This is a genomic window from Halomonas sp. CSM-2 (genome assembly GCF_002119345.1).
GTDB classification, from domain to species: Bacteria; Pseudomonadota; Gammaproteobacteria; order Pseudomonadales; family Halomonadaceae; genus Vreelandella; species Vreelandella janggokensis.
On record NZ_NBYR01000010.1, the window covers coordinates 55,654 to 170,167 of the forward strand.

General features: G+C 57.3%; 112 protein-coding genes, 3 tRNA genes and 1 pseudogene (2 of these 116 running past the window's edge). 60 read left to right on the forward strand and 56 right to left on the reverse strand.

Annotated features, from left to right (window positions below; translation table 11 throughout):
• From B7L15_RS10185 to B7L15_RS10210, 6 genes are all read left to right on the forward strand, one after another.
• A protein-coding gene (locus B7L15_RS10185) for a TRAP transporter substrate-binding protein (protein WP_085918872.1) crosses the window boundary here: on the forward strand, positions 1-262 show its 3' portion. 812 nt of this gene lie to the left of the window's left edge; 262 of the gene's 1,074 nt are visible here — the last part of the coding sequence; its start codon lies off the left edge, out of view; the stop codon is at positions 260-262.
• Positions 263-335: 73 nt separating this feature from the next.
• Positions 336-929, forward strand: a complete 594-nt coding sequence (locus B7L15_RS10190; protein ID WP_085918873.1) for a TRAP transporter small permease — start codon at positions 336-338, stop codon at positions 927-929.
• A gap of 3 nt (positions 930-932) precedes the next feature.
• Positions 933-2,213, forward strand: a complete 1,281-nt coding sequence (locus tag B7L15_RS10195; RefSeq protein WP_085918874.1) for a TRAP transporter large permease — start codon at positions 933-935, stop codon at positions 2,211-2,213.
• Positions 2,214-2,225: 12 nt separating this feature from the next.
• Positions 2,226-2,753 (forward strand): gluconokinase, encoded by a 528-nt coding sequence (locus tag B7L15_RS10200; RefSeq protein WP_085918875.1) that lies wholly within the window; start codon positions 2,226-2,228, stop codon positions 2,751-2,753.
• Between the two features lie 71 nt (positions 2,754-2,824).
• Positions 2,825-3,820, forward strand: coding sequence for a gluconate operon transcriptional repressor GntR (gntR, locus tag B7L15_RS10205; RefSeq protein ID WP_085918876.1), 996 nt, complete (start codon positions 2,825-2,827; stop codon positions 3,818-3,820).
• Between the two features lie 66 nt (positions 3,821-3,886).
• The gene (locus B7L15_RS10210) at positions 3,887-4,735 is read left to right on the forward strand and encodes an MOSC domain-containing protein (protein ID WP_085918877.1); all 849 of its coding nucleotides are present in this window, start codon (positions 3,887-3,889) and stop codon (positions 4,733-4,735) included.
• Here the strand turns inward: B7L15_RS10210 and B7L15_RS10215 are convergent.
• On the reverse strand, positions 4,689-5,594 hold the full coding sequence (locus tag B7L15_RS10215; RefSeq protein ID WP_085918978.1) for a DMT family transporter: 906 nt from the start codon (positions 5,592-5,594) through the stop codon (positions 4,689-4,691). The two genes, B7L15_RS10210 and B7L15_RS10215, sit on opposite strands and share 47 nt — an antisense overlap.
• A 172-nt stretch (positions 5,595-5,766) precedes the next feature.
• Here B7L15_RS10215 and B7L15_RS10220 point away from each other — a divergent pair, with 172 nt between their 5' ends.
• Positions 5,767-6,189 carry an OsmC family protein gene (locus B7L15_RS10220; RefSeq protein WP_085918878.1) on the forward strand — a complete coding sequence of 141 codons (423 nt, stop codon included), beginning with the start codon at positions 5,767-5,769 and terminating at the stop codon, positions 6,187-6,189.
• Positions 6,190-6,303: 114 nt separating this feature from the next.
• Here the strand turns inward: B7L15_RS10220 and B7L15_RS10225 are convergent, their stop codons facing one another.
• Both B7L15_RS10225 and B7L15_RS10230 read right to left on the reverse strand, forming a co-directional pair.
• The gene (locus B7L15_RS10225; protein WP_233337244.1) at positions 6,304-6,960 is read right to left on the reverse strand and encodes a 2OG-Fe(II) oxygenase; all 657 of its coding nucleotides are present in this window, start codon (positions 6,958-6,960) and stop codon (positions 6,304-6,306) included.
• 8 nt (positions 6,961-6,968) lie between these two features.
• A complete protein-coding gene (locus B7L15_RS10230; RefSeq protein WP_085918880.1) occupies positions 6,969-7,619 on the reverse strand; it encodes a CoA pyrophosphatase in 651 nt (216 codons plus the stop codon).
• Positions 7,620-7,671: 52 nt separating this feature from the next.
• Between B7L15_RS10230 and B7L15_RS10235 the strand changes: the two genes are divergently transcribed.
• On the forward strand, positions 7,672-8,229 hold the full coding sequence (locus tag B7L15_RS10235) for an NUDIX hydrolase (protein ID WP_085918881.1): 558 nt from the start codon (positions 7,672-7,674) through the stop codon (positions 8,227-8,229).
• Positions 8,230-8,235: 6 nt separating this feature from the next.
• Here B7L15_RS10235 and B7L15_RS10240 read toward each other — a convergent pair whose 3' ends face one another.
• Positions 8,236-8,547, reverse strand: coding sequence for an NGG1p interacting factor NIF3 (locus B7L15_RS10240; protein ID WP_085918882.1), 312 nt, complete (start codon positions 8,545-8,547; stop codon positions 8,236-8,238).
• 128 nt (positions 8,548-8,675) lie between these two features.
• On the opposite strand from B7L15_RS10240, the gene B7L15_RS10245 reads away from it, so the two are divergent.
• From B7L15_RS10245 to B7L15_RS10300, 12 genes are all read left to right on the forward strand, one after another.
• Entirely contained in the window at positions 8,676-9,641 is a 966-nt protein-coding gene (locus B7L15_RS10245; protein ID WP_085918883.1) for a sugar-binding transcriptional regulator, read from the forward strand.
• Between the two features lie 182 nt (positions 9,642-9,823).
• Positions 9,824-11,143, forward strand: coding sequence for an ABC transporter substrate-binding protein (locus tag B7L15_RS10250; RefSeq protein ID WP_085918884.1), 1,320 nt, complete (start codon positions 9,824-9,826; stop codon positions 11,141-11,143).
• Positions 11,144-11,207: 64 nt separating this feature from the next.
• Positions 11,208-12,098, forward strand: coding sequence for a carbohydrate ABC transporter permease (locus tag B7L15_RS10255; RefSeq protein ID WP_085918885.1), 891 nt, complete (start codon positions 11,208-11,210; stop codon positions 12,096-12,098).
• A gap of 30 nt (positions 12,099-12,128) precedes the next feature.
• Entirely contained in the window at positions 12,129-12,956 is an 828-nt protein-coding gene (locus B7L15_RS10260) for a carbohydrate ABC transporter permease (protein ID WP_085918886.1), read from the forward strand.
• 12 nt (positions 12,957-12,968) lie between these two features.
• Positions 12,969-14,126: an ABC transporter ATP-binding protein gene (locus B7L15_RS10265; protein ID WP_085918887.1), complete on the forward strand. Its 1,158-nt coding sequence runs from the start codon at positions 12,969-12,971 to the stop codon at positions 14,124-14,126.
• On the forward strand, positions 14,123-14,821 hold the full coding sequence (locus B7L15_RS10270) for an HAD family hydrolase (protein WP_085918888.1): 699 nt from the start codon (positions 14,123-14,125) through the stop codon (positions 14,819-14,821). Before B7L15_RS10265 ends, B7L15_RS10270 begins: the two co-directional genes overlap by 4 nt.
• The gene (locus tag B7L15_RS10275) at positions 14,805-15,590 is read left to right on the forward strand and encodes an L-iditol 2-dehydrogenase (RefSeq protein ID WP_085918889.1); all 786 of its coding nucleotides are present in this window, start codon (positions 14,805-14,807) and stop codon (positions 15,588-15,590) included. The genes B7L15_RS10270 and B7L15_RS10275 overlap by 17 nt, the downstream gene beginning before the upstream one ends.
• A gap of 6 nt (positions 15,591-15,596) precedes the next feature.
• Complete coding sequence (locus B7L15_RS10280) at positions 15,597-16,217, forward strand: nucleoside/nucleotide kinase family protein (protein ID WP_085918890.1); 621 nt, start codon at positions 15,597-15,599, stop codon at positions 16,215-16,217.
• 35 nt (positions 16,218-16,252) lie between these two features.
• Positions 16,253-17,740, forward strand: a complete 1,488-nt coding sequence (locus tag B7L15_RS10285) for a mannitol dehydrogenase family protein (RefSeq protein ID WP_085918891.1) — start codon at positions 16,253-16,255, stop codon at positions 17,738-17,740.
• Positions 17,740-19,248 (forward strand): xylulokinase, encoded by a 1,509-nt coding sequence (gene xylB / locus B7L15_RS10290; protein ID WP_085918892.1) that lies wholly within the window; start codon positions 17,740-17,742, stop codon positions 19,246-19,248. Before B7L15_RS10285 ends, xylB begins: the two co-directional genes overlap by 1 nt.
• Before the next feature lie 12 nt (positions 19,249-19,260).
• Positions 19,261-20,214 (forward strand): transaldolase, encoded by a 954-nt coding sequence (tal, locus tag B7L15_RS10295; RefSeq protein ID WP_085918893.1) that lies wholly within the window; start codon positions 19,261-19,263, stop codon positions 20,212-20,214.
• A 68-nt stretch (positions 20,215-20,282) separates the two neighbouring features.
• Positions 20,283-21,122 (forward strand): fructosamine kinase family protein, encoded by an 840-nt coding sequence (locus tag B7L15_RS10300; protein ID WP_085918894.1) that lies wholly within the window; start codon positions 20,283-20,285, stop codon positions 21,120-21,122.
• Positions 21,123-21,125: 3 nt separating this feature from the next.
• On the opposite strand, the gene cynS is transcribed toward B7L15_RS10300, so the two are convergent.
• Both cynS and B7L15_RS10310 read right to left on the reverse strand, forming a co-directional pair.
• Positions 21,126-21,566, reverse strand: a complete 441-nt coding sequence (gene cynS, locus B7L15_RS10305) for a cyanase (RefSeq protein ID WP_085918895.1) — start codon at positions 21,564-21,566, stop codon at positions 21,126-21,128.
• A gap of 72 nt (positions 21,567-21,638) precedes the next feature.
• A complete protein-coding gene (locus tag B7L15_RS10310) occupies positions 21,639-22,451 on the reverse strand; it encodes a formate/nitrite transporter family protein (RefSeq protein ID WP_085918896.1) in 813 nt (270 codons plus the stop codon).
• Between the two features lie 609 nt (positions 22,452-23,060).
• Between B7L15_RS10310 and B7L15_RS10315 the strand changes: the two genes are divergently transcribed.
• Positions 23,061-23,825: a MipA/OmpV family protein gene (locus B7L15_RS10315; protein ID WP_085918897.1), complete on the forward strand. Its 765-nt coding sequence runs from the start codon at positions 23,061-23,063 to the stop codon at positions 23,823-23,825.
• On the opposite strand, the gene B7L15_RS10320 is transcribed toward B7L15_RS10315, so the two are convergent.
• Positions 23,822-24,502 (reverse strand): alpha/beta fold hydrolase, encoded by a 681-nt coding sequence (locus B7L15_RS10320; protein ID WP_085918898.1) that lies wholly within the window; start codon positions 24,500-24,502, stop codon positions 23,822-23,824. The two genes, B7L15_RS10315 and B7L15_RS10320, sit on opposite strands and share 4 nt — an antisense overlap.
• A 101-nt stretch (positions 24,503-24,603) precedes the next feature.
• Here B7L15_RS10320 and B7L15_RS10325 point away from each other — a divergent pair, with 101 nt between their 5' ends.
• The 3 genes from B7L15_RS10325 (at position 24,604) to B7L15_RS10335 (ending at position 26,669) form a co-directional block, all read left to right on the forward strand.
• On the forward strand, positions 24,604-25,566 hold the full coding sequence (locus B7L15_RS10325) for an IS1595 family transposase (protein ID WP_139839344.1): 963 nt from the start codon (positions 24,604-24,606) through the stop codon (positions 25,564-25,566).
• A gap of 170 nt (positions 25,567-25,736) precedes the next feature.
• On the forward strand, positions 25,737-26,030 hold the full coding sequence (locus tag B7L15_RS10330; RefSeq protein WP_085918900.1) for a LexA family protein: 294 nt from the start codon (positions 25,737-25,739) through the stop codon (positions 26,028-26,030).
• Positions 26,031-26,045: 15 nt separating this feature from the next.
• Positions 26,046-26,669: an IMPACT family protein gene (locus B7L15_RS10335; RefSeq protein ID WP_085918901.1), complete on the forward strand. Its 624-nt coding sequence runs from the start codon at positions 26,046-26,048 to the stop codon at positions 26,667-26,669.
• Positions 26,670-26,728: 59 nt separating this feature from the next.
• On the opposite strand, the gene B7L15_RS10340 is transcribed toward B7L15_RS10335, so the two are convergent.
• The 3 genes from B7L15_RS10340 to B7L15_RS10350 all read right to left on the reverse strand — a co-directional run bounded on the left by B7L15_RS10340 (position 26,729) and on the right by B7L15_RS10350 (position 30,221).
• Positions 26,729-28,048: a sodium ion-translocating decarboxylase subunit beta gene (locus B7L15_RS10340; protein ID WP_085918902.1), complete on the reverse strand. Its 1,320-nt coding sequence runs from the start codon at positions 28,046-28,048 to the stop codon at positions 26,729-26,731.
• Positions 28,049-28,057: 9 nt separating this feature from the next.
• Positions 28,058-29,872: a sodium-extruding oxaloacetate decarboxylase subunit alpha gene (gene oadA, locus B7L15_RS10345; RefSeq protein WP_085918903.1), complete on the reverse strand. Its 1,815-nt coding sequence runs from the start codon at positions 29,870-29,872 to the stop codon at positions 28,058-28,060.
• 91 nt (positions 29,873-29,963) lie between these two features.
• Entirely contained in the window at positions 29,964-30,221 is a 258-nt protein-coding gene (locus tag B7L15_RS10350; RefSeq protein WP_085918904.1) for an OadG family protein, read from the reverse strand.
• Positions 30,222-30,393: 172 nt separating this feature from the next.
• On the opposite strand from B7L15_RS10350, the gene B7L15_RS10355 reads away from it, so the two are divergent.
• The gene (locus B7L15_RS10355) at positions 30,394-31,344 is read left to right on the forward strand and encodes a tRNA dihydrouridine synthase (RefSeq protein ID WP_085918979.1); all 951 of its coding nucleotides are present in this window, start codon (positions 30,394-30,396) and stop codon (positions 31,342-31,344) included.
• A gap of 115 nt (positions 31,345-31,459) precedes the next feature.
• Here the strand turns inward: B7L15_RS10355 and B7L15_RS10360 are convergent.
• From B7L15_RS10360 to B7L15_RS10400, 9 genes are all read right to left on the reverse strand, one after another.
• A tRNA-Arg gene (locus B7L15_RS10360) sits at positions 31,460-31,536 on the reverse strand.
• A 50-nt stretch (positions 31,537-31,586) separates the two neighbouring features.
• Positions 31,587-31,663: transfer RNA gene (locus tag B7L15_RS10365), tRNA-Arg, on the reverse strand.
• 17 nt (positions 31,664-31,680) lie between these two features.
• Positions 31,681-31,773, reverse strand: a tRNA-Ser gene (locus B7L15_RS10370).
• Positions 31,774-31,894: 121 nt separating this feature from the next.
• On the reverse strand, positions 31,895-32,083 hold the full coding sequence (gene csrA / locus B7L15_RS10375) for a carbon storage regulator CsrA (RefSeq protein ID WP_066321318.1): 189 nt from the start codon (positions 32,081-32,083) through the stop codon (positions 31,895-31,897).
• A gap of 192 nt (positions 32,084-32,275) precedes the next feature.
• On the reverse strand, positions 32,276-33,526 hold the full coding sequence (locus B7L15_RS10380; RefSeq protein ID WP_085918905.1) for an aspartate kinase: 1,251 nt from the start codon (positions 33,524-33,526) through the stop codon (positions 32,276-32,278).
• A 73-nt stretch (positions 33,527-33,599) separates the two neighbouring features.
• Positions 33,600-36,209 (reverse strand): alanine--tRNA ligase, encoded by a 2,610-nt coding sequence (gene alaS, locus B7L15_RS10385; RefSeq protein ID WP_085918906.1) that lies wholly within the window; start codon positions 36,207-36,209, stop codon positions 33,600-33,602.
• Positions 36,210-36,366: 157 nt separating this feature from the next.
• A complete protein-coding gene (locus B7L15_RS10390) occupies positions 36,367-36,828 on the reverse strand; it encodes a regulatory protein RecX (protein WP_085918907.1) in 462 nt (153 codons plus the stop codon).
• A 15-nt stretch (positions 36,829-36,843) separates the two neighbouring features.
• Positions 36,844-37,911, reverse strand: coding sequence for a recombinase RecA (gene recA, locus B7L15_RS10395; protein ID WP_066321310.1), 1,068 nt, complete (start codon positions 37,909-37,911; stop codon positions 36,844-36,846).
• A gap of 90 nt (positions 37,912-38,001) precedes the next feature.
• A complete protein-coding gene (locus B7L15_RS10400) occupies positions 38,002-38,535 on the reverse strand; it encodes a CinA family protein (RefSeq protein ID WP_085918908.1) in 534 nt (177 codons plus the stop codon).
• A 110-nt stretch (positions 38,536-38,645) separates the two neighbouring features.
• Here B7L15_RS10400 and mutS point away from each other — a divergent pair, with 110 nt between their 5' ends.
• Together mutS and fdxA are read left to right on the forward strand one after the other, a co-directional pair.
• Entirely contained in the window at positions 38,646-41,216 is a 2,571-nt protein-coding gene (gene mutS, locus B7L15_RS10405) for a DNA mismatch repair protein MutS (protein ID WP_085918909.1), read from the forward strand.
• Positions 41,217-41,375: 159 nt separating this feature from the next.
• Entirely contained in the window at positions 41,376-41,699 is a 324-nt protein-coding gene (fdxA, locus tag B7L15_RS10410) for a ferredoxin FdxA (protein ID WP_066321307.1), read from the forward strand.
• Between the two features lie 486 nt (positions 41,700-42,185).
• Here fdxA and eno read toward each other — a convergent pair whose 3' ends face one another.
• The 4 genes from eno to B7L15_RS10430 form a co-directional block, all read right to left on the reverse strand.
• The gene (eno, locus tag B7L15_RS10415; RefSeq protein WP_085918910.1) at positions 42,186-43,475 is read right to left on the reverse strand and encodes a phosphopyruvate hydratase; all 1,290 of its coding nucleotides are present in this window, start codon (positions 43,473-43,475) and stop codon (positions 42,186-42,188) included.
• 59 nt (positions 43,476-43,534) lie between these two features.
• The gene (gene kdsA / locus B7L15_RS10420; protein ID WP_085918911.1) at positions 43,535-44,398 is read right to left on the reverse strand and encodes a 3-deoxy-8-phosphooctulonate synthase; all 864 of its coding nucleotides are present in this window, start codon (positions 44,396-44,398) and stop codon (positions 43,535-43,537) included.
• 11 nt (positions 44,399-44,409) lie between these two features.
• Complete coding sequence (locus tag B7L15_RS10425; RefSeq protein WP_085918912.1) at positions 44,410-46,065, reverse strand: CTP synthase; 1,656 nt, start codon at positions 46,063-46,065, stop codon at positions 44,410-44,412.
• A gap of 228 nt (positions 46,066-46,293) precedes the next feature.
• The gene (locus B7L15_RS10430) at positions 46,294-47,271 is read right to left on the reverse strand and encodes an IS110 family transposase (RefSeq protein ID WP_085918913.1); all 978 of its coding nucleotides are present in this window, start codon (positions 47,269-47,271) and stop codon (positions 46,294-46,296) included.
• 326 nt (positions 47,272-47,597) lie between these two features.
• Here B7L15_RS10430 and B7L15_RS19825 point away from each other — a divergent pair, with 326 nt between their 5' ends.
• Positions 47,598-47,783 (forward strand): addiction module antidote protein, encoded by a 186-nt coding sequence (locus B7L15_RS19825; protein WP_254902919.1) that lies wholly within the window; start codon positions 47,598-47,600, stop codon positions 47,781-47,783.
• A gap of 311 nt (positions 47,784-48,094) precedes the next feature.
• Here the strand turns inward: B7L15_RS19825 and B7L15_RS10440 are convergent, their stop codons facing one another.
• The 7 genes from B7L15_RS10440 to B7L15_RS10470 form a co-directional block, all read right to left on the reverse strand.
• A complete protein-coding gene (locus tag B7L15_RS10440; RefSeq protein ID WP_085918914.1) occupies positions 48,095-49,324 on the reverse strand; it encodes a type II toxin-antitoxin system HipA family toxin in 1,230 nt (409 codons plus the stop codon).
• Positions 49,317-49,901, reverse strand: coding sequence for a helix-turn-helix domain-containing protein (locus tag B7L15_RS10445; protein ID WP_085918915.1), 585 nt, complete (start codon positions 49,899-49,901; stop codon positions 49,317-49,319). The genes B7L15_RS10440 and B7L15_RS10445 overlap by 8 nt, the downstream gene beginning before the upstream one ends.
• A gap of 514 nt (positions 49,902-50,415) precedes the next feature.
• Positions 50,416-51,642 (reverse strand): metal-dependent hydrolase family protein, encoded by a 1,227-nt coding sequence (locus B7L15_RS10450; RefSeq protein ID WP_085918916.1) that lies wholly within the window; start codon positions 51,640-51,642, stop codon positions 50,416-50,418.
• A gap of 26 nt (positions 51,643-51,668) precedes the next feature.
• Entirely contained in the window at positions 51,669-52,976 is a 1,308-nt protein-coding gene (locus B7L15_RS10455; protein ID WP_085918917.1) for a TRAP transporter large permease, read from the reverse strand.
• Positions 52,977-52,986: 10 nt separating this feature from the next.
• Positions 52,987-53,487: a TRAP transporter small permease gene (locus B7L15_RS10460; protein WP_085918918.1), complete on the reverse strand. Its 501-nt coding sequence runs from the start codon at positions 53,485-53,487 to the stop codon at positions 52,987-52,989.
• The gene (locus tag B7L15_RS10465) at positions 53,484-54,113 is read right to left on the reverse strand and encodes a TetR/AcrR family transcriptional regulator (RefSeq protein WP_085918919.1); all 630 of its coding nucleotides are present in this window, start codon (positions 54,111-54,113) and stop codon (positions 53,484-53,486) included. Before B7L15_RS10465 ends, B7L15_RS10460 begins: the two co-directional genes overlap by 4 nt.
• A 61-nt stretch (positions 54,114-54,174) precedes the next feature.
• Positions 54,175-55,311: a C4-dicarboxylate TRAP transporter substrate-binding protein gene (locus B7L15_RS10470; RefSeq protein ID WP_066315961.1), complete on the reverse strand. Its 1,137-nt coding sequence runs from the start codon at positions 55,309-55,311 to the stop codon at positions 54,175-54,177.
• Positions 55,312-55,483: 172 nt separating this feature from the next.
• On the opposite strand from B7L15_RS10470, the gene B7L15_RS10475 reads away from it, so the two are divergent.
• From B7L15_RS10475 to tal (B7L15_RS10515), 9 genes are all read left to right on the forward strand, one after another.
• Complete coding sequence (locus B7L15_RS10475; RefSeq protein ID WP_085918920.1) at positions 55,484-56,206, forward strand: AzlC family ABC transporter permease; 723 nt, start codon at positions 55,484-55,486, stop codon at positions 56,204-56,206.
• Complete coding sequence (locus B7L15_RS10480) at positions 56,203-56,514, forward strand: AzlD family protein (RefSeq protein ID WP_085918921.1); 312 nt, start codon at positions 56,203-56,205, stop codon at positions 56,512-56,514. Before B7L15_RS10475 ends, B7L15_RS10480 begins: the two co-directional genes overlap by 4 nt.
• Before the next feature lie 213 nt (positions 56,515-56,727).
• The gene (locus B7L15_RS10485; RefSeq protein ID WP_085918922.1) at positions 56,728-57,456 is read left to right on the forward strand and encodes an SDR family oxidoreductase; all 729 of its coding nucleotides are present in this window, start codon (positions 56,728-56,730) and stop codon (positions 57,454-57,456) included.
• A gap of 177 nt (positions 57,457-57,633) precedes the next feature.
• Positions 57,634-58,572 (forward strand): ABC transporter substrate-binding protein, encoded by a 939-nt coding sequence (locus B7L15_RS10490; RefSeq protein WP_085918923.1) that lies wholly within the window; start codon positions 57,634-57,636, stop codon positions 58,570-58,572.
• 61 nt (positions 58,573-58,633) lie between these two features.
• Positions 58,634-60,136: a sugar ABC transporter ATP-binding protein gene (locus B7L15_RS10495; protein ID WP_085918924.1), complete on the forward strand. Its 1,503-nt coding sequence runs from the start codon at positions 58,634-58,636 to the stop codon at positions 60,134-60,136.
• Positions 60,133-61,113 carry an ABC transporter permease gene (locus B7L15_RS10500; RefSeq protein ID WP_085918925.1) on the forward strand — a complete coding sequence of 327 codons (981 nt, stop codon included), beginning with the start codon at positions 60,133-60,135 and terminating at the stop codon, positions 61,111-61,113. The genes B7L15_RS10495 and B7L15_RS10500 overlap by 4 nt, the downstream gene beginning before the upstream one ends.
• A 55-nt stretch (positions 61,114-61,168) precedes the next feature.
• Positions 61,169-62,710 carry an FGGY-family carbohydrate kinase gene (locus B7L15_RS10505; RefSeq protein WP_085918926.1) on the forward strand — a complete coding sequence of 514 codons (1,542 nt, stop codon included), beginning with the start codon at positions 61,169-61,171 and terminating at the stop codon, positions 62,708-62,710.
• A 9-nt stretch (positions 62,711-62,719) separates the two neighbouring features.
• Positions 62,720-63,451, forward strand: a complete 732-nt coding sequence (locus B7L15_RS10510; protein ID WP_085918980.1) for an SDR family oxidoreductase — start codon at positions 62,720-62,722, stop codon at positions 63,449-63,451.
• 17 nt (positions 63,452-63,468) lie between these two features.
• Complete coding sequence (gene tal, locus B7L15_RS10515; protein WP_085918927.1) at positions 63,469-64,422, forward strand: transaldolase; 954 nt, start codon at positions 63,469-63,471, stop codon at positions 64,420-64,422.
• Between the two features lie 19 nt (positions 64,423-64,441).
• Here tal (B7L15_RS10515) and B7L15_RS10520 read toward each other — a convergent pair whose 3' ends face one another.
• From B7L15_RS10520 to B7L15_RS19350, 9 genes and pseudogenes are all read right to left on the reverse strand, one after another.
• Positions 64,442-65,440: a LacI family DNA-binding transcriptional regulator gene (locus tag B7L15_RS10520; RefSeq protein WP_085918928.1), complete on the reverse strand. Its 999-nt coding sequence runs from the start codon at positions 65,438-65,440 to the stop codon at positions 64,442-64,444.
• A gap of 109 nt (positions 65,441-65,549) precedes the next feature.
• Positions 65,550-66,734, reverse strand: a complete 1,185-nt coding sequence (locus tag B7L15_RS10525) for a hypothetical protein (RefSeq protein ID WP_085918929.1) — start codon at positions 66,732-66,734, stop codon at positions 65,550-65,552.
• Between the two features lie 90 nt (positions 66,735-66,824).
• Positions 66,825-67,730, reverse strand: a complete 906-nt coding sequence (locus tag B7L15_RS10530) for a glycosyltransferase family 8 protein (protein ID WP_085918930.1) — start codon at positions 67,728-67,730, stop codon at positions 66,825-66,827.
• Entirely contained in the window at positions 67,727-69,043 is a 1,317-nt protein-coding gene (locus tag B7L15_RS10535; protein WP_085918931.1) for an O-antigen ligase family protein, read from the reverse strand. Before B7L15_RS10535 ends, B7L15_RS10530 begins: the two co-directional genes overlap by 4 nt.
• Before the next feature lie 327 nt (positions 69,044-69,370).
• Positions 69,371-71,332, reverse strand: a complete 1,962-nt coding sequence (locus B7L15_RS10540) for an acyltransferase family protein (protein ID WP_085918932.1) — start codon at positions 71,330-71,332, stop codon at positions 69,371-69,373.
• Positions 71,333-71,512: 180 nt separating this feature from the next.
• Positions 71,513-72,514, reverse strand: a pseudogene (locus B7L15_RS10545) (IS3 family transposase); the annotation flags it as partial.
• A gap of 150 nt (positions 72,515-72,664) precedes the next feature.
• Positions 72,665-73,435: a formyltransferase family protein gene (locus B7L15_RS10550; protein WP_085918933.1), complete on the reverse strand. Its 771-nt coding sequence runs from the start codon at positions 73,433-73,435 to the stop codon at positions 72,665-72,667.
• Positions 73,432-74,385 (reverse strand): polysaccharide deacetylase family protein, encoded by a 954-nt coding sequence (locus tag B7L15_RS10555; RefSeq protein ID WP_085918934.1) that lies wholly within the window; start codon positions 74,383-74,385, stop codon positions 73,432-73,434. The genes B7L15_RS10550 and B7L15_RS10555 overlap by 4 nt, the downstream gene beginning before the upstream one ends.
• Positions 74,315-75,415 (reverse strand): hypothetical protein, encoded by a 1,101-nt coding sequence (locus tag B7L15_RS19350; RefSeq protein WP_139839366.1) that lies wholly within the window; start codon positions 75,413-75,415, stop codon positions 74,315-74,317. The genes B7L15_RS10555 and B7L15_RS19350 overlap by 71 nt, the downstream gene beginning before the upstream one ends.
• Positions 75,416-75,427: 12 nt before the next feature.
• Here B7L15_RS19350 and B7L15_RS10560 point away from each other — a divergent pair, with 12 nt between their 5' ends.
• Positions 75,428-76,789 (forward strand): IS1380 family transposase, encoded by a 1,362-nt coding sequence (locus tag B7L15_RS10560; RefSeq protein WP_085918935.1) that lies wholly within the window; start codon positions 75,428-75,430, stop codon positions 76,787-76,789.
• Between the two features lie 348 nt (positions 76,790-77,137).
• Positions 77,138-79,831: a bifunctional diguanylate cyclase/phosphodiesterase gene (locus B7L15_RS10565; RefSeq protein WP_085918936.1), complete on the forward strand. Its 2,694-nt coding sequence runs from the start codon at positions 77,138-77,140 to the stop codon at positions 79,829-79,831.
• On the opposite strand, the gene B7L15_RS10570 is transcribed toward B7L15_RS10565, so the two are convergent.
• Genes B7L15_RS10570 through B7L15_RS10590 form a run of 5 tightly spaced genes read right to left on the reverse strand, consistent with a single transcriptional unit; the run spans position 79,820 to position 84,552 of the window.
• A complete protein-coding gene (locus tag B7L15_RS10570) occupies positions 79,820-80,845 on the reverse strand; it encodes a CobW family GTP-binding protein (RefSeq protein WP_085918937.1) in 1,026 nt (341 codons plus the stop codon). The genes B7L15_RS10565 and B7L15_RS10570 overlap by 12 nt on opposite strands.
• Entirely contained in the window at positions 80,845-81,837 is a 993-nt protein-coding gene (gene moaA / locus B7L15_RS10575) for a GTP 3',8-cyclase MoaA (RefSeq protein WP_085918938.1), read from the reverse strand. Before moaA ends, B7L15_RS10570 begins: the two co-directional genes overlap by 1 nt.
• Positions 81,834-83,081, reverse strand: a complete 1,248-nt coding sequence (gene moeA, locus B7L15_RS10580; RefSeq protein WP_085918939.1) for a molybdopterin molybdotransferase MoeA — start codon at positions 83,079-83,081, stop codon at positions 81,834-81,836. The genes moaA and moeA overlap by 4 nt, the downstream gene beginning before the upstream one ends.
• Positions 83,078-83,695 (reverse strand): molybdenum cofactor guanylyltransferase MobA, encoded by a 618-nt coding sequence (gene mobA, locus B7L15_RS10585; protein ID WP_085918940.1) that lies wholly within the window; start codon positions 83,693-83,695, stop codon positions 83,078-83,080. The genes moeA and mobA overlap by 4 nt, the downstream gene beginning before the upstream one ends.
• Positions 83,692-84,552, reverse strand: a complete 861-nt coding sequence (locus tag B7L15_RS10590; RefSeq protein WP_085918941.1) for a formate dehydrogenase accessory sulfurtransferase FdhD — start codon at positions 84,550-84,552, stop codon at positions 83,692-83,694. The genes mobA and B7L15_RS10590 overlap by 4 nt, the downstream gene beginning before the upstream one ends.
• A 109-nt stretch (positions 84,553-84,661) precedes the next feature.
• Here B7L15_RS10590 and B7L15_RS10595 point away from each other — a divergent pair, with 109 nt between their 5' ends.
• From B7L15_RS10595 to B7L15_RS10645, 11 genes are all read left to right on the forward strand, one after another.
• Entirely contained in the window at positions 84,662-85,102 is a 441-nt protein-coding gene (locus tag B7L15_RS10595; RefSeq protein WP_085918942.1) for a DUF3305 domain-containing protein, read from the forward strand.
• A complete protein-coding gene (locus tag B7L15_RS10600; RefSeq protein WP_085918943.1) occupies positions 85,099-85,719 on the forward strand; it encodes a DUF3306 domain-containing protein in 621 nt (206 codons plus the stop codon). Before B7L15_RS10595 ends, B7L15_RS10600 begins: the two co-directional genes overlap by 4 nt.
• A 250-nt stretch (positions 85,720-85,969) precedes the next feature.
• The gene (locus B7L15_RS10605) at positions 85,970-87,724 is read left to right on the forward strand and encodes a 4Fe-4S binding protein (RefSeq protein ID WP_085918944.1); all 1,755 of its coding nucleotides are present in this window, start codon (positions 85,970-85,972) and stop codon (positions 87,722-87,724) included.
• 3 nt (positions 87,725-87,727) lie between these two features.
• Positions 87,728-88,342 (forward strand): TorD/DmsD family molecular chaperone, encoded by a 615-nt coding sequence (locus B7L15_RS10610; protein WP_085918945.1) that lies wholly within the window; start codon positions 87,728-87,730, stop codon positions 88,340-88,342.
• A 98-nt stretch (positions 88,343-88,440) separates the two neighbouring features.
• Complete coding sequence (locus B7L15_RS10615; RefSeq protein WP_085918946.1) at positions 88,441-88,641, forward strand: twin-arginine translocation signal domain-containing protein; 201 nt, start codon at positions 88,441-88,443, stop codon at positions 88,639-88,641.
• 24 nt (positions 88,642-88,665) lie between these two features.
• Positions 88,666-91,521 (forward strand): formate dehydrogenase subunit alpha, encoded by a 2,856-nt coding sequence (locus tag B7L15_RS10620; protein ID WP_085918947.1) that lies wholly within the window; start codon positions 88,666-88,668, stop codon positions 91,519-91,521.
• Between the two features lie 65 nt (positions 91,522-91,586).
• Positions 91,587-92,201 carry a formate dehydrogenase FDH3 subunit beta gene (gene fdh3B / locus B7L15_RS10625; protein ID WP_085918948.1) on the forward strand — a complete coding sequence of 205 codons (615 nt, stop codon included), beginning with the start codon at positions 91,587-91,589 and terminating at the stop codon, positions 92,199-92,201.
• 11 nt (positions 92,202-92,212) lie between these two features.
• The gene (locus B7L15_RS10630) at positions 92,213-93,310 is read left to right on the forward strand and encodes a formate dehydrogenase subunit gamma (RefSeq protein WP_085918949.1); all 1,098 of its coding nucleotides are present in this window, start codon (positions 92,213-92,215) and stop codon (positions 93,308-93,310) included.
• An 87-nt stretch (positions 93,311-93,397) separates the two neighbouring features.
• Positions 93,398-93,715, forward strand: a complete 318-nt coding sequence (locus tag B7L15_RS10635) for a DUF1244 domain-containing protein (RefSeq protein WP_085918950.1) — start codon at positions 93,398-93,400, stop codon at positions 93,713-93,715.
• A 3-nt stretch (positions 93,716-93,718) separates the two neighbouring features.
• Positions 93,719-94,237: a molybdenum cofactor biosynthesis protein B gene (gene moaB, locus B7L15_RS10640; protein ID WP_085918951.1), complete on the forward strand. Its 519-nt coding sequence runs from the start codon at positions 93,719-93,721 to the stop codon at positions 94,235-94,237.
• Positions 94,230-95,435 carry a molybdopterin molybdotransferase MoeA gene (locus tag B7L15_RS10645; protein ID WP_085918952.1) on the forward strand — a complete coding sequence of 402 codons (1,206 nt, stop codon included), beginning with the start codon at positions 94,230-94,232 and terminating at the stop codon, positions 95,433-95,435. Before moaB ends, B7L15_RS10645 begins: the two co-directional genes overlap by 8 nt.
• A gap of 14 nt (positions 95,436-95,449) precedes the next feature.
• On the opposite strand, the gene B7L15_RS10650 is transcribed toward B7L15_RS10645, so the two are convergent.
• Genes B7L15_RS10650 through B7L15_RS19555 form a run of 6 tightly spaced genes read right to left on the reverse strand, consistent with a single transcriptional unit; the run spans position 95,450 to position 99,701 of the window.
• A complete protein-coding gene (locus tag B7L15_RS10650) occupies positions 95,450-96,616 on the reverse strand; it encodes a glutathionylspermidine synthase family protein (protein WP_085918953.1) in 1,167 nt (388 codons plus the stop codon).
• Positions 96,617-96,634: 18 nt separating this feature from the next.
• Entirely contained in the window at positions 96,635-97,246 is a 612-nt protein-coding gene (locus B7L15_RS10655) for a DUF1190 domain-containing protein (RefSeq protein ID WP_085918954.1), read from the reverse strand.
• Positions 97,247-97,261: 15 nt separating this feature from the next.
• A complete protein-coding gene (locus B7L15_RS10660; RefSeq protein WP_085918955.1) occupies positions 97,262-97,675 on the reverse strand; it encodes a DUF350 domain-containing protein in 414 nt (137 codons plus the stop codon).
• A 33-nt stretch (positions 97,676-97,708) separates the two neighbouring features.
• A complete protein-coding gene (locus tag B7L15_RS10665) occupies positions 97,709-98,416 on the reverse strand; it encodes a DUF2491 family protein (protein WP_085918956.1) in 708 nt (235 codons plus the stop codon).
• The gene (locus B7L15_RS10670) at positions 98,416-99,495 is read right to left on the reverse strand and encodes an ion channel (protein ID WP_085918957.1); all 1,080 of its coding nucleotides are present in this window, start codon (positions 99,493-99,495) and stop codon (positions 98,416-98,418) included. Before B7L15_RS10670 ends, B7L15_RS10665 begins: the two co-directional genes overlap by 1 nt.
• Before the next feature lie 11 nt (positions 99,496-99,506).
• Entirely contained in the window at positions 99,507-99,701 is a 195-nt protein-coding gene (locus B7L15_RS19555) for a hypothetical protein (protein ID WP_176243667.1), read from the reverse strand.
• Positions 99,702-100,009: 308 nt separating this feature from the next.
• Between B7L15_RS19555 and B7L15_RS10675 the strand changes: the two genes are divergently transcribed.
• Positions 100,010-101,605, forward strand: coding sequence for a solute:sodium symporter family transporter (locus tag B7L15_RS10675; RefSeq protein WP_085918958.1), 1,596 nt, complete (start codon positions 100,010-100,012; stop codon positions 101,603-101,605).
• Between the two features lie 80 nt (positions 101,606-101,685).
• Here the strand turns inward: B7L15_RS10675 and B7L15_RS10680 are convergent, their stop codons facing one another.
• From B7L15_RS10680 to dctP, 5 genes are all read right to left on the reverse strand, one after another.
• Positions 101,686-103,209 (reverse strand): malonate--CoA ligase, encoded by a 1,524-nt coding sequence (locus B7L15_RS10680; RefSeq protein ID WP_085918959.1) that lies wholly within the window; start codon positions 103,207-103,209, stop codon positions 101,686-101,688.
• On the reverse strand, positions 103,206-104,558 hold the full coding sequence (locus tag B7L15_RS10685; protein WP_085918960.1) for a malonyl-CoA decarboxylase: 1,353 nt from the start codon (positions 104,556-104,558) through the stop codon (positions 103,206-103,208). Before B7L15_RS10685 ends, B7L15_RS10680 begins: the two co-directional genes overlap by 4 nt.
• A 13-nt stretch (positions 104,559-104,571) precedes the next feature.
• Positions 104,572-105,906 carry a TRAP transporter large permease gene (locus B7L15_RS10690; protein WP_085918961.1) on the reverse strand — a complete coding sequence of 445 codons (1,335 nt, stop codon included), beginning with the start codon at positions 105,904-105,906 and terminating at the stop codon, positions 104,572-104,574.
• A 2-nt stretch (positions 105,907-105,908) separates the two neighbouring features.
• Entirely contained in the window at positions 105,909-106,427 is a 519-nt protein-coding gene (locus B7L15_RS10695; RefSeq protein ID WP_085918962.1) for a TRAP transporter small permease subunit, read from the reverse strand.
• 107 nt (positions 106,428-106,534) lie between these two features.
• Positions 106,535-107,530, reverse strand: coding sequence for a TRAP transporter substrate-binding protein DctP (dctP, locus tag B7L15_RS10700; protein WP_085918963.1), 996 nt, complete (start codon positions 107,528-107,530; stop codon positions 106,535-106,537).
• A gap of 158 nt (positions 107,531-107,688) precedes the next feature.
• Between dctP and B7L15_RS10705 the strand changes: the two genes are divergently transcribed.
• The 7 genes from B7L15_RS10705 (at position 107,689) to B7L15_RS10735 (ending at position 112,282) form a co-directional block, all read left to right on the forward strand.
• Positions 107,689-108,375: a GntR family transcriptional regulator gene (locus tag B7L15_RS10705; RefSeq protein ID WP_085918964.1), complete on the forward strand. Its 687-nt coding sequence runs from the start codon at positions 107,689-107,691 to the stop codon at positions 108,373-108,375.
• Positions 108,376-108,484: 109 nt separating this feature from the next.
• Positions 108,485-109,489, forward strand: a complete 1,005-nt coding sequence (locus tag B7L15_RS10710) for a GlxA family transcriptional regulator (protein ID WP_085918965.1) — start codon at positions 108,485-108,487, stop codon at positions 109,487-109,489.
• Positions 109,480-110,649, forward strand: coding sequence for an MFS transporter (locus B7L15_RS10715; RefSeq protein WP_085918966.1), 1,170 nt, complete (start codon positions 109,480-109,482; stop codon positions 110,647-110,649). Before B7L15_RS10710 ends, B7L15_RS10715 begins: the two co-directional genes overlap by 10 nt.
• Before the next feature lie 106 nt (positions 110,650-110,755).
• Entirely contained in the window at positions 110,756-111,121 is a 366-nt protein-coding gene (locus B7L15_RS10720; RefSeq protein WP_085918967.1) for a hypothetical protein, read from the forward strand.
• A complete protein-coding gene (locus B7L15_RS10725; RefSeq protein ID WP_085918968.1) occupies positions 111,121-111,294 on the forward strand; it encodes a DUF1289 domain-containing protein in 174 nt (57 codons plus the stop codon). The genes B7L15_RS10720 and B7L15_RS10725 overlap by 1 nt, the downstream gene beginning before the upstream one ends.
• Before the next feature lie 117 nt (positions 111,295-111,411).
• Entirely contained in the window at positions 111,412-111,972 is a 561-nt protein-coding gene (locus B7L15_RS10730; RefSeq protein WP_085918969.1) for a YgjV family protein, read from the forward strand.
• A 43-nt stretch (positions 111,973-112,015) separates the two neighbouring features.
• On the forward strand, positions 112,016-112,282 hold the full coding sequence (locus B7L15_RS10735; RefSeq protein ID WP_085918970.1) for a DksA/TraR family C4-type zinc finger protein: 267 nt from the start codon (positions 112,016-112,018) through the stop codon (positions 112,280-112,282).
• A gap of 17 nt (positions 112,283-112,299) precedes the next feature.
• Here the strand turns inward: B7L15_RS10735 and B7L15_RS10740 are convergent, their stop codons facing one another.
• Entirely contained in the window at positions 112,300-112,584 is a 285-nt protein-coding gene (locus B7L15_RS10740) for a YrhK family protein (RefSeq protein ID WP_085918971.1), read from the reverse strand.
• 203 nt (positions 112,585-112,787) lie between these two features.
• On the opposite strand from B7L15_RS10740, the gene B7L15_RS10745 reads away from it, so the two are divergent.
• Both B7L15_RS10745 and B7L15_RS10750 read left to right on the forward strand, forming a co-directional pair.
• Positions 112,788-114,149: an IS1380 family transposase gene (locus tag B7L15_RS10745; protein ID WP_085918972.1), complete on the forward strand. Its 1,362-nt coding sequence runs from the start codon at positions 112,788-112,790 to the stop codon at positions 114,147-114,149.
• Positions 114,143-114,514 carry the 5' portion of a hypothetical protein gene (locus B7L15_RS10750; protein ID WP_085918973.1) on the forward strand. It continues 321 nt past the right edge of the window, so only the first 372 of its 693 coding nucleotides appear in the window; the start codon lies at positions 114,143-114,145; its stop codon lies beyond the right edge, outside the window. Before B7L15_RS10745 ends, B7L15_RS10750 begins: the two co-directional genes overlap by 7 nt.

The following is a 114,514-nucleotide window of genomic DNA, read 5'->3' on the forward strand; positions in this document are numbered from 1 at the left end:
CAGCATGGCACCTGAGTACCAGGAACTGGTAATGGAAGCGGCGCGCCAGTCGGCCGAATACGAAATTCAGCTGTCGGCGGAGTACGATACGTGGTCGCGTGAGCAGCTTGAAGAGCGTGGCATGCAAATCACTCGCCTCAATGACGAGCAATTGGCTGCCTTCCAGGAAGCGGTGCAGCCGGTATACGAAGAGTGGGCGCCGCGCATTGGCGAAGAGCTGATTCAAGACATCCAAGCGATTGTCGACGACAGCACCGAATAACCCTCGCCTTTCTTTGCAGGTGATCGGGCAGGCCCATTGGCCTGCCCGAGTTGTCAGTATCTCTGGAGTTATCATGACCACTTCCCAGACGACCAAGCTTAACGACCCCGTGATGGAAGATCCTTCGGTGTATCTGGATGATCCCAATCGCAAACAGTTAGAACTCGATACTGACACCCGTCAGGGTCCCGCGGTGTTTCGCTGGCTAACGCTCGGCATGGAGTATCTGATTGGCGCTATTCTAGTGGCGTTGATTGCTTCTGTTTCCTGCAATGTGGTGGGGCGCGCGCTGTTCAATCATTCTCTGCCCTGGGCAGATGAGTTGGCGCGTATGCTCTTTATCTGGTTGGTGTTTGTCGGGGCCGCGGCAGCGTTTGCGCGCTATGAACATATTGCGGTAGATGCCCTGGTGCGTCGTCTACCCATACGATTTGCCCATGTGCTTTATTGTATTCAGCATTTGATCATTACCGCCTTGATGGGCGTGATGTTAGTTGGCGGGTACCAAGTCATCGCGAACTCCAGCGGCCGCTCGGCGATTTTGAATGTGCCATTGAGTTTGTTGAGTTTGTCACTGGTGCTGTGCGTTTTATTTATCGCCGTGGTGTCGCTATGGCGGATGTGGGTGAGTCTTTGCATCATTCGCCAGCCAGAAAAGGGGGTCTGAGCCATGTTGTGGATTTTTCTTGGTATCTTATTGATTTCTATTGTGCTGGGCTTGCCGATTGCCTTTGGCTTAGGCGTTGCCGCGGTGGTAATGGCGGTGCTCTCGGATATTCCGCTGTCGATCATGATCGAGCAATCGATTCGAGGGGTGAACAGTTTTCCGCTGCTGGCCATTCCCTTCTTTATTCTGGTGGGGGAAGTGATGAGCCAGGGCGGCATTGCGCGTCGCCTGATGGAACTGGCTGGGGCGCTGGTCGGCTTTATGCGCGGCGGCCTGGGCCAGGTCGCAATCACCGGCTCGATGTTCTTTGGCGGTATCAGCGGTTCCGCCGTGGCCGATACGGCGGCTACCGGGGCCATGATGATCCCGTCGATGAAGCAGCAGGGCTACAGTGCGGCTAATGCCACGGCAATCAATACCGTGTCATCGGTCATCGGGATTATCATTCCACCGTCAATTCCGCTGATTCTCTACGGCATTGTGACCGAAACTTCGATCAGTCGTCTTTTCATTGCCGGTATTGTCCCGGGGATGATGATTGGCTTTGCCTTGATGGTGACTACTTTTATTCTGGCGAGCAAGCAGGGCGGCGGGGTGCGAAAGTTCCGCTGGGATGCACTCTGGAAAGCCTTTAAAGACGCCTGGCTGGCGCTGGTACTTCCGGTCATTGTGATTGGCGGTATCATTGGCGGTATCTTTACGGCCACTGAAGCAGCCGTAGCCGCATTACTCTATGCGCTGGCGATTTCCCTGCTGGTGTATCGTGAGTTCAGCATTAAGGCGCTGGGCGGCATGTTGATTCGCACGGCTCGCCTCACCGGCATGGTGATGATGCTGCTGGCGTTTGCCACCGTGATTGCCTGGTTCCTGACTATCAACATGGTTCCGCAAACCCTGGTGTCTCAAGTGCAGTCGATCACCCAGGATCCTTTCTTGCTATTGTTGATCGTGGCTGCTTTGCTGTTGGTGGTGGGCTTTGTGATGGATCTGACGCCTGCCATGGTGATCATGGCACCGATGCTGGCCCCGATCGTCACTTCCGTAGGCGTAGATGATGTCTACTTCGGCGTGCTGATGGCCTTTATTCTCGGGGTTGGCCTGCTGACGCCGCCGGTTGGCACCTGTCTATATGTAGGGTGCGGGGTTGGTAAGGTATCCATGGAGTCATTAGTGCGTGCGATGCTGCCGTATTATGCTGCGCTGCTGGTGGTGCTGGTGATATTGATCGCTTTCCCTGGCATTGTGACCTGGCTACCTGATCTCACCGCTGTGCGCGGTAACTAAGGGAGCGTCTGTATGGAAAGTGCTTCTCAGCGCATTCTAGTGATGGGAGTGTCCGGTTCGGGTAAGTCTCATGTTGGACAAGCGCTGGCGGCCTCTTTGGGGGCGACATTTATTGACGGTGATGATCACCATTCACCGGCTAATGTAGCGAAAATGGCCAGCGGGACACCGCTCAATGATGATGACAGGCGTGAATGGCTGGATACGCTTGCCGATCTGTTTGCCGAGTATTACCGCCAGGACTCCTCGGTGGTGATTGCCTGTTCGGGGCTGAAAAAACGCTACCGTGATCGGCTGCGCGCTGGGGACTCGGAGCTACGCATTCTGTATCTGGAAGGAAGTCGAGAACTGCTACGCGAGCGGTTAAGCGAGCGGGCGGATCATTTCTTCAAGGGCGACGGCATGCTGGCAAGCCAATTGGCTGATCTGGAGCCACCAGGGCCAGCAGAAGCGGTCAGCTTGTCGATAGCATTAACACCCAGTCAGATTGTACGCGACTTCCTGGCCACACTGCCTGCCTCAACCGAGCCCCCCTACTAAGCGGGTATCGCTCTGGGGCCAAGGTTTCGTTAGGCTAAGGCCCCGGACTCAGGTTGAAGAAGGCACCTCGTTTGAAGAAAAAACGCCCCACCTTGCAAGATATAGCGGATCGCGTTGGTGCCACCAAAATGACGGTGAGCCGCTGCCTGCGCGACCCCGAAACGGTGTCGGAAGGCTTGCGTGAGCGCATTTTTTCGGCGGCTGAAGAGATCGGCTATATCCCCAATCGTGCGCCCGACCTGCTGTCCCGGGCGACCAGTCATTCGATAGGCGTGCTGGTGCCGTCGCTCACCAACCAGGTGTTTGCCGACGTTATCGTCGGCATTGAAACCCTGACGGAGCCCGCTGGCTACCATCTGATGCTGTCTCACTACGGCTATAGCCCCGAGCTGGAAGAGCGCAGTCTGGCATCGTTACTTTCCTACAATGTCGACGGTGTCATTCTTTCCGACCATGAACACACTGACCGGAGCCTGAGGATGCTGGAAACCGCAGGTATTCCGATTGTTGAAATCATGGACACTCATCGTGCGCCACTTCAGCAGGCAGTGGGCTACGACAACGTCAATGCGGCTTTCGATATGGTCAGCGAGATGATACGGCGCGGTCGGCGACAGATTATTTACCTGGCAGTGCGTCTTGACGAACGTACCCGGCAACGCGAGCAGGGCTATCGCGATGCCATGCAGGCCAATGGCCTGGCGCCGGTCACGCTGTACAGTACTCAACGCTCGTCCTATACCGTGGGGGCGGCGCTGATGGAGCGGATCATGGCCGATTACCCGACCGCTGACGGGATCTTTTGTACCAATGACGACGTTGCGGTGGGGGCCTTTTTTGAATGCCAGCGGCGTGGCATCAGGGTACCCGAAACAATGGCAATTGCCGGTTTTCACGGCCACGATGTTGGCCAGGCGATGACCCCGAGGCTCGCCAGCGTGATTACCCCTCGCCAAGCTATCGGCAAAGCGGCAGCCGAGGCGCTACTGGCCCGTATCGAAGGCGCGCCTGTAAAACACGAAGTGGTCGATCTGGGCTATGCCATTGAAGCCGGTAGCACCCTATAGGCCTTTCACGTCTGGCGAAGCAGCAGACAACTGGCTAGAGTAAGCGTTTTCTTTAAGGGGGCCGCCATGAAGATTGTCCAACTGAACGTTTACCCGGTTAAATCATTGCAGGGAATCACCCTGGAGCAAACCCGGCTACATGCGCATGGGCTGGCCTGGGACCGCCGCTGGATGCTGGTCGACCCCCGGCAACGCTTTGTCACCCAGCGTCAGCTACCCGCTCTGGCGACGATTGGCGTTGCGCTGACCGACGAACACTTGGTGCTCTCGCATCCTGACGTCGAGCCGCTGAGCGTACCGTTGGCAGAGCCTGAAGGTAAGTTACGCCTGGTTAGCGTCTGGAATGACCACTGCAAAGCGCTGCCGGAAGGCCCAGAGGTGACACATTGGCTTGAGGCTGCGCTCGGCGAGCAAGCCAAGGGGATGAGTCTGGTGCGTTTTGCCACCGAATTTACCCGTGCCGTCGAAGAGGATTTTCTGGATGGCGGGGCGGCGCATACCTATTTTTCCGACGGTTACCCCTTTTTATTGACCACCACCGGCTCGCTCGACGCCTTGAACAATGCCTTGACCGCAGGTGGTCAAGCGCCGGTGCCGATGAGTCGCTTTCGCCCCAATGTGGTGATCGAGTGCGACCTACCCTGGGCGGAAGACCGCTGGGCCACGTTAAGTGAGTCCACGGGGACATTTCAGTTTACGCTGCGTAAACCCTGCCAGCGCTGCAAGATCACCACCATCGACCAGCAGACAGCTGCGGTTCCCGAGCCGGGTGAACCGCTGAAAACGCTGCTGTCGCTGAATACCCAGCCTGACTTGAAAGGCGCCCATTTTGGTCAGAATGCCACCTTGACCGGCGGAGACGGTGCGATTATCCGGGTGGGGGCGGCGCTTGAGGCAAGCGAGCGCGACGCCTGAAACGTAATAGGCGTGTGGCAATCGCGGTGCCCAGTAGCGTGATCAACATCCCTGCGATAATTTGCAGGCTGAGCGTCTCGCCCAGCAGCAGGTAGCCCCAAAGTAACGCGCTGACCGGCACCAGAAACGTGACGGTGGATGTTGCGGTGGCTCCGGCGCTGGCGAGCAAGCCGAAGTAAAGCAAAAAAGCCAGCGTGGTGCTTAGGATCGCCAGTGCCAAGGCGTTACCCCACGCCAGTGGAGATATAGACTCGCCTGGCCACAGTAGAATGCCCGGTATCAACAGCACGGTGGCCGACATCGCACAGCTACCGGCCGCCAGCACACGGCTGGGTAGATGGCTCAAGCGGGTTTTCGAATAGTTACCGGCAATGCCGTAGCAGAATGTCGCCCCCAACACCGCCAGGATAAACCAGCCGTCGCCGCCTACCGCGAAGTCAAGCCGATTGGCCGACAGCACATAAACACCTGCCAGGGCGAGTGCCAACCCGAGGTATTGCTGGCGGATGATCGGCGTGGCAAAGAAGAATGCCCCGATAAGCGCTGTAAAAATTGGCGTGGTGGCGTTGATCAGCGACGTGAACCCTGCTTCCAGGCGCGTCGTCGCCAGGGCCAGCAGTGAGAAAGGCAGCACGTGGTTGATAATGCCAAGTAACAGTAGCGGTCCCTTGTGCTGCCATATCAGATGCAAATAGCGGGCGCTGAGAAGAAACGGCAGTAACAGCAATGCACCTATCCCCATACGTACCAATATCAGCGGAATCGGACCAAACTCGGGTACGGCGACGCGCATAAAAATAAACGATAATCCCCAGAGAGAGGAAAGCAGCACTAATTTCAGCGCATCTGCCGACGACATGGCGAGTCCTTGCACAAAAGGGTTGGCATTGAGCCGACAGCTTACGACCGTCCTGGCCTCAATGGAACCTGGGCTGTCGGCAGAGCGGCAAAAATCAGCTACGCTGGTGAAGTGGCTGCCGTTACTGGCGGCTCCATCAATAACCTGACATTTGACGCGAAAGGAGCTATCCATGGATCGTAAAGCAAGCGCACGTTGGGAAGGTGGACTGAAAGATGGTCGTGGCCATGTTGCCACGGAAAGCGGCGTACTCGACGCCAGCTATTCATTCAAGAAGCGCTTTGAAGACGAAAAAGGCACCAACCCTGAAGAACTGATCGGCGCCGCCCACGCCAGCTGTTTTTCCATGGCCTTGTCGATGGTGTTGGGTGAAAAAGACCTAACCGCCACCTCTATCGAGACCAGCGCCAATGTGACGCTCTCTCAGAGCGACGCCGGGTTCGATATCTCGAAAATTCATCTGGACGTTGAAGCTCAGGTGGACGGTGCCGATGAGGCGACCTTTAAAGAAGCGGCAGAAACGGCCAAGGCCAATTGCCCGGTCTCCAAGGTGCTCAACGCCGAGATCAGCATGACGGCAAAGCTCAAACACTGAGTCTCCGCTGACAACGAACGGGTCAAGCTGATTGCTTGACCAATGTTGACTGTTTCAGATACTGACGCCCTGGCAATGGCCAGGGCGTTTTTTATTTTATGTTGGGTTTATGGCTTAGCGCGCCGGGTCGAGCACGCCCCCCATCGACGCATTGCGCCGGAACCAGCCGGCGATGCTGGCCCGTGGTTGTTGGGTGGGGAGCACTTCGTGGGGAATGGTGTCCGACATGAAACAGGCAAAGGTACCCGCTTCCGGTACCACTCGGGCTACTGCCTGGTCGGGTGCGTCGGGATGGTACAGAACCATTTCACCGCCGCCATCGGCAGGCCAGGCAGGGTTCAGGTAGCCTACCGTGGAGATCACGCGATTGGCTCGCCCGCGGAAGCTGTCCAGGTGGCGCTGGTAAAATGCCCCGGGCGGGTAGTGGGCAAAATGGGCTTCGTACTCGAACAATCCCAGGAACAGTGTCTGGTTGAGCACCTGCTGTAAATTTTCCATTGCCATTAAGTAGCGCCGCTGAGCGTCGCTTTCACGGTCGAGCCAGTGGATCGCGTCGCCACGAACGTCTTTGCGCAGGTGATGCTGTTTTCCTCGGCCGATACCCGCTTCATCCAAGGCGTTATGCGCGGCCATATGATGCAGCTCTTGATGAAGGGCATGGCACAGATCAAGGTCAATAACACCCCGGCCGACATACCAGCCTTGTTCAACCAGCGCATCCACCAGCTCTGCCTGGGCAGCTGATGACAGAACGGAAGGCGATAAATGCATGCTTGGGGTCATTCGTTGGTTCTCAAAGGTTTTGAATGCAAGGTCGGCGAGTTGCGTTCTGGGTAATGACGCAATGCACCGTCAGGACGCTGGTAAAGGTCGATCGGCATGTCAAAACCCTCGGCCAGCAGTTCCACCAGCATCATGGCAGACAGCCCCCAAATGATATGGCCGTCAACCTGGTAACTGGGCACGTAGTGGGCGACGCCATCGACGGTAATCACATCGGTATGCGTTCGCCGATCGTCCAGGAAATGGCTTAACGGCACTTCAAAAATAGCGTCCAGCTCACCGGGATCGGCCACCAGCGGCAGGTCGGGCGGAATAATCCCCACCCAGGGCGTTACCCGGATACCGTGCAGCGAGATGACATCGGATAATCGGCCCAGTGCCGTGACGTGCCCTGGGTCGAGGGCAACCTCTTCCTGGGCCTCGCGCAGCGCCGTGGCGTAAAGGTCATGGTCGTACGGCTCGCGCATACCACCGGGGAAAGCCACCTGGCCACTGTGGGTACTGAGGTGGCGGGCGCGCCGGGTAAACAGCAGGGTCGGGGCCGGGCGCTCGACAATAGGCAGCAAAACAGCCGCCTCGGGCAAGCCAGCGTGGTCTAGCCGTTGAGGGGAGAGTTGTTGCAGCCGATTGCGAAGTGTCTCTAACATGTAGCATCCATAAGCGTTGTTATCTTTTCCCAGCAGCCGTAGAGAAATCGCAATGAACTTTTGCAGCCAGTGTGGCAATACCGTCCGTTTTGCCGTTCCTGAAGGCGATGATCGCCCGCGCTATCTTTGCGATACTTGCGGCACCATCCATTACCAGAACCCTCGCATTGTGGCAGGGACGCTACCCGTGAGCGGTACCAAGGTATTGCTATGCAAACGCGCCATTTCCCCGCGTAGAGGGTACTGGACCCTGCCGGCCGGCTATATGGAAAACGCCGAAACCACCGAACAGGCCGCCACTCGCGAAACCCGTGAAGAAGCCTGCGCTGAGGTGGCGCTGGCCAATCTCTACACGCTGATCGATTTACCGCATATCAACCAAGTTTATATGATTTTTCGGGCGGAACTTACCGGTGGCTTCAACGCCGGACCGGAAAGCCTTGAGGTGGCGCTATTCGAGGAACACGAAATCCCCTGGGATGAGCTGGCGTTTCCCACCATTGAGCAAACGCTCCGACACTTCTATGCCGATCGCGTGCGTCACGAATATCCGCTGCATATCAGCGCCATCAATCCTGAGGATCGTGAGCGCTACGCCGGTAGTGCCTGAGAGGCCCTAGAGATCGGCCAGTGCCCAAACATCATAGGCAACTTCTTCATAGGGATGCGCCAGTTTTAACGCAGCGATAGCGGCTTGAATATGGTCGTCGTCGCAAACCAGTTCAACCTTCAGCTCGTCCACGAACTCAAGCTCGCCGACCTTGCCAATATGCGGGTCTGCTCCGTTAAGCGGGCGGAACTGACCCGTACCCCGGGTCTGGAAACAGCAGGCCTCGTAATCGCCGATGCGCCCCGCGCCGGTTTCAAACACGGCTTCCTTGACGCTTTCTGCTTCCTCAACGGGGACAAAAAATGCCAGCTTATACATGGGTTAACGCCTCCTGATTCCACCATGATGTAGGGTTGCGCTATCGTCATATTAGCGAACAGGCGACTTCTGGTCTTCCCGTTGACTTTGTATGATGCAATTTAATCACCTGGGTAGCGAGCCAGCGAATGGATAAATTTGAGGTAAAAATAGATCAGGCGGCCAGAGCCGCCTGGATGTCCTACGTCGGCGGCATGACGCAGGATGACATTGCCACTCAATTGGGCGTCTCAAGGCCGGGAGTGCAGCGACTGTTGGCTCTCGCCCGGCAGGAAGGCCTGGTAAAGGTGCATATCGATCACCCGATTTCCACCTGCATGGCATTGGGCAGTGCACTGCGCGAGCGCTTTGGATTGGCTTACTGTGATGTGGTGCCCGCTGACAGCCATGCCCCTGAAAGTGCTGCTTACTATCTGGCAGTGGCCGGGGCGGAACGGCTTTCCCGGCTCGTTGAGCGTAGCGAACCGCTGACGTTGTCATTGGGCACCGGCCGCTCGGTACGCGCGGCGGTGGAGGCGCTGAGCCGCGTTGAGCGTCCTCAGCACCGTTTCGTCTCGCTGGTGGGCAATGTCGCTCGGGATGGCTCGGCGAACCGCTATGACGCGGTGATGGTGCTGGCCGATAAAACCGGTGGCGAACGCTTCTTGCTGCCCGCCCCGGTAGTGGCCGAGTCACTCGATGAGAAACAGGCCATGCTGTCGCAGCGCCTGTTCAAGGCGATTGCCGATGTGGCTAGAGAGTCCGAGGCGGCCTTTATTGGGGTGGGCCGTATCGATCGGCAGGCGACATTGTTTCAGGATCATTTTATCAGTGAAGATGAGCTTGATGAGTTGCTTGGCCTGGAGGCCGTCGGCGAATTGCTGGGCTGGCCGCTCAATCGTCAGGGGGAGGTGATCGACTGCTCGATTACCCGCCGGGTCACAAGCCTGCCCCTTGAACGCTTTGGCAAACACATGATGGTGGCCATGGCGGGCGGGCGTGACAAAGCCCCTGCCATTCATGCGGCTCTGAAGGGGGGCTGGTTGAAAGGCTTGATTACCGATGAGATAGCGGCTCGGCACATTGTCAATACGGAAGAATTGGGAGCCCTCTGAGATAGGTATGTGGCGGCGCAACATGCTGTTTTGCTGATTCATTAGCGTAAAGTCTAAGTGCCGGGGCTTTGCTTTTTTTTGGCTTTCGTACGATCATTTGATCGATAGTTGATCAATGAGATCAGATTGAGAGAAAACATCTGGCGAAAACAATGCCAACACAAAGCCAACAGGAGTGCCTTATGCAACTTGCACGTTACTTACCCCTTACCAGTCTGGCGGCGGCCATTGCCTTCGCTGGTCAGGCGCAGGCCGAAACCGAACTGACCGTTGCAACGGTGAACAACAACGACATGGTCATCATGCAAAGCCTCACCGATGCATTCGAGAAGGCGCATCCTGACATCACCCTGGATTGGGTGGTGTTGGAGGAAAACGTGCTGCGTCAGCGCATGACGACGGATATCGCCACCGGTGGTGGGCAGTTCGATGTGATGACCATTGGCACCTATGAAGTACCGATCTGGGCTGAACGCGGCTGGCTGTCACCGCTTGACAACCTGCCCGACGACTACAATGAAGACGACCTGTTGACCTCTGTCCGCGATGGTCTGAGTCATGACGACACGCTCCATGCGCTGCCGTTTTACGCCGAAAGCTCGATGATGTACTACCGCAAGGACCTGTTCGAGGAAGCGGGCATCGAGATGACCGATCAACCCACCTGGGAAGAGGTTCGCGAATGGGCCGGTAAGCTGCACGGTATGGAAGAAGACCTGGCCGGCATTTGCCTGCGTGGCAAGCCAGGCTGGGGCGAAAACATGGCCTTCGTATCCACCTTGGTCAACACCTTTGGCGGTCGCTGGTTTGACGAGGACTGGAATCCTGAGCTTAATTCCGACGCCTGGGTTGAGGCGGTTCAATTCTATGTTGACCTGCTTAACGATTACGGCCCACCCGGGGCAAGTTCCAACGGCTTTAATGAAAACCTGGCGCTGTTCTCGCGTGGTAATTGCGGTATGTGGGTCGATGCCACCTCCGCGGCTGGCAAACTCTACGACGGCGATGAGTCCGACGTGGCCGACAGCCTAGGCTTTGCACCTGCGCCGATTGCCGAAACGCCTAAAGGCTCGCACTGGTTGTGGTCCTGGGCGCTAGCCATCCCTGCGTCTTCTGAAAATCAGGACGCCGCGCGTGAGTTTATTACCTGGGCGACTTCGCAAGCGTATGTCGAACTTGTCGGTGAAACCGAAGGCTGGACCAGCGTACCTCCCGGCACGCGTGAATCCACCTACGCAGACGAGCGCTATATCGAAGCAGCCCCGTTTGCCGATTTCGTGCTGAAGGCGATTCAGGATGCTGATCCCACCGACTCGACGCTCGAACCCAATCCCTACATTGGCGTGCAGTTCGTCGGCATTCCGGAGTTCCAGTCGATTGGTACCCGAGTCGGCCAAAGCATCGCGGCGGCGCTAACCGGTGATAGCACGGTGGAAGAGGCGCTCGATACTGCCCAGCGCGCCACCGAGCGCACCATGCAGCGAGCAGGTTACTTAGACTAACGCGGTTAACGCCTGGGCCTTCGAGCCCAGGCGTTTTTCCTTGCGCCTTCTGGCAGGTACTTCCATGAATACGAAACGTACTTCCGGCCGCACCGTCGGCGGGCTGAGAACGCTGTCGCTTCAAGCACCCGCTGTCACGCTACTGCTGCTTTGGATGGTTGTGCCGTTGGGCATGACGATCTGGTTTTCGCTGCAGCGCTATAACCTGTTGATGCCGGAGATGACCGGCTTTGCCGGATTCGAGAACTATCAGTATCTACTGACCGATCCGTCGCTCTGGGCGGCGATGGGCAATACCCTGCTGTTGGTGGGGTGGGTACTGGTGATTACCGTGGTCGGCGGTACGCTGCTGGCCGTGCTGTTTCAGCAGGAGTTTGCCGGGCGGGGCATTGCCCGCGTGCTGGCGATTTCACCGTTTTTTGTCATGCCCACCGTCAGTGCTTTGGTGTGGAAAAACATGATGATGCACCCATCCAATGGGGTGCTGGCCTGGCTGGCTGAGTCGTTTGGCTTGCCCGCATTGGATTGGTTTTCATCGCTACCGCTGACCTCAATAGTGATTATTGTGGCCTGGCAGTGGACACCGTTCGCGCTACTGATCCTGCTGACGGCGATGCAGTCGCTGGACGAAGATCAGGTCGAAGCCGCCCGCATGGATGGCGCGGGGCCGGTCGCCATTTTCTTCTTTATCACGCTGCCGCACCTCAAGCGCGCCATCAGCGTGGTGGTCATGATCGAGATGATTTTTCTGCTGACCATCTTCGCGGAAATTTTTGTCACCACCTCCGGCGGGCCTGGGCTTGCCACGACCAACCTGGCCTATCTGATTTATATCCGTGCGCTATTGGATTTCGATGTCGGCACTGCCTCCGCCGGTGGGGTGATCGCGATCATTCTCGCCAATATCGTCGCTATCTTCCTGGTCCGCATGGTCGCCAAAAACCTGGAAGAGTAACCGGCACGTAAGTGTCCTGGGAGTGTTGTGATGACAAGCTTACGTTCCATTAACAGCAAAAAACTGCTGCTGACGGTCTTTGGCTGGTCGGTGGCCTTGGTGATTTTCTTCCCCATCCTGTGGATGGTTCTGACAGGCTTTAAAACCGAGACAGCGGCGATTGCCGACCCGTCGTTTATTTTTTCGCCTACCCTCGAGAGCTATCAAGCGGTTCAGGAGCGGTCGGGCTATGCACGCTTCGCGCTTAACAGCGTCGTGGTGGCCTTTGGCTCGACGCTACTGGCCTTATTGATCGCGATTCCTTCGGCATATTCGATGGCGTTTTTGCCGACCAAGCGTACCAAAGGCACCTTGCTGTGGATGCTATCCACCAAGATGCTGCCACCTGTTGGTGTACTGGTGCCGATTTATCTGATCTTCCGCGATGTTGGGCTGCTGGATACCCGCACCGGACTGATCATCATCTATACGCTGATGAACCTGCCGATTGTGGTGTGGATGCTTTACACCTTCTTCAAGGACATGCCCAAGGACATCCTCGAAGCTGGCCGCATGGACGGCGCCACGACGTTCCAGGAGGTGTTCTTTCTGCTTTTGCCGCTGACCCTGCCGGGCATCGCGTCGACAGGCTTGCTGTCGGTCATCCTGAGCTGGAATGAAGCGTTCTGGAGCCTCAATCTCACGTCGTCCAAAGCGGCGCCGCTGACCGCCTATATCGCCTCGTTTTCAAGCCCCGAGGGGCTGTTCTGGGCCAAGTTATCAGCGGCCTCCACGATAGCGATTGCGCCCATTCTAATCCTCGGCTGGATGACCCAGAAGCAAATGGTGCGCGGCCTGACCTTTGGTGCCGTCAAGTAAAGGAGTTTTCCTATGGCAACCCTACAACTCAACAATATTACCAAGCAGTTTGGCGACACCGAGGTCATCAAAGGGATTGATCTTGACGTTGAAGATCGTGAATTTGTGGTCTTTGTGGGTCCTTCAGGCTGCGGCAAATCCACTCTGATGCGCATGATTGCCGGGCTGGAAAGTGCCACAGGCGGCGATATCCTGATTGACGGTCAACGGATGAACGATGTGGGGCCCGCCGATCGCGGGCTTGCCATGGTCTTCCAGAGCTACGCGCTTTATCCCCATATGACGGTGGAAGGCAACATGGGCTTCAGCATGCGGCTGGCCGGTGTTTCCAAGGAGGAACGCCGGGCCAAGGTCCTGGAAGCGGCCAAGATTCTGCAGCTGGAACCGCTGCTGGACCGCAAACCCAAGGCACTGTCCGGCGGCCAGCGTCAGCGCGTGGCCATTGGCCGCGCCATCGTACGTAACCCGAGCATTTTTCTGTTCGATGAACCCCTCTCCAACCTGGATGCGGCGTTGCGTGTGCAGATGCGTATCGAGCTGGCGCGTCTGCACGACGAGCTCGACGCTACCATGATCTACGTCACCCACGACCAGATCGAAGCCATGACCATGGCGGACAAGATCGTTGTGCTGCGCGATGGGGTCGTCGAGCAGGTCGGCTCGCCGATGGCGCTGTATCACCATCCCCAAAACCGTTTTGTCGCCGGATTCATTGGCTCGCCGAAGATGAATTTTTTCGACGTGACGCTGCTTGGCGTCAAGCCCGACGGGGTAGGTATTCGAATGCCTGGCGGCGGCGAGCGCCATGTGCCGGTGGACGGTCAGCATCTGGGTGACGACGCGGCGCTGGAGCTGGGTATTCTGCCCGAGCATCTGGTGCTTGAAGAGCAGGGACCCTTGGTCGGGCAAATACAGGTGCTGGAACGTCTTGGCGGCCAAACCTCGCTCTATGTGCAGATGGCCGACCAGCTCGTCACCATCATGGCCGACGGCGATGTGGCCTACCGGGTTAACGATACGGTGCACTTTGGTTTTGCCCCGGAGCGGGCTCACCTGTTCGAGGCTGACGGCCAGGCCCTGCCGAGTTTGCAGCAGCACCCTCTGGCGGGCCTCACACGCGAGGACAATCGCGCCAACGGGGACAATACGTCTTCCGAGGCGTCGGTATGACGGCGCTTATTTTCGACTGTGACGGTGTTCTTGTCGATAGCGAAGCCTTGGCCGAAGGCACCCTGGCGGAACACCTTGGCCGCTGGCTGCCGGATATTGATGTTGAGCAATCGCTTGGACAGGCGTTAGGCATGACCACTGCTAACATTCTGCGTCATGCCGAGCAGTTAAGCGTCTATCCGTTACCCGCGAATGCGGCGGAGCGGGTCGATACCGCCATTGAGGCGAGGTTGGCACGTGAACTCATCGCGATCGACGGTGCTGAAGCTGCTGTGCGGGCGGTGACGCTACCCAAGGCGGTGGTTTCCAACAGCCGTCGCTGTCGAGTGCTGGCATCGCTTGCGGGTACCGGGCTGGATGCCGCCCTTGGCGATGTACCGATTTTTACCGCAGAACAGGTCGACCAACCGAAGCCAGACCCCGCGCTCTATCAACTGGCGGCCGAGACCCTGGGAGAGGCGCCCCATGACTGTCTGGTAGTGGAGGATAGTGTGGCCGGCGTGACGGCGGCCACCGCGGCAGGTATGTGGGTGATTGGCTTTGTGGGGGCCAGCCATGTCGATGATGGCCAATCGGAGCGGCTTCGTAAGGCGGGCGCCTGGCGCATCTTGCCGCACATGAAGGGGCTAAATGACCTGGTTAGCGAGTGGCAAGATCTTGCCCGCAATGGAGGTCGGCATGAAGCTAACCAGTAAGGTAGCCATCGTGACTGGTGGGGCGAAAGGTATCGGACTGGCGATCGCCGCGCGCTACCTCAGCGAAGGGGCCAGCGTGGTGGTCGCCGATATTGATACAGCGGCCGTCAATGACGCTGTTAATCTGCTACGCCAGGAAGCGGGTGAGGAACGGGTGCTGGGAATTGAGCTGGATGTCTGCGATACAGCGTCCATCGACGCCATGGTGGCAGAGGTTCGCGAGCGCATGGGGCGCATCGATATTCTGGTCAATAACGCGGCGGTATTTGATATGGCGCCTGTGCTTGAGGTCACGGAGGCGAGCTTTGATAAGCAATTCGCCGTTAATACCAAAGGCATGTTTTTCACCCTTCAGGCGGTGGCCAAAGCGATGGTGGACCAGGGGCAGGGTGGCAAGATCATCAATATGGCGTCCCAGGCGGGGCGCCGTGGTGAAGCACTGGTGAGCGTTTACTGCGCCAGTAAGGCGGCCGTGATCAGCCTTACCCAGTCCTGTGGGCTGGACTTGATCAAGCACAGCATCAACGTCAATGGCATTGCCCCCGGCGTGGTGGATACGCCGATGTGGGAAACCGTGGATGCGCTGTTCGCCCGCTATGAAAACCGTCCATTGGGCGAGAAAAAGCGCCTGGTCGGCGAGGCCGTACCGTTTGGCCGTATGGGGCTGCCGGAAGACCATACTGGTGCAGCGGTCTTCCTGGCCAGCCAGGACAGTGACTATATCGTCGCCCAGACGCTCAACGTCGATGGCGGCAATTGGATGAGCTGACTTGCCATGACCCCGGATATTGACCATATCAGCCGCCAGATTATCGATGCGGCAACCGGCATTCCTCGTTATATCGTCGCCCTGGCGGGTCCGCCCGGTGCCGGGAAGTCTTACCGCAGCGAGCAACTGTGTGCAGCGATTAACCAACAGTTGCCAGGGCAGGCTGGGGTGGTGCCGATGGATGGCTATCACTTCGACAATGCCGTGCTCGGTGAGGCGCAGCTGCCACTCAAGGGCGCGCCGCACACCTTCGACGTGGACGGTCTGCGTGTTGATCTGGAGCGACTTCGCCGCGCTGACCAGGCGGTCGCTGTCCCCGTGTTCGACCGCCCGCTGGATCTGGCTCGCGCCGGTGGGCGGCTCATCCGCCTTGAACAGCGCATCGTGATTGTCGAGGGCAACTATTTATTGCTCGACCGCCCGATATGGCGCGACCTGCAACCTTTGTTTGACTGGACGCTGATGCTTGATGTCGACGATGACGTCTTGGCGCAGCGCCTGGTGGCCCGCTGGTTAGCCATGGGCCAGGACCACGCAGGCGCCATTGAGCGCACGCACCAAAAAGACATGCTCAATGCTCAACTGGTGAAAACAGGCAGTTTTTCGCCCGATCAGTACTGGCGTTAGCACGTCATGTCCAACGAATAACCTGGAGAGCGACGATGACCCAACTCAATAATCACAATGTGGGCAAACTAGGCTCCCCCATTGCCACGCCTGACTATGATCGCAGCAGGATTACCCCGGGTATTGTTCACATTGGTGTGGGCGGCTTTCATCGCGCCCACCAGGCGATGTATCTGGATGCCCTGATGAACAGGGGCGAAGCGCTGGACTGGGGGATTGTCGGTGTGGGCGTAATGCCGGGTGATAAACGCATGCAACAGGCGCTGGCAGCGCAGGACCACCTTTATACGCTGGTCGTCAAACACCCGGATGGCCGCTATGAGCCGCGGGTAATCGGCAGCATGGTCAACTACCTGTTCGCGCCTGAGGCCGCCGAGGCGGTGATCGAACAGATGGCCGATCCACAGATTCGCATCGTGTCGTTGACAGTCACCGAAGGCGGTTACAACTTCCACCCGGTGACCGGCGAGTTCGATCTGGACAACCCCCAGATACGCGATGATCTGATGAATCCTACCCAACCCTCGTCCAGCTTTGGTCTGGTGGTGGAGGCGCTGGTACGCCGCCGCGAGCGGGGGATCGCCCCCTTTACGGTCATGTCCTGCGATAACATTCAGGGCAACGGCGATGTGGCGAAGCGCATGTTCAGCGCTTACGCCCGTGCCCGGGATAACGCGCTGGGGGAGTGGGTAGCCGACCAAGTGGCGTTTCCCAACGCCATGGTGGACCGTATTACCCCGGTGACCTCAGAGGCGGATATCAGCGAGCTTTCGCAGCATTTTGAGATTGACGATGCCTGGCCCGTGGTCTGTGAGCCTTTCACGCAGTGGGTGCTGGAAGACCATTTTCCGCTGGGGCGTCCGGCGCTGGACAAGGTGGGCGTACAGTTGGTTGACGACGTTGAGCCTTACGAGCTGATGAAACTGCGGCTGCTTAACGCGAGCCATCAGGCGCTGACCTACTTTGGCTATCTGGCCGGTTATCGCTACGCCCACGAAGTCTGCCAGGACCCGCTATTTGTCGACTTTTTGCTAGGCTACATGCGTGAAGAGGGCTCGCCCACGCTGGCGCCGGTGCCTGGCGTTGACCTGGAAGCCTATCGGCTGACGCTCATCGAGCGCTTTGCCAACCCCCAAATCAAGGACACACTGGCGCGCCTGTGCGCAGAAAGCTCTGACCGTATACCCAAGTGGCTGGTACCGGTGATTCGTCAGCAGTTGGCCGATGGCGGTGAGATCAAACGCAGCGCGGCGGTTGTAGCCAGTTGGGCGCGCTATGCTGAAGGGGTCGACGAACAGGGCGAACCGATCGAGATCGTCGATCGTCTGAAAGCGTCACTCATGCAGATTGCCGCCAATAATCGCACCCAGCCAACGGCGTTTGTTGAAAACCGTGAGGTGTTTGGTGACCTGGCAGACCAACCCCGTTTTCTGGCGGCCTACCTTGAGGCGCTGACATCGCTGCACGAACGCGGCGCACGCGCTACGCTTGAGGATCTGGTCTCGTCCATAGGAATTCAGTAATGTATATCGGAGTCGATTGCGGAACGCAAAGTACCAAAGTGGTGGTCGTGGATGTTGAGCAAGGCCTTATCCGCGGGGAGGCGAGCCGCCCCCACCATCTGGATGAAGGTGAAAATGGCCGCCGTGAGCAGGCCCCAAGCGAGTGGCTGACAGCGCTGAAAGGCGCTTTCTTCGAGGCGCTTGAGCGTGCTGAAGTCGATGCCAGCCAGGTGCGCGGTATCGGTGTCTCCGGCCAGCAGCATGGCATGGTGGCACTGGACGCCGAGGGCGAGCCGGTATATCCCGCCAAATTGTGGTGCGATACCGAAACCAGTACCCATAACAGCGACCTGATGGTGCGCCTTGGCGGAGAAACGGGCTGCCTGGAAAAGCTTGGCCTGGTGCTGCAAACCGGCTATACCGCCTCCAAGGTGGCGTGGTTGCGCGACCATCATCCTGCCGCTTATCAGCGTATCGATAGTCTGTTGTTGCCTCACGATTACCTGAATTTCTGGCTCACCGGCAACCGCGTGACCGAGGCAGGCGATGCCTCCGGGACTGGCTACTTCGACACGCTAAGGCGCCGCTGGCGGCTGGATGTGTTTGCCGAGATAGCCCCTGAGCTGGATGCCAAGCGCGTGCTTCCCCGGTTGCTTGAGGCGCATGAACCCGCTGGTGTTGTGCAAAGTGCCGTAGCCGCCGAATTGGGCTTGGCGGATGATGTCGTGGTGTCTTCAGGCGGCGGGGATAACATGCTTGGCGCGATTGGTACCGGCAATATAACCCCGGGGCTGATTACGTTAAGCTTGGGAACATCAGGCACGGTGTGTGCATACTCACCGGCCCCTGTGGTTTGCGATAATGCCATGGTCGCCAATTTCTGTTCGAGCACCGGCGGGTGGTTGCCGCTGATCTGCACCATGAACGTGACCTCTGCCACTACCCGTGTGCGCGAGCTGTTCGGTTTGGACCTGGCTGCGTTTGGCGAGCGGGTGGCCAGTGCCCCGGTTGGCGCCGAAGGGGTGACGGTGCTGCCGTTTTTCAACGGTGAACGGGTTCCCATGTTGCCGGAGGCGTCCGCGGACTTCCTGGGCTTGACCAGTCTGAATACCACCCAGGCCAACCTGTGCCGTGCGGTGATGGAAGGGGCAACCTTTGCACTGCGGTATGGGTTGGAACTGCTCGGAGACTTAACCGCGGGGGCCAGCCAGATTCGCCTGATTGGCGGCGGCGCCAAGAGCCCGGTATGGCGGCAGATGGTGGCGGATATCACCAATACGCAGGTGATCTGCCCGGAAATCACCGATGCCGCGGCGCTGGGTGCCGCCCTGCAGGCCGCTTGGTGTGACCAGCGGGAAGATGGGGTTACCCTGGAAGCGTTGTGTGAACGGCTGGTAACGCTGGATGCTGAATCGCAGGCAGATCCTGACCCCATACAAGTGGCGGCTTACCAAACAGCCTATGCGCGTTATTGTCGTGCGCTCGAGCAACGCCACGGCAGCACTCATTCATTGAAGGCACCCGGTTAATAAGGAGCATTTATGTTGGATCAACTACAGCAATTAAAACAACACTCACTGGTGGTGGCCGATACCGGTGATCTGGAGGCGATTCGTCGTTACCAGCCGCAAGACGCCACCACCAATCCGTCGCTGTTGCTCAAAGCGTTTAGTTTGCCGGGCTACCAGGCGATGATCGATGAGGAGTTGAGCCAGGTTAAGGCGTCCGGTGGTGCTCGCGAGCAGCAGGTCACCCACGCGGTAGACCGTTTGGCGGTTGCCGTGGGTAGTGAAGTCGCCGCGGTGGTACCGGGGCGTGTTTCCACCGAAGTGGCGGCCCGACTGTCGTTTGACACCCAGGCGAGCATCGCCAAGGCTCACGAGCTGATCGAGCTTTATGAAGCCCGAGGCGTTAGCCGCGACCGTGTGCTGATCAAGCTGGCGTCTACCTGGGAGGGCATTCGCGCCGCCGAAGTGCTCGAGCGAGAGGGCATTCAGTGCAACCTGACGCTGCTGTTCAGCGATGCCCAGGCCCAGGCCTGCCTTGATGCGGGCGTGTTTCTTATCTCGCCCTTCGTGGGGCGCGTGACCGACTGGTACAAGAACGCCACCGGCAATGACTACACACCAGAAAACGACCCGGGTGTTCTGTTCGTGCGTGGTGTTTGTGAACGCGCTAATCAGGGCGGCTACGATACCGTCGTGATGGGTGCCAGCTTCCGCACCACCGGCCAGGTGCTGGCGTTGGCGGGCTGCCCACGGTTGACCATCTCCCCGGCATTGCTTGAAGAGCTGGCCTCGGCAGAAGGTGAAGTGACGCCCCGGATTGCGGCACATACCGGCAACGGTCAGCCGTTACCGGCTTTGAGTGAAGCTGATTTCCGCTGGGGTCACAATCAGGATGCGATGGCCAACGACAAGCTGGCGGAAGGTATCCGTCGTTTCCACGATGACCAGCTTGAACTGGAAAAGCTCATTCATCAGCGGCTCGGGTGAGTCGACGTCGCCGACAGTCGGCAGTCGGCAGTCATAATAGACAGACATTCAGCGCACAGGAGCATGCAATGGACTCGGCCCTAGACGCGTTACTGGAAACACTCGACCTTACCCCCAAGGGCGCATTAACGCCGCTTGGCGGTGGCGATATTGCGGCCGTCTATCAGCTTGATACCGAACAGGGCAGCGTCGTCGTCAAACATGACGACGCGCAGCGGCTGCGCGGTGAAGCCGAGGCACTGCGGGCGTTAAAGGGAGCGTGTTCCATCTTGATTGTCCCTCAGGTGCTGGGCCTTTCCGACAGCTGGCTGGTAATGGAGACGCTTGAAGCATCCGGCCGACGCGATAGTTCAGCGCTGGGTGAAGGCCTCAAAGAGCTTCACGCAAGCGTCGGTGAGCAACATGGCTGGCACTGGGATAACGCCTGTGGCAGCACCCCTCAGCCCAATGCACCGTTGGACGATGGGCGTGTTTTTCAGCGCGAGCGGCGGCTGTTGCCTCTCGGCGACGCCTGCTATCAGCGCGGTTTGCTCGATAAAAAGCTTTATGAGCGCATCGCCCGTCAGGCACATGAGTTGGAAGATTGGCTGCCCGACAGGCCCGCGAGCCTGGTGCACGGCGATCTGTGGTCGGGCAATGTGATGTTCACGCCGCGTGGCCCCGCCATTATCGACCCGGCGATATATCGTCACTACCCGGAAGTCGATATTGCCATGTTGACCCTATTTGGCTCTCTGGATGAACGCTTTTTCGAGGCCTACTGGAACGGCGACGCCCCGGCCGATTGGCCGAGGCGTGAAGCGTTATTTCAACTCTACCCGCTGCTTAATCATTTGCTGCTCTTTGGGGCGAGCTATCGCAGCGGCGTTGAACGCAGCATTACCGCGCTCGAGGCGTACCAGAAGTAGGCGTTACCAGGACTTATAAGGTAAAAACTTGCCATTCAGGGTAAGCAGAACACGGTCGCCTTTGGGATCTTCCACCTTATCGACGTCCATGGTGAAATCGATAGCACTCATGATGCCGTCGCCAAACTGCTCCTGCACCACATCCTTGAGTGTCTCGCCATATACGCCGACAACTTCATAGAGCCGATAAATGAAGGGGTCCTGTGGGATGGCTTCATCCCACACCTTGGTCGGGAATGTCACCAGGGCATCGGCAACGTCGCTCTCGACATCCAGCGTGTTGCAGATCTTTTGGGCGATATCGGGGCTGGCGCTGTTCATGCCATAGCAAGCTGACGCTACCCACACAGGCGACATCCCGAAAGCGGTGGCGATATCATCCCAGCTCATTTTCTTGCGCGCTTTGGCGGCAAGCAGGGTGTGGCGCATTTCAAGTTTATCCATGAGAGTTCTCCCGTGTGGTAAAGGGCGCATGGCGCCCTGTTTTGTTAGCTGTTTTAAGACAATGGATCTCGATCAAGATAAATTTTTCTTGGGCTGGGTACGCACGTGGGTGGTGTAAAGAACCAGACCGACCAATGTCAGACCACCGACCAAGTTACCCAGAACCGTGGGGATTTCATTCCACATGATGTATTGATACAGCGTAAATTCAGCGCCCATCATCAGGCCAATCGGGAAGAGGAACATGTTGACCACGGAATGCTCGAAGCCAAGATAGAAGAACACAATGATCGGCATCCACATGGCCATGATCTTGCCGGATACCGTTGTCGAGATGGCGGCACCCACAACCCCCATGGAAACCATCCAGTTGCAGAACATGCCCCTCAGGAAAAGCACAATCCAACCGGCTAGGCCAGCATCCTGGTAACCCACAGTACGGCTTTCACCGACAGACATCATGGTCTGGCCGACGGCGTTGATTTCCTCAGTGCCGCCCATGGTGAAGTTCATATAGCCAAACGTGGCAATGAACAAGGCGCCCCCCAGGTTACCAAGTCCTACCAGCCCCCAGCACCTGAGCATCCGTGGCAGGGTGACCCCGGGTCGTTTATCGAGCCAGGCGATTGGAACCAGCGTGAAAACCCCGGTGAGCAGGTCATAACCCATCAAGTAGAGCATGACAAAGCCCACGGGAAAGAGCAGCGCTCCAATCAGGAAATTACCTGTTTGGGTGGCGATAGTAATGGCGAAAATAACCGCCAACGCCAGGGTGGCCCCCGCCATGAAGGCGCGAATAAGCGTATCCCGGGTGCCCATATAGACTTTCGCTTCACCCTGGTCTACCAGCTTGGTAACAAACTCACTTGGCATTAGATATGACATGAATAGGTTTTCCTGTGTCATTTTCGGTTGATTAACGCCGCGCCTGAATGTCCAGTGTTAGTCCTTTAGTCTTTAGCCCTTTGCGTTAGCTTTTTGAGTTAGCTCTTCGATTGGATCTGGGTATTGCAGGCGCTGAGCTCGTTGTCAGGGTGCTGCATTTGGCATGCCAATTTATTAACTGGAGGGCTGAGAAAATCGTAAAATCGATTTATTTCATTGATTTATTTTTTTTAAGGTCGAATTTATATTTTCCAGTGGTGTGGTGAGAATCAGCCATCGCAAGGCTTGCTCGGTGAGGGCTGCACCACTGAGGGGCACGCTTGTGGGCTGTGCACGATCTTGTTGCAAGAAGGCCGTTCTGTCGTTGATTGTCTCGGTGGTAGCGTTGATTCGGTGGGAGAAGTTAAATTGACGGAAATGAAGGCGAATGCTAGCTTACATACATAAATGTATGTTAGGCGTGGCTCCTGCGCCACGCTGATCGTCAATTCATTTGCAGCTGGCCATTCCTGGTCAGGATTTGTCGCTGATTGCTTACGTCAAGGAAGACGGCCTTTGGTTGGTTAAGGCATTGCTTCCAAACCTAAATGATAACAGTGGGTTTTAACCATGAGATCGAGACTATCTGCCCTATCATATTTTACGCTATCCACGTTGCTGATGGTTGCATCGGGTAGCGCTTTGGCCCAGTGGGAAGGCAGCGTTGGCGCCGGTGTATTTAGCGTTCCCGACTATCTGGGTAGCGACAAAAATGAAACGCGTGGCTGGCCAAGTGCCAGCGTTACCTATGGTGATACCTTTTATGCCAGTGTCCGTGATGGTATTGGCTGGAATTTACTTCGCCAGGGAAACTGGAAGGTTTCACCGTTCATCACCTACCTGCCGGGGCGTGATAACGATGGCGAGCTAAGCGGCCTTGACGAGGTAGACGATGGTGCAGCGGCGGGCGTACGTGTCCGCTATTCAAACGGCCCGTGGGGGCTGGAAGCCGCGACGAAAGCTCCTCTAGGCGGCGATGTAGACGGCTATGAAGCTGACCTGAAAGTCAACTGGCGCACCATGCTGTCTCAGCAAATGGCGTTTTCGATTGGTCCTGAGTTGACCTACTCAAGCGATGACTGGACTCGCGACATGTTCGGCATTTCGCCAGCAGAAAGTGCGCGCTCAGGGCTAGCCATCTACCGCCCGAACGATGGCTATGTCCGTTACGGGCTGAACAGCCGCCTGAGCTATTACCTGACCCGCGATTGGTCGGTAACGGGGTTACTCGGCGTGACGCGGTTAACAGGCGATGCCGCGGACAGCCCGATCGTGGATGACGTGGGTGACAAGACCCAAGTGATGGGTGGTGCGCTGATCAACTATCATTTTTAGCCGCGAGGGTGGATCAGACGTTGCCACCAACGACTGATCCGCTGCCCCGGGGTAGCTGTCTGGGGAGAGGCAATGTCGCCATAGCGGCTCAGAAAGCGCTTGAGGGGAGCCACCTGCTGATCATTGTTGAGCATAGGGGCATGGCCACATCCCGGCGCCTCAAGCGTTTCCATATGCGGCTGGTCGACCTGCATGCGTTCTACACTCCCGGCACGAAGTAGCGTGGAATGTTCACCCCGAATAACCATTAGCGGGCAGCGGATTTGCTGCCAGTCGCGCCATGTGTCGCGGGGCGTATCGTGAACAAACTGCTCGCTTATGCGGGGATCGTAATGAAAGCTCCAACTGCCATCAGGCAGCCGGCGGGCACTGCTTAGTGCCATCTGCTGCCACTCAAAGCGGCTGAGGTCACCAAACCCCTGGTAATGTTGCTCAAGTGCCTGTTGTAGCTCACTGAGCGTCAAAAAACGTTTGAGCACGCTAAAGTAGGTTGCCATTTCGGCCAGCGTCTGGCTGTCCAGCTCGGGGCCTACGTCATTGAGAACCAGGCAGCGAATTCGCTGCGCGGTGTTTTCATCAGCGGCCAGCAGCATGCCGAGCAAACCGCCCATCGACGTGCCGACCCAGTTAGCGCTCTCAATGTGGAAATGGTCGAGTACCGCCAACGCGATCGTCACATAGTGGCTGTATAAGTAAGGCTATGTTGGTATCTGCTGTTGGCGTGCTTCAAAAATACTGTATAAACTACTGTATATGCAGTTTGCCTCTGGAGCACACCATGAAGCAAGCAGACCTCATAGCCCTTGAGCAGACCCTGGCTTCTCTCCCTGTTGATCTCAAAAAATACCTTGCAGATCAGCTACTTGGTCAAATAAGCTCCCAAGCGGACACCCTGCTCGAAACCGTCAGACCTCACCTTCCATGCCCGCACTGTGGCAGTGAACACCCTGCCAAGTGGGGACGCAGCGGTGGCCTACAGCGATATCGGTGCCGGAATCCCGATTGTCACAAGACGTTCAACGCCCTGACAGGCACGCCTCTGGCCAAACTGCAGCACCGCGACAAATGGTTCGACTACCTACGTTGCATGCGAGACAGCCTGACGTTACGCGTCTCGGCGGCCCGAGTAGGCATCGATTTGAAAACGGCTTTCCACTGGCGACATCGCTTCCTGAAAAGGAGTGCTCAAGACAACGCCAACCCACTATCCGGCATCATCGAGGTAGACGAAACCGTCTTCCTAGAGTCCTGCAAAGGGAAGCGCAAGATCACTCACCGCAGACCTCGAAAGCGCGGCGGGCAAGGCAGTATGAAGAAAAAAGAACAAAAGATTCAAGTGCTTATTGCGAGAGACCGAAACGGAAAGATCAGTGATTTGGTGGAACCGGCGCTCCAGAAATCCACTGTTCATGAATTCCTTTTACCGATCATCGACCGTGACTCGATTTTATGTTCGGACGGGCACAGCTGGTATAGGACTTTCTCTGCCGACCACGGCATTGCTCATCATCGACTGATCACACTCGATAATCAGCGAGTGCTCGGCAAGGAATACCACATTCAGAACGTCAATAGCTATATGAGCCGATTGAAGGGCTGGATGGCGCGCTTTCATGGGGTGGGGACCGCGTACTTACCCAATTACCTGGCATGGCGGCGGCTGTTTGAAACCGCGAAGCCAGCAGAGGAGGCGTGGTTTCGCGCAGCGATAGGCGCAGACCAACAACAGATACCAACATAGCCATGAAAGAACATGTAAAAACCTAACAACCGTATCGTGTCTACCGATAGATCTTGCCTAGGGACCGGGCGCTGATTTGGAGAAAGCCGATGAACATGTCGATGAACGCCGCAATACCGACGACTCGCCCAACGCCACCCCCCTATTCAATCCCGTCGGCAGCAGCGCGAATGACTCGCCGTAACACCTATACGCTGAAGGTACGCGGCAACCGGATGGCCGATTGCAACCTGTTCGATGGCGACGTCATCGTGATTCGGCGCTATCAGGACGACAGTCAGGGCGAGACGGTTATCGCCGAAATCAATCAGCAAAGCCTCGCCCTCAAGCAGCTATCCATCAGCCGGGCGGGCGTACGCCTGTGGCTGGATGATGCCCGGCACCCCGAAGTGTTTTTGCATAATCGCGATATTCAGGTACTTGGCATGTTCATGGGAATTGAGCATCATCCCGTGACACACTAAATTGCCGGGATAATCATGCGCTATCGCGTCCCCCAACTGCCGCCAGGCACTTGGCATATTGACGAGATCGAGGTTGAGAAGAGCCGTTTCATTGCCTGGATAGCCCATACCCCTGAGCTTGACGCCGTGGAAGCATTGGCAAAGGCCGCCAAACAGGCACACCCCAGTGCGAGCCACCACTGCCTGGCCTACATTGCCGGCGCCCCGGGCGAGCAACAGCAGATTGGCTTTTCCGATGACGGCGAGCCCGGCGGCACCGCCGGTCGGCCCATGTTTCACTCGCTGCAAGGTAGTCAGCTAGGCGAAATCGGCTGCGTGGTCATCCGCTACTTTGGCGGTACCAAATTGGGTACCGGCGGGCTGGCCCGGGCGTATGCCCAAGCGGTAAACAAGGCACTCGACACTCTTGGCACCCGGGAAATCATCCAACGCATTCACTACCGGGTGCGCTTTTCCTTCGCCGACGAATCCGTTGCCCGCGGGTGGTGCGACGAACAGGCCATTCCCGTGGTCAACGCCGAGTATGACGGAAAGGGAGTGGCGCTCACCATCGGCTGGCCGAGTGATTGCGAGCTTGACTTAACACCTCTGGAAAGCCGCCTGAAGCAGTCCATTACCACGCAGGTCATCAACGACTAAGCAAAAAAACGGCCGCCCTCAAGGGTGCGGCCGTTTTGCTATGGGCGAGGCCCTTTAGCCTAACCCAAGTACTTGATCATCACCCCGGCGGCTACCGCCGAGCCGATCACCCCGGCCACGTTGGGCCCCATGGCGTGCATCAGCAGGAAGTTATGCGGGTTGGATTCGAGTCCCACCTTGTTGGCCACACGTGCGGCCATGGGCACCGCCGAAACGCCTGCCGCGCCAATCAATGGGTTGATCGGCATTTTGCTCACCAGGTTCATCAATTTGGCCATCAGCACGCCTGCCGTGGTGCCAATCCCGAAGGCGACGATCCCCAGCGCCATGATGCCCAGCGTTTCCACCGCCAGGAAGCTGTCGGCCATGAGCTTGGAGCCCACTGCAAGCCCGAGCATGATCGTCACGATGTTGATCAGGGAGTTTTGCGCCGTGTCGCTTAACCGCTCGACCACGCCGCATTCGCGCATCAGGTTGCCAAAGCAGAACATCCCCAGCAGCGGCGACGCATCGGGCAGAAACAACGCCACCAGGATCAACAGCAGCAGCGGAAACACAATCTTCTCGAGCTTCGACACCGGTCGCAGCTGCGTCATGGTGATCTCGCGCTCTTTCTGGGAGGTCAGAAGGCGCATGATCGGCGGCTGGATCAACGGCACCAGCGCCATGTAGGCATACGCGGCCACGGCAATCGCACCCAGCAGTTCAGGCGCCAGCATGCTCGAGACGTAGATCGAAGTCGGACCATCTGCACCGCCGATAATGCCGATGGCAGCCGCCTGGTTGAGCGAGAAATCCATCCAGCCCATCGACGACAGCAGTACGGCCCCGAAGAGGGTGGCAAAGATCCCGAACTGCGCGGCGGCGCCGAGAAACAGCGTTCTCGGATTGGCCAGCAGCGGCCCAAAGTCGGTCATTGCGCCAACGCCCATGAAGATAATCAGCGGTGCAATGCCTGAGGTAATCGCCACGGTGTAAAACATGTACAGCAAACCATCGCCATAGCCCGCGCCATTGGCCACGGCTTTTGCGGTGGCAAGCTGTTCGGCTGCGCCATTGGCCATCATCTGTTGAAGGCTCGTGCGCCAGCTCTCGATACTCGCCTGGGTGTCGAGGCTGCCCCCCAACGCCGAAGCAAGCTGCTCCAGCACGGCGGGGCGCCCCACATCAATCGCTTGTTCAAGAGCGGACAGCGCCAAACCGGCTTCCGGAATATTGGCGAGAATGCCACCAAAACCAATCGGCACCAGCAGCAGTGGCTCAAATTTCTTGTAGATAGCGAGATAGAGCAGTAACAGGCCCACCATCACCATCACGGCTTGGCCCAGCTCCAGGTTATAAAGCCCGGAGCCTTGCCATAGGGTCAGTAATTTATCCATGCGAGGTCCTTAAAGTTCGATCAGCGTATCGCCAACGACAACGCTGTCGCCTTCACTGACGCTAACAGCCGAAACGGTCCCGGCACTGCTGGCGCGCACTTCGGTTTCCATTTTCATCGCTTCGAGAATAATCACCACGTCACCTTCTTCGACGGTGTCGCCCTGGCGAACATTGACCTTGAAGATGTTGCCAGCGAGCGGGGCGGTGATTGCCTCGCCGCTGGGGGCCGGTGCTTCTTCCTTGGCAGCGGTGGCAGATGCACCTGCCTGCTCTTGCACGTTGCTGATGTCACCACCCTCGGCGACTTCCACAACGAACGCCTTGCCGTTGAGCTTGACGGTATAGGTTTCCGGGCCGTTACTGGCGGCAGGCGCTTTGCTTTCCCCTTTGGCAGGCCCGCTGGCCGTTTCCGCCTCGGCTGCCTGGGGCTCGGGCTCAAAGGCGTCGGGATTATCCCGGTTCTTGAGGAACTTGAGGCCAATCTGCGGAAACAGCGCGTAGGTCAGCACGTCGTCGACTTGCTGATCGCCGTCGGCCAGGCGAATGCCGTCGGCCTTGGCATTGTCCTTCAGTTCGCTGGCCAGCTTGTCCATTTCCGGCGAGAGATTATCCGCCGGGCGGCAGGTAATCGGCTCGCTGCCTTCCAGCACGCGCTGTTGCAGCTCGCTGTTGAAGGGCGCAGGTGCGGCGCCGTATTCGCCTTTGAGCAACGCCTGGACTTCCTTGGAAATCGACTTGTAGCGCTCCTCCATCATGACATTCATCACTGCCTGGGTGCCGACAATCTGCGAAGTCGGCGTGACCAGCGGAATAAAGCCCAGGTCTTCGCGTACGCGGGGGATTTCGGTGAGAACATCGTCGAGCTTATCGCCCGCGCCCTGCTCCTTGAGCTGGCCTTCCATGTTGGTCAGCATGCCGCCGGGTACCTGGGCGATCAGAATCCGCGAGTCGATGCCACGCAGGGAGCCTTCAAAGGCGGCGTACTTCTTGCGCACGCCACGGAAATAGCTGGCAATATCTTCCAGCAGCTCAAGGTCGAGCCCGGTATCGCGATCGGTGTCCTTGAGCATCGCCACCACCGATTCAGTGGGGCTGTGGCCGTAAGTCATCGACATCGACGAAATGGCGGTATCAACGTTATCGATGCCCGCCTCGACCGCCTTGAGAATGGTCGAGGTGGAAAGCCCCGTGGTGGCGTGGCAGTGCAGGTGTACGGGAATCGACAGTTCTTTCTTGAGACGCGAGACCAGTTCAAACGCGGTGTAAGGCGTGAGTAGACCCGCCATATCCTTGATAGCCAACGAATCCGCACCCATGGCCGCGATGGTCTTGGCGAGGTCGACCCAGCTATCCAGGGTATGTACCGGACTAACCGTATAAGAAATAGTCCCCTGCGCATGACCGCCCACCTGGCGAACCGCCTTGATGGCGCGCTCCAGATTGCGCGGGTCGTTCATGGCATCAAAGACACGAAATACATCGACACCGTTGGTTTTGGCGCGCTCGACGAATTTATCGACCACATCGTCGGCGTAATGGCGATAGCCCAGCAGGTTCTGGCCGCGCAGCAACATCGCTTGCGGTGTGTTCGGCATCGCCTCTTTGAGTGCCCGAATGCGCTCCCAGGGATCTTCACCCAGATAACGGATGCAGGCGTCGAAGGTCGCGCCCCCCCAGGTTTCCAGCGACCAGTAGCCGACCTTATCCAGCTTTTCGGCAATCGGCAGCATATCGGCTAGACGTAAGCGGGTAGCAAACAGCGACTGATGGGCGTCGCGCAGCACGACATCGGTAATGCCTAGTGGTCTTTTTGTTTCGTTCATGGCTTGGCTCGTAGTCAAGGAATGTTTATTTGTAGTAAAAATAACAAAAAATTATGAGGTTTGCGCGGAGCACCCCAACAAAAGATGAAAGTTAACGACGTCTTTTCGAGCGATAACGGTGCACTGCAGCACTAATCACGGCAAGCGTCTCATCGCCCTGCCCTTTTGCTGGGGAGGCAGGCTTGGCGCTACCACCAGGCGCAACCGGCGCGGGGGCAGGCTGAAAACGCCGGATAACGCCTGACATCAAGGTCAGCAAAAAAACTAAAATCGCAAGAAAAACAAACACAACCCCCATGCCTAACGCCATAAGCCCCAGGCCTTCGTGTAATAATTCCGGGTCCTGCATAAGGCTTCTCCTATCTGGTAGCCAATAAGACCATCAACGCGACCGCTCATTGACGCTTGGCGCAATGCTGGGAATACACTAACCTGCCACACCCCCTGAAGAATGCAATGGCGCGATGGTGTAAGTCATGGTTGTTAATTTACTACATAAAGGCGAAATCGGACTAGCCCCCATGGAGGGTGTGATCGATGCTGTCACGCGCGAGCTGCTGACGGTCAGGCCCGGGTTTGACTGGACGGTGACGGAATTTGTGCGTGTCGTCGATGCCCGCTTACCCCCTCGGGTGTTTTACAAACACTGCCCTGAACTCGCCCGCGATCAGGTTGCCACACCCAGCGGCATTCCTGTTCACCTGCAACTCCTGGGCGCCGACCCGGTGGCTCTCGCTGCCAATGCCCGCCAGGCTTTGGCACTCGGGGCGCGCAGCATTGATCTTAATTTCGGCTGCCCGGCCAAGCTCGTCAACCGTCACGACGGCGGCGCATCGCTGCTGCGCCAGCCCGAGCGCGTTTATCAGGCCGTGAAAGCGGTTGCTTGCGCCCTCGACGGCGAAATTCCCGTGACGGCAAAAATCCGCCTGGGGTTTTCTGACCGCCGCCTGGCCGTTGCCTGCGCCCAGGCCACTGAAGCCGGCGGCGCCGCACGGCTCGTCGTTCACGGGCGTACCCGTGACGAAGGCTACCGGCCACCCGCTCACTGGGAGTGGATCGCCAAGATCCGACACCGCGTTTCACTGCCCGTGGTGGCCAATGGGGATATCTGGTCCCTGGAAGATTACTGGAAAGCGCGCACGCTCTCAGGATGCCGTGATGTCATGCTGGGACGCAGCGCCCTGGCCGATCCCTGGCTGGCGCCCAGGATACGACACTGGCAGAGCACCGGCGAGCGCCTGGCCGACACCACCTGGTCAATGCGCGCCAACGTTCTCAAGCAATACGCTCATCGTCAGCGTCAACAGTTGCCGAAGAAAGTGGTGGTATCGCTCGTTAAGCAGTGGCTTGCACAGATGCGCCAAGGCAACGCGGAAGCCAACCTTCACTTTCAGCGCGTCAAGCGGATTACCGATCTGGACACCCTGCTTGATAGCCTTGTGCTGCCAACCCGGATGGCCGAACCGGCATAAAAAAAGCGCCCTACCGTGAAGTGGGGCGCTAAACGAGCACGAGACTCAAGCGCGTGGCACTTGAGCCTGTCTAGAAAGCAGAAAACCCGCCCTTGAAAAGGACGGGTTTGGAATCTGGCGCGCCCGGGAGGATTCGAACCTCCGACCCTCTGATTCGTAGTCAGATACTCTATCCAGCTGAGCTACGGGCGCGTGGATGCTATTCCACGTTTGCTATATAGGTAAAACAACATCTAAAAAGGTGGCGCGCCCGGGAGGATTCGAACCTCCGACCCTCTGATTCGTAGTCAGATACTCTATCCAGCTGAGCTACGGGCGCTTACCTTGGTGTGCGGCTGGCGGAGAGAGAGGGATTCGAACCCTCGATAGGGCTATAAACCCTATACTCCCTTAGCAGGGGAGCGCCTTCAGCCACTCGGCCACCTCTCCTTAACGGCACGGCGCGAATATTACCGATTTGGCAGGAAGTTGTCCAGCCCTGCTCGGATTTTTTTCGCGCCGGCCTTACCTTACGCGTAAAACGCGGCACTATCGCACCATCAAACAGCGCTTATTCGGCTTCACTTTCACCGCTTCGTTCGCGCTGAATACGCTGGTATATCTCTTCACGATGAACCGCCACGTCTTTAGGCGCATTGACGCCGATACGAACCTGGTTACCCTTCACACCTAGTACGGTGACGGTGATTTCATCCCCGATCATCAGGGTTTCGCCGACACGGCGGGTTAGGATGAGCATGGCTGATCTCCTTCTCAGACGTTATATACAACGGGATGTGTCCGCCGGCAGCGGTACCATGCCATTATGCGGCATGCTACCCCCTGCCACCAAAGGCACCGGCTCCATGACACCTTAACCTCCCGTTGAAAGAAAGCTCACCACCACACGGCAGCAAGTACCCTTCAGCGTAGAAGGTATAAGGCGTTAATGTTATTCAGATTCGATATCTGACTTATCCAGGCCGAATGCCTTGTGCAAGGCATTCACGGCCAGCTCCATATGTTTCTCGTCAATCACTACCGAAATTTTAATCTCGGAGGTCGACACCATACGGATATTAACGTTTTCGTCAGCCAGCACGCGAAACATTTTCGATGCCACGCCCGCGTGAGAACGCATACCGACACCCACCAGCGATACTTTCGCGATGTTGTCGTCACCACGCAATTCACCGCCGCCCAGGCCTGGAATCACCGTCTCTTCAAGCAGCTTCTTGGTGGCCTTGTAATCACCCTTGGCCACAGTAAACGTGAAGTCGGTGTAATCGCCTGCCGGGGCCACGTTTTGAACGATCATATCGACTTCAATATTGGCGTCGGCAATCGGGCCCAGAATACGTGAGGCAACACCCGGCACATCAGGCGTGTTGAGCAGGGTCAGTTTGGCTTCGTTTTTGGTAAAGGCGATACCGGAGATCAGCGGTTCTTCCATGGAATCCTCGTCTTTGTCTGCTTCAGCAACAATTAGGGTACCGGGGCCATCTTCAAAGCTCGACAGCACCCGCAGGGGAACGTTGTATTTGCCAGCAAATTCGACCGCGCGAATTTGCAGTATTTTTGAGCCCAGGCTTGATAGCTCGAGCATTTCTTCGACGGTAATATTTTCCAGACGCTGCGCCTTGGAACAGACACGGGGGTCGGTGGTGTACACGCCGTCGACGTCGGTGTAGATCTGGCACTCATCGGCGCCCAGTGCTGCCGCCAAGGCCACACCGGTGGTATCTGAACCGCCACGACCCAGCGTGGTGATGTTGCCGTCTTCATCGACACCCTGGAAGCCCGCCACCACGACAACCTGACCGGCGTCGAGGTCGGCTCTCAGGTCTTCGGTTTCGATGCGCTGGATGCGCGCCTTGGTATAGGCACTATCGGTATGGATACCCACCTGGGCACCGGTATGCGACGTTGCCGCCACACCTGCCTGCTGCAGCGCCATCGCCAACAGGGAAATCGTCACCTGCTCACCGGTCGACAACAGCATGTCCATCTCGCGCGGGGCGGGGTCGCTGTTTAGCGCTTGGGCCATATCGGTCAGGCGATTGGTCTCCCCGCTCATCGCAGAGACGACGACGACTACCTGATGGCCCTGGTCGCGGAAACCTTTGACCTTTTCCGCCACGGCCTTGATACGGTCGACAGAGCCCACCGAGGTGCCGCCGAACTTCTGTACGTATAATGCCATATGCCGTTTTCCTGTGGTTTGGACATGTATGAAGAAAAAAGCCGATAGCAAATAATGCCACCGGCCTGTCTGTTTAGCTAAGCGTGTTTTCCAACCATGCCGGTACGCTGTTCAACGCACCGGGGAGGGCATCGGGCTGGCTACCCCCGGCCTGGGCCATGTCCGGGCGACCACCACCTTTGCCCCCAACCTGTGAGGCCACGTGGTTAACCAGTTCGCCCGCTTTGACCCGGTCGGTGAGGTCTTTGGTGACCCCAGCAATCAGGCTGACCTTGCCAGTGTCTGTATCGGCAACGCCAAGAATGATCACCCCCGAGCCCAGCTTGTTCTTCAGCTGGTCGAGTACGCCGCGCAGCTCTTTACCTGATACCCCGTCCAGCTGGGTCGCCAGCAGTTTAACGCCGTTAACGTCCTGCGCCTGGCTGAGCATGTCACTACCGGCGGCGCTGGCAAGCTTGGCCTTGAGTTGCTCAAGTTCTTTTTCCAGACTGCGATTGCGTTCGACCAGCCCTTCGACGCGCGCTTCAACCTGCTCGGGCTTGGTCTTCAGCCGCTCCCCAAGCCGCTGGACACGGGCCTCCTGTTCGCGGAAATATGCCAGGGCATTTTCGCCGGTAATCGCTTCGATGCGGCGCACGCCCGAGGCAATGCCTGCTTCGCTGACCAGATGGCAACAACCGATGTCGCCGCTGCGCGCCACGTGGGTACCACCGCACAGCTCAATCGAGAAGTCATCTTCACCGATGGTCAGCACGCGGACGTTGTCGGCGTACTTGGCTTCAAACAACGCCGCAGCCCCTTTGGCCTTGGCCTGATCCAGGCTCATTTGCTCGATTTTGGTCGGCGCGTTGGCGAGGATCTGTTCGTTGACCAGCCGCTCCACTTCGGCCAGTTGCTCGGCGGTCATGGGCTCGAAGTGGCTAAAGTCAAAACGCAGGCGCTCGGCATTAACCAATGAGCCCTTTTGCTGCACATGGTCGCCCAGCACCATGCGTAGCGCCTGATGCAGCAGGTGAGTCGCCGAGTGGTTGCGAACAGTGGCATTACGCAGGCTCGCATCCACCTCGCCGCGCACCTTGGCCCCGACACTCATCGTGCCCTCGACCATGATCCCCTGGTGAAGATGGTGGCCACTTTGTTTCTGGGTGTCGGTGACCTGGAAGCGCCCACCGTCGACATGCAGGTAACCGGTATCGCCGACCTGACCGCCCGATTCACCGTAAAAGGGGGTGCGATCAAGGACGACAACGCCTTTCTGCCCCGCTTCCAGTGCTGCCAATTCATTGCCTTCAGTATCCACCAGAGCGGTCACGCTGGACTGGTCTTCCAGCCGGTCGTAGCCGGTAAAGGTGGTTTCGCCGTCCAGTTCGATGGAAGCGCTGTAGTCGGCGCCAAACTGGCTGGCCGCGCGGGCACGCTCGCGCTGGGCTTCCAGTTCACGGTGAAAGCCCTCTTCATCCAGCGTGACCTCGCGCTCGCGGCACACATCGGCGGTCAAATCGTAGGGGAACCCGTACGTATCATAGAGTTTGAACACCGTCTCGCCCGGCAATACGTCGCCCTGCAGGTTATCGAGTGCCGCGCTTAAAAGCCCCATGCCGTGGTCCAGTGTCCGGGCAAACTGCTCTTCTTCCTTGAGCAGGACACGGGTGATCTGATCGCTTGCGTCGCGCAGCTCGGGATAGGCATCGCCCATTTCCGTATCGAGTGCGTCCACCAGCTTGTGGAAGAACGGCTCTGTCGCCCCCAGTTTGTGGCCATGGCGAATCGCTCGACGAATGATCCGGCGCAGTACATAGCCACGCCCCTCATTGGACGGCAGTACGTCATCGGCAATCAAGAACGCGCAGGAACGGATGTGATCGGCTATCACCCGCAAGGAAGGCGCGGTGGTATCCGCGTAGCCAGTGGCGCTTGCGGCGGCCTGGAGCAGGTTCTGGAACAGGTCGATTTCATAGTTGGAGTGTACGCCCTGCATGACGGCCGCGACACGCTCCAACCCCATGCCGGTATCGATGGACGGCTTGGGCAGTGGGTTAAGCGTTCCTTCGGCGTCGCGATCGAACTGCATGAACACCAGGTTCCAGATTTCGATGTAGCGGTCGCCATCCTCTTCCGGGCTTCCCGGCGGGCCACCCCAGACCTCGGGACCGTGGTCAAAGAAAATTTCGGAACTGGGGCCACAGGGGCCGGTATCGCCCATCTGCCAGAAGTTATCTTCATCGAGCTTGGAAAAACGTTCAGGATCGATACCGATCTCATCTTTCCAGATGCGTTCGGCTTCGTCGTCGCTGATATGTACCGTTACCCACAGCTTGTCCTTGGGCAACCCCAGGGTCTCGGTAAGAAAGGTCCAGGCGAAACGAATGGCATCACGCTTGAAGTAGTCACCAAAGCTGAAGTTGCCCAGCATTTCAAAGAAGGTGTGGTGGCGCGCGGTATAGCCGACGTTATCCAGGTCGTTGTGCTTGCCACCCGCACGAACACAACGCTGCGCCGAGGTGGCACGCACGTAGGGGCGCGGGTCTCGACCCAGAAAAACGTCCTTGAACGGCACCATGCCGGCATTGGTAAACAATAGCGTCGGGTCGTTGCCCGGCACCAGCGAACTCGTGGGTACGATGGTGTGCCCGTGTTCTTCGAAGAAGGATAGAAAGGCCTGTCTGATCTCTGCGCTCTTCATAGGGTATCCGTAACAATAAAGCGTGATGCCCCAGGGCGCTGTCGCCGCTACCCGCTGGGGTCGCAAAAGCGCCATTATAGCGCAGTTGTCAAACGACTAAAGCCGCAGTTAGTGGCAGAGCTATCAGAAAGGAGGCTAAATCGCCCGGCAAAGCAGGCTACAAGCAGTCTAATGCGTAGCGAATCTGGTCAAAATCAAACCCCCGCATCGCCAGAAAACGTTCGCGTTTAGCCCGTTCTTTAGGGGTAGCGCCAGGCGATGAGAAGCGCCGCGCCAGGGTGTCCCGGGCCAGTTCAAACCAGTCGACGGCCTCGCGTTCCTCAACGGTCGCAAACGCTGCCGTGGCGATTTCCTGGTCGACACCACGCTGGCGCAACTCGCCTTTGATGCGAATAACGCCCTGCCCTCGATTCACTCGCGACCGAATGAAGCTTTCGGCAAATCGCTCATCCGACTGCAGGCCCTGCTCGATCAGGGCGTCCAGGCAGGCGTCGATATCCTCAGCAGCAAACGTCTTCTGTTCCAGCTTTCGCGCCAGCTCGGTACGCGAGTATTCGCGCCTCGCCAGCAATTGGATAGCCACCTCGCGGGGGGTGGCTTCGTGGGACGATGGGAACATGCTGACGCCCGCGACTTAGAGCAGATCGTCTTCGGCGTTCGCGTCAGCCGCTTCTTCCTTCTTGGCAGCTTCTTCTTTCTTCGGCTCGGGCTGGGCAAGCAGCTGGGCGCGAATCTGGCTTTCGATCTCTTCCATGACGTCAGGGTGCTCTTCCAGGTACTGGGCCGCATTGGCCTTGCCCTGACCGATCTTTTTACCCTTGTAGCTGTACCAGGCACCGGCTTTGTCTACCAGGTTCTGCTGCACGCCCAGATCGACGACTTCGCCGGCGTGGTATATGCCTTTGCCGTAGAGAATCTGGAATTCGGCCTGACGGAACGGCGGCGCCACCTTGTTCTTGACCACTTTAACGCGGGTTTCGTTACCGGTGACCTCGTCGCCAACTTTCACCGACCCCGTGCGCCGGATGTCCAGCCGCACGCTTGAGTAAAACTTCAGTGCGTTACCGCCAGTGGTCGTTTCGGGACTGCCGAACATCACGCCGATCTTCATGCGGATCTGGTTGATGAACACCACCAGGCAGTTGGCATTCTTGATGTTGCCGCTGATCTTGCGCAGCGCCTGCGACATCAGGCGTGCCTGCAGGCCAACGTGGGCATCGCCCATTTCGCCTTCAATTTCAGCACGTGGGGTCAACGCCGCCACCGAGTCGATAATGATCACATCGACACCGCCGGAACGCACCAGCATATCGGTGATTTCCAGCGCCTGTTCGCCGGTATCCGGCTGAGACACCAGCAGGTCGTCCAGATTGACCCCCAGTTTTTCAGCATAGCTGGGGTCCAGCGCATGCTCGGCATCCACGAATGCGCAGACCTTGCCCTGTTTCTGGGCTTGCGCAATCACCGACAGGGTCAGGGTCGTCTTACCCGAGGACTCCGGGCCGAAAATTTCAGCCACCCGGCCATACGGCAGGCCACCGATACCAAGGGCGATATCCAGACCCAGCGAGCCGGTGGACACCGACGGCATGACAACGCGGGGAGCGTCGCCCAGCCGCATGACCGTGCCTTTGCCAAACTGGCGATCAATCTGGCTGAGCGCAGCGTTGAGCGCCTTGGTGCGATTATCATCCTGAGCCATTCAGTCAATCCTCATCATAAGCTGTATAATTAGCCAGTAGTATGCCAAAGATTAGCCGCTAAACAAATCCTCAGCTAGTGTTTCGCGCGATTATTTCTCGCTGCCGTCACCCACTTTTTCCGCCAGACGCACTATCAGCCCTGCCAGTGCCTGGCGCACGGCCTGCTCACGAACGGCCTGACGGTCACCGGGAAAAACAAACCGCTCGGCTTGCTGCTGGTCCGCATTGCCCCACGCCAGCCAGACAGTCCCCACGGGCTTGTCTTCGCTACCGCCGTCAGGACCCGCGACGCCGCTGACGGCCACCGCAAGCCCGGCACCGCTTTCACGGCAGGCGCCCGCCACCATGGCCTTGACCACGACGTCGCTGACCGCGCCATGGGTGTCCAGCGTGGCTTCCGGCACGCCCAGAAGACGCGTCTTGGCCGCATTGGCGTAGGTGACGTAGCCGGTGGTGAAGTACGCCGAACTGCCCGCCACCGAGGTGATCGCGCTGGCAATGCCGCCGCCGGTACACGACTCGGCCGCGGTCACTTCCAGTTGCGCCTGCTGGCACAGGCGCCCCAGGCGTTGGGCTAGCAGGGATAAATCCAGATTCATCAAGCTTGAGACACTGGGTGACATCGTCGCTCCTTCATGTGCGTCATCAATTCAGCGTAGAATACTGTGTTTCAGTTGCTCAAAGAACAGGCAGCAAGTTCCACGCGCTTGCGCCCCGCTCAATTAGGACGTCCATGTCACAGGCCAGCCCCGCGCACACGCCAATGATCGCGCAATATTTGAAGATCAAACGCGAGCACCCCGAGGTACTGCTGTTTTACCGAATGGGGGACTTTTACGAGCTGTTTTTCGACGATGCCAAGCGCGCTGCTGCGCTGCTGGATATCACCCTGACCCAGCGCGGCCAGTCGGGCGGCAAGCCCATCCCCATGGCGGGCGTGCCCTATCATAGTGCCGAAGGCTACCTGGCACGCCTGGTCGCCGCTGGCGAATCCGTTGCCATCTGCGAACAGATTGGCGACCCGGCTACCAGCAAAGGCCCCGTTGATCGCCAGGTTGTGCGTATTGTCACGCCCGGCACCCTGCACGACGAGGCCTTGCTGGACGCCCGGCGCGATAACGTACTGGTGGCCGTTGCGCCCGGCAACGAACAGTGGGGGCTGGCCTGGCTTGAGCTTTCCAGCGGCCGCTTTAGCGTGCTGGAAGTCGACGGTGAAGCCGAGATGCTGGCCGAGTTGACGCGGTTATCGCCGGCTGAGTTGCTGGTCCCCGAAAGCCTTACCCTGCCCGACGCATGGTCGCAGACCCGTGGCCTGCGCCGCCAGGGGGAGTGGCTGTTTGACCTGCAGAGTGCGACGCGCAGTTTGTGCGACCAGTTCGAGGTGCAGGACTTACGCGGCTTTGGCTGCGCCCACTTGACCACAGCGCTGGTCGCCGCCGGCGTGCTGATCGACTACGCGCGGGACACCCAGCGCTCACGCCTGCCCCACGTGACGGCCATCAGCGTCGAGAACCGTGACGACGCGGTGGTGATCGATGCCGCCAGCCGACGCAATCTGGAAATCGATATCAACCTCGGGGGCGGGACTGACAACACCCTGGCAAGCGTTCTGGATACCTGCACAACGGCAATGGGCTCGCGCCTGCTGAAGCGCTGGCTGAATCGACCGCTGCGCCAACGCGACGTCATTCAGGGTCGCCAGGCAGGCGTTGCGCTATTAAGCCTGGACGCCAACTACCTGGCCATCCGCGATACCCTGAACGACGTGGGTGACGTCGAACGTATTCTTGCCCGGGTGGCGCTGTATAGCGCCCGTCCACGTGACCTGGCGCGTCTGCGCGATGCCCTGGCCACGCTGCCCACGCTGGAGCAGCAGTTGGGTGAGGTCGAAAACGGCAGCCTGCTGGATAGCCTGCGCCCGCATATTCGCCCCTACCCGGAGATAACCGATACGCTCCAGCGAGCGCTGATCGACAATCCGCCGGTGGTAATCCGCGACGGCGGCGTCATCGCCCAGGGGTACGACGCTGAGCTGGATGAACACCGCGGCCTGGCCGAGAACGCCGGCGACTATCTGGTTCAACTGGAACAGCGCGAGCGCGAGCGCACCGGCCTTGCCAACCTGAAGGTCGGCTATAACCGCGTGCATGGCTACTTTATCGAACTGCCCCGGGCCCAGGCCCAGCAGGCCCCGGCCGACTATATTCGCCGCCAGACGCTGAAAAATGCCGAGCGGTTTATCATCCCCGAGCTTAAAGAGTTCGAAGATAAAGCGCTGTCGGCGAAATCCCGCGCGCTAAGCCGGGAAAAGTGGCTTTATGACCAGCTGCTCAACGAGCTCAACGAGGATCTCAACGCACTGCAGCGGACATCCCAGGCGCTGGCCGAGCTGGATGTGCTGTGCGCCTTTGCCGAACGCGCCGAAGCACTCAACTGGGTACGCCCAACCCTGGTGGAGGCCACCGGTCTGACCATCCACGCCGGTCGTCACCCGGTGGTCGAGCAGGTGAGTGATCATCCCTTCGTGCCCAACGATGTGACCCTCACCCCCGAGCAGCACATGCTGATTATCACTGGCCCCAACATGGGGGGTAAATCAACCTACATGCGGCAAACCGCGCTGATTGCACTGCTGGCCCACAGCGGCAGCTTTGTCCCGGCGGACGCTGCCGAAATAGGCCCCGTCGACCGTATCTTTACCCGCATCGGCTCTTCGGATGACCTGGCGGGCGGACGCTCGACCTTCATGGTCGAAATGACCGAGACCGCCAATATCCTGCACAATGCCACCGAGCACAGCCTGGTGCTGATGGACGAGATCGGCCGCGGCACCAGCACCTTTGATGGTCTGTCACTGGCGTGGGCAAGTGCAGAGCATCTGGCCAGTGCCCGCGCCTTGACGCTATTCGCGACCCACTACTTTGAAATGACCGGGCTACCCGACCAGGCCGACGGCGTGGCCAATATTCACTTAACCGCTACCGAGCATGGCGACAATATCGTCTTCATGCACCGTATCGAGTCAGGGCCCGCCAGCCAGAGTTACGGCTTGCAGGTCGCCCAACTCGCCGGGGTGCCCAGCCAGGTCATCCAGCGGGCGCGTGAAAAGCTGGTTACCCTTGAACAGCGCGACGTTGAGGAACAGCGTCAAATGCCGCTGTCTCAAACGGCCGCACCTCAACAGAATGATTTGTTTGCCAGCGCACCTCACCCGGTGGTGGAGGCGCTGGAAAACGCGGATGTGGATGGTTTATCGCCACGAGAGGCTCTGTCGCTGCTATATCAATGGCGCGAGCTGCTTTAATTCGCGTAACAGAACATCGCCACGGCGCTTGCCGCGGCCTTAGGGCACCTCTAGAATGTCGCCCATACTTTTTAGCTTATAAAAAACGGCTGATTTATAACCATTCACGATTGACCACGACCAAGGGCGTCCCCTTGGTCCCGCAAGAGGGATAGCAAGATGACGTTTGTCGTTACCGAGAACTGCATCCAATGTAAATACACCGACTGTGTAGAAGTCTGCCCGGTCGACTGCTTTTATGAAGGCCCCAATTTTCTGGTGATCCACCCGGACGAGTGTATCGACTGTGCGCTTTGCGAGCCGGAATGCCCTGCCGAGGCAATCTATTCGGAGGATGAACTGCCCGAGGGACAAGAGCAGTTTATTGAAATCAACGCGGAACTGTCAGAAGTGTGGCCCAACATTGCCGAGAAGAAAGACCCGCTGCCCGATGCCGAGGAGTGGGATGGCAAAAGCGGCAAGCTGGAGAAGCTTGAACGGTAAGTGATGCGCGAATCGAGTCGCCATTGCACACCTTTTAGAAACCAGCGACTGCGCTGGTTTTTTTATGCCTGCGGCAGGCATAAAAAAAGGCGGCCCGTAGGCCGCCCGCTCCAAGCACTTCCTCTTGACCACTCCCTGTGTCAACTTCCTTTGGTGCTGTCCTTGCCAGGACTTACATCACTGTTTCACCCGGCGCACCAACCTGCATCCCGTTGCATCCTGCCTGGGGGACATCCTTGCCTCCCTTGTCCTTGATGAGCATTGTGGCAGAACCGGCTGACACCACAAGGCGGTCCAAAACGACAAAGGGTAGGCCATGCTGGCCTACCCTTTTTCATAAACACCTTTAAAAACAGGTAGTTAAAATTTAATTAGTGAAAAATTTCTGTTTTTCTTACATCTATTGAGCGATTTTCGACGGCATTTGTAAGAGATCTCTTACAAAATCTTGAGATATCTCTTACAAAGCCGCTGCCATTTCTTGCCTTATTGGCCTTTAATGGCCTTGATCCCCGGGTAGCTGACGTCGCCCAATTCATCTTCGATCACCAACAGGCGGTTGTATTTGGCAACGCGGTCGCTACGGCACAGCGAGCCGGTTTTAATCTGCCCAGCACAGGTACCGACGGCCAAATCGGCGATGGTGGTATCTTCGGTCTCACCGCTACGATGGGAAATCACCGCGGTAAAGCCCGCGTCCTGGGCCATCTTGATCGCATCCAACGTCTCGGAGAGCGAACCGATCTGGTTGAACTTGATCAGAATCGAGTTGCCGATCTGCTCGTCGATGCCGCGCTTGAGAATCCTGGTATTGGTGACGAATAGATCATCACCCACCAGTTGCACTTTATCGCCCAGCTTGTCGGTCAGCGCTTTCCAACCCGCCCAATCAGATTCATCCATGCCATCCTCGATGGACACGATCGGGTAGTCCGCGCACAGGCCTGCAAGGTAATCAGTGAAGCCCTGGGCGTCGTAGCTTTTGCCTTCACCGGCAAGGTTGTACTGACCGTCTTTGTAGAATTCGGAAGACGCACAGTCCAGCGCCAGCGTCACATCGCTGCCCAGCGAGTAGCCCGCATCGGCAACCGCCTGCTTGATAACCGCCAGCGCGTCAGCGTTGGACGCCAGGTTGGGGGCGAAACCGCCTTCGTCGCCTACCGAGGTGGAAAGCCCCTTGGCCGACAGTACCTTTTTCAGGGCGTGGAAAATTTCCGCGCCCATGCGCAGGCCTTCGCGGAAGTTGGCCGCGCCTACTGGCTGGACCATGAATTCCTGGATATCGACGTTGTTATCCGCATGCTCGCCACCGTTCAGGATGTTCATCATCGGCACGGGCATACGGTACTGGCCAGGCTGGCCGTATAGCTCAGCGATGTGCGCGTAAAGCGGCACGCCTTTGGCATTGGCAGCGGCTTTAGCCGCCGCAAGCGATACGGCCAGAATGGCATTGGCGCCCAGATTGGCCTTGTTATCCGTGCCGTCCAGGGCAAGCATAGCGTCGTCCAGGCCACGCTGGTCGCGCGCGTCCATCCCCAGCAATGCCTCACGGATTCTGCCATTGACCGCGTCCACTGCTTTTAGCACGCCTTTACCCAGGTAGCGCGCCTTGTCGCCATCACGTAGTTCGAGCGCTTCCCGCGAGCCGGTAGAGGCGCCGCTTGGGGCACAGGCGTCGCCTACCGCACCGCTTGCCAGGCGAACGGTTGCCTGAACGGTGGGGTTACCGCGTGAATCGAGTACTTCCAACGCACGGATATCAACGATTTTGGTCATGACAGTGTCCTTAGTTGTCGGTCTAATGGAGGTTTAACGTATCACGTTTGGCGGCGCCATCAGCGAATGGACAGCGGCGCAAAGCCTTTCACCAGTGCATCCAGCTGCATGAGCTGGGTCAGAAACGGCTCCAGCTGATCCAGCGGCAAAGCGCAGGGGCCATCGCACTTGGCATTATCGGGGTCGGGGTGCGCTTCCAGGAACAGCCCGGCCAAACCCACCGCGACGCCCGCGCGAGCCAATTCCGCCACCTGGGCACGGCGCCCATCGGCGCTATCGGCACGCCCACCCGGGCGCTGCAGTGCGTGGGTCACGTCGAAAAACACCGGCGACCCGGTTTGCTTCATGTCGCCCAGGCCCAGCATATCCACAACCAGGTTGTTATAGCCAAAACTGGTGCCCCGCTCGCAAAGCATCAGGCGGTCGTTACCGGCTTCCCGGAACTTGGTGAGGATATGACGCATTTCATGCGGCGCCAAAAACTGCGGTTTCTTGATATTGATCGCCGCCCCCGTCTTGGCCATGGCCACGACCAGATCGGTCTGGCGTGCAAGAAACGCTGGCAGTTGGATAATATCGGCCACTTCGGCTGCCGGTGCGGCCTGCCAGGGTTCGTGGACGTCGGTGATGACCGGCACTCCGTGGCGGGCTTTTATATCCGCCAGGATCTGCAGGCCTTTTTCCAGTCCCGGTCCACGGTAGGAGTGGATCGAGCTGCGGTTGGCCTTATCGAAACTCGCCTTGTAGACGTAGGGCATGCCCAGCTTTTGCGTCACCTTGACGTAGGTCTCGGCCACTTCATCCGCCAGCTCAGCCGACTCCAGGACGTTCATGCCCCCCAGCAGCATCAGTGGCAAAGAATTGCCGGCAGTTAGGCCGGCAACGTTGATATGGTGCTCTTGGAATGTCTCTTGAGAAGCCATGCTTCCCCCTGTTATTCCTGAGGCGCCGCGTGGGCACGTGCCCTTGCGGCTTTGTGCTCGACGGCGGCATTGATAAAGCCTGAAAAGAGCGGATGGCCATCCCGCGGCGTCGAGGTGAATTCCGGGTGGAATTGGCAGGCGACGTACCAGGGATGGTCAGCAAGCTCGACCATTTCCACCAGCGACTGGTCGACACTCTTGCCTGAAATTACCAGACCGGCCTTTTCCAGGTCATCGATAAACTGGTTATTGACCTCGAAACGATGGCGGTGGCGCTCGACGATTTCATCAGCGCCATAGGCTTCACGTGCCTTGCTACCTGACGCTAGGCGGCATACCTGACCGCCCAGTCGCATGGTGCCACCCAGGTCGGAAGCCGCATCGCGCAGCTCGATTTTGCCTTCTGCGTTAAGCCACTCGGTAATCAGGCCGACAACGGGGTGCTGGGTATCGTGGGTGAACTCGGTGGAGTTGGCATCCTTCCAGCCCGCCACATGACGCGCAAACTCGATCACAGCCACCTGCATGCCCAAGCAGATCCCCAGATACGGCACCTTGTTTTCACGGGCAAACTGGGCGGTCATGATCTTGCCTTCAACGCCGCGCTCACCAAAGCCGCCCGGCACCAGGATGGCGTCTTTACCGGCCAGACGTTCGGTACCATGGCGCTCGATATCTTCCGAGTCGACGAAGTCGATATTGACCTTGATGCGCCCCTGGATACCGGCATGGGTCAACGCTTCATTAAGCGATTTATAGGCGTCGAGCAATTCCATGTACTTGCCGACCATGGCGATGCTGACCGACTTCAGCGGGTTGAGCTTGGCATCCAGGACCTTCACCCACTCGGAAAGATCCGCCGGGCCGGCCTCCAGACGCAGTTTGTCACAGACGATATCGTCCAGCCCATGCTCGTGAAGCATCAGCGGGATACGGTAGATCGTATCGGCATCCTGCAGCGGCACAACGGCACGCTCTTCAACGTTGGTGAACAGGGCGATTTTGCGGCGTTCGCTCTCTTCCAACTCGACTTCGCTGCGGCAGATCAGGATGTCCGGCTGGATACCGATGGAGCGGAGCTCCTTGACGCTGTGCTGGGTCGGCTTGGTTTTGGTTTCACCCGCCGTCTTGATGTAAGGCACCAGCGTCAGGTGCATGAACAACGCGCGGTTGGCGCCCTGTTCGCTGCGAATCTGGCGGATCGATTCCAGGAAGGGTAGCGACTCGATATCGCCGACCGTACCGCCAATTTCCACCAGCGCGACGTCAAAGCCTTCGCCACCGGCATAAACGCGCTGCTTGATTTCGTCGGTAATATGCGGGATGACCTGAACGGTACCACCTAGATAATCGCCACGCCGCTCTTTACGTAGTACGTGCTCGTAAACACGCCCGGTCGTAAAGTTGTTACGCTGGGTCATTTTGGTGCGAATAAAGCGTTCGTAGTGGCCAAGGTCCAGGTCGGTTTCTGCACCATCCTCGGTGACAAATACCTCGCCATGCTGGAAGGGGCTCATGGTGCCCGGGTCGACGTTGATGTAGGGGTCGAGCTTGAGCATGGTGACCTTAAGGCCGCGTGCCTCGAGGATCGCCGCCAGCGAGGCCGACGCGATGCCTTTGCCAAGAGAGGACACAACGCCGCCGGTCACGAAGATATATCGTGTCATGAAAAACCTGTCGAAACGTGATCAGAAGGCACGGCAGAAAGCCACACCAGGATGGGACGACAGAATAGCAGAGTACGACCTAAGGCTCAATTACGGCGGGAAGAGGGATCGAGGCGCCGAGGGTGATAGCCAGTCGATGGCCTGATCGCCCGACAAGTCGGGCTCCTACATGGCCTCGTGCAAGACGGGGTGGTAGATACCGTCTCTCGATACCAACTGCAAGGGGCTTTATGTCCCTTGCGGCCGATATTCACTTTGTGACTTCAACACGCCAAAAGCGATGTGTACCAATTTGCGCATAGCCGCCCCCAGCGCCGACAACGTTGGCTTGCCACGGGCTTTGAGTCGTGCAAATTGCTCGCTGATATCAGGATTACATCGTGTCGATACGACGGCGGCCATATAAAGCTTCCGGCGGACGCTGGGCGTCCCTGCCTTGGAAAGGTGGGATCGTAACTTCACCGACGAGCCTGATTCTTTCAATATAGGCACCAGACCTAGAAAGGCGGCTGCCTGCCGAGCGCTACGGAAATCTCGGCTGCGTAGCGTGGCGACCAAGCGAGCTGATAGAACGTTGCCGATACCAGGAATACTCTTGAGTAGTTTGCGATCCTGTTTAAGCGGCGGATGTGCCTCGAAATGGTCCGTGATCGCCTGCTGTAGCCGCTGTACTTCTCGCTCAAGGGCGACCAGCATATAGCTAATGGATTCGCTCGCTTGAGTGTCAGTGTTGAACTCGGCCTTCTCCAGGCGGTTACGCTCGCGCTGCAGGTCGTCTTCTACGGCCTCTAACCGGTTGATAAGGCGCTTGAGCTCTCTCACCTCAGTTGGTTCTGGCTGCCACGGTTGGGGGTTGCGTTCGATCCCATAGCGGGCAAGCATCATGCTGTCTTTACGATCCGTCTTGCTGCGGACCCCCATTCCCTTGGCGTGATGGCGCACCTGGGCAGGATTCAGTACGTACACGGTGRCACCAACGTCATGCAGCCAGTAAGCTAAAGGCTCATGGTAAATGCTGGTGGCTTCCAGGTAGACATGCAGGTTGCYGATRTCTTCGCCGGTYTGCCTGACAAGCCAGTCGAGCAAACCTGGGTAGTCCTGATGGCGGTTGGGGAAAACTTTCGTTTTCACCTTGCCCTTACTCAGATCGCGCACCCACAGGCAATCAAGTTTCTGTTTGCTAACATCAATGCCGATATATGCCATCTCGTTGTCTCGCCTTGTTCGTACAGCCTCTTTCGTCGTGCGAAGGGCTTTGGATACCGTCCAAATTTACGAGATAAGAAACCAGAAGGGGCCCATCTACAACGCAGGGTCAAAGCCCATCAGGAGCTCAACGGGTTACCCTTCTGGCCAGAGAGAGTGGTAGCTAATCATTCCCTCTTGAGAGACACAAGGAGCTCAATTCATTGAGCGATCAGCAATCATCCCGCCACAAGGACTCTTGAATTATCTTGCTTCCAAGTAGTCCAAAAACTACAGCAAAGCGATATCGAAACTGCGTACCGGTTAGCATTAGAGTGGGAGGCGTCATGATCGACAACATCTATGAGTACGATCCAGCAGCGGCCTTGGAGAGTGAGGAAGCGATTGCCGTGTTTCTCGCGGATGCCCTAGAAACCGGCGATTCAGCTTACATCGCAAAAGCGATGGGGGTGATTGCACGCGCCAAGGGCATGACAGAACTGGCCCGTGAAACAGGCCTCTCACGTGAGTAGCTTTACCGCTCATTCAGCGAGCAAGGTAATCCCACACTTAAAACCATGCTCGCCGTAAAGCGTGCACTGGGTGTCGATCTCACAGCACGCCCACACGAAAAACCAGCGGCATAACCCCCGGCCAGATAATGAGGTTCGAAGCCCAATTCATTGAGCGATCAGCAATGATTGAGCCACCGTAGATTATCGCTTTTCGACGGTCTGACCCCCTGACAAGCGTAGCGACTAAACGTGCATCATTCCTTTCCCCGGCCAACCAACTGACCCTTGGCCAGGGGCAAAAATGCTTCGCGCTTGATCGTGGTCGCTTCTTATTGCGCTATTGGGAGGCTCTTGATATGAGCCTCGATAGCCTCACGAACTTGCTTTGTCATCGGGAGATTGTGTTTCTCGACCTGCCAGTGCTGGTGGAAGCGTGCGACAGCCTCGTGAGCCGTATCCAGTACAAGCTTTTCGGGAATGGCGGCTTTGGCTGCCAAGTGCTCAAGCTCGTCATTGGTCAGTTCGGAAAACGCGCGAGCCCGGCTGATCCTGAGCCCCATATTGTCGTTGGGGATATAAGGGATGGTCGAGACAAGATCGTAAGCCGGAGCGAGCGCAGCGTTTCGCCGGTCGGGATAAATAAGCGACCAGTTCTTCATGTGCATGTCGCCGTTTCCGATCAGAACGCAGAACACCAGCCGCCGGATGAATTCGGCGATATCGGCGTCGCTGGTCTCAGCGGCAAGTACCTGTGCAATATTGCGCAAGGTGGCCGTTTTGTACTTTTTCTCGGCATAGACATCAAAGACCTGTGCGAAATCCTCGATATGAACAGCGCTGCCGTCAGACAGCCTGTCGAACCGTTCAATAACGAAGGCGCTTTGGCCGATCTTATCGATTCCTTCGGGCAGATTCTTGATGCTGCCGACATCGACAAGATCAATCGGTGGGACATCTATTCCGATAAGGCGCGCGAGCGTCATCATCGAAAACTCGTTTTCGGGAACGCCTTCGAACTCGCGTGATGGGAGTTTCACGATCCATGACCCGCCAACGCCGGATGCGGGAATTGTCAGGCCGCCGGTTGGTGCCAGAACCGCCGAGAATTTGAGTTGCACCCCTGCAAGCGAGAACCGCAAGGCGTTCTCGCGGCGACCACCTTCGGTCTCATCGGCATCGGTACTCTCACCGCCAATCGGCGGCCATGCCTCGCCATCAGCGGGTTTGATCGTGACCGCACCGGGCAGGTCATGACCGAATGCCCAAAGTAGATGAAACTCACGCTCGGGATTTACGCCCGCATTCTCTGAAAGGTATTTACGCAGATGGCCTTCAGGTAGAAGATTCGAGAAGAACGGCATCACGCGCTTCTGATAGGCCCGGAAGTCCGTAAGCAGCGCGCCGAATTCGTCCTTGAAGGCCAGCCCCAGCGTCGGCCTGTCAGGGTTGTCGATATAGGCGTCGTTGAAGGCAAAAATCGTTCGGTCTCCGCCAACATTGGTGAGCGTGCCGATAGGCTCCCCATAAAGCAGGACATCAAGGACAGAAACATCAGCCATCTTGATCCTCCTCTAGCCGATAGGCCGGTCTTGGGGCACGCGGCGTCTCTTGGTACGAGGCTCGATGGGCGAGCTGGTTGCGCAAAGAGCGGATATTTTCGACAGCCCGATTGACGGCCTCATTGCTGCCCGAGGACTCGATAGACTCAAGGATGCGCCGTACCTTTTTTAGAATGTCAGGGTCAATCTGGCTCTGGATTTGGGTGATCTCGCGGATGCGGCGCTGGAGGTTGTCGATGCTCGCGATGGATGTGTGCGATGCGAGTTCATCCACCGTCTCACGGATGCGGTCGAGTTCCCGCTGTGTTGCCCCGTTGATGACCGTCGCACTGGCGACGCTTCGGGTGATTGACTGGACAGCCGGAATCGCCTTGCGGGGCACGAGCATCAACTCCAGGTCCAGCGCGTGGGCGATGGAAGAAAGGCTTGAGACGCGCAGGTCAACGGCATCATTTTCTATTTTCGAGATGTGCGACTGCGGCACACCGGCAAGCGCGCTCAGTTCCCGCTGACTCAACCCTTTAGCTTCTCGTGCCGCCTTGAGTTGTGCGGCCAGTTGTTCCGTTCCATAGCTCATTTGATCTACTTTTCTATATCACATAGCAATTCTGATCTATTAAACTAGATCACACTATACGGTAAAACTCAAGAAGCCTTGATCTGCAATAATATATTATAGAACGATTTTGATCTATTATGATAGATCAAACATTACCTGTAGCAACTGCCCTCAAGGTCAGCCGAATGTGTTGGGACACTTAAAAACACCGAACGGGCCATGAAGCGGAGATACCCGCCCCATGCAGGTAGGTCTCGCAGGAGCCCAATTCATTGGGCGATCAGGAAGGATCAAGCCACCAAAGGCTATCGCCCGACGAAGTCGGGCTCCTACAGAGGCTGGGTGCCAACCACCAGCGCATGTGCATGGAGGTTCGTAAGAGCCCAATTCATTGGGCGATCAGAAAGGATCAAGCCACCAATGCGATCCCCCGGAGAAGCCTTGTATCGACAAAGACCGGAAGACCCATGGTAGCCAGTTCTTGACTAAAGAGGCCTTATAAAGGCCTCTTCAGTCCACATCACAACGTTCACTACAGCGTGTTTTTATAGAAAGCACCGTCTTTCATGATGAGCATCAGTTGTTCATCCGGCTGGGTGAGCACATTGATGTCATCCAATGGATTATCCTTGAGAATAATAATATCCCCGCGTGCGCCTGGAACAATCTCGCCAAAATCGCCAACGTAATCAAAGGCATCAGCAGCATTGCAGGTGGCGGTACGGATCAACTCATCGGTTGGCACCACATCCTTGCGCAGATGAAATTCATTGAGCTGATGACGCTGCATTCGGCCCAGCAAGTCCGTGCCGAATAGCATCTTGACGCCATGGCGTTGTGCCATTTCCAGCGCCTTACCGCCCGCATCAAGAACATCAAACACCTTACGCTGCAAGTGCTCCGCCATACCGGCCTCCACGCCTTCCTTGGCCAGGGCATCATAGGTGGCAAGCGTCGGCGTCAGGTAGGCGTCGTGCTTGATGAACAAACGGCAGCTCTCTTCATCCATCAGGTTCCCGTGCTCAATGGTTTTGACGCCCCGGGGAATCAGCCGGTTGATGGCGCGAGCCGTGTAGGCATGGGCCATGGTATGGATATTGGCAGCCGTTGCTTCCTCGACGATAGCGTCGATTTCCTCGATGGAAAACTGGGTGCTATCGATACGATCCGTGGGCGATGAAACGCCGCCGGACGCCATGATCTTGATCTGGGTGGCGCCCTTGCGGATCTCGTCCCGGGCAGCACGGCGCACTTCGCTGACACCGTCGCAAACCCGGCCCAGGCCAGAGCAACAGAAGCAGCCTTCGAAGGTTTGCTGCCCCGGCCCGCGCATATCAGCATGACCACCGGTCTGGGAAAGGGCATTGCCAGCGTACATGATGCGCGGCCCCACCAAAGCCCCTTCATCGACCGCCTTCGCCAGGCCGTAATCGGCACCACCGGCATCCCGCACGGTTGTAAAGCCACGCATCAGCATATCTTCAAGCAGCTCACTCGACTTGGCGCCGACATAAAACGGCGAAAGCGTTTCAAGCAAGGCGAAATTGGGCGTGATGGCCGTCACATGAACATGAGAATCAACCAGGCCCGGCATCAAGAAGTGCCCACGGACATCAACGACCTGGTCATCGTCGCCCTCTAAGGGGGAATCACTGACCGCAACGATACGGCCCTCTTGTACACGCACCTGCTGGTTGGCAAGTACTTTACCGTTACGCGTATCAATAACGTTGGCATTAATAAAACGAGTCGATTTCATTGGAATTCCTTTTGATAGAGCGAGCGTTAAAACATTTTTTGTGGGAGATAAAGTGACAGTGCCGGGATCAGCACGATCAGTAACAGAGCGATAACGTCCATGACGATGAACCAGCTTACGCCCCTGAAGACTTCCGAAAGAGTGACGCTTTTACCCAGCGCGCCCTTGATGACATAAACATTCAGCCCGATAGGCGGCGTCACCAGCCCCACCTCAAGCAGCTTGACGACGATAATCCCGAACCAGATCAAGTTGAGATCGGCGCCTTCGACCAATGGCAGGATCAGCGGCAGCGTGAGAAGCAACAGGCCGATGGAGTCAATGAACATACCCAACACCAGATAGATCAGCGCGACGGCGAGAATGATCCACCACGTCTCGGTGCTGACCCCCAGAATCAGTTCGGAGAAGGCAGCAGGCACCCCACTCATGGCGAGAAAGCGGGTGAAAAACAGCGAGCCAATCAGGATAATGAAGATACTCGCAGTGCTTACCGCCGTGCTGACCAGCGCCTCCTTGATCGCCTCCATGGTAAGGGACCGTCGAGCAAAGGCGATGACGGCCGCGATGGTAGTGCCCACAGCGCCAGCTTCCGTAGGCGAGAAAACACCCAGAAAAATCCCGCCCAGCACAGAGCCGATCAGAAGAGGTAACGGCCAGATATCTTTAAAGGCATCCCATTTCTCGTCCCAGGTGGAACGCACATCAACGTCGCCGGCCAAGCTCGGGTTAAGCTTGGTCCGTACCATGATCATGGCGATATAGAGCAGCGCCGAGAGCACCCCCGGAATAAAACCGGCCATGAACAGCTGGCCCACCGAAACCTGAGCGTAAACACCGTAGAGCACCAACAGCACACTGGGAGGGATCAGGGAGCCCAGGGTGCCTGACGCCGCCACCGTACCTGTAGCCAGCCCTTTGTCGTAGTGGTGCTTGAGCATCTCGGGGACGGCAATGCGCGACATGGCCGCCGACGTTGCAACGCTGGAGCCAGAGGCGGCAGCAAAGAAGGCAGATGCCATCACACTGGAGACGGCCAAACCACCGGGCAATCGAGCCAGATAAAGCCGCATGGCATGGAACAGCCCCTGGGTCATGCGGGTGCTGGTGCACAAGTAGCCCATGAACAGGAACATGGGCGCGGCCGTCAGTTCCCAGGTGCCCGCAAAGTCGAACGGCGTGGCAGAAATCATGCCCCAGGCCACCCGCATATTGGTCAACTCACTGATGCCGATGATCGACACAAGTCCCAGGGCGATGCCAATGGGCACCCGCAGGGCGATCAGGGCCAAGGCGATGGCAATACCTGCCACGCCTATTTCGATATTACTCATGGGGGTACTCCTACAGGGCTCGGCGTAGACGCAGCGCCTTGATCATATTGGCGATGATGGCCAGGCACATGGCGGCAAAGCCAACCGGTAACGCCCAGCGGCTAGGCCAAAGATAGAACTGGAAATTCGCCATGGCAGTTTCCAGTCGTATTGTGGCCTCTAAAGCATCGAGGTAGCTCTTGTAGCAAAGCATGCCGAAATAGATCAGGCCGAGCGAACTGGCAAACAGGTAAAGCACTAGCTGCAAGGAAGGAGGGAGTCTTCCGGCCAGTACATCGACACTGATGTGCTCCTGCTGGAGCTCGACATAGGCCAGCGGCAGGAAGACCACCGCGACCATGTAATAGAAAGAAACAAATTCCAGCGTCCCCGCGAACGACTTTCCGAACACGTATCGAAGCGCTACGTCCAGCGAGACATGCAACGCCATCAGTATCAAGAAGAGCGTTGCCAGCACCAGGGCGCTTTTGGCAAACCAGTAGCTCAAAGACTCGAAGCGCTTGATGATCATGCGGGTTCACTCCTCGCCAAATCCGAGGCAGAAAAACCCAGTTTCAGAAGCGTCTCTTTCCAGAAAACCAGCATATCCCTGTAGAGCTCAGGGTCATCACGCCATATGCTCTGAGCCCCCATGCCTCGCATCATGCACAGGGTGGCATTAAGAGCGACCCGGTTCTGATGCGATGTGTGTTCCGAGCTGGAGACTAACTGCTCCCAGATTTTCTCCAAGGAGTCATTGAACCTTGCGGCAAGCGGCACCAGTGCACTCATGATGTCAGGATCGGTGCGCGCATTGGTGAGGAACTCCAGGGTTACCATGTACATGTCCCCCTTGAAATGCTCATGCAAGGCTTTCAACAGGCTATCGAAGTTCATCCTGCCTTCGCTGACGCCTATCGCCATTTCCCGGACGCTTTCAACCTCACGGTTGAGCAAATCCTCGAGCGCGGCCTGCATCAACAACGTTTTAGACGGGTAGTGATGAACCAAAGCGCCTCGAGAAACACCGGCCTGACGCGCGACATCAACGGTAGAGGTCGCACGAATCCCCTTGGCAAGAATGCATTCAATCGTTGCCTGCGTGACCCGGGTCTGGGTTTGGTGTGAGCGTTCTTCCTGGTTCTGTCGCTTTGTCATGGCGAACCCTTCCCTATCTCGGCCATGGCCGCCTCATTGAGGCGGCCTTGCGGCTTAAGCATTAATAAATACCGTAGTCTGCAGGAAGTTTGTCGAAGATTTCTTCCATGGCCAATTCCGCTAACGCCTCTTCGTCTTCGCGGTCAACCTCACTGATCAAGGCTTCCCACTTGTCATAGGTGGCCAGGAAATCATCGATCAGCGCTTCCGGGTCTTCGACGCCGTATTGATCACGGGCCTTGTCATAGACGTTTTCCAGCGCTTCATCGCGGAACGTTTCCACCGACGCCATCAGGTCGTCTTCAGGCTCGTAAATATTGTTGCCGTTTGCTTCGGCCTCTTCCATGGCGGCTTCAGCCGCGCCGATGTATTGAACCACCATGCGCGTCATGGCCTTGGCGCTTGCTTCCTTGAAGACCTCACGCTGCTCATCGCTAAGGTCGGCCCAGAAACCCGCGTTGAAACCCCACTGAGGGCCGGACCAATACATACCGGTAGGCAAAAGAGTGGTGTGTTCGGCGACCTCCCACAGCGAGCGATCCACCAGATCGTTGACCGCATTGGTCGCACAATCCAGTGACCCGCGGTCGAGCCCGCTGTACATCTCGCTGGAAGGCACGTTGACCGGCGTGCCCCCTGCTTCCTCGACCCATGCAGACACCGTGGAACCGGCCGTGCGGATGCGCTTGCCACTCAGCTCTTCAAGGTTGCGAACGGGTTCACGGCACATCAACACATAGGGCGGGGTGTTGTAGGCGCCCAGGTAGACGATACCCAGTTCTTCCCACTCGGCAAGTTGCGTGGGATTGTTCAAACTGAAGTCGGTAACAGCCAGAACACTGATCAACGGATCCGAATAGTTGAACCCCAGTTCCTGCACGGCATTGGCTACCGGCATTTCGGAAGGCGTGTAAATAGCCGCATGGTGAGCGACTTGAGCAATATTGTCCTGGATCCCTTGCAGGCTGGCACGGGGGGCTAGCAGCACCGTCCCGGTATACACCTCGGGTTGAAGTTCACCATCGGAAAGCTCTTTGACCGTCTCAGCCCACTCGATGTAACCATAGCGAGAGAAAGGGTGCTGCTGGTCATAGAAGGAATTGGCAATGAAGGAAGTCGATGCGTGTGCTGAAGCTACGTAGGCAGGAAGCGCCAGAGCGGCGACGACGAGCGGTAGCGTATTGCGAGTAACGTTCATACAGTTTCCCCGGCCGAGTTAATCGACAGTTTGTTGCTATTATCTTGCTGTATATAAGGCGGCACCTAGCGGATTGGCGAGTGCACGATATTCAATGTAGACTTCAAGAAACAAAAAAACAAGCAGGTCTGTTTGTTTTATAGTGGCCTGCCGTTTTGAGAAAGGTTACGCGATGACATCAAAGGAAAACCCGACTCGACTCGATAGAGCGGGCACCTGGAAAGGGATACGCCTGATGCTGCCGCTGGCGGCTTTCACGGTGGCGTTTGGCTTGGCGTTCGGCGTTGCGGCCGTGCATCAGGGGCTCGCCGATTGGGAAGCGATGCTGATGAGCCTTTTTGTGTTTGCCGCACCGTCGCAGTTTGCAGCCCTGGAGTTGTGGCACTCCCCCCTGCCCTTGCTGGCGTTAGCCGCGATCACCCTGGCCATCCATACCCGGCATATGCTGATGAGTGCAGCACTCTACCCCTGGCTCAAGCCCCTGCCGCGCCGTCAGCAATTCGCCATGGTGATCCTGCTCACCGACTCGAACTGGGCCATGGCCCTGGGGGAATATCACCGGGGTGAGCGTAACCTGGGCGTTCTGCTGGGGGGAGGGATCGCGCTATGGAGCGCTTGGGTGGTAGGGACCGCCATCGGGCTGGTATTTGGTGGCGGCATCACCGAGCCAGAACGGTTCGGTCTTGACGTGATCATGCTCTGCTTTCTACTCATGATCGTGGTAGGAGGAAAGCCCCGGGCCATCATGGCCGTCCCCTGGCTGGCGGCCGCTATCAGCGCGCTCATGGCGTACTGGTGGCTGCCCCCCTATCTGCACGTCATGGTAGGCGCCCTGACGGGGGGAGTGATCGCCGTGGTGTTGCCCGGGCGCTGGTTCAGGGAAACTGGCTCATGAGTTCGCTGCAGGTCTGGCAATCGTTATTGGCGATCTCATTAATGGCCCTGATCGCCTACGGCTCCAGGGTCCTGGGGCTATTGATCATGGCAACGGTGCCTTTAAGCCCTCTGGTACGGCGCTTCGTCGATGCCATGTCAAGTTCAGTGCTGATTGCCGTGATAACGCCCATGATCGTGCATGGCGACGGAGGCGCACGGCTTGCAGCCGTGGCCGCCGGGGCGGTAGCGATCGGCCTGCGAAGCCCCCTGGTATCAATCGCGGTAGGGATAACCTGCGCGGCATCCTGGCGGTGGTGGTTTTCCTGAAAGTAAATGGCAAAACCTAGTGGGCACCTGCCCTCCCCCCAGCCAATAGGCTAGACATTGGTCTACCCTCCATTGATTTGCCCATGGCGGACGACTAGTGTTCATTAATGTTGACGTTAACATTCGAGAGATATCAGCACTCACCCGCTGTACAAATGTTTGTCTAACGTCAAGTTGCTTTAACGACAAAAGACAATTAAAGGAGAGAATTTGATGGCTAATGAATTGGAAGGAAAAGTAGCCGCCGTCACCGGCGCGGCGTCGGGAATAGGGCTTGCGACGGTAAAGGCGATGATTGCATCAGGCGCTCGCGTTGTACTGGTTGACCGCGACCAGGCCGCACTGAAGGCAATCTGTGAGGAACTGGGCGATGCGGCGATTCCGCTGGTCATGGACTTGCTCGATCCCAAGGACTGCGCAACGCTGCTGTCACAAATCCTGGAGAAAGCCGGCCAACTCGATATCTTCCACGCCAACGCGGGTAGCTATATCGGGGGTGACTTGCTTGACGCTGACCCAGATGCCATTGACCGCATGGTGAGCCTCAATGTCAGCGTCGTGATGAAAAACGTCCAGAACGTCTTGCCACACATGATTGAACGCGGAACGGGCGACATCATGGTGACAAGCTCGGTCGCCGGGCACTTCCCCGTCCATTGGGAGCCGGTCTACGCCTCCTCCAAATGGGCCATGAACAATTTCGTTCAGACCGTGCGTCGCCAAGTCCTGAAACATGGCATCCGGGTGGCTTCGGTGTCACCGGGTCCTGTCAACAGTGCCTTGCTGGCTGACTGGCCAGAAGAAAACCTGCGCAAGGCGAAAGAATCAGGCAGCATTATTGAGCCAACGGATGTATCTGATGCTGTCATGTACATCCTGACTCGCCCTCGCAATGTCACCATTCGTGACATGGTGGTCCTGCCCAGCAATTTCGATATGTAAAGTAAACCTCGGAGAGAGTCATCAGGCGCTAGTAGACATTGGTCTGAGTTCTATTGCTTTGTCATCAGGACTCTTCTAGCTTTTCAATGTTGACGTTAACATTTCAATAAATGTCAGCTTTCTCGCATCATTAAATGCCACAACAGCAATGCCACAACAAAAACCCTGGAGCCAACCATGAAAATTAATGATATCGCAGCCCCCTTTCGCAAGACGGCCATCGTCGCCGCCAGCGCCGCCGTTTTGACAGCGGGAACCGCAACGGCCGATGAGCATAACCTTAAGATCGGCATGTCTTTTCAGGAACTTAACAACGAATACTTCGTGACCATGCAAAAGGCGCTCGAGAGCGCCGCGGAGAGCATTGGCGCCGAAGTGATCACCACCGATGCCCGCCACGATGTCTCCAAGCAGGTCAGCGATGTCGAGGATATGATCCAGCAAGACATTGATATCCTGCTGCTCAATCCCGCCGACTCGGTCGGTGTTGAAACGGCGGTGCTGGCCGCAGAGGAAGCAGGCGTCACCACCGTTGCCATTGACGCTCAGGCCGAGGGACCCGTGGACGGCTTCGTGGGGTCAAAGAACTACGACGCCGGTTATAAAGCCTGCGACTACCTGGCCCAGGAACTCGGCGGAGAAGGTCAGGTGGCGCTACTGGATGGCATTCCGGTCGTGCCTATCCTTGAACGCATCGAAGGCTGCAACGATGCGCTTGCGGAATACGATGGCATTGAGGTCGTCGACAAGCAGAATGGTCGCCAGGAGCGTACCCACGCCATGTCCGTAACCGAGAACATGATTCAAGCCAATCCCGAGCTCGACGGCCTTTTCAGCGTCAACGACATCGGTTCCCTGGGGGCCCTGATCGCCATCAACTCCAGCGGCAATGATATCAAACTGGTGAGCGTCGACGGTCACCCCGAAGCCGTTGCCGAAATTCAGAAAGACGACTCGCAGTTCATCGCCACCTCGGCACAATACCCCGCCGACATGGTGCGTGTGGGCCTGGGCCTGGCGCTGGCCAAGCATTGGGGCGCTGAAACCGCACCCGCAGAAATCCCCATCGACGTCGAGCTGATTGACCGAGATAAAGCCGCCGATTTCAGCTGGTAACCCTGATACCACTGACGCTGACAACGTGTGCCGCCGCCAGGCGGCACATGAGGGTATTTCCATGACTCCATTACTTTCCCTGAGGCACATCTCGAAGTCGTTCCCCGGGGTGAAGGCCCTGCAAGATGTGTCGCTCGATCTCCACGCTGGCGAGGTGCATGCCCTGCTTGGCGAGAACGGGGCTGGCAAGTCGACGCTGATGAAAATTCTCTGCGGCATCTACCGTCAAGATGAGGGAGACATCATCATTGATGGCAAGCGCTGCGAATTTCACGGTTATCAGGATGCGCTCGACGCCGGCATCGGCATTATCTTCCAAGAGTTCAGTCTGATCCCCGACCTGGACGCCGTCGACAATATTTTCCTGGGACGTGAAAAACGCAACCGACTAGGGCTACGTGACCGACGTGGCATGGTCGCCGAAGCTCAGCGCCTGTTCGAGCGCCTCAAGGTGAGTATCCCCCTGGACTGCCCTATCGTGGAGCTGAGCGTCGCCGACCAGCAGTTTATCGAAATTGCCAAAGCACTATCGCTGGATGCACGCATCCTGGTGCTTGACGAGCCAACCGCCACCTTGACGCCCAGTGAAGCCGACCACCTGTTCAGCATCATGCGCGAATTACGCAAGCAAGAGGTCGGCATGGTGTTTATCTCTCACCATATGGAAGAAATCTTTACCATCTGCGATCACGTCACCGTGATGCGTGATGGCGAAAAGGTCTATGACGGTGACACCGCCTCGACCACCCCCGATGACCTGATCGAGAGGATGGTCGGACGGCGTGTGGACAACCTGTTCCCCGAATACCGGTGCGATGCCGACCACGCTGACGTGGTGCTGGACATTGAGTCGCTGCGCCTCGACCCCGGTGGTCCCGAGTATTCATTGAAACTGCATCGTGGCGAGATCCTTGGCTTCGCTGGCTTGGTAGGCTCCGGCCGCACGGAACTGGCCATGGGACTTATCGGTGCGACACGTCCCGCACATGCCAAGGTCACTATGGAAGGCCAGTCGATCAAGCTCCGCCACCCGGCAACCGCCCTTGAGCAGGGAATCGGGTTGCTACCAGAAAGCCGCAAGACCCAAGGACTGGTTCTGCCATTTTCTTGCCGCGACAACATCTCCCTGAACAACCTGGCGCAATTCCAGGGCGCCTTGCCTTTTATCAAACGCCGTCAGGAATCAAGTACTGCCGCCGACCTGATGAACTCGGTACGGGTGAAAGCCCCTAGCCCTGAAACGCCGGTCGACAACCTTAGTGGTGGCAATCAGCAAAAAGTGGTCATCGCCCGCTGGCTGGGACACCAGTGCAAGGTATTGATCTTCGACGAACCTACCCGCGGCATCGATGTTGGCGCCAAGTCGGAAATCTATGCCTTGATGAAGGAGCTCACCGCACAGGGCGTGTCGATCATCATGATCTCCTCAGAACTACCCGAAGTGCTCGGCTTGTGTGACCGCGTCGCGGTCTTCTATCAAGGCCGGATCGCCGCCGAACTCGAAGGCGAACATCTCAGCTCACAATCTATCATGCACCATGCTACTGGGGGACTCAGCGCATGAACCAGCTTGCATCTACTCCCGGCTCCGCCCGTCAGTCACTCAAGATGCGACTGGCTCGCTGGCGCCGCACGCCAGTCTTCTACCCGTTGATCGGTTTCATCGTCGTCTTCCTCGCCATGGGATTGATCAATGACAACTTCCTGTCAGGCAGCAATCTGGCCAACCTGGTGCGCCAGTCGTCGATCATCGCGATCATCGCCGTCGGCATGAGCCTGGCCATCCTCACCGGCGGCATCGACCTGTCGGTCGGCCCGGTCATGGCGCTATCGGGAACGCTCATGGCCGGCATGATGGTGGCCGGGTTGCCACCGACGCTGGCGATCGTGCTCGGGCTCTTGGTAGGTGCCGCTTTCGGGGCCTTCAATGGTGTCTTCGTCGCCTTTGCGGGGATGCCCCCGATTATCGTCACCCTGGCGACCATGGGCATCGCCCGTGGCCTAGGGTTGATCTACACCGGCGGCTATCCGATCTCCGGTCTGCCGGAGGGGTTTGCCTTTTTCGGGCGCGGCAGCGTGGCCGGTATCGAGACGCCGATCCTGATCATGATTGCCGTTTATGCCGTCGGTTATGTACTGCTCAGCCATACATCGACCGGTCGCTACCTGTATGCCATCGGTGGCAACGAGGAAGCGACCCGGCTGTCCGGTATTCGCGTCTCCCGCTACAAACTGCTGGTCTACACACTGAGCGGTACCACGGCCGCTATCGCCGGGTTGATTCTGACCTCACGGCTCATGAGCGGGCAGCCCAATGCCGGGGTCGGCTTCGAACTCGACGCCATCGCCGCCGTGGTACTGGGGGGCGCCGCCATCACCGGGGGACGCGGCATGATCCTGGGCACGCTAGTCGGCGCCATGCTGCTGGGCGTGCTCAATAACGGCCTCAACCTGATGGGCGTGTCGCCCTACCTCCAGACTGTCATCAAGGGCTTGATCATTCTGTTGGCGATCTATATCAGCCGCAAGCGCACGCTGTGAATCCCGACATACGCTTTGGCGAGATTCAGCCGCGCGCGGGAAAAAGGAGAGCTGCATGGAAACTGTGATCGGTATCGATATTGGCACCCAGAGCACCAAGGCGCTAGTGCTCGATGGCAAGGGCCAGATACTGGCCGAACATAGCCGGGGTTATCGCGTTGACACGCCACACCCACTCTGGGCTGAACAGTGGGCAGATGTGTGGTGGGAGGCGGTGCTCGACTGCCTTCGCGACTGCCTGGCTGACCCGAGGGTCGACCCCCAGCATGTCAAAGGTCTATGCGTCAGCAGCCTTTACGGCGGTTCGGGTATCCCGGTCGACGCGGATATCCGGCCCGTCTATCCCTGCCTGATATGGATGGACCGTCGGGCTGAGGCTCAGGTGCAGTGGGTGAAGGCGCACGTCGACCTCAGCCGGTTGGGGGATATCACCGGCAACGGCGTGGACAGCTACTACGGGTTCACCAAGATGATGTGGCTCAAGGCCGAACGCCCCGAGGTCTGGGAGCAGACCCGTTATCTGCTGCCGCCCAACAGCTACATCAACTACCGCCTGAGTGGCGAAATCGCTATCGATCACAGCTCAGCCGGTAATATCGGCGGTATCTACGACCTGGAAAAACGCGCCTGGTCCCCCGAAATGCTCGATGCGCTGGGTCTCGATCGAGACAAACTGCCGAACCGGCTGGTGGACTCGGGCGCGACAGTCGGCGGCCTGGTGCCCTCGCTGGCCGAATCGCTGGGCCTGCAAGCCGGTATCCCCGTGGTCGCCGGAGGCGTCGATGCGGCGATGGCCACGCTGGCGGCAGGGGCGACCCGTCCAGGCAACCACGTCGCCATGATAGGGACCAGCATGTGCTGGGGGGTGATCAATCGGCGCGTCGATGCCCGGCAGGGGCTCATCAGCATGCCGCATGTGCTGAACGGCGACCAGGACCTTTACACCTTCGGCGGGGCCCTGACCGCGGGGGCTTCCGTCAGCTGGTACGTCGATACCTTCTGTGGTGAGGACAAGGCCGCCGCCGGTGAGAGCGGGAGTGCCTTTGAACGTCTCGAGCCGCCCGCGCGCGAACTCCCCCCGGGGGCCAATGGCCTGCTCTTCCTGCCCTACTTGATGGGCGAGCGTAGCCCCGTATGGGATGCCCATTCCAGCGCCGGTTTCATCGGGCTCAGCCTTTATCACCAGCGCCATCATCTCTACCGAGCCGTGCTGGAAGGCGTGACCTTCGCGCTACGGCACAACATCGAAGCAGGCTCCCAACAGGGAGTAACCCTCGACGACCATCTGATCGTGGTCGGCGGTGCCACGCAGTCGGATCTATGGATGCAAATCATCGCCGACGTGACCCGCATGCCCGTCTACACCTACCGGGAGAGCGTTGAGGCCGCCCTGGGGGCTGGCCTGCTGGCCGGTCAGGCTTGCGGTTTGCTCGACCTCGCCCAGCCGCTACAGCATGGCACCCTCGTCGAGCGCGCCACGCCATGCGAGACGGCGGCTTGTCGATACGATGAACTCTTCACGCTTTATTGCCAGCTCTATCCGACGCTCAAGCCGATCATGCATCAGCTCAATACCCGCCACACACAGAGCGAGTGAATGTATTCCATGAATTTCGAACTGCAGAATCAACGCATTCTCGTCACGGGCGCGACCAGCGGTATCGGTCTCGACATTGCCCAGGCCCTCGCCGAGCTGGGCGCTAACCTGGTGCTGATAGGCCGTAATCAAGACATTCTCAACGAACTTGAGCAGTCGCTCGGGGCGCTTACCCTGGCCGTCGATATTACCGATGAAGCGGCGGTCACCGCGGCCTTCGCTGAAATGCCTGTCATTGATGGTCTGGTCAACTGCGCGGGCGTCTCGATCCTCGACGACGTTCTCGACGTCAAGGCGAAAGACCTTGAGCACATCATGGCCACCAACGTCACCGCCAGTGCCGTGGTCGCCCGGGAGGCAGCACGTCACATGATTGCAAATGCTCGCCAGGGCAGCATCGTCAATGTCTCCAGTCAGGCGGCCATGGCGGCCCTGCCGGGGCATCTCGGCTACTGCGCGTCCAAGGCGGCCATGGACGCCATGACGCGGGTGCTGTGTCTCGAACTTGGCCCCAAGGGCATCCGCGTCAACAGCGTCAACCCGACAGTGACACTGACCCCGATGGCCGAACGCGCCTGGTCAGACCCCGCCAAGCGCGACCCGATGCTGGCAGCCATTCCCCTGGGGCGCTTTGCCGCTCCTCGTGAAGTTGCGCTGCCGGTTGCCTTCCTGCTCAGCTCGGCGGCCTCAATGATCAGCGGTGCCAGCCTGCCGATAGACGGCGGCTTCACGTCTCACTAGTGCCAAGAGGAAACTCCATGACCTATCAGCTCGATGCGCTTCGTCAGCACTCCATGGTGGTCGCCGACACCGGTGACCTGGAGGCCATTCAGCGCTACCAACCGCACGACGCCACGACCAACCCGTCATTGCTGCTCAAGGCCTTTGAGTTACCGGGTTACCAGGCATTAATTGATCAGGAACTCGCTGCCGTCAAAGGCGAACCCCGCGACCAGCAGGCAGAACATGCCGTGGATCGCCTCGCCGTGGCCATGGGCAGCGAGATTGCCAAGCTCATCCCAGGCCGCGTATCCACCGAAGTGGCCGCGAAGCTGTCCTTCGACACCGAGGCCAGCATCCGCAAGGCCCACGAGCTGGTGGCGCTCTACGAGAAGCGAGGGGTGGCCAAAGACCGAATATTGATCAAGTTAGCCTCCACCTGGGAAGGCATTCGTGCCGCAGAAGTGCTGGAGAAAGAAGGCATCAACTGCAACCTGACCCTTCTGTTCAGCGATGCGCAGACCCAGGCGTGTTTTGATGCGGGTGTGTTCCTGGTGTCTCCCTTCGTCGGCCGCGTCACCGACTGGTACAAAAAGGAGACCGGGCAAACCTTCACCCCCGAAAACGACCCCGGCGTACAGTTCGTGCGTGGCGTCTGCGAGCGGGTCAGTCAAGGCGGTTACGATACCGTGGTGATGGGCGCCAGCTTCCGCACCGCCGACCAGGTGCTGGCACTCGCCGGCTGCCCCCGGTTGACCATCTCGCCGGTGTTGCTCGAAGAACTGGCGACGACATCGGGCGACGTGAAGGCCAATGTGCTGATGACACGCAATGGCGGCCCACGGCCAACACCGCTCAACGAGCCTGCTTTTCGTTGGGGACACAATCAGGACGCCATGGCCAATGACAAGCTGGCCGAGGGTATCCGCCGTTTCGCCGATGACCAGTCGCGCCTTGAAGAGCAGATTGCCGAACGCTTGGCCACCCTGTGATGTTAAGTTCCCGCGCGACTTACTGAATCAGCGTGGCAGAGATCGTGACCTCACGGCCATCGGTGGTGGGGTCTTTTATTTGCTCGAAGAGCAATCGAAAGGCTTCATGCCCCAATTGGTAGGTGTCGTGCACTGCACAGGGGATCGATACATCGAAAATATCGGCATAGGGAAGCCGATCGATGCCGACGACGAGCACATCATCCCGTGATACGTGGGCATCGTGCAGGGCCCGCATCGCCCCCAGCGTGATCAACTGGTTGAAACCGAATACGGCGTCGGGGAGCTTACCCTGGCGAAGATGGGCGGCCATGTCGCGATAGGCAGGCTGTAAGGTATAGTCGCCTGGGCGTTGCTCCAATGACAAAGGAACGCCCGCCTCCCCGTAAGCCGCTTTAAGCCCAGCCAGCCGATGCCGTGTGATTTGCGAGCCACTGGGTCCTGTTAGTGTCAGCACGCGCTCGATGTTCTTCTTTACCAGCCACTCGCCAAGCAATCGTCCGGCCAGGTGGTTGTCCAGTACCACACGGCTGAAGTCCGTCACATTCAGCGTTCGGTCCAGCATCACCACCGGCAAGTTGGCCTTGCGCAGCCGTTCCAGATAATTGGGTCGGTAACTGGCATTGTCAGAAACGGGCGACAGAATGATCCCCGCCACCTGATAACTGAGCAGGGTATCGATCGCCACTTCTTCAAGCTCTGGCGAGCCATCGGTGTCGATCAGCATGATGGTGTAGTCATGCTCCTTGGCCGCACGTGAAATGGCCTTGATCACTTCACTGTAAAAAGGGTTATCCACGCTGGCTGTCACCAGCCCAATGAGCCGGTTCTTGCGACTTCGAAGATGGCTGGCGAAGGCATTCGGTACGTAGCCCAGCTCGTTTGCCGCAGCCAGTATTTTCTCACGCGTCTCTGGCCTGACCTTCTCAGGCTTTTTCAATGCACGCGACACCGTCATGTTGGTCATGCCCACATGTTTGGCGATATCGGTGATAGTGACTTGGCTGCGTTTCGTCATGTACGACTCGTATATCAAGACCCCTGGTCGACCGCCTGCTTGACGGCCTTGATTCTGAATCTTCCAGTGTAACAGGGATGGTTGATCGCTGGCGCTGGCTCTCTCAACATCACAATATTTCGAAAGGCGGCTCTTCATCACGGATATATGCCATAGCCACATGAAGCGCCATCCAACCTTCATAGGTAAACATTTCCTGGGGGGCTTCTAAAGGCGAATTCAGATGTGGTCTCAGCTGGCTATCCTCAGCCAGATCATCAACCGACAGGAACTCCCAGCTCTCCTCCGCGCCAACCATCTTTTCTTTAAGTTCATCCAACCCCATTTCTGTTTCCGCAATAAAGAAAAGCTGAGGCTTTCCTCCTCTGATAAGCTCCCTTGAAAACGCTAATGGCGTTAATGAATACTCGCTTTTCAAAAGACCGATTTCACTATGGATCTCCCTGGCCATGCCATTGATAAAAAATTCAAAATCAATATCAGCAAGGTTAGTGTTATCCATATCCCAGGAGAAAACCCCAGAAGCAGAACAATGGAATTTACCTTTTCCATCAACCATCACCGCCTGCTCGCTCCCCCTAATGGGAATTAAAACATCCTCTCCGCGGCTAACAAGCACGACCGCCACGCCCAGGGTGTTGGCAAGAACAGAATTTTTCAGCCTTGGGAGCGTGCCATTGACAGTCTTTTCGATATCATTTCTTAATGTATATGATGCGGTTTCACCTAAAGCCCCAGAGGCCCAGTCTAATGTCAAGTTGGTGCCGACCTGATCGAAGTAAGTGGCAGGCTGTATAACGATCTCTCTTTTCTCAACATTCATATCGGCAATCTTGACGGTAACATCATTTTCCCATTCTCCGTCACCTGCCTTCCTCACCTTCCCTATCTCTTTAAAAAGCTCAATTGACTTATCGAAGTGGTTTTTTATTCTAACGGGAGGCGTATATTTGGCCTTCAAAAACCTTACTTTAATCTCATTGACATCAATACCAAATTCAAAACCAGCATCCCCCTTCTTTAAGGGAACTGTCTCAACATATGGAGCTTGACAATAGACGACTTCCTTGGCGTTTTCATATGCATTATAAAAAGAAATAATCGCCCCCAAACTCTCTTGCACAAAAGGGCTGGTCGTATCTTTAGCATCAAAACCTTTCCTTGAAGGCTTGATCTTGCCATTCTCCATCAAGGGGATGTTGACGTTCACGCCAGCAAAACCGATAGAAATACTCTTGTTTTCTTTCAAGAACCTGGCAAAGTAATTTTTAGCATTTCCAAAAGCCGCTTTCATTGACGCCCCCTAAATAAAACGTATCACATTAAATAAAAAAGCGCTTGGCTTTGCCAGGCGCTTTTTTAGTAACTGTATGAACAGAATAGACTAGGGTGCCGTTAGCCGTCGACGTCGGCGAACCTTGGGCTGCTTGAGCACCATCCGCATACGTTCAGACCATGGTAATGACGACATCAATGCCTTTCTATCGATGGGCCATGGGGTATGGCATGAATAAGCGATGAAGTCTTCCTGAAACGGATGGACACATGTTGGGTGCCACGGTTTAACAGCGCCGATAAAGTGTACAATCCGCGGATTGAGAACCGCCGTTTCAAGTGCAGCCAGATGCTTGTGCAGATGCGGATAATGCTTTTTAACCGCCCTGTAGGTGGTTGGCTGAAAATTCCACGACAGCGGCAGCTGATAACAGTCACCCTCCAGTACGTGATTCAGGGCATCCTGGTCGGGGTACCGAGCGTTATCCCCATTCTGCTCAAGGTATGCCAGTGCTCTCTCCCCCACACTTCGACTGCGCCATGCCGCCAGGTCGATGAGCATAACCCCTGAATTAAAGTAGTCGTCCGGGTTCTTTCGAGTCGCGCTAATGGACGTATTGCATATATCCATAGCAGCCGCCGCGGAAAGACCGTGAAGCGACAGAGCCCATAAATCGGACAGATCACTTCGCACCAGTACGTCACAGTCAAGATAGATGACACGTTCGCAGTCATCAGGCAGGTAACGATGCATCAGCAACCGAAGCAAGGCGGCCGTACCAAACCGACCGACCTTGAGGCCCTTTAACGCCTGTACATCGACGTCGATAATGTCGAGTTCTGCACCGCCCGCTTCCACGAACGCATGCAAGCGGTGTCTGGTTTCTTCCCCCATGTCCGGCGTCAGCATAAAAAAGCGGATCTGGCCTGGATCGGCTGCATTGTCGATAATCGACGCCATCACCACGGCACCGTACCGCGCATAGGCTTCATCGGCACTCAGAACCACATTCATCGCGTTACCGTCCCGGCATTTTCATTTTTACCGAACATATAAAATGACATCCCTACGCCACCGACAATAACAAAGAAATACATGCCTGAATTAAAAATCACGTAGGACTCAAACACGTTAATGATAAAGAAAAACACCCACGAGACGAGCAGCCCCACTCCCCAGTGTTTGTGGGGCGTAGTAAGTAACGTCACTGTACCTTTTAAGATCATGGCGGTGAGAATGGCAATGGCCGCCAGGCCTAATACGCCATACGCCAGGAGCAATTCCAGGTAAGAATTATGAAAATGCCCAAACCTAACTTTCAGCCAATCGGGGAAAGGCCCTTCATCAATGAGCGCGCCCCGGCTCTTGGCCCCCCACCCCGTCAGCGGCCTTTCCTGAATCTTGTCCAAGGCGTACGACCAGGTATGCACGCGTATGCCAATGCTACTGAATGGCACATCCTCCATATTTCCTGCCGCAATCGCTTCAACCACTTCATGCTCATCTAGCAGTCGCTTCTCGATCACGGGCGCTACCGCGTTCACCGTCAACGCTACCCCGCCGATCAGAACAACACATGACAAAAGCAGTTTTGGGCGTAACCCGGCTGGCCGCCTTTGCATGAGTAGGCGCAGCAGGCTAAAGACGATCAAACCTAAAAATATCAGCCCCAGCGCCAACCAGACAGCCCGGGTTTGCGTCACGACGACACCCGCAACCCCGAGTACCGTCAAGGCAAGTGCGACTCCCCATTCATACTTGGCGGCACTGACACCTACGCATTTGAAAAGCCAACCCACCCCCATGATGAGCAAAAGGCCAAAGTAAAAGGCGATGTGCTGCGCGTTGGTATACCCGAAATCAACACGGCTGCCCGCCAGACCCGCACGCCATGCGTCAACGCTTGAGTTCAACACCAGCGAAACAAGAATCCCCGCGATAAAGACCAGCAGCAAGTACTTGGCGGCTTTCAAGGACCCCCGAATCCACCAAGCCACGGCAATACATAAAAAAAGCTTGGCTATATGCCGTGCCGCTTTTACCTGTCCGTCCGCCACATTGGGAAAGCGGTCAACCGCAAAAAAATAAACGCCTATCTGGAGAACAACAAACGCAAGCAGAAGGAGAAATACCTTATGCCACTTAAATGCGGGGTCAGCTTCTTTAAACCATGCAATGGCGAAGCACAGAATGAAAAACGATTCTGCCGAGCGTGAAACGTCAAAGTTAATCAGCCATGCAAACGCGTAGATGGTTAACGCAATCCAGCCAACGGCATGATTTTTTGCCAGCCAACCGCTTTGCGACTCTTTGTTACTGGGCTGCATCTACGATGCTACTCCTGATGTGAGCTGTTCATTCGTTCAGAGGTACCCGTTGGGTCATGCGAACCTCATCAGGTGCCAATTGTTTATTTCAAAGGGGCTTAGGATACCAGAGATTGAGTCATAGTCTGCTTAATTCATCGCGATCTGACATGGGATCTAAGCATTGCACCCAAACTGGCGAGGCCAGTTCTACTCAGACAACCCTTCAACTCGTGCTCCATAATCAAAACGCCCTTATTTCGCTGCAAAGAAGACATCTAAGCCCCTTCAAGGTCTTCATTATTCAAAAGTTCAAGGTTTATAGATAGATGCTCGGCGACAAAAAGATCATTCATTTCTGAACAAGTAGTTATGCAAAAGATCGTAAAGCATAAAAGCGCCATGCTCACTTAAATGGTTGCTATCTGTATAAAAAAGACCACCTTCATTACTAATTATGCATGTATCATCTGGACAAAAAGGGATATACGAAGGGACAAAGGTAAATTTTTCATCATCATAGCCTTTAATCATTTCAAAAAGCATTTTGTGTCTTTCTTTATACAATGAAAAATCATTTTCTGGCAGTTCTTCTCTTTGTCTAACATGTTGCATTGCTACTTGAGGAACATGAAAACCAACTTCAGGAACTGGCATCATGTAATAAACATTTAGCTCCTCATCAAGTAACTCTTGGTGTGTCTTGATCATCCTACCTAAAACAATTTCCTCTTGAGTAGCATCTTGCTCATTTGAGTCAACGGGATCAATGTCATACACGAGAGGAAGCTCTACAGACCCTGTTCTATCAAACTCATTTCCATGAATATAGCCTCCACTATATTCATGTATTAAGACATTTTTTATCGTACTTCCTTTCAACTCTTCAAGCACATTATCAACAAACTCATAACACTTAGCCCCCGTATCCATACGCTGAATATTTTTTACAAATGGACATCCAGGATAAGTGTAGAGATAGGCTGACACGCCCATTTCCTCCATAAGTTTGCTCAACATACTAGTTAGCGTTTCTGCATGGCTATCCCCAAGAATTGCCCACACAGGCTCAACATCTCTATTACCTATGACACAAGCTTCATTTAATGCTCTTCTACTACACCTAACACCTTCCTGCTCAATAAAGCCTCTCTTGACACCATTGTTTAATATTGCTAACTCTGATGCTTGATACCTCATTGGCAAGCCTCCTGTCGAGACTCCTACTGCGCCTAGAGGAACGAGAGCAATACATGACGCTGCAAAAAAACAGTACGCATGCTTGGCTTTGGGTAAAGCCATTCTTTTCCGAATAGGCTTTTCAATAGTATAAAAAGAAATCATAGATAAAGAAAAAGATACTGCAATACCAGCAAAATAGTGAAGTGTGCCAGTTTCTATAAAGTATGCATTCATAGCTACAAAAATAGGCCAGTGCCAGAGATATAGCGAATAGCTAATTAAGCCAACAAAAACAAACCATCTGGACGCCAGAACTCGCCCAACTAAAGTCTCCTTACCTGCAAGAATAAGCAGCCCAGCCCCAACCGTTGGCACTAGAGCATAAAAACCAGGGAAGGGTGTGGTTTTATCATATGAAAAAACTGCGTATAAAATCATAAAGCCCCCTGCCGCTGCATAAAGATTCTTAAAAAAAGGCAAGCTAGGGCTTCTAAAAACACCTAGGGCCAACAACGAGCCCAGCATGATTTCCCAAAAACGGCCAAAAGAGTTAAAATAAGCAGCATCATAATTTCCATTTTGCACAAGATAAACGCTATAACCAAAAGAAAGTACGAAAAGAGCAGTAACCAAGGCAGGGAGATATGACTTTTTGTATTTAATAACAAACAAGAACAATAGAGGAAAAATGAAGTAAAATTGCTCTTCTACCGACAGTGACCAAGTATGAAGCAAAGGTTTATATTGTGAAGGTGCTGAAAAATATCCAGCCTCACTAAGAAAAAACCAATTTGAACCAAACCCTAAATAAGAAAGAAGGCTTTTGGAAAAGTCCACCATCATTTCAGGCGTGAATATCCAATATGCCATAATGCATGAAAATAGAACTACAGGAACAGCGGGAGGAAATAATCTTCTCAATCGACTCTCAAAGAATTTTTTGAGAAAGTCAATAATTCCTAAATCCGAATTTACTATTATTGAGGTTATCAAATAACCTGAAATAACAAAAAAAACATCAACGCCTACAAAACCACCTGACCAACTAGAAAATTCAGCATGAAAAAAAAGCACCGATATTACTGCTAAAGCCCTAAGGCCATCTATTTCTGGTCTATACGCTAACATCAACTATCCTCAATAATATTATATTAATGGTATTTGGAAGAAACAAAAGCACTCGACGTCACCCCACCTTCGGTAGCAGCCGGGGATAGACTCAGAAGTAACTTTATCGTGTTTAACCACCAGTTGCTCGGCATAGGCTGAAAGTATCAGCCCTCAAAGACTCCTCTTCGGGCTTTCTTAGTTATACTCCCGCCGCCATGCCTCGATGACAACCTGGGCGTGTTGAAGGCTGGTGAACCAATGCTCATTTAGGCATTCATCTCGAAAGCGCCCATTGAACGATTCGATGTAGGCGCTTTGGTTGGTTTTCCAAGTTGAGTTAAAAAGGGCAACGCCACGTAGATGAGCCCATAAAGCATGGCGCGCCACAGAATTCCTTTCCATTATCCGTGCGAATGACGCTAGGTAGGCCACGCTGTAAAGCCAGATAATCCAGAATACGTGTTAAAAACAACCCACCAATGGCACGTTCAGAAACGATAGCCACGGCTTCATGGGTAGCGTCGTCGACAACGGTGAGGCTCTTTATCACTCGCCCGTCTGCTGTACGGTCAAACACAAAATCCAACGACCAGAGCCTATTGGCTGTTCCAGGGCGGCCAAGGGGCTTTCTCTCAGACGTGGGAAACTCCTTGCGCTGCGACGCTTCAACTGCAAGCGCGCTTCGTCATACAGACGCTCAACACGCTTGTAATTACCGGCTCTCCGGCCTGACGAAGCTTCAGATAGATCATGCCCGACCATAGCGACAATGCCGATGCGGCGAGCGACAGGATGCTTTCGCATAAGCTCTAGTTGCGGTCTGGCATTCGCTGATAACGCAATGCACTAGCACTCATACGGATGACACGGAGCGCTCAGCGCTCACTCAGGCCACATGAAACCATAAAGCGCACCACATCTCGGCGTGCCGGTTCACTCACCACTTTTTTCCAGCGCCTCGCGAGTGACCTCCATCTCCAGTAGCGACTCCGCGAGCAGCTTTTCCAAACGTGCATTTTCGGCTTCGAGCTCTTTGAGGCGCTTAGCATCGGGCACGCTCATGCCGCCAAACTTGCTGCGCCAGAGATAGTAACTGGCTTCTGAGAAGCCGTGCCTACGGCACAGCTTCTTGATGGGCAGTCCTGCTTGGGCTTCGCCCAGGAAACCAATGAACTGTTCTTCGCTGAAACGCTTCTTCATGTCCAATCTCCTTACGCATTGGATCGGACTCTAAACTGTAGCGCTACTCAATCAGGGATTGACGTCGAAGGTGCCGACGCTGGTCATCCTTCCTCTACCTTATGACACCAAGTTTTGGGTTCATTCTATCAATGTAGGCCTGAACTACCGCTACTCGGAAATACTTCGATTAATCAAAACCTTTTCAATCTCTTGAGGGTAAAAGGGTCTTTCCATAAACCGTTGTGCAATTTCATCAGTGAAGTCGGTTGAGCGAGAATAACGAATTTGCTTCTTGGAATCCTGCTCCTCGCCAGATTGCTTCCAAATTTCAGCATCTATTGCATGCAACAAATCATCAATTACGGCTTCAACAGCAGACATAGTAAATTCAAACCCATTATTATGAGCTGATTTAGGAAAACTATAGAAAAGTATAGCTCCACTATCTAAGCCTCGAGACAATTTGTGAATTGTTGCACCCACCAACTCTGGGAACCCATCATATAGAGCCCAAAAATTGCAAGAGCTACCCCTAAAAAAAGGTGAAATCCCCATGTGAATATTAATCGCATTTCTATCGATTAGATATTGAGCTAGCTCACCTTTTATATAACTTGAACCAAATACGATCGAAACATCTGCATCCAACGCATTATCAAGGCTATTCAATGAAATGTTTGAAATCTCTCCCATTGGCAATGATAAAACAGATGAGCCACCAACCAGAGCACGCGGGTAGCCGAAGAACTTTCGCTCGGCTTTTTGGACTTTAGAAAAGTATTTGGCCATTGTTTCAGACCGTTGAAACACACCTTTTCGCTGCCCAGGAAATACAGTTGTAACCTCTTGGATGACATGTAAATCATGGCCAGCTGCGATTAATTTTTCTGCTAAGTATATATGTCGTGGCTGATTGGAGGTATAAAGAGCAACCTTCATATTTTACTCCTTGAATAAATCGGCATATCTACGTGATCAATCCGATCTATTTCGTATTGAGGTTTTGATTTTAAATCAGAAGGGAGAGGGCTAGACCTGAATGCTATATCGACATCCAACTCACCCATCAAAGCTAAGCTTGATTCATCGTAGCTTCCATTTGGATAAGAACAACTCCAAATTGGACGATTCACTATATCCTCGAGTATTTTCTTAGATTTAGAGTATTCTAATCGCTGACTATCTATGTCTAGTCTACCTAGCGATGTAGGATGTGAATGCGAATGAAACCCTATTTCATGCCCAGATTTAACCAAATATCGAATATCATCACGATCAAGAAGAATGTTGGGGGCAAACGACTGATCGAAACCATAATCCTTCATAAAGGAGACTATTCGAGCCTCGAATAATTCTTGCCCCAGAATAACGTCTCGCAGATATCGATAAATACGGTCACTTTGAGAATAAAAACTAAATTCACCTAAATAATCTACTTCTGAAACTTGTCCCGCTAATTCTTTATATGAAATATCCGATGATTGCTTAATGGCAGAATTAATGAAGGCTGAATTAAACCTCTCCACCGAGTCAAACTGACTACTAGCGAAATATCTCACAAGTTCAAAGAGCGGAAGGGTATCCTCGAACGCTCCAGAATAAAGGAAAAAAAAAGCCTTCAACCCCAACTTTTCAAGCACGGGTATAGCCACTGACAACTGTGACTTAAGGTTATCATCAAAGGTAACGCAAACGTCACCTTGGTTATCAAAGTAAGACTCTCTAAAAACATTAGGCGACGCAAGACGATCAGTATCAATACCTTTTAAAACGGATAAAAACTGTTCGGAAGAAAGAGACCCTTTAGCGTATCCCGGATCAGTCGGTCCTGAAAAATGATGAAACATAAGACCAAAAGCTGTCCTTTCGCTCGCACTTAAACTCTTCATTTTTTAGGCTCCATTTATTAATAATACTTTCTGCGCTAGTACCTTGAGGCAATTGCAGTGGTTCCGATTTTTTTGGTTCAAAGTTCTCGAGACTCAACTTAAATAACTGATGCCATGATGTGATGCATGAGAAGTCTTTTAGATCAAAGTCGTTTTGATCATAGTTTTCAGCACCATCATAAAGTGATATTGCTATCATAGGAATCAAACAAGTCTCTGCATCAAGATTAGTTACAGATCCGACATAAGTTATAAATAAATCTGTAAACGGCAAAACCTCTAAGGTGCCACTAGTTACAACCTCTCCAAACTCGAGCAAAGGTTGGAGTACGGCAGAGTCTTTAGGAAGTCGAGGATGAGGAGACAAAATTATATTGGCTGAGGCCGGAAGTTTTCTTAATATCTCTGATATCGCATCTACATACTCTTCCATGGATTTTATAAATTCAGTAAAAGAAAACCGGCTAGAAGAAAAAATATCTGGGCCGATGTTAACCAGTACGTTTAGTCTTCCGCAGGTAATCTCAAGTGGTGCAACACCATTGCCCTCAAGCATGGGATTTTCACCAGAATGCAGCCAACCGGTAATGTTCTTCTGTTCTTTTAGTTTTTCGTAGACTCTAGGCCCCTTCGTTACGACGATTTCGTTGCTAAACTCTGGTACTGCATCCCAAGGATGTTTGGGCAAAACTTTCGCTATCTCAAAAATTCTTGAATTCCTCTCGGGAATCCTGACCGCGACTAGGCCTGCTCTAGTAGTATAATCCAACGCAGCAATGCCATCTCGAAAGCCATATCGGATGCGAGTTGCTTGGTTAGGCTCACAACCTCGTTCGAATGATTGGTGAATAGCTTTCAGCTGTTCAGGTGGCATGTATGAATCATGCACAATGGCAACCTGAGCTTTTGTATCAAACATTGCTGCCCTTACTGGAAGAGCTTGTATTAAACCTGAATCCGTGAGACCGGCCCCCGGAAGCACTTCTAACCCACTGACCTGCATGGCAATATAGCCATTATCGCCATTCACCCAGACAGTGCCATGCCCAACATAAAGTTCCGCGCCAGTCGCCGCACCCTCACYAGCCACGCCGGGCTGTCCATCATCGGGCAATGCTTCGAGATCGCTGGCGTCGACAGCATCGACAGCCGCTTCCCCACCACGCTGGGCATGCGCACCAGTGACGTGATCAAGAGCTACCTGGGCCTGCTGTGTCTGGGCATGAGCGACTATGACGCTGTCGAGAACTTCCGCCGCGACAAGCCCTTCCAACAACTGCTGACCCTGCAGAAGGTGCCGAGCGCGGCGACGCTGCGACAGCGGCTGGAAAAACTTGCCGCCAACGACCTGCAGGCGCGCACCGCCACCTGGTCCACGACCCTGCTGTCACTGATCGAAGCACCGATCACCGCCGAGACGACGCACGTCTGCCTGGACATCGACACCTTCGTCATGGACAACAGCAACTCGAAGAAGGAAGGCGTCTCGCGGACCTACCAGAAGGTCGATGGCTACACCCCGATCGCCGCCTATCTGGGCAACGAAGGGTGGTGCCTGGGTCTGGAACTGCGGCCTGGCAAGCAGCACACCATGAAGGAGAGCAACGCCTTCCTGGAGCGGGTACTGCCTCGCGCCCAATGCYTGACCAAGCAACCGATCCTGTTACGCGAGGACAGCGGCTTCGACAGCCAGGCGCACCTGGCGCTTCTCGAACAGCAACGCCAGGTCTTTGCCGACGAGGGGCGCCGGCTCGACTATGTCGTCAAATGGAACCCGCGYGGCTCGGCCACGGCTGATCGAGATACCTGGCTGGCGGTGGCGGCGGACTACTGGGAAGAGCTGCGTCCTGGCAAGCGCCAGGCGCTGTGGACGCAGACCGTCTCGATCCACGACGACAACAAGACCGAATACGTCGTCCAACGCGTGATGCGCCTGGTAGAGCGCACCGCCGATSGCGATGGCCAGTTGCTGCTCGAACCGGACTATGAGTTGGAAGGCTGGTGGACCAGCCTGGACGAGGCGCCGGAGGCGGTGATCAARCGCTACCAGGCGCATGCCACCCATGAGCAGTTTCACAGCGAGATCAAGACCGATCTCGACCTGGAGCGCTTGCCGTCCGGCAAGTTCGCCACCAACGATCTGATCCTGCATCTCGCCCAGTTGGCCTACAACATCCTGCGCCTGATGGGACAGCTGGGCATGACCGGCGAGCTGAGCCCGGTTCGCCACCCGGCCAAGCGGCGCCGGCTGCGCACCGTGCTACAAGAGYTGGTGCACCGTGCGGCTCTCGTGATTCACAAGGCACGGCAGATCATCCTCGACTTCGGGCAGGATATCGGGCGCATGACGGTGCTCAAGACGCTGCGGAGCCGACTGCGTTATCCACGAGGAACGCCATGCTGACCGTCAATCGGCGACACTCTATCCACAAGCAGTTCCAAGCGACACGCGATCGCCAGATATGTCGTGCCTGGCGGGTGGAAAGGCATGACAAAACGGGCCGTCAGCACCGATCAGCACGGTGGGTTTTGGCAATAACGGGCTTGCGAAAGCCAACTTGCACGGGGCGAATGATCAAAAAGTGCTCGCTGGCGGTGATAGGGAAAGTGTCGGCGCCGGCTTCACGGATTCAGGGAATTGAAAAAGGCCGATGTACTTTTCAAAAATAGTTCTTCAATATCATCGACGTTTAAGCTTATGTTAGGGCGGTTCCGTTTGTTTAGTGCCACTTTATGACAAGGCGTCCGCGCAATGCCACAACCTGTTGCCCCGTTAACATCCGACTTGGCGAAAAAGTATCGCCAGCAGCGCCGCGGAGCTTTAACGCTTTACGGGGTAGCGCTGTTGCTGCTCCTGAGTATTTTTGCATGGATACTCTACGAACAATATCGCCAGGAACTCCAGACGCTTGAGACGCGCAATGCGGCCAGAGCCGACGTCGTGGTCGAATGGGCAAAAGGCGTTTTTGCGCAGAGCGGTCAGGCCCTTTTTAGCGTTGCCGAGTTGGTGCAACTGCAGGGCATGCCGACCGAGGGAGAGTCTTCTGCTATTCAACAGGCATTACGCAACCGAACACGCTCTGTCGACTGGGTCGATGATATTGGTGTTATCGATGCTGAAGGTATTGTTCAGGCCAGCGCACGTAGCGCTGACTCAATAGGTCGCGACCTAAGCAGCAGCTCGTTTTTTCAAAAATTTCGTGATCAGGACGATCGCACGGAGCTGGTGACGCCGCTTTATTCGACCGCCCCTGACGAGCGCTACTATCTTTATCAAGCTCGCCGCTTGACCCGTGATAACGGTGAATTCGACGGCATAGCGGTCGCACGTATTTCCCCTGCGGTTTTTGAACGCGCCTTGCAGCGTCTAGGCGTGTCCAACGGCGAAAGTATTGCGCTGGTAGATGGTGAACTCAAGCTGATTGCCCGTTTACCTAGTCTTGAGGATCCCTTCACCGCTGGATGGCAGGTGGACAGTCCCGAGACCCTGGCGATGCTTGAACGGGATGTCGATAAGTGGTCGTTACGTGTGACCTCACCGCTGGATCAGCGCGAGCGGCTGTTTCAGATGCAGTGGATAGAAGAACTGCCGCTTTTGGTGGTCGTGGGCGAGGATGTTCATCTTCAATTGGCCAACTGGCGACAACGTGCCGGGATTCTGGCTGGGGTGATGCTGTTGATCGCAATATTGGGCGCCTGGGGTGTGCGTCACTACCTTAACCGGCTGCGCTTTGAACATCGGTTACATCAAAGTGAAGCGGAGCTGCGAATCTCTGCCACGGCGTTCCAGACCCATCTAGGCATGCTGATTGCCGATGCAAACGGCCATGTGTTGAAGGTCAACAATACCTTTACGCGAATCACCGGCTATAGCGAAGCCGAACTGGTGGGTAAAAGCCCGCGAATGTTGAACTCAGGCCGACACGATGCCGCTTTCTACCGCAAATTATGGCAGCGGGTTCAGGTAGCCGGTAGTTGGGAAGGTGAAATCTGGAGTCGCCGCAAGAATGGCGATGTGTTTCCCGAATGGCTGACCATTAGTGCCGTTTACGACCCGCAAGGCACCTTGACGCATTACGTAGCCACCATGAGCGACATTAGTGAGAGCAAAGCGGCAGAGCAGGAAATTCATCAACTGGCGTTTTACGACCCGTTGACCGGGCTTGCCAATCGGCGACTGTTCATGGACCGCATGGAGGCAGCTTTAAAGGACGTGAATCGTCATTCTCGCTGGGGGGCCTTGCTGTTTATCGATATCGATAACTTCAAGCAAATCAACGATACCCTGGGGCACTACGTTGGTGATCAACTGCTTCAACATCTTGCACGTTTAATGGGGCAAATGCTGCGTGAAACGGACACCCTGGCGCGGCTGGGAAGCGATGAATTTGCCGTGCTGATCGAAGGCCTGGGTAAAAGCCGGGAGCATACCGCTGAACTGGCCGAAAATATCGCGCAGAAACTTCAGGATATGATCAGCCAGCCGATGACGGTCCGGGATGACAGTCTTAGCGTCACGGCAAGTATCGGGATTACCGTGGTAAGTGATCATACCAGTACAGTCGATGATTACTTGCAACAGGCGGACATGGCGCTTTTCCAGGCCAAAAGCAGCGGTCGCTGTGCGTTGAGCTTTTTTGACCCCACCATGCAAGCCGAATTGTTGGCGCGGGTTCGCCTGGAAAACGAACTTCGCCAAGCGTTGGCGAATGAAGAATGGCAGCTGTATTTCCAGCCTCAAGTTGATCAGGACGGCCGCTGCATAGGGGTCGAAGGCCTGCTGCGCTGGCAGCATCCTGAACGCGGCTTGGTCATGCCGGGCGTGTTCATTCCCCTCCTCGAATCGACCGAGCTGATTAACCCGGTAGGTGATTGGGTCCTGGAGGCTGCCTGTCAACAGCTGGCGCAGTGGGCCCACCAGCCTGGGTTTGCCGAATTGAGCGTGGCGGTCAACGTCAGCCCGCTGCAGTTCCGGCAGGTTGATTTTGTTAACAAGGTGGAGTCGATATTGCAGCGCACAGGCGCGCCGAGTCACAAGCTTAAACTGGAGGTGACGGAGTCGCTATTTGTCGAAGAGCGCGATGATGCCCGTGAGAAAATGCTGCAACTCAAACAGCAGGGGGTGCGTTTTGCGCTGGACGACTATGGGACCGGTTACTCGTCGCTGGCCTATCTGGCACACCTCCCTCTGGATCAGTTAAAAATTGATCAATCCTTTGTTCAGCAGGTGATTGACAGTAAGGCGAATGCTGCCATCGTGGAAAGTACCATTGCGCTGGCACAAAGTCTGTCGCTGGAGATCGTGGCCGAAGGCGTCGAGAGAGACGACCAGCAGGCGTGGCTTTTGGCCCATGGTTGCCGAGCTTATCAAGGCTTCCTATACGGAAAAGCAATGCCTCTGAACGTGCTTGAGATGTGGCTTAGGCATGAGCATTTAGCTTTGTAAGGTGCCGGCGAGCGCCTCTTTTAGCGTGTCCGCATCGGGCATATGTGGGCTGGACGACTCGTGGGCAATGATCTCCAGACGTGAGTCCTGACGCCAGGTGGATGGCGTGACGCTTAGCGTGCCATCAGCTCGGTTGAGCTGTCGCCAGCCATCCTGGGTGTGAAACACGCCCTTGACTCGCACATCCCGGGAAAGCTCACTGAGATAGGCGGCCAGGCCGTCCAGGTCAAAGCAATCACTCGGATGCCAGCGCAAGCCGATACTTGCGTAACCCAGCGAGGCGCCGGTTTCACATTGCGGCGTGCCGGGGGCAGGCGGGACGTCGAAAAAGCCGCCGTCCAGACTGGGGGGAACAGGTAGTGGCTGATGGGCCTCAGGCGTTTCAATCGCGTTACGTTGAGCGCTGTCGCTTTCCAGCAAAAGCGACAGCGGCAGCCGACCATGGTCGGCCTCATGGACCCACTTGCGCGGTGGCCAGCGCTCGGCAACAAAGGCGTGGGCCGCACTGAGTTGCTCGGCGGTGCTTAGGTCGCGCATGGTCAAGGCAATAGCGTCGGCGATCTCGAGCTGGTCGCGGAAGGTTTCGTGGTCGACCACGCGTGGCTCATCCAGGCGACGTGGATCGAGCGTCGTCACAATATCGCGTACGTCTACGACACCCTGAAACGCCTCGCTACGCAGCAGATCCACCAACCCTGCCGGATGACCAAGGCCGGAAGGCTCGATGATCACCCGGTCAGGTTGGCTACGCGACAACAGATTGACCAGAGCGGCCTGCATCACGAAGGCCAACTGGCAACACAGGCAACCACCCGGCAAGCCTTTAACCACCACATCGTCGCGCGCTTCAAACATTGCCTGGTCGATGCCGATCTGGCCAAACTCGTTGACCAGAATCGCCCATTTTTCATCCACAGGCTTTTGCTCGATCAGGCTGTGGATAAGCGATGTTTTGCCACTGCCCAGAAAGCCGGTGATGATATGCACCGGCACATTGGATAACGCTGACACCATTAGCCGCCGGTCATGTTCATGAAGCGCACCACCTGAACATCACCGTCGGTGGTGAAATGATGACGCTCGGGTTTAAGTGGCAAGGCATTGATGATGGCATCTTTGAGCGCCTGCATATCCCCCGGGTGACGACGCAATACCGCACGCAAGTCGACCGAATGCTCGTTGCCCAGGCACAGCAGCAAGCGACCTTCGACGGTCACGCGAACGCGGTTGCAGGTATCGCAGAAGTTATGGCTGTGTGGCGAAATAAAGCCGATACGGCTGTTGCTGTCGGCCATTCGGAAATAACGCGAAGGGCCGGGCGTGGTTTCCGGGGTGGCGATCAGCGGGTAGCGGGTTTCGATCAGCGACTGGACGTCATCGCTTGAATAGAAGGTTTCCGCGCGGGAGTGGTCGGAGACATCGCCCAGCGGCATTTCCTCGATAAAGCTGATATCCAGCCCTTCGCGGCGGGCAAAGTCGACTAGGTCGAGCACTTCATCCTCGTTGCGGCCCTTGAGGATGACAGCGTTGAGCTTGATGCGCTCGAAGCCGGCTTCCTTGGCGGCATGGATGCCGTCGATGACTTTATCCAGATCGCCGGTGCGGGTGAGCTGTTTGAAGCGTTCCGGGTCCAGCGAATCCAGGCTGATGTTTAGACGCCGCATGCCGCCAGCGTATAGCTGCTTGGCATGCTTGCGCAGGCTGGCACCATTGGTGGTCATGGTGAAGTCGTTGAGTCCCGGCATCGAGCCGATTTCATCCACCAACTGGGTGATGTCACGGCGTACCAGGGGTTCGCCGCCGGTGAGGCGAATTTTCTCGACGCCGAGCTCGGTAAAGGCGCGGGCGACCATGGCCAGCTCTTCCAGTGTAAGAACCTGCGCGCGGGGCAGAAAGGTCATCTCCTCGCTCATGCAGTAAACGCAGCGGAAGTCGCAGCGGTCGGTTACCGATATACGCACATAGTTGATGCGGCGGCCAAAGTTGTCGATCAGTTGCTCGGTCATAGCCAATCCGTTAATGGTTGTATGCTGACGACCTCACCTGGTTGCACGCCGTCCTGGTCATCGGCTAACTCTATCAAACAGTTAGCGGCCACCATTGAGGTTAAAATGCCCGACCCCTGGGCACCGGTGCTGCGTACGTGTAGCCGTCCTTCTTTATCATTATGGTAGATGCCACGGATAAAGTCTGTCCGTTGAAAGCGACTTTTCAAGGCGTCGTCGGCAACCGCCTGGAGGCGGCGCGGGGACGTCACCGGCCGACCCTGGAGCCGCTGCAGCAACGGCACCACAAACTGCAGAAAGGTTACCATGACGGCCACGGGATTGCCGGGCAGGCCGACGAAAGGCGTATGCGCCGTGCCCAGCCAGCCGCAGGCCATGGGGCGCCCAGGGCGGAGGGCCACCCGCCAGAACGTCAGGCGCCCAAGGTGCTCGAGAGCGTCACGGGTAAAATCGGCATGGCCGACCGAAACCCCGCCGCTGGAAATCACCAGGTCACTTTTCGCCGCGGCGTCTGCCAGGGTATCCGTCAGTGCGGTAAAGTCATCCGGCAAGATGCCAAGGTCAATGACCTCAGCGCCATGTTCAATGAGCAGCCCCGTCAGGGTAAAGCGGTTGGCGTCGTAAATGCCATCGCTTGGCAAGGTATTGCCTGGGGCTGTGACTTCATTGCCGGTCGAGAAAATCGCCACCCTGGGGCGCTGATAAACGGGTACTTGTGCCCAGCCCAACGAGGCGACCAGCCCCAGGGCGGCGGCGTCTAAACGAGTACCGGCGGTAAGGGCGACGTCGCCGATCGTGATGTCCTCTCCCGCTTGGCGCACGTTCTGGCCACGTTTGACACGCTCAGGCGCTTCAATCACGACGCTGTCGTGCTGCTCGACCAGCTGCTCGCGCATGATGACAGTATCGGTGCCGGGCGGGAGCGGTGCGCCGGTCGTAATGCGCACACACTGCCCAGCAGCGACGTTGCCCGCAAACGCCTGGCCGGCAAAGGCATCGCCTGCCAGTGCCCACTGGGTTTGGGCATTGTTCTCCCAGGCCAGGGCCACACCGTCCATCGCCGCATTGGTATTCTGCGGCACGTTAATCGTGGCGGTAATGTCTTCTGCAAGGCGCCGACCATGGGCATTCGCTAGGGCGACGCGCTCACTGACAAGGGGCCGTTCGATCAGGGTGGCAAGCGCCGTTCGCGCCTCGCTCACACTGAGCATCTGCTCGCCGAGCTCGAAACAGGACAGCGTCATGTGATGGCCTTTTTCGCGCTGGCGTCATTGCCAAGCGCTGTTTCCAGGCGAATTTTCTCTTCTTCGGTGTTCAGGTTGGCAAAGGCTTCCGCGCAGTCTGACATATCGACCCTGCACCAGGCATGGCGGGCATACCAGCGGTCGATCTTGCGTTCCCCATCGGCCAGCGTTGTTGCCAGATCATCAGCCAGAGAGGTGCGAATCAAGGCTACCACGGGGTGCATGCGTTCACCGTCAAAGGCAACGGCAATATCATGCTCGCCGATGCCCGCCACCATGCGTGCCACCAGGTCGTTGGGCAGCGCAGGGGAGTCGCAGGGCGCCACCAGCAGCCAGGGGGTTTTAGCGGCGCGCAAGCCGCTGTAGATACCCATCAGCGGCCCCTTGAAACCGCCCTCGGCGTCTTCAATGACACGGTCAGCGAACAACTCGTAGGCGTCGCTGTTGCGGTTGGCGTTGATCAGCAGTTCGGCTACCCGGCCATCGAAACGCTGAATGACATGAGCAATCAACGGCAGGCCAGCAAAGGGTTCGAGGCCTTTATCGCGGCCGCCCATGCGGCGGCCTTCACCGCCGGCGAGAACCATGCCGGTAAGTTGCTTTGCGGAAATCATTGGCGTGCCTCCTGTTTGGCTGCACGGGCGCGAGGCGGGCGTGCGGGAATGGCATCCAGCGTGAGGCGGTCTTGAGCGTTAATGGCTTGAAAGTGCTTGCCTTTGGCGCGGGCAATCAGCATGACGCCAAAGCGTTTCGCCAACTCGACGCCTTTTTGGGTCACGCCGGAGCGGGATACCAGGACGCTGATACCCATCTGGGCGACCTTGAGCACCATTTCTGAAGTTAATCGCCCCGTGGTATAGAAAATATCCGCATCGGCGCTGTCTGCCTGTTGCAGCCACTGGCGGCCTGCTAGTGTATCCACGGCGTTGTGCCTGCCGACATCTTCAACGAAATCCAGCACGTCGCTTTGCCAGCATAGCGCGCAGCCGTGCACCGCCCCGGCGCTACGGTAGGTTTCATTATAGGCATTGAGATTTTGCAGCAATTGGTAAAGCGTGGACTGGGCCAGCCGCGTGTCAGGCAGCTCGGTCAGGTCAGTCTGATCGAGGAGCTTGCCGAATACCGTTCCTTGCCCGCAACCGGTGGTAACGGTGCGAGTGCTGAGGCGAGCCTCAAGGTCGTCAGGTAAGTGGCCGGTAACGACCACAGCGGCTTCAACCTCCCAGTCCACCTGAACGACCGAAAGGTCAGCCGCGGCGCGCAGCAGCCCCTGATTACGTAGATAGCCGACTACCAGCGCTTCGGGGTCGTCACCCAGCGTCATCAGAGTGACAATCTCACGCTTGTTGAGATAAACGGTCAAGGCCCGCTCGGCGGCAATCGCCTGCCGACGGGTATCACCAAATTCGTCTACCACGTCAATCTCGGTGGTGGCCGGTAAGCGGGCTCGGCTTAGCTCCAGGGCGGGCATCCGTGATCCTCATGGTGCGTACAACGTTTGAGTTGACGATGATGGCGCTCGAAAGGCTTACTTGTCTACCTGAACCTTTCGTTCCGAATAAAGCATAAGGGCCGCCGTAATGACCGATAATCTCCGCCCGTTAAGTATTACGCTGGTCGCCGAGAACAAGCAGATCAACCGGTTTAGCCAGACACAATGGCGTATCGGTGAGGTGACGCTAGGTGAGCAGGGCCCACACGTGCTGTTTTTGCAGCTGTTCATGACCGAGCGCGCTGCCTATCGCTTTAACCTGACGGCCACCACGCCACGATTGTTCGTGCGTGCCGGTTTTACTGGACAGGCCCCTGAGCCTGCGGCGATGACGGCGAGTCAAGATGTCGCAGCCGGTTGGATGGATGGCGAGCAGCAGGTGCTGGAAGTGGCGATGCCGATGGCGATCCAGATATGGATCGAAAGCTATCTGGCCCGCCACGGTGAAGCGCCGATGGAAATTCGCAAGAAGAAACACAAGGGGGCCGGGCGCGCCAAGGAAACGCCCACCCAGGAGAAACCGCAATGAGTCGTTTAGAGCGCTGGTCGCGTATCAAGCGAGGTCTCGAGCCGGACGATCAACCATCCGCAGCAGCCCCCGAGACGAAAGACCGCAGCGAGTCACCACCACTTCCGCTGGATGAAACGGACCCGGCTAACAGGGCTGGATCGGCGGAAAATCATGAAGCAGACGATACCGAATCTGGCGAGCCCATACGACCTGCGCCACCCCCGCCCGGTAGCCTGGATGAAACCCTGCCCGACCCCGAAACGCTGGAGGCGGGCAGTGATTTCAGTGGCTACATGGTACCCGGTGTCAGTTCAGCGTTGCGGCGCCGGGCGTTAAAACGCCTTTGGGCAACAGGGAACTACAATGTGCGCGACGGTCTGGATGACTATGACCTTGACTATCGCCAGCAGTTGAAGCCCATGGCCTCCGAGCTGGCGGGCAAGTTGCGTCGGTGGGCCAAGAAAGCCGATGAATCCGTGGCCGACAAGGCCAACGATACCCAGGCCGAACAAGCACCGGCAGAGGGCGACAAGGAGCAAGTATCTTCTTCCAATGGAGATGCATCCAATCCGACTGGCTCTGAGGGAAAGGTGGCGCAAGACGACCAGTCTGATGGCTCTCATACCAAAGCATGAGATGAGTTTTAGTTTTTTTAAAACAATGACTTGAATAAATATCGGAACAACAGCGTTGAAAGTGCAAGGCGCGTTTTTCTTGGCATAGATGACGAAATCGCCATAAGCTGAGCGAATAGGCTTAAAAAAATGGAAAATGATTTTATCGCTGTGCACTAATGTTATGTATTGGTGCAGCCGATATGCCAAAATAGTTAAAAAATATGACCCACTAATATAATAAAAAATGATCCTCTGACCGTGAGAATGCATGAACCAAAGAATCCAACTGGCGTCCCTGGACGACCAGCGTAACGCCGAAGCCAGAGAAGCTGTACGCCAACGCATCTCATGGCCGGCGAACCTGACGCCCGCGAATGTGACCTATCACAGCCGTGGTCATGCGTTGGTGATTGGTCCAAGCGACGCCGCCGAGAAAGCTGCCCATGCCTTGAAGGGCAGCGGGCTCGCTTCGTTGACGTTGCTGACCATCAATACCCCCGCCGGCTCCGGTGAATCGCAAGATACCGGTTCCGAGGACACGCTGTCGTCCGACTCATCGCCACAGGGACATGCTCAACCGCTTGTCCGCTATCAAATGACGCCTGAGCAGGCCGAGGTGTTAAGCATTTCAGGCTACCTTGGCGCTTTTGCTGTCCAGTTTGATAACGACGGTACCCCGCTTAGTCTGGCTCGGGCACTCATTGATCGTGATCACTTCGATCTTGTACTGGACCTGAGCGCCCGCCCGGTGATGTCGCGCGAGTTGCCACCCCCGGGGTATGTCACCCTCGACTGGACCGATACCGAGCGGCGCCGCGAGGCGCTGGACAGCGTCGGCGAGCTGATCGGGGAGTTCGACAAGCCGCGTTATTTCCAGGTCAACAGCGATCTCTGTGCGCATTCCGCCAGCGGCAATGTTGGCTGCACGCGCTGCCTGGACGTGTGCCCTGCCGATGCCATCAGCAGCCATCAAGGGCGTATCGAATCGCAGATCGAGATTGATCCCTACCTGTGCCAGGGCGTAGGCAGTTGCACGAGTGCCTGCCCCACCGGCGCGATCGAATTTCGCTTGCCCGATACACGCCGCCAGCAGGACACGCTCTCAAGCTGGCTGGCCGCCTACCGCGAGGCGGGCGGTCAAGCACCGGTACTGCGCTTTATCACTCACGATTCCCAGGACGCCGAAAAAGCGGCGGGTGTAGTCCCCGCCGGGCACGTGCTGGATATTCCCCTGGAAGAACTGGGTGCGGCCGGTCATGACCAGTGGCTAACCGCCCTTGCCAGCGGCGCGGCAGAGGTGCGCATTCAGCGACATGCCGATATGCCTCAGCGCCTTAGCGCCTTCCTGACCGATCAGTTGGCCCAGGCTCGGACATTGCTGTCGGCGCTGGGGCATAACCCCGAACGCGTGCAACTGCTGGATACTGACGCTGCTCAGGCACGCGACGCGCTGCCATTGCTAACGCCACTGACCGACCAGCCACTGTCGTTGAATGAGCCTGAGAAGCGTGCTCGCCTGAATATCGTGCTCGCGCGCCTGGGCGAACTTGGCGAGCCCAGCGGCCAGCGACATGCCATGCCAGAGGGTGCCGCCTACGGCGGCATTCAGGTCGACAGTGATGCCTGCACCCTGTGCCACGCTTGTGTCAGCAATTGTCCAACCCCTGCGCTGTCATCCGGTGGCAATACGCCGTCGCTGAACTTCCGCGAAGCGGATTGCGTGCAGTGTGGGCTCTGCGAGCAGGCCTGCCCTGAAGATGCCATTACCCTGACTCCCGGCTTTCTGGCCACTGCCGAGCGTGAGGCTCGCCATGTGTGTCACGAAGAAGCGCCCTTTGAGTGCATCGGCTGCGGCAAGCCGTTTGCCACGGCGAGCACGGTCGCCAATATCAAGGCCAAGCTGGCTGATCATCCCTATTTTGCAGGCGACGCCATGCTGCGCCTGGAGATGTGCGAAGACTGTCGGGTGAAAGACGTATGGAAAACCATGATTCGTGATCCCGACGCCCAGTTGAAGGTATAAGCCATGACGCAAGCTGCCCCGACATTAAGCGAAGCCGATGCGTTACGAGCAGATATCTACCGGCTTATCGCCGCGCTATTGCGCGAAGCGCCCACCGAAGAGCTGCTTGGCTGGCTGGCGTCGCTCGATATCGAGCAGGACGGCAGCCGCCTGGCCGAATGCTGGCATGGGCTCAGTCAAGCCGCGAACAGCGTTGACGCAGCGAGCCTGAAGCGAGCGCACTTTGGTCATCTGGTCGGCGTGATCCAGGGCGATGTGGTGCCCTATGCCTCCTGGTACCGCAACGGTGAACTGATGGAGGCGGCACTGGTCGCGCTACGTCGCGATCTTGGTGCGCTGGGCTTCGAGCGCAGCGAGCACACAAAGGATCCCGAAGATCACCTGGCCGCGCTGTGCGAGGTGATGGCCATGCTGATCGACGCGACGAGCCCCGACCAGGCGCACTTCTTTATGCATCACCTTGCCCCTTGGGCAAGCGACTGTTTTGACGACTTAGGGCAAGTCGATACCGCTTTTTATGCAGCGCTCGGGCAGTTGGGCAGTGCTTTCATGACAAGCGAAGAGGATCGTCTGGCAATCGAGGCGAGCCATGCCCCAGTCAACATTGTGGAACCTTGACGTGACGCGCTAATGCGTTGATTCGCCCACCGGTGAGCGCGCAGCAGCCATAGCATAAGATAAAACGGCCAACGGCCATGGCAAGAGAGGAGAGCACCATGCAACAGTCACATAATCCTGAGCGCCGCCGGTTCATGAAAACCGTAGGTTTGGGAACAGCCGCTGCAGGCGCGGCCGCTACGGTCGGACACGTCACCCTGGCGCAAGCCGATAGCGCTCCCAGCGACGTTGAAAAACCAACAACCAATTATCGTGAGACCGATCACGTCCGTGCTTTTTACGCTTCCTTGCGTGACTGACGGCGGAATGCCAGGAGAATTGCCATGCGTTTAACTCGCAAAACAGACACTCCCAAAGCGCCCGGCCTGGGTATTTCGCGCCGCCAGTTTATACAGCGCAGCGGCGTAGCGACGGGCGGTGTGGCCGCACTAGGCTTTATGGGCGCGCCCATGATGCGTCGCGCGGAATCGGCTGACAAAACGCCGGTGCTGGATTCCCCCGTGGAAACCAAGCGCACGATCTGTTCGCACTGCTCGGTGGGCTGCGGCGTGTATGCCGAAGTGCAAGAGGGGATCTGGACCAAGCAAGAGCCGGCCTTTGACCACCCGATCAACCGTGGTGCCCACTGTGCGAAAGGCGCTTCGCTACGCCAGCACGGCCATTCCAGCCGCCGTTTGAAGTACCCCATGAAGCTGGTGGGCGGCGAATGGGAGCGCATGAGCTGGGAAGATGCCGTCAACGAGATTGGCGACAAGCTGCTTGAGCTGCGCGACGAGCACGGCCCCGACAGCGTTTACTGGCTTGGTTCGGCCAAGTTCAACAACGAGCAGGCGTACCTGATGCGCAAGCTTGCCTCCATGTGGGGCACCAACAACACCGACCACCAGGCGCGTATCTGTCACTCCACGACCGTGGCCGGGGTTGCCAATACCTGGGGTTATGGGGCGATGACCAACTCGCTCAACGACACGCACAACAGCAAGGCGATCCTGTTCATTGGCTCGAACCCGTCCGAAGCGCACCCGGTGGCAATGCAGCACTTCCTGATTGCCAAGGAACGCAACAACTGCCAGATCATTGTGGCCGACCCGCGCTTCACGCGTACGGCCGCCAAGGCCAACAAATACGTGCGCCTGCGTCCGGGTTCCGACGTTGCCTACGTCTGGGGTCTGCTGTGGCACATCTTTGAGAACGGCTGGGAAGACAGCGAATACATCAACCAGCGCGTTTACGGCATGGACGATGTACGCGCTGAGGTAGCCAACTTCCCGCCGAGCGTCGTTGAGGACATCACCGGGGTCAGCGAACAGGACATGTTCGACGTGGCCAAGACCCTGTCCGAAAACCGTCCGGGGTGTGTCGTCTGGTGCATGGGCGGTACCCAGCACACCACGGGTAACAACAATACCCGCGCTTACTGCATCCTCGAGCTCGCGCTGGGTAACATCGGCGTGGCCGGTGGCGGTGCCAACATCCTGCGCGGTCACGACAACGTGCAGGGGGCGACCGACCTGGGGCTGGGTTCCGATTCGCTGCCAGGGTACTACGGTCTCTCGGAAGGCGCTTGGCAGCACTGGTCCAACGTCTGGAACGTTGATTACGAGTGGCTGCAGGGCCGCTTCGACGATACCGAGTACAACGATGGCAAGCCCATGAACAGCGCCGGTATCACCGTGTCGCGCTGGGTGGACGGAGTGCTGGAAGAAGACGAGAACATCTCCCAGCGTACGGCGCTCAAGGCCATGTTCTATTGGGGTCACGCGGTCAACTCCCAGACCCGCGGCGTCGAAATGCAGCAGGCCATGAAAAAGCTCGAAATGATGGTCATCGTCGATCCCTACCCGACCGTTGCGGCCGTCATGCACGACCGCACCGACGGTGTGTACCTGTTGCCGGCCGCGACCCAGTTCGAAACCACCGGCAGCGTGACGGCGACCAACCGTTCCCTGCAGTGGCGGGACAAGGTCATCGACCCGCTGTTCGAGTCCAAGCCCGATCACGAGATCATGTACCTTTTCGCCCGCAAGCTCGGCTTTGGCGACGAGCTGGTCGCCAACTATGAGATGAACGGCGACGAACCGCTGATCGAAGATATCCTGCGGGAAATCAACGCTGGCATGTGGACCGTCGGCTACACCGGTCAAAGCCCGGAGCGCCTGAAGGAACACCAGCAAAACTGGCACACCTTCAGCTTTGAAAACCTGCGCGCCCAAGGCGGCCCGGCGGATGGCGATTATTACGGTTTGCCCTGGCCCTGCTGGGGAACGGCCGAGTTCAATCATCCCGGCTCGCCCAATCTTTATGATCCAAGCGTACCGGTGATGGAAGGCGGCATGGGCTTCCGCGCTCGGTTTGGCATCGAGCGGGACGGCGTCAATCTGCTGGCTGAAGGTTCCGCGCCGGTGAATGGCGATATCGACGATGGCTACCCGGAGTTCAACGACCAGCTGCTGAAAGACCTTGGCTGGTGGAACGACCTTACCGACGCCGAGAAACAAGCGGCGGAAGGCAAGAACTGGAAAACCGATCTGTCCGGCGGTATTCAGCGTGTCGCGATCGAGCACGGCTGCGCCCCGTACGGTAACGCCAAGGCGCGGGCAGTGGTGTGGACCTTCCCTGACGCAGTGCCGAAGCACCGTGAGCCGCTCTACTCAACCCGCCGTGACCTGGTCGACAAATACCCGACCTGGGACGACTTTGACTCCATCATGCGCCTGCCGACCATGTACAAGAGCGTACAGGACGGTGCCCCCTCGGTGGATGACTACCCGATCATCCTCACTTCCGGGCGACTGGTCGAATACGAAGGCGGCGGTGAAGAAACGCGCTCCATGTCGTGGCTGGCCGAGCTTCAGCAAGAGATGTTTGTGGAGATCAACCCGGCCGATGCCAATGATATCGGCATCAGCGATGGCGACCAGGTATGGGTCGAAGGGGCCGAAGGCGGACGCGTGAAGGTGAAGGCGATGGTCACGCCACGCGTGGACCGCAAGGTGGCCTTCATGCCATTCCACTTTGGCGGCATGTTCCAGGGCGAAAGCCTGGAGGGCATGTACCCTGAGGGCACTGCTCCCTACGTAATCGGCGAAGCGGCCAATACCGCGACCACTTATGGCTACGACCCGGTGACACTGATGCAAGAGACCAAGTGCACCATCTGCCGCATCGAGCGTGCCTGAGGCTCGCCTAGACCTGACAGCATCCACGGTGCGGGAGACATCCCGCACCGTATAAGGAGAACACCATGGCTCAAATGAAATTTATGTGTGACGCCGAGCGCTGCATCGAATGCAACGGCTGCGTGACCGCCTGTAAAAATGCCAATGATGTCGAATGGGGCATTCAGCGTCGACGTGTTGTGACACTGAATGACGGCGAAGCCGACGAGATGTCCATTTCGGTCGCCTGCATGCACTGTGACGACGCCCCCTGCATGGCCGTGTGCCCGACCGACTGCTTCTACAAGACTGACGACGGCATCGTGCTGCACGACAAGGACCTGTGCATCGGGTGCGGTTATTGCCTTTATGCCTGCCCGTTCGGCGCCCCGCAGTTCCCGCAGCAGGATGCGTTTGGCGAGCGCGGCAAGATGGACAAATGTACCTTCTGTGCGGGCGGCCCTGCCGAAAGCAAGGAAGAAGAGTACGAGAAGTACGGCGCCAACCGCATCGCCGAAGGCAAGCTGCCGCTGTGTGCGGAAATGTGCTCCACCAAGGCACTTCTGGCAGGCGATGCCCAAGACGTGGCGGATATTTTCCGTCAGCGTGTGGTGCATCGAGGCCATGAAGATGGCGCCTGGTCCAACAACCCTCAGGCCAGTGCCGACAACCTAGCCTATGATGCTGCCCGTAAAGGGTAAGGAGGCTTTCCATGAACCAGTTGACTGCTCAGGCACCCGGTGGGGTGCCGCACCTGTCTCAATGGCAAGGAGTCTGGCGCTGGCTGCTGTTGGCCTTCGCCCTGGTGTTCAGTCTGGGCGTGGCGCAGGTAGCTCATGCCCAGGAAGCTGACCCCAATCGTGAAATGAGCACGGCGGCGCCCGGCATCGATGCGGACCAGTGGCGACAAGTCCGTAGCGGCGAGACCGGTCCCAACTACCGTGATTCGCGAGCCGACAGTAACTACAACCTGATCAACGCCAGCGGTGAAACCTGGCGTCAGTGGCGTAACCGCTGGGTGTCACCCTTCGGCCTGATCGTGATTGGCGGCATGATCGTGATCATTACGCTGTTCTACCTCATCGTCGGGCGTAAACACCTTGAAGAGCCGCGATCGGGACGCAAGCTGTTCCGCTGGCCGCTATTCATGCGTGCCTTGCACTGGTCCGTGGCGTCGCTGTTTATCGTCCTGGCGCTCACCGGTCTCAACCTGCTGTTTGGCAAGTTTGTCTTTCGGGGGCTGTTTGGCGATGCCTTCTGGGGCTGGATGGTCTCGTCCTCTAAGTTGCTGCACAACTATCTGGGGCCGATCTTCAGCGTGTTGTTGATCGTGATGCTGGTCAGCCTGATCAAGGACAACATGCCCAAGAAGCACGACCTGGAATGGTTCAAGAAAGGCGGTGGCCTTGTTGGTAAAGGCCACGTGGATGCGGGCTTCGCCAACGGCGGTGAAAAAGCCTGGTACTGGCTGCTGGCCTCGGTGGGGCTGCTGGTGGTTGCCAGCGGCCTCGTCCTCGACTTCCCGAATTTCGGGCAAGGTCGCGACACCATGCAGTGGGCCAACCTGGTTCACGCTGTAGGCGCCCTGGGGCTCACGGCCGTGTCGGTCGGCCATATCTACATCGGCACCCTGGGCACTGAAGGGTCGCTGGAAGGCATGACCACTGGCTACGTTGATGAGACCTGGGCCAAGGAGCACCACAACCTGTGGTACGAAGAGGTCAAGGATCAGTCGGTTTCCGAGCAGGAACTGGCTGACCAGAAAGCATCAAACAACTCGGGTGAGTCACCCGCCCCACGCTCGTCGTAAGGCGCGCTGGAATGTCGCAAAGGACACCGCCTACGGGCGGTGTCTTTTGTTATGCTGAGCGTAATATCTATCATGGAGGTCACCTAAATGAATCAGTTTGACGATACCACCCGTACCGAGATCGAGGCGGCGGCCTTTCGCCAGCTGTTGCAGCATCTTGATGACAATAAAGACGTGCAGAATATCGACCTGATGATTCTGGCCGATTTCTGTCGCAACTGTCTGTCCAAGTGGCTGGTGAGCGCGGCGGAGGCGCGGGGCGAAAGCCTGAGCTATGAAGAGGCCCGCGAGTACGTCTACGGCATGCCTTACGATGAGTGGAAAGACCTCTACCAAGGCAAGGCAACGCCGGAACAACTGGCGGCGCTTGAGGCCCGGCAAGCGCAAAAGCGCGCCAAGGAGTAGCCCATGGAGCCGATGATTCCGCTGCGTATCGCGGTACTGACGATTTCCGATACGCGCACCGATGAGACCGATCGCAGTGGCCAGGCCCTGGTCGAACGGCTGACCCAGGCCGGTCACCAGCTGGTAGAAAAGCGTATCGTGCCGGACGACGTGTACACCATTCGCGCCGTGGTGGCCCAATGGATTGCTGACCCTGCGGTGCAGGGCGTGATCACCACCGGCGGCACCGGCTTTACCGGCCGCGATTCGACGCCGGAGGCGGTACGGGTGCTGCTCGACAAACCAATTGAAGGCTTTGGCGAGCGATTCCGTCAGCTGAGCGGCGAGGAAATCGGCAGCTCCACAATTCAAAGCCGCTGTCTCGGCGGGCTGGCCAACGCCACGGTGATCTTCTGCCTGCCGGGTTCGACCGGCGCCTGTCGCACCGGCTGGGACGGCATTCTTGCCGAACAGCTCGACAGCCGCCACAAGCCGTGCAACTTCGCCAACCTGGTGATCCCCGAGCGAGGCCAGCATGGCTGAGCTGCACTCCATTGATGATGCCCTGGCTGCGCTGCTGGCAGACGTCACGCCCATGACGGCGGAGCGCGTGGCGCTTCCCGACGCGGCCGGGCGGGTGCTGGCTGAAGACGTTACCGCGCAGCTTGATGTGCCGCCGTATACCAATAGCGCGATGGACGGCTACGCGCTGCGGGCGGGGGATGCCGGGCAGCGACTGTGGGTCAGCCAGCGGATTGCGGCGGGCACGCCTGCCACGCCGCTGGCGCCGGGCAGCTGCGCACGGATTTTTACCGGCGGTGAAATCCCCCCCGGGGCCGACTGCGTGGTCATGCAGGAGCGCGTCGAGGTGGATGGCGATGTTGCCACGATCCCTGCGGATATCCCCGCTGGCGACAATGTGCGTTTGAAGGGGCGCGATGTGCGCCAGGGGGATGTGCTGCTGAGCGCCGGTCAGAGCCTGGAGGCCGCAGCGCTAGGCCACCTGGCCGGACAGGGGGTGACAGAGGTTGGCGTTCGCCGTCGGCCGCGGGTAGCGCTGTTGTATACCGGCGATGAAGTGGTTGACCCCGGTACGCCGCTCAAGCCGGGACAGCTGTATAACTCAAACCGCCCCATGCTCACGCGGTTGCTTACAACCTTTGGCGCTGAGGTGGTTACCCAGGTCAGCGTGCCCGACGATGCTGAACGCACCCGGGAACTGCTCGCCCAGGCGGCGGAAGATGCCGACGTCGTCGTCAGCACCGGCGGGGTGAGTGTCGGCGAAGAGGATCACGTGAAAGCCTCGCTCGAGGCACTGGGTAAGCTCACGATGTGGAAGCTCGCCATTCGGCCGGGCAAGCCGTTGGCGCTGGGGCACTTGCCGCGACGCGAAGGCGGGCAGGCGCACTTTGTCGGATTACCCGGTAATCCCGTTTCCGGCTTTGTCGGCGCCTGGCTTTTTTTACGCCCGCTGATGGGCGCGCTATTAAGCTGCCCCGATCTGACAGCGCTGCCTTGTGTCACCGCGCGAGCAGAGTTTTCAACATCCACTGGCCCTCGGCAGCACTATATGCGCGTGGTCCTGACGTTTGATGCTCAAGGTGCGCATGCCAAGGCGTTTGATGATCAGAACTCGTCGGTTCTGTCCTCGTGTATTCAGGCCAATGCGCTGGCGGTCATCCCGCCGCATCGCGATATCGCCCAGGGTGATTCGGTCAGCTGTTTATGGCTGATGGGCTGAAGCATGATCAACCGTTAGACAATGGCGTGGGGCACAAAGCAGGAAGAATCCTTGGTGATGTGCCCGACGTCTTCGCGAATGCCCATGCCGCAGGCACGGTCGCCGACGACCCAACTGCCGACCAGGGCGTGATTATCACCGAAGCGTGGCATGGGGTGATACGCCTGCCGAATCCAGGGGCTATCGGTATAGGGGCCACCGACCGCTTCGCGCTGGCCCGAAGGGGTAATCAGTTCGATGTTGCTGCCTTCCCGCGAGAAAAACGGCTTGCGCACCCAGCCGGCGGGTAGCGGTGAGCTATTGGCTTTCTCGAAAAATGCCGGTAACAGGTTGGGGTGTCCTTCGAAGTGTTCCCACAGCAGCGGCAAGATACCTTTGTTGGATAACACCGCCTTCCAGGGCGGCTCAAACCAGTAAGTGTTTAACTGGGGAATCAATTCACCAAAAGCGTCGTCGGCCATTTCTTCCCAGGGATACAGCTTGAACAGCGCCTGAATGGGCTGGTCGTCGAGGTCGACGAAGTGATCGGCCGCCGGATGTTGGCCAATATCTTCGGTGTAGATAAAGGGGGCGTTGAGGCCTGCCTGCACCGCGACATCCTGCAGGTAGTGCACCGTGGCACGCTCTTCGGCGTTATCCTTGATGCACGAGAAATACAGCGTGCGGCCCTCGAGACGGTCACCCAGGTGTGCCATGGCATTGATCAGCCGCTCCTGTATCGAGTTGTATTGATCGGCGTGACGCGGCAGGATGCCCTGTGCCATGGCTTGCTCGAGCCATACCCACTGGAAGAAGCCCGCTTCGTAAAGTGAGGTCGGGGTGTCGTAGTTGAGTTCCAGCAGCTTTGCCGGGCCATCGCCGGAATAGGCAAAATCCATACGCCCGTAAAGGTGCGGCTGACCGGCTCTCCACGAGTGATGGATGCTGTCCCACATGTGCTCGGGTAGCGCTAAACGCTGCATCAAGGCATTGGAGTGGCAGACCTTGTCGACCAACTCCATGCACATCTCATGGATTGCCTCGGTGGGTGCCTCTATGTCGCGCTCTACCTGCTCCATGGTGAACTGGTAGTAGGCGTTTTCCTTCCAGTAAGGCTCGCCCTCAATGGTATGGAAATGAAAGCCCAGTTCGTGGGCCAGGGCTTTCCAGTTTTGCCGCTCAGGGATATCGATTCGTAGCATGGTGAGCTTTGCTGGCGGTTAAGAGCCCCAGCCACTCCGTGTGGATGAACGCGAGCCAAAGCCACTACGCTGTGAAGACGCGCGCACCGAACTGCGCATGGCGTCGTTACGCTGAGAGATCCGCTGGGTAGCCTGGCTTGACGCGGTGTTCCAGTTGCCCTGGTTTTGGCGATTGCGGTACACCGGCTCTTGATAAACCCGCTCGAACGAACGCCCGCGGCTGGTGTTGGACATCATGCTGCCGACCATATAGCCCATCATGGCAGGCATGAACCAGCTGCCGCCGCTGCTACCGGTTGCCGCCTGTGACTGCTCATCTGTGGGTTCGGTACAGGCGCCTTCGCCATGTTCCGCCTCACATTCTTCCAGGGTGTTAAAGCGCGGCACGTCCTCAAGCGAAGCCTCGTAGGCAGCCTCGCAGGCATTGCGCGTATAAACATCTGCGGCGACACAATCCTCGACGCTCTGGAAACTGCGCGGCTCATCAAACTCGATGTCGGTAATGTGTTCTTCCTGGGGTGGTTGTCCGCAGGCAGTCAGGCCAAAGGCGCTGGCGCCCATCATCGCGAGTGACAGGCGTGCGCTGCGTTTGCGTCTCGGCAAATGCGGTGTTTGATCGTATCTGGACATGTCAGCGGCTTCCTTTTACCACGTCATCGAGGCGGCGTTGAGCAAGCCAACGGCCACGGCGATGCTTGCCATTAAAATGCCGTAAGCCTGGTGGCCTTCGGTAATATGTTGCGAGAGGCTTTCTCCCTGCTTGCGTAGGAACAGCTTCACGCCGAAGAAGGTTGCCAACTGGACGATAAACGCAACCACGCCCCACAAAATGAAGTCGACAAAGCTGATGGAGTTGGCCATGGCGCTGTACAGCGGGATGGTAAAGCCCAGGATAGAGCCGCCGTAGGCGGTCGCGGCGGCCGCGTTGCCCTCGCGAATCAGCTTCCATTCGTGGTGCGGCGTGATGCGGCTATAGCAGTACATGAATGCGACCAACAAAATGATCGCCGCGACCAGGTAGGCAATAAAATACGGTAAACCCTGCAGATAATGCAGCATGGACGTTGTTTCCTTCGTGAAGGTTGAGAAAAGTCAAAGGGCGTCGATATCCATCGGGGCAACGTCAACGCCGACGTTATACACCACCATGAAACCACCGTCGCCATCGTTTTCGGCGCTGACCAATGCGTATTCCATGCGCTCAGCGTCCTGGATAGCGCGTTCAAAAAGCATGGCGTGGTGGGTAACGTAGCGGCTGCTAATACTGTCAGTGGTGACTACCTGTTCCTCGAATACGGCCGGCGGCGACCATTCTTGGGCGTCATCACCCCACACGCGTTGGTAAGTACAACGACGTTCGGATGTATCGGTCGAGGTAATCGTAACGGTTTGCGCGCCTGTTGGATTGGTGTGCGGGTCAGTGCCGTTGACCAGCGTATCAAACTCGACAGGGGATAGCTGCGCGACGCGATAGAAATCGAACAGTTTGTATTCGACTACCTGCTCTTGCTCGATATTGGCTTGCAACCAAGTGTCGTTATCCAGGTAAAAGCGCACCAGGTGGGCACCTTGGCCGAGATCAACATGCCCGACAGCGGCGATATGATGAAAGGCCTCGTTGTCCCAGTGAAACAGGGCATCGGGGTAGGTGCACAGGTCAATCAGTTGGATGTTGACGCGACCATCGAGGCGCAAGCCTTCCAGCGCTGCTGGGGGCATACCGTTGGGCAAACCCGGTGCTGGAGGTGGCGCAGAGGGAGCGGTGGTGGCGCGATATAACCTCTTAAGCGTCTTGAGCATCAGGCGGCCCCCTGCGCAGCAGACTGAAACAAGCGAGTTAGCTCGGCCTCTGTAAGTCGTTTGTCACCCATATAATACAGAGTGTCGCCTTTGCCTACCGCGAAATCAGCCGGAGGGTTGAGCATTTGATGCGCCTCAATGGATGGGCGCCACACCCCTAACAGTGTGATGTTGTCGCTTGATTTGGCCAGGCTCATCAGGTCGCCGTAGCGAGCTGTTTGATCGGCTGGCAGTGTGTTGGGTAAGCACCCCTGGAACTGGGTTGCGCCGTGGTCAATGGCGAGCAGCTCATTGACCACACGGCTGATGCCTGCGTCGGTGGCGGAGCGGACCAGCATTTCGATCGATAACCCCTGAGTACACTCAATACCCGGTAAGGTACGCCGCAACATGTTGGCCGTTGCCGGGTTATCGCAGTGGGCGACGACGTGGCAGCCAGCCGGCTTTTGATCGAAGACCGATAAGGCAATGGTGGCCACGCGCTCATCGGTCTCATCGTAAATAATGATGCGGCTGGCTCCTTGAATGCCCGCTCGTGCCAGCAGTTCAGTATCGGAAAAGCTATCGCCTTTGACGAACTTGATGCTGCCCGGCAATGGGTTGTCGATATCTTTGGCGACGCACAGCACAATATCGTCGGGGAGGTTAGTGTCGGCCTGCAGGATGCGAATAATATGCGCTGTTGGCTCGCCATGCCAACCGACGACGAGGGTATGTCCGTTAAGATGGCTGTAATCAGCATTACCCTGCACCAGCATTCTCCATGTTGAACTGATATTAGCGGTTGCTTTACCGATAAACGCGGCAAACAGCATAATGCCGCCGGGAATCACCCATAAGGCGGCGGCCCACTGGCCGCTGGACGTTACCGGACTATAGTCGCCATAGCCCACCGTTGTCGCCGTGGTGACGTAAAAGTACACCCATGTTCCGAAAGTCTCGGCTACCGCTTCGCTGCTCATCGCCATAAGGGCCCATGAAAGTGCCGCATGGCTGATGACCATCAACAACAAAAACATCCAACTGACATTGATCGTAGACGCCTGAAGCGCCTTGAACAGACGTAATAGAACAGGCACTGCGAGCCCCTTTAGAACAGGCCCACCCGGCAGGGCGGGCTATACCAGCAGGTTAATACTGCGTGGCATGTTTCTTGGCTTTCAGGCGTGCCAGCAAGTCGCCGCCCTTGCTGGCTGCCGCCGATACCGGCCGATTCAAGGCGTTCCTCCAGTGAGCTTCCGCTCTCTGAAGCGGCCATTTCATCAGCGGCTTGTATCTTGGCCAAGTTAGATAGCTGGCGTTTCTTGATGCGTTAAAGCGATTCCATAGCGCCACTCTAACACTGTGAACGTCCAGCGACGTAGTGAAACGCGGCAACGGGCAGTCAGTCGATAGGTGGGGTACAAATGTCTGATATTTAGAAAATTTTGTTAGAAAAACACCTCTTTAGGCGCTTGATTGCGACTAAAGACGAATAGCAGAATCGAGTCACCGTTCTAAAATCCAACGCCACTCGGTAAATTTACCTAAATCCACTGCGCTGATGTTTTGTGTAGCACGCGAGCATGCGCGACCGCCCCGAAGGATGTTCTTATGCATGCCCTCACCCTGGCGTCATTTCTATTCTTCACTTGTTTAGTGGCCTTTATTACCTGGCGCATTACGCGAAGGGATGATCACAGCAGCACCAGCGGCTATTTCCTGGCAGGTCGGACGCTGACGTTTCCCTTGATTGCCGGGTCGCTGTTGATGACCAATCTGTCCACCGAGCAGATGGTGGGGCTGAACGGCTCAGCCTTCAGCGATGGCCTGAGCGTAATGGCCTGGGAAGTGGTAGCAGTCATTGCCCTGGTGGCGCTGGCGCTGTTCTTCCTGCCGCGCTTTTTAAAAAGCGGTATTGCGACGTTGCCCCAACTATTGCTGATCCGCTTTGATAAAGGCACGCAACTGATCGCCAACGTGATCTTCCTGATTGCCTACGCGGTGATTTTGCTGCCGATTATTCTCTACTCGGGTGCGATAGGGCTGCAGGGCATGCTCGACCTGCCCGCGCTGACGGGTATCGAATCACCGACCACGCTACTCTGGCTGACGGTATGGGTCGTAGGGATTGTGGGCGCCATCTATGCGCTGTTCGGCGGGTTACGCACGGTCGCGGTATCCGACACTCTTAACGGCGTTGGTCTTTTGATCGGTGGCTTTGTGATCGTCTACTTCGGCCTGCAAGCCGTCAGCGGTGGTGAAGGCATCATGGAAGGCTGGAATACACTGAAAACCAGCAATCCTGACAAGCTCAATTCGATCGGCGGTAGTGATCAACAGGTGCCGTTCTTCACGCTTTTCACCGGTGTCTTCCTGATCAACCTGTTCTACTGGACGACCAACCAGCAGATCATCCAGCGGACCTTTGCCGCTAAAAACCTGGCGGAAGGCCAGAAGGGTGTCCTGCTGACGGGTTTCTTCAAGCTGCTGGGCCCAATTTATCTGGTACTGCCAGGGATCATTGCCTACCACCTGTACGCCGATGATGGCATTCGCGCCGATGAAGCTTACGGCCATCTGGTGTTTAACGTGCTGCCGCCGTACCTCACCGGTTTCTTTGCCGCGGTGATGGTCGGGGCGATCCTGTCGTCGTTCAACTCCGCGCTGAACAGCACGACGACCATCTTCAGCTTGGGTATCTACAAGCAAGTCCTCAAGAAAGACGCCACAGAGGAGCAGGTGGTGAAGTCGGGCAAGGTGTTTGGTTGGATCATGGCCATTACCACCATGACCATTGCGCCCTTACTGGCAGGTCAGGAAAGCCTGTTCGGCTACTTGCAGAAGATGAATGCCATCTACTTCATTCCTATCCTGGCGGTGGTGCTGGTGGGGCTTTTGACCAAGCGTGTACCGCCGATGGCGGCGAAAATTGGCTTGGTAGGTGGCTGTTTGCTGATCGCCGCGGGCTATTTCGTGCCACCCTTCGACAAGCTACCCGCCGTCATGCATGAGTTCCACTTTGTCGCGGCGGTATTCGTGCTGCTGGTGGCGGTGATGCTGGTGATTGGCAAGCTACGTCCGCGCGAGACCGACTGGGTCCAGGAGCACTCTGGCGATGTTGACCTCACCCCGTGGAAAGGGGCGGTGCCTGCCGGTATCGTACTGGTGCTGCTGGTCATCATCATGTACGCCTCGTTCGCCGGTTAAGCGCGCCACGACGATTCGACCAACCGACAAACGCCCCGTTTCCTGTGCCTTGCAGGGAGCGGGGCGTTTGCTTTACTGCGTCAAGCTGACTGGTAAGTATCGTGGAAGCGTTTGCGTAGCTCGTTCTTTTGCACCTTGCCCATGGTGTTGCGCGGCAAGGTATCGATGAAGAACACGCGCTTGGGCTGCTTATACTTGGCAAGTTTTCCCTGCAGGTGGTCTAGGATGGTGGCTTCGTCGAGGTCCGCCCCCGGCTGGGTGACCACGGCGGCGGTGACGCCTTCGCCAAAGTCCGGGTGGGGCAGGCCAATCACCGCAGACTCGGATACCCCTTCCAGTTCGTCGATGACCTGTTCTATTTCCTTGGGATAGACGTTGTAGCCACCCGAAATCACCAGGTCTTTATCCCGTCCAACGATATGCACATAGCCCTGCTCGTCGACCTGGGCAAGATCGCCGGTAATGAAAAAGCCGTCTTCAAGCAACTCCTCGCGGGTTTTTTCCGGCATTCGCCAGTAGCCGATGAACACGTTGGGCCCACGAATCTGCAGCATGCCGATCTCGCCGGGGGCGACCTCATCGCCGGTTTCCCTGTCGGTGATGCGTATTTCCACGCCGGGCAGCGGCCTACCCACGGTGCCCGCGCGGCGCGCACCATGGTAGGGGTTAGAGATGTTCATGTTGGTTTCGGTCATGCCGTAGCGTTCGAGAATGGCATGCCCGGTCTTGGCCTCGAAGGCCTCGTGGGTTTCGGCGGTCAGCGGTGCTGAACCGGATACGAACAGCCGCATGTTGGCGGTGACGTCAGGTGTCAGGCGCGAGTCCTGAACAAGGCGCGTGTAGAAGGTGGGTACGCCCATCATCACGTTGCCGCGGGGTAGTTCCTCGAAAATCACGTCGGCGTCAAACTTGGGCAGAAACAGCATGCTGGCACCGGCCATCAGGGTGACGTTGCACGCTACAAACAGCCCGTGGGTATGAAAAATCGGCAGCGCGTGGATCAGGCGATCCTCGGCGCTGAAGTGCCAGGCCTTGGCCAGGGTTTCGGCATTGGAGGCCAGGTTCTGGTGGGTCAGCATGGCCCCCTTGGAGCGCCCGGTGGTGCCCGAGGTGTATAGAATCGCCGCCAGGTCGCGAATATCCAGCTCGGCGATTTCATCATGGGGGGCGGCGCTCGCCGCTTCGTCCATCAGGCTACCATCGGCTGCGCTGCCCAGAGTGACAACCGCCGGGCATCCGGTGTCGGTGGCAATGCGGCGTGCCTCGTCGACGTCGGCAGGCCGACAGACAAACAGCGCGGGCTCGGCATCGCTCAGAAAATAGCGAATTTCATCGCCGGTGTAACCGGTGTTGAGGGGCAAATAGACACCGCCCATCCGCAGGCAGGCAAGGTATAGCAAAATGGCTTCGGGGCTTTTGTCCACCTGGACCGCCACACGATCCCCCTGGCGTACGCCAAGAGCGGTCAGAGCGCCGGCAAGGCGGGCGCTTTGGCTCAGCGCATCGGCGTAGGAATAGCGGCGGCCTTCGCGGGTGGTGATAAAGTCGGCGTCCCCGCGCTTGCGCATCTGAGTGGCAAAGGTGGCAAACAGATTGTGGTTCATTTGGCAGGTTCTCCCTTGGCCAGCTTGCGCGCCCGCTTGGCGAGGTCGCGCACGTCGCTCGAGCAGGCAATGGTGCCCTTGGCGGTATAGTTTTCGTGGTTACGCTCGATGTCGTCGAGCACATAGAGGTAGTTGACCATCAGGCCGGCGGCCTGCTTTAGGCCTTTTTCGGAAATATCGCCAAGCCAGTTGATACGCTGAAGCTTGGCGCCATTGCCCAGGTGAAAGCGGGCAACGGGGTTTAGGGGCAAACCATGGCGGTTTTTTTCGTCGGCCAGATAGTGGGCAGCGAGCGGTTGTAGCGTTGCTTTGAGCCGTTCCTGACGCTGTGTATCCTGATGCCATCCCGGCGTATCGAGCTCTGCCAGGGTGTCACGGACGCTGGACGGCCAGTGGTCGTTTTGTCGCTGTTCGCTGAGCCATTGAGCAAACCCGGGTACCGGTGAAAGCGTCACGAAGTACTTCAACTGGGGAAGCTCCTGGGAAAGCTCCTGTACCACCTGCTTGATCAGGAAGTTACCAAACGAAATACCACGCAAGCCGGTTTGGCAGTTGCTGATGCCAAAGAAGGCGGCACTGTCGGCATCGTCGGGGTCATCCACGCCATCCTGCCCGGAAAGGATGGGCTGAATGCGGCTTGGCAGACCTTTATGAAGGGCGACTTCTACAAAGATGAGCGGTTCATCGCCGATGGCAGGGTGAAAGAACGCAAAGCATCGGCGATCACGGGCGTCCAGGCGGCGCCGCAAGTCGTCCCAATCCTGAATTTCGTGTACCGCTTCGTAACGAATGATTTTCTCGAGAATCGATGCGGGCGTGTTCCAGTCGATGCGCTTGAGCATCAAAAAGCCGCGGTTGAACCAGGAGCCGAACAGGTGCGCAAAGTCGTCGTCGATGGGCGCAAGGTCGGGCTGATCGCGCAGCATACCCAATAAATCCTGACGCATGTTGACCAGTTCGTAGGTGCCGTCGCTGGCGAAGTTGAGCCGCCGGAAAAGCTCCTGGCGAAGCGGCTCGCAGGCTTCGAACAGCGTCTGCAGGGAGCGGTTGTCCCGCGCGTCGCGGTAGGCTTCGTAGGCACTGTCAATCTGCTCGGGCTCGGCGGCGAAGTCCTCGGCGAGGCGTTTGAAGAAACGCTGCTTTTCTTCTTCGGAAAGGCGCCGGTAGATCGCCAGGGCGCGGCTGGCCAGGGCGATGCTGGAGGCTTCGCCGTCGCTCTCCAGTAGCGCCTGGCAGGCCTTGACCAGATGCGTATGGTCCACCGCTGAGGCGACAGACTGACGCCGCCGCAACAGTGCGTCGCGCTGGGTAATGTTGTTGAACAGTTCCTGAAGAAACATCATGTTCATGATCGTACTCCTTTCAGCCCATGATCAGGTTGGGCAGCCATAGAGCTAGGCCGGGGAACAGGCACAGCAATAGAATGGCCAGCACCATGCACAGCGCATACGGCAGGCTGCCCATCAGGATGTCGCGCAGCGAGATATCCGGTGCAATGCCCTTGATAATGAACAGGTTGAGCCCGACCGGCGGGGTGATAAGGCCGATTTCCAGGTTGATGGTGAGTACCACCGCGAACCAGTAAGGATCGAAGTTTGCCGCCAGGATGATCGGCAGCAAAATCGGCGCGGTCATCACGATCACGGCTACTGGCGGCAGGAAGAAACCCGCGACCAGCAGGAAGACGTTGATGACCCCCATCAGCACCCAGCGATTGACCTCCAGGTCGGCGATTGCTGCGGCGACGGTCTGAGTAATGAACATCGACGACAGCGCATAGGCGAACACCTCGGCGCAGGCGATAACCAGCATGATCATCACGCTTTCGCGCAGGGAGTCGCGCATGATCAGCTTGATCGGACCGATCTGCCACATGCGGTAGATCAGGATAGCCAGCATCAGACACAGGAAGGCGCCGACGCCCGCCGCTTCGGACGGTGTCGCGACGCCGCCGTACAGTGCGAACAGAATACCGGCCACCACCCCGAGGAAGGGCAGGACACGCACCACGGCTTTCATGTTGCTGTCGACATTCTGCTGGACGGTGTTCTTGAGCTTTTCCGCGGAGGCCGCCAGAGGATTGGCGTAGCCGCCCGCCAGCTTGCAGGCGATGATCGTCCAGATCATGAACAGCCCAGCCAGCATGAAGCCCGGCACAACGCCGGCGATAAACAGACGGCCGATGGAGGTTTCGGTGGAAATGCCGTAGATAATCATGGTCACGGACGGTGGAATCAGTATCCCCAGCGTGCCACCAGCGGCAATACAGCCGGCGGCGACGCCGTCGGGGTAGCCCCGCGTGCGCATTTCAGGAATACCCATCTTGCCGATGGCCGCACAGGTGGCGGGGGAGGAGCCGGACAGCGCGGCAAAAATCGAGCAAGCACCAATATTGGATACCGCAAGCCCCGCCGGTAGCCGTCCCATCCACAAATCCAGCGAGCGATACAGATCGCGCCCGGTGGGCGAGGACGCCACGGCCGCGCCCATCAGAATGAACATGGGGATCGCCACAAAGCCGAATTCAGCAATACGGTCGAAAAACGTTTCCCCGAAGTAAGTCAGTTCGGGAAGGCCGCGGTCATAGAGCAGCGCCATCAGCGAGACACCGCCCAGGGCAAAGGCAATCGGCGTGCCGATGGCCATCAGCACGATCAGGCCCACGGCCACGATAATACCCAGCGTAATCGGATCCATGGTCAGCCCTCCCCGCGCAGAATGTCGGCGACGTACTGTAACGCCAGCAAGGTCGTACCGACCGCCACAGGAAGCAGCGCCGGCCAAAGCGGTGGGTTCCACACCGAGCCGGTTGTCCATTCGCCGTGGAGCGCTTCGAAGAGGTAGACCCAACTGGCGTAGGCAAGCGCGGCGCAGAACGCGAAGCCAAACAGCGAGGCGATGGTAAGCATGATCTTGCGGCCCAGGCCGCCAATGGCATCGGGTAAGATGGTGATGGCCACGTGGCCTCCGGTCATGAGTACATAGGGGCTGCCCATCAGCATCGCCCCAGTCACGGAAAAAATCGTAAATTCGGTTTGCCAACTGGTGCTCCAGCCGAGCACGTAGCGCGTGAACACCATGTGACAGATGGCCAGCACCCCGGCGATAAACAGGGCGCAGGCGATGTAGGCTGAAAAGCGAGAAAGCTGGTCCATTGTCCGGATGTAGCCACCTATCAGGCCGCTGCGTGTTGCCGGAGTGTGCGTTGTGGTTGCCATACGTCCCTCATCAAGCGGTGTCATCAAGCGGGGTCATCAGATCGGGTAAGTCATCAATCATGCCGACCATCCCGCAGGATGGTCGGACAGGTTAAATGCAGCGTGACTTATTCGACGGCTAGCGCCGCATCGATGATGGCTTGGCCGTTAGGGACGTTTTCGGCGAAGTTTTTATACGAGGTTTCACGGGCGATCTCGAGCCAGGCGTTGTAATCCTCTTCGGTCATCTTGACGACCTCAACACCGTTTTCCTCGTAGACGTCGACCATCTGCTGGTCAATGGCGGCGGCCTCTTCGGCAAAGAACGCCTCGGCTTTTTCGCCAGCGTCCATCAACGCCGCCTGCTGCTCATCGTTGAGGCCCTGCCAGACTTGCTCGGAGATCAGGATGGGTTCGTACATGAACCAGAGGGCAAAATCGCCGGGCTCGGTCAGGCACTCGACCTGTTCGTACAGACGATAGGACACAAACGACATGGAAGAGGTGTTGGCGGCGTCGAGTACGCCGGTTTGCATGGCGGTGTAGATTTCCGATGACGGCATTGAGGCGATGGACGCCCCGGCGGCCTCGAGCATTTCTTCAAATGCCGGCCCCGCTGCACGGAAAACCTGACCGTCCACGGTGTCGGGCGAGGTGATGCACTGCTCGCTGGAGGCAAAGCCGCCGGACAGCCAGGCATCGGCCAGCACGCGCGCACCGCCTTCCTGAATGACATCCTTGATCATGTCCATGTATTCCGAATCATTAAGACGCTGGGCGTGCTCGTGGTTGCGCACGAGGCCGGGCATCAGCGTGGCGGAAAACTCCGGGTGACGGCCGCTGGCATAGTCGAGCGGCAGTGAGGTGATATCCAGCCGCCCCCGCGCCAGCGCGCCCCATTGCTCGCGCGCCTTGAACAGTGATTGGCCAGGGTAGACTTCTATTTCAAGGCCGACGTCAGCGTTGGCCACTTCCTCGGCCATCATCTGGACCATTTCGTCGCGCACATCGCCCTGGCCACCAGGAAACTGGTGGGATGCGCGCAGTACGGTATTGGCTGAGGCGTGCGAAGCGGCGATTGCCAGTCCTAAAGCGGCGGCAGTGACTAGGTGGTTACGTTGCATGTGGCGTCTCCAACGGTTGTTGTTGTGGTCTTGGATTGGCTTTTATGTATTCATCAGTCGAGCTGATATATACATCAATAGGCGCTACGTATGCTAATGTCAACTTTATGACATATTCTTTATGTACAATTTAGCGCTGCCAATAAAGGGGGTGACGCATGCCAGGCTCGAAACGCTCCAACGCCCAGCGGCTCAAGGATTCACTGGAAGACGACATCATTAACGGACGCCGTTCGCCCGGCGAGCGGCTTGATCCGGAAACCCTGGGGGCGGAGTTCAACGTCTCACGCACCCCGGTTCGAGAGGCGATTCAGCAACTGGTGGCCAGTGGTTTGGTGACGGTCTCCCCCAAAAAGGGCACCTTCGTTGCCAGGGTAGGCATCGACCAACTGATCGAGATGTTTGAGGTCATGGCCGAGCTGGAGGGTATGTGCGGTCGGCTGGCCGCACGGCGCATTACCGATCAGGAGTTGTCTGCCCTGCGTGAGGCGCATCAACGCTGCGAAGCGGCAGCGCTGGCGGGGGACACCGATGAGTATTACTACGAGAACGAAGGTTTTCACGATTGTATCTACACGGCGAGCCACAACACCTTTCTCGCCAGCGAGGCACGCCAGCTCAAGCAGCGCCTGAAGCCGTATCGACGGTTGCAACTGCAGGTTCGCCAGCGCGTGCACAACTCGCTCAGCGAGCACCAGGCTATTTTCGATGCCATCGAATGCGGCGATGCGGTACGTGCCCAGCAGGCGCTCAGCGATCACGTATTGATCCAGGGCGAGCGCTTCAGCGACTTTGTGTCCAGCGTGCGCCGGATGGAAGGCGCGCCCGTCAGCCAAACGGGGTGAACGGCTAATGTCTTAATCGGTGGGGTAATGGTCCTTGCCGACATTTCGTTGAACGGTGACACTCTCTTCTATCGACTGAAGGCTTCTATCGTCTGAAGGGAGAACCACCGTGTCCCGCCATATTGCGCTAATCGCTTATCCCGACTGCCAACTGCTCGATGTGAGCGGCCCCTGGCAGGTATTTGCCACGGCTAATGAACTGAGCCAACGTCCGCTCTATCAATTGACGCTTGCTGCCGATGTGCCTGGCAAGTTGATGACCAACGGCGGTTTGGCGCTTGATGCCAGTCATTCCCTCGACCAGCTGGCAGCGTTACCGCCGCTGGATACCCTGCTGGTGGCGGGCGGCAGCGGCGTGGCCCGTCAATGCGAGACGCCCGAGATGCTGGCGACGCTGCGCGCGCTCGCCCCGCAGGTACGACGCCTGGGATCTATCTGCAGTGGCGCTTTTTTGCTGGCGGCGGCTGGGCTTCTGGACGGCCTGCGCGTGACCACCCATTGGCGATACGTCGACGCGCTGGCCAACGCCTACCCGTCACTCAAGGTAGCGCCGGACGCACTCTACGTTGAAAGCGGCGGACGCTACACCAGTGCTGGCGTAACGGCGGGGATCGATCTGGCACTCTCGTTGTTGGAAGCCGATCACGGCGCCGAGCTTGCCGGGCGCGTGGCCCGCGAGCTGGTGGTGTTCTTGCATCGCCCTGGCGGGCAATCCCAGTTCAGCGAGATACTGCGCGGCCAGCAATCCGCGGGCCCGCTGCGCCGCCTGCTTGACCACTTGCATGCCGACCCCGCTGGCGAACATGCCGTGGATCAAATGGCGGCTTTCATGGCCGTTACGCCGCGCCATCTGTCGCGGTTGTTCAGGCGGTATCTGAACACCACACCGGGCGCTTATCTGACGCAGTTGCGGCTCGAACAAGCTCGCCTTGCCTTACTCGACACGCATCAGCCCGTCGCGTTGGAGCGGTTAGCAGCGCGCTGGCGGCTGGGCGGTGCCGAGCAGCTGCGCCGACAGTTCCAGCGCTACTACGGGGTCTCCCCCTCCGTCTATCGCCAACGCTTTGCGTCTTCCCATGCGGATTCCACCCTGGAGCATCACTCATGCCTTTAACCGTCACTCTGTTATCGCTCTGCCAGGCGCTGCTGGTCACTGGTAATGTCCTGCTGATTGCCGTTTCGCCGTTGATCGGGGCCTCTCTGGCGCCCAGCGCGTCATTGTCCACTGCACCGGTTGCCACCCAGTGGCTGGGATTGATGTGCGCCACCATTCCCGCCTCGCTGATCATGGCCAGGCTGGGCCGCAAGCGCGGGTTCATGCTGGGCAACATAGTGGGATTGGTGGGCGCGCTGGTGGCCGTTCAGGCGTTGATGAGCGAACGTTTTGGGCTGTTCTTGCTGGCGACCTGGTTGATCGGCATCGGCATTGGCTTTGGTCAGCTGTATCGCTTTGCCGCCGTGGAGGCGGCGCCTGTGCACCTGCGTGATCGGGCGATTGGCTTGGTGATGGGCGGCGGTGTCCTGGCCGCGTTTGCCGGGCCGTGGCTTGCCAGAGTCAGCCGGGAACTGGGTGAGGTGCCGTTTCTGGGCAGCTTTGCCGGTCTGGCTGCCATCTACGCCCTGGCGTTGGTGGTGCTGATCCTGACGCAATTACCGCCCGCTTCGCGCACCCACGGTGAAGGCACCGCCTTGCCGATGGGCAGGATAGTCCGCCAGCCCGGGTTTATTGTGGCGGTGAGCGCGGCGATGGTCGGTTACGGCGTGATGAATCTGGCCATGACCGCAACGCCGCTCGCCATGGCGGGAGCGGGGCACGACTTCAACCACGTCTCGATGACCATTCAGTGGCACGTGGTGGCCATGTTCTTGCCTTCGTTCTTTACGGGTCACTTGGCCACTCGCTTCGGTGCCAAACGGATCATCGTGGTAGGCTGCCTGCTATTGGTGGCAAGCGCACTGGTCGCTCAGTTGGGTATCAGTCTCGCCGGTTTCAACGTGGCGCTGATGCTGCTGGGCCTGGGGTGGAACTTTACGTTCCTGCCCGCCACCGGGCTGCTCACCGAAAGCTACCGGCCGGTGGATAAAGCCCGTACTCAGGCCGCCAACGAGTTTCTGGTGTTTGGCACCGCCGCTACCACGGCTCTGATGGCGGGGCCATTGGTCAGCAGCCTGGGCTGGGCAATGCTCAACCTGCTGTTGATGCCTGTCGCGCTGGTGCCCGTGATGGTGCTGGTGTGGCAGTACCGAGCCCGGTTGGCAAATGCCACGCGGTGATCGTCAAGGCGCTTGGCACGAGGATGCAGGCGTTGCCGGGTGTCTCCCGGCAGTCGGCCAGCGGTTCGGATTACTTCTCTACACACACGAACGAGCAGGAACACTCATGATTGCCAAACGGGAACGCGGCAAACTGGAGCGCCAGCTAATTGCTGCGCTGACCGATGCCTGCGAACAGGCCAAAGCGGAGGTGGTTGGGTTTGTCTGGCTGACCCACTGCGTTGACTATCAGAACTTCCCCGCAAGCCTTGTCGTTATCTGGGTATTTGATACTGATGCACACCTGGCTTCAGCGCTGAAAGGAGGCGACAAGCATCGCCTTCATGACCTTACGGCCAATGCCCTGGTTGATGCGGGCGTGGCAATCGACAGCGTTAGCCAGCATATCGATTTCGATAGTGAGCAGTCGTGCCAGCATACTCACGGTGGCGACTGGCAGCGCCGGTTGCGCTCCCGTGCCGCGAGGCACTGATGGCCAAGAAAATCGACAGTCCCTGCATCTCGGCTTGCCAGTTGAAAGGAGGCATGTGCACTGGCTGTGGGCGCAGTATTGAAGAGATCCGCCACTGGAAGTCGATGAAGCGGCCCGAAAAACTATCCGCCATCAAGCGGGCCGAACAGCGGCGCAAAAAACTCAACAAATAGCGTTTAGGCTTGGGTTGGTCACCGCTCAAGCTGTTACCAATGGCCGCCACTGGCCAGAGGCAGTGACGGTAACGACGTGGTAGCCTGGGGCAAAGCCGACCTAGGAGCCCTGTCGTTATGCTTGAAACATTCAGCCACAGCGCCCTGGCTGGTCAGTTCTTTGGCCTGGTCGCCCTGGTGATTTGCCTGGTGGCATTTTCAAGCAAGCACGATGACCGCCTGCTGGTGCTGCTGATCTCGGCCAACGTGGCCTTTGCGCTGCAGTTTGTGTTCTTCGGGAGCTGGACCGCCGCTGCGCTGACGGTGCTGGTGATCGTACGCATCGTGCTGGCTCGGCGCTTTCTGGGCAGCAAGCCGGTCATGGCGGGAGTACTGGCGGTCAGCGGTATCGCGGCATGGCTTACCTGGCAGAGCTGGATCGACGTCTTGCCCCTAACGGCCATGGTGCTGGGCACGCTGGGCATGTTCCTGCTGCGCGGCATCGCCATGCGCGTCTTCCTGGGGCTGGCGGCCCTGGCATGGATGCTCAACAACCTGCTGATCGGCACGATTGGCGGCACGCTTGCCGAAGCCCTGATCGTGGTCACCAATATCATTACCATCATTCGGCTGGCGCGCGCCAAGCGCAAATACCCCGAGGTGTTCGAGGGCGTCGAGCAACACGACCCGTCCGCCTAGCTGCTATGCTGAAAGAGGTTTTAACCTAGCGAGGAGCGCGGCCATGGCCGGTGGATGGGCAAAAGACGGCGCTGAACAAGCGCAGATAGAAAGCACCTTGGAAGACGCGGTGCAGCGAGCCCGCAGCCAATTGCCCCGGGGCGAAAGCCTGGACACCTGCGAAGAATGTGGCGAGCCGATCCCCGAGCCCCGCCGCAAGGCCATTCCTGGCGTTCGGCTGTGCGTGGACTGCCAGGCGGCCGTGGACAAGAAGCAGGCAAGCGTCAGCGGCTATAACCGTCGAGGCAGCAAGGATAGCCAGCTGCGCTGAACGGTCTTCCTTGTCGGCTAGGCATCGTGATTGGTGTCCGGCAGTTGCTTGAAGTAGATATAGCGATGCAGGCGAATCGCCGGGCGTAACAGCAGCTGCACGCTGCCGATCACGAACAGCCAGACGCCCAGTGTTCTGAGGCTGCCTTCGTAGAAAAAGCAGACGCTGCCGATGGTGAACCAGATCCCCAACATGAAATCATTCAGAATGCTCAGCGCTTCATAGCGTTGGTGCACCACCAATTCCCTGTGTCCGAGTGTGAACGTCCAGTCGCGTGTCTTGGGGTCCTGTTCGCGCTGCATGCCTTTTCTCCTTAATCAATAGCGGATGCTTTCGCCGAGAGGCTGATGAGCGCCTCATACAAAAGTGTCACACGCGTTTAATCAGCGTCGGCGTATCCATTATAACTTGATCCTGAATCCGTGAGACCGGCCCCCGGAAGCACTTCTAACCCACTGACCTGCATGGCAATATAGCCATTATCGCCATTCACCCAGACAGTGCCATGCCCAACATAAAGTTCCGCGCCAGTTGCCGCACCCTCACCAGCCACGCCGGGCTGTCCATCATCGGGCAATGCTTCGAGATCGCTGGCGTCGACAGCATCGACAGCCGCTTCCCCACCACGCTGGGCATGCGCACCAGTGACGTGATCAAGAGCTACCTGGGCCTGCTGTGTCTGGGCATGAGCGACTATGACGCTGTCGAGAACTTCCGCCGCGACAAGCCCTTCCAACAACTGCTGACCCTGCAGAAGGTGCCGAGCGCGGCGACGCTGCGACAGCGGCTGGAAAAACTTGCCGCCAACGACCTGCAGGCGCGCACCGCCACCTGGTCCACGACCCTGCTGTCACTGATCGAAGCACCGATCACCGCCGAGACGACGCACGTCTGCCTGGACATCGACACCTTCGTCATGGACAACAGCAACTCGAAGAAGGAAGGCGTCTCGCGGACCTACCAGAAGGTCGATGGCTACACCCCGATCGCCGCCTATCTGGGCAACGAAGGGTGGTGCCTGGGTCTGGAACTGCGGCCTGGCAAGCAGCACACCATGAAGGAGAGCAACGCCTTCCTGGAGCGGGTACTGCCTCGCGCCCAATGCYTGACCAAGCAACCGATCCTGTTACGCGAGGACAGCGGCTTCGACAGCCAGGCGCACCTGGCGCTTCTCGAACAGCAACGCCAGGTCTTTGCCGACGAGGGGCGCCGGCTCGACTATGTCGTCAAATGGAACCCGCGYGGCTCGGCCACGGCTGATCGAGATACCTGGCTGGCGGTGGCGGCGGACTACTGGGAAGAGCTGCGTCCTGGCAAGCGCCAGGCGCTGTGGMCGCAGACCGTCTCGATCCACGACGACAACAAGACCGAATACGTCGTCCAACGCGTGATGCGCCTGGTAGAGCGCACCGCCGATSGCGATGGCCAGTTGCTGCTCGAACCGGACTATGAGTTGGAAGGCTGGTGGACCAGCCTGGACGAGGCGCCGGAGGCGGTGATCAARCGCTACCAGGCGCATGCCACCCATGAGCAGTTTCACAGCGAGATCAAGACCGATCTCGACCTGGAGCGCTTGCCGTCCGGCAAGTTCGCCACCAACGATCTGATCCTGCATCTCGCCCAGTTGGCCTACAACATCCTGCGCCTGATGGGACAGCTGGGCATGACCGGCGAGCTGAGCCCGGTTCGCCACCCGGCCAAGCGGCGCCGGCTGCGCACCGTGCTACAAGAGYTGGTGCACCGTGCGGCTCTCGTGATTCACAAGGCACGGCAGATCATCCTCGACTTCGGGCAGGATATCGGGCGCATGACGGTGCTCAAGACGCTGCGGAGCCGACTGCGTTATCCACGAGGAACGCCATGCTGACCGTCAATCGGCGACACTCTATCCACAAGCAGTTCCAAGCGACACGCGATCGCCAGATATGTCGTGCCTGGCGGGTGGAAAGGCATGACAAAACGGGCCGTCAGCACCGATCAGCACGGTGGGTTTTGGCAATAACGGGCTTGCGAAAGCCAACTTGCACGGGGCGAATGATCAAAAAGTGCTCGCTGGCGGTGATAGGGAAAGTGTCGGCGCCGGCTTCACGGATTCAGGATGTTGACAGTATTCTCGTTTTTATAGATAAAGTAAGGCTAATTTCTGAAAAGTTAAATCACAAGATATTGTATAAACAAAATTGCTTTCATCCAGAAGAAGAAGTTTTAGAAATATACGATGCGGCAAGTATT

Coding starts and splice junctions, on each gene's coding strand:
- B7L15_RS10270 (WP_085918888.1), top strand. CDS start 14,123: ATGACGGCGCTTATTTTCGACTGTGACGGTGTTCTTGTCGATAGCGAA.
- B7L15_RS10260 (WP_085918886.1), top strand. CDS start 12,129: ATGACAAGCTTACGTTCCATTAACAGCAAAAAACTGCTGCTGACGGTC.
- mutS (WP_085918909.1), top strand. CDS start 38,646: ATGTCACAGGCCAGCCCCGCGCACACGCCAATGATCGCGCAATATTTG.
- B7L15_RS10530 (WP_085918930.1), bottom strand. CDS start 67,730: ATGAATGTGGTTCTGAGTGCCGATGAAGCCTATGCGCGGTACGGTGCC.
- alaS (WP_085918906.1), bottom strand. CDS start 36,209: ATGAAGAGCGCAGAGATCAGACAGGCCTTTCTATCCTTCTTCGAAGAA.
- B7L15_RS10390 (WP_085918907.1), bottom strand. CDS start 36,828: ATGTTCCCATCGTCCCACGAAGCCACCCCCCGCGAGGTGGCTATCCAA.
- tal (WP_085918893.1), top strand. CDS start 19,261: ATGTTGGATCAACTACAGCAATTAAAACAACACTCACTGGTGGTGGCC.
- B7L15_RS10280 (WP_085918890.1), top strand. CDS start 15,597: ATGACCCCGGATATTGACCATATCAGCCGCCAGATTATCGATGCGGCA.
- recA (WP_066321310.1), bottom strand. CDS start 37,911: ATGGCTCAGGATGATAATCGCACCAAGGCGCTCAACGCTGCGCTCAGC.
- B7L15_RS10505 (WP_085918926.1), top strand. CDS start 61,169: ATGGAAACTGTGATCGGTATCGATATTGGCACCCAGAGCACCAAGGCG.
- B7L15_RS10460 (WP_085918918.1), bottom strand. CDS start 53,487: ATGATCATCAAGCGCTTCGAGTCTTTGAGCTACTGGTTTGCCAAAAGC.
- B7L15_RS10300 (WP_085918894.1), top strand. CDS start 20,283: ATGGACTCGGCCCTAGACGCGTTACTGGAAACACTCGACCTTACCCCC.
- csrA (WP_066321318.1), bottom strand. CDS start 32,083: ATGCTCATCCTAACCCGCCGTGTCGGCGAAACCCTGATGATCGGGGAT.
- fdxA (WP_066321307.1), top strand. CDS start 41,376: ATGACGTTTGTCGTTACCGAGAACTGCATCCAATGTAAATACACCGAC.
- B7L15_RS10715 (WP_085918966.1), top strand. CDS start 109,480: ATGCCTTTAACCGTCACTCTGTTATCGCTCTGCCAGGCGCTGCTGGTC.
- B7L15_RS10595 (WP_085918942.1), top strand. CDS start 84,662: ATGACCGATAATCTCCGCCCGTTAAGTATTACGCTGGTCGCCGAGAAC.
- B7L15_RS10330 (WP_085918900.1), top strand. CDS start 25,737: ATGACTCGCCGTAACACCTATACGCTGAAGGTACGCGGCAACCGGATG.
- B7L15_RS10275 (WP_085918889.1), top strand. CDS start 14,805: ATGAAGCTAACCAGTAAGGTAGCCATCGTGACTGGTGGGGCGAAAGGT.
- B7L15_RS10635 (WP_085918950.1), top strand. CDS start 93,398: ATGAATCAGTTTGACGATACCACCCGTACCGAGATCGAGGCGGCGGCC.
- B7L15_RS10235 (WP_085918881.1), top strand. CDS start 7,672: ATGAACTTTTGCAGCCAGTGTGGCAATACCGTCCGTTTTGCCGTTCCT.
- B7L15_RS10540 (WP_085918932.1), bottom strand. CDS start 71,332: ATGTTAGCGTATAGACCAGAAATAGATGGCCTTAGGGCTTTAGCAGTA.
- B7L15_RS10335 (WP_085918901.1), top strand. CDS start 26,046: ATGCGCTATCGCGTCCCCCAACTGCCGCCAGGCACTTGGCATATTGAC.
- B7L15_RS10350 (WP_085918904.1), bottom strand. CDS start 30,221: ATGCAGGACCCGGAATTATTACACGAAGGCCTGGGGCTTATGGCGTTA.
- B7L15_RS10465 (WP_085918919.1), bottom strand. CDS start 54,113: ATGACAAAGCGACAGAACCAGGAAGAACGCTCACACCAAACCCAGACC.
- B7L15_RS10400 (WP_085918908.1), bottom strand. CDS start 38,535: ATGTCACCCAGTGTCTCAAGCTTGATGAATCTGGATTTATCCCTGCTA.
- B7L15_RS10215 (WP_085918978.1), bottom strand. CDS start 5,594: ATGTCGTCGGCAGATGCGCTGAAATTAGTGCTGCTTTCCTCTCTCTGG.
- B7L15_RS10590 (WP_085918941.1), bottom strand. CDS start 84,552: ATGCCCGCCCTGGAGCTAAGCCGAGCCCGCTTACCGGCCACCACCGAG.
- B7L15_RS10730 (WP_085918969.1), top strand. CDS start 111,412: ATGCTTGAAACATTCAGCCACAGCGCCCTGGCTGGTCAGTTCTTTGGC.
- B7L15_RS10660 (WP_085918955.1), bottom strand. CDS start 97,675: ATGCTGCATTATCTGCAGGGTTTACCGTATTTTATTGCCTACCTGGTC.
- B7L15_RS10450 (WP_085918916.1), bottom strand. CDS start 51,642: ATGAAATCGACTCGTTTTATTAATGCCAACGTTATTGATACGCGTAAC.
- eno (WP_085918910.1), bottom strand. CDS start 43,475: ATGACCAAAATCGTTGATATCCGTGCGTTGGAAGTACTCGATTCACGC.
- B7L15_RS10255 (WP_085918885.1), top strand. CDS start 11,208: ATGAATACGAAACGTACTTCCGGCCGCACCGTCGGCGGGCTGAGAACG.
- B7L15_RS10315 (WP_085918897.1), top strand. CDS start 23,061: ATGAGATCGAGACTATCTGCCCTATCATATTTTACGCTATCCACGTTG.
- oadA (WP_085918903.1), bottom strand. CDS start 29,872: ATGAACGAAACAAAAAGACCACTAGGCATTACCGATGTCGTGCTGCGC.
- B7L15_RS10230 (WP_085918880.1), bottom strand. CDS start 7,619: ATGTTAGAGACACTTCGCAATCGGCTGCAACAACTCTCCCCTCAACGG.
- B7L15_RS10695 (WP_085918962.1), bottom strand. CDS start 106,427: ATGGCAACCACAACGCACACTCCGGCAACACGCAGCGGCCTGATAGGT.
- B7L15_RS10655 (WP_085918954.1), bottom strand. CDS start 97,246: ATGTCCAGATACGATCAAACACCGCATTTGCCGAGACGCAAACGCAGC.
- B7L15_RS10470 (WP_066315961.1), bottom strand. CDS start 55,311: ATGAACGTTACTCGCAATACGCTACCGCTCGTCGTCGCCGCTCTGGCG.
- B7L15_RS10600 (WP_085918943.1), top strand. CDS start 85,099: ATGAGTCGTTTAGAGCGCTGGTCGCGTATCAAGCGAGGTCTCGAGCCG.
- B7L15_RS10355 (WP_085918979.1), top strand. CDS start 30,394: ATGGAGGGTGTGATCGATGCTGTCACGCGCGAGCTGCTGACGGTCAGG.
- B7L15_RS10685 (WP_085918960.1), bottom strand. CDS start 104,558: ATGAACATGATGTTTCTTCAGGAACTGTTCAACAACATTACCCAGCGC.
- B7L15_RS10380 (WP_085918905.1), bottom strand. CDS start 33,526: ATGGCATTATACGTACAGAAGTTCGGCGGCACCTCGGTGGGCTCTGTC.
- B7L15_RS10220 (WP_085918878.1), top strand. CDS start 5,767: ATGGATCGTAAAGCAAGCGCACGTTGGGAAGGTGGACTGAAAGATGGT.
- B7L15_RS10535 (WP_085918931.1), bottom strand. CDS start 69,043: ATGCAGCCCAGTAACAAAGAGTCGCAAAGCGGTTGGCTGGCAAAAAAT.
- B7L15_RS10735 (WP_085918970.1), top strand. CDS start 112,016: ATGGCCGGTGGATGGGCAAAAGACGGCGCTGAACAAGCGCAGATAGAA.
- mobA (WP_085918940.1), bottom strand. CDS start 83,695: ATGATTTCCGCAAAGCAACTTACCGGCATGGTTCTCGCCGGCGGTGAA.
- moaA (WP_085918938.1), bottom strand. CDS start 81,837: ATGACCGAGCAACTGATCGACAACTTTGGCCGCCGCATCAACTATGTG.
- B7L15_RS10310 (WP_085918896.1), bottom strand. CDS start 22,451: ATGTCATATCTAATGCCAAGTGAGTTTGTTACCAAGCTGGTAGACCAG.
- B7L15_RS10510 (WP_085918980.1), top strand. CDS start 62,720: ATGAATTTCGAACTGCAGAATCAACGCATTCTCGTCACGGGCGCGACC.
- cynS (WP_085918895.1), bottom strand. CDS start 21,566: ATGGATAAACTTGAAATGCGCCACACCCTGCTTGCCGCCAAAGCGCGC.
- B7L15_RS10325 (WP_139839344.1), top strand. CDS start 24,604: ATGAAGCAAGCAGACCTCATAGCCCTTGAGCAGACCCTGGCTTCTCTC.
- B7L15_RS10605 (WP_085918944.1), top strand. CDS start 85,970: ATGAACCAAAGAATCCAACTGGCGTCCCTGGACGACCAGCGTAACGCC.
- B7L15_RS10690 (WP_085918961.1), bottom strand. CDS start 105,906: ATGGATCCGATTACGCTGGGTATTATCGTGGCCGTGGGCCTGATCGTG.
- B7L15_RS10550 (WP_085918933.1), bottom strand. CDS start 73,435: ATGAAGGTTGCTCTTTATACCTCCAATCAGCCACGACATATATACTTA.
- B7L15_RS10740 (WP_085918971.1), bottom strand. CDS start 112,584: ATGCAGCGCGAACAGGACCCCAAGACACGCGACTGGACGTTCACACTC.
- B7L15_RS10705 (WP_085918964.1), top strand. CDS start 107,689: ATGCCAGGCTCGAAACGCTCCAACGCCCAGCGGCTCAAGGATTCACTG.
- B7L15_RS10555 (WP_085918934.1), bottom strand. CDS start 74,385: ATGAAGAGTTTAAGTGCGAGCGAAAGGACAGCTTTTGGTCTTATGTTT.
- B7L15_RS10630 (WP_085918949.1), top strand. CDS start 92,213: ATGAACCAGTTGACTGCTCAGGCACCCGGTGGGGTGCCGCACCTGTCT.
- B7L15_RS10620 (WP_085918947.1), top strand. CDS start 88,666: ATGCGTTTAACTCGCAAAACAGACACTCCCAAAGCGCCCGGCCTGGGT.
- B7L15_RS10495 (WP_085918924.1), top strand. CDS start 58,634: ATGACTCCATTACTTTCCCTGAGGCACATCTCGAAGTCGTTCCCCGGG.
- kdsA (WP_085918911.1), bottom strand. CDS start 44,398: ATGGCTTCTCAAGAGACATTCCAAGAGCACCATATCAACGTTGCCGGC.
- B7L15_RS10225 (WP_233337244.1), bottom strand. CDS start 6,960: ATGCATTTATCGCCTTCCGTTCTGTCATCAGCTGCCCAGGCAGAGCTG.
- B7L15_RS10475 (WP_085918920.1), top strand. CDS start 55,484: ATGACATCAAAGGAAAACCCGACTCGACTCGATAGAGCGGGCACCTGG.
- moaB (WP_085918951.1), top strand. CDS start 93,719: ATGGAGCCGATGATTCCGCTGCGTATCGCGGTACTGACGATTTCCGAT.
- B7L15_RS10665 (WP_085918956.1), bottom strand. CDS start 98,416: ATGCTCAAGACGCTTAAGAGGTTATATCGCGCCACCACCGCTCCCTCT.
- B7L15_RS10525 (WP_085918929.1), bottom strand. CDS start 66,734: ATGAAAGCGGCTTTTGGAAATGCTAAAAATTACTTTGCCAGGTTCTTG.
- B7L15_RS10565 (WP_085918936.1), top strand. CDS start 77,138: ATGCCACAACCTGTTGCCCCGTTAACATCCGACTTGGCGAAAAAGTAT.
- B7L15_RS10725 (WP_085918968.1), top strand. CDS start 111,121: ATGGCCAAGAAAATCGACAGTCCCTGCATCTCGGCTTGCCAGTTGAAA.
- B7L15_RS10610 (WP_085918945.1), top strand. CDS start 87,728: ATGACGCAAGCTGCCCCGACATTAAGCGAAGCCGATGCGTTACGAGCA.
- B7L15_RS10245 (WP_085918883.1), top strand. CDS start 8,676: ATGGATAAATTTGAGGTAAAAATAGATCAGGCGGCCAGAGCCGCCTGG.
- B7L15_RS10340 (WP_085918902.1), bottom strand. CDS start 28,048: ATGGATAAATTACTGACCCTATGGCAAGGCTCCGGGCTTTATAACCTG.
- B7L15_RS10265 (WP_085918887.1), top strand. CDS start 12,969: ATGGCAACCCTACAACTCAACAATATTACCAAGCAGTTTGGCGACACC.
- B7L15_RS10200 (WP_085918875.1), top strand. CDS start 2,226: ATGGAAAGTGCTTCTCAGCGCATTCTAGTGATGGGAGTGTCCGGTTCG.
- fdh3B (WP_085918948.1), top strand. CDS start 91,587: ATGGCTCAAATGAAATTTATGTGTGACGCCGAGCGCTGCATCGAATGC.
- B7L15_RS19825 (WP_254902919.1), top strand. CDS start 47,598: ATGATCGACAACATCTATGAGTACGATCCAGCAGCGGCCTTGGAGAGT.
- B7L15_RS10520 (WP_085918928.1), bottom strand. CDS start 65,440: ATGACGAAACGCAGCCAAGTCACTATCACCGATATCGCCAAACATGTG.
- B7L15_RS10190 (WP_085918873.1), top strand. CDS start 336: ATGACCACTTCCCAGACGACCAAGCTTAACGACCCCGTGATGGAAGAT.
- B7L15_RS10445 (WP_085918915.1), bottom strand. CDS start 49,901: ATGAGCTATGGAACGGAACAACTGGCCGCACAACTCAAGGCGGCACGA.
- B7L15_RS10675 (WP_085918958.1), top strand. CDS start 100,010: ATGCATGCCCTCACCCTGGCGTCATTTCTATTCTTCACTTGTTTAGTG.
- B7L15_RS10490 (WP_085918923.1), top strand. CDS start 57,634: ATGAAAATTAATGATATCGCAGCCCCCTTTCGCAAGACGGCCATCGTC.
- B7L15_RS10480 (WP_085918921.1), top strand. CDS start 56,203: ATGAGTTCGCTGCAGGTCTGGCAATCGTTATTGGCGATCTCATTAATG.
- B7L15_RS10440 (WP_085918914.1), bottom strand. CDS start 49,324: ATGGCTGATGTTTCTGTCCTTGATGTCCTGCTTTATGGGGAGCCTATC.
- B7L15_RS10570 (WP_085918937.1), bottom strand. CDS start 80,845: ATGGTGTCAGCGTTATCCAATGTGCCGGTGCATATCATCACCGGCTTT.
- B7L15_RS10650 (WP_085918953.1), bottom strand. CDS start 96,616: ATGCTACGAATCGATATCCCTGAGCGGCAAAACTGGAAAGCCCTGGCC.
- B7L15_RS10615 (WP_085918946.1), top strand. CDS start 88,441: ATGCAACAGTCACATAATCCTGAGCGCCGCCGGTTCATGAAAACCGTA.
- xylB (WP_085918892.1), top strand. CDS start 17,740: ATGTATATCGGAGTCGATTGCGGAACGCAAAGTACCAAAGTGGTGGTC.
- B7L15_RS10455 (WP_085918917.1), bottom strand. CDS start 52,976: ATGAGTAATATCGAAATAGGCGTGGCAGGTATTGCCATCGCCTTGGCC.
- B7L15_RS10285 (WP_085918891.1), top strand. CDS start 16,253: ATGACCCAACTCAATAATCACAATGTGGGCAAACTAGGCTCCCCCATT.
- B7L15_RS10210 (WP_085918877.1), top strand. CDS start 3,887: ATGAAGATTGTCCAACTGAACGTTTACCCGGTTAAATCATTGCAGGGA.
- B7L15_RS10250 (WP_085918884.1), top strand. CDS start 9,824: ATGCAACTTGCACGTTACTTACCCCTTACCAGTCTGGCGGCGGCCATT.
- dctP (WP_085918963.1), bottom strand. CDS start 107,530: ATGCAACGTAACCACCTAGTCACTGCCGCCGCTTTAGGACTGGCAATC.
- B7L15_RS10240 (WP_085918882.1), bottom strand. CDS start 8,547: ATGTATAAGCTGGCATTTTTTGTCCCCGTTGAGGAAGCAGAAAGCGTC.
- B7L15_RS10500 (WP_085918925.1), top strand. CDS start 60,133: ATGAACCAGCTTGCATCTACTCCCGGCTCCGCCCGTCAGTCACTCAAG.
- B7L15_RS10680 (WP_085918959.1), bottom strand. CDS start 103,209: ATGAACCACAATCTGTTTGCCACCTTTGCCACTCAGATGCGCAAGCGC.
- B7L15_RS10645 (WP_085918952.1), top strand. CDS start 94,230: ATGGCTGAGCTGCACTCCATTGATGATGCCCTGGCTGCGCTGCTGGCA.
- B7L15_RS10720 (WP_085918967.1), top strand. CDS start 110,756: ATGATTGCCAAACGGGAACGCGGCAAACTGGAGCGCCAGCTAATTGCT.
- B7L15_RS10485 (WP_085918922.1), top strand. CDS start 56,728: ATGGCTAATGAATTGGAAGGAAAAGTAGCCGCCGTCACCGGCGCGGCG.
- tal (WP_085918927.1), top strand. CDS start 63,469: ATGACCTATCAGCTCGATGCGCTTCGTCAGCACTCCATGGTGGTCGCC.
- B7L15_RS10425 (WP_085918912.1), bottom strand. CDS start 46,065: ATGACACGATATATCTTCGTGACCGGCGGCGTTGTGTCCTCTCTTGGC.
- moeA (WP_085918939.1), bottom strand. CDS start 83,081: ATGACGCTGTCCTGTTTCGAGCTCGGCGAGCAGATGCTCAGTGTGAGC.
- B7L15_RS10195 (WP_085918874.1), top strand. CDS start 933: ATGTTGTGGATTTTTCTTGGTATCTTATTGATTTCTATTGTGCTGGGC.